This is a genomic window from Streptomyces sp. NPDC050738 (genome assembly GCF_040654175.1).
Lineage (GTDB): Bacteria > Actinomycetota > Actinomycetes > Streptomycetales > Streptomycetaceae > Streptomyces.
Genome location: NZ_JBFAHN010000023.1, coordinates 1 through 98,123, shown reverse-complemented (window position 1 = coordinate 98,123; position 98,123 = coordinate 1). Strand labels below are relative to the sequence as shown.

Annotated in this window: 90 protein-coding genes, 4 tRNA genes and 2 pseudogenes; 45 read left to right on the top strand and 51 right to left on the bottom strand. The window is 70.0% G+C overall.

Annotated elements, in window-relative coordinates; all coding sequences use genetic code 11:
• Positions 1-141: 141 nt before the first annotated feature.
• From AB0H78_RS36370 to AB0H78_RS36355, 4 genes are all read right to left on the bottom strand, one after another.
• Positions 142-2,070 (bottom strand): ABC transporter ATP-binding protein, encoded by a 1,929-nt coding sequence (locus AB0H78_RS36370; protein WP_363239104.1) that lies wholly within the window; start codon positions 2,068-2,070, stop codon positions 142-144.
• On the bottom strand, positions 2,070-3,809 hold the full coding sequence (locus AB0H78_RS36365) for an ABC transporter ATP-binding protein (protein ID WP_363239103.1): 1,740 nt from the start codon (positions 3,807-3,809) through the stop codon (positions 2,070-2,072). The genes AB0H78_RS36370 and AB0H78_RS36365 overlap by 1 nt, the downstream gene beginning before the upstream one ends.
• 91 nt (positions 3,810-3,900) lie before the next feature.
• Positions 3,901-5,349, bottom strand: a complete 1,449-nt coding sequence (locus AB0H78_RS36360) for an FGGY family carbohydrate kinase (RefSeq protein ID WP_363239102.1) — start codon at positions 5,347-5,349, stop codon at positions 3,901-3,903.
• Between the two features lie 29 nt (positions 5,350-5,378).
• Positions 5,379-5,690, bottom strand: coding sequence for a YtxH domain-containing protein (locus tag AB0H78_RS36355; protein WP_363239101.1), 312 nt, complete (start codon positions 5,688-5,690; stop codon positions 5,379-5,381).
• Between the two features lie 172 nt (positions 5,691-5,862).
• On the opposite strand from AB0H78_RS36355, the gene AB0H78_RS36350 reads away from it, so the two are divergent.
• The 3 genes from AB0H78_RS36350 (at position 5,863) to AB0H78_RS36340 (ending at position 6,290) form a co-directional block, all read left to right on the top strand.
• Positions 5,863-5,935: transfer RNA gene (locus tag AB0H78_RS36350), tRNA-Asn, on the top strand.
• A 15-nt stretch (positions 5,936-5,950) separates the two neighbouring features.
• Positions 5,951-6,023, top strand: a tRNA-Asn gene (locus tag AB0H78_RS36345).
• 190 nt (positions 6,024-6,213) lie between these two features.
• Positions 6,214-6,290, top strand: a tRNA-Ile gene (locus AB0H78_RS36340).
• A gap of 97 nt (positions 6,291-6,387) precedes the next feature.
• Here the strand turns inward: AB0H78_RS36340 and AB0H78_RS36335 are convergent.
• Both AB0H78_RS36335 and AB0H78_RS36330 read right to left on the bottom strand, forming a co-directional pair.
• On the bottom strand, positions 6,388-6,909 hold the full coding sequence (locus AB0H78_RS36335; protein WP_363239100.1) for a hypothetical protein: 522 nt from the start codon (positions 6,907-6,909) through the stop codon (positions 6,388-6,390).
• Between the two features lie 113 nt (positions 6,910-7,022).
• A complete protein-coding gene (locus AB0H78_RS36330; RefSeq protein ID WP_363239099.1) occupies positions 7,023-7,199 on the bottom strand; it encodes a hypothetical protein in 177 nt (58 codons plus the stop codon).
• Here AB0H78_RS36330 and AB0H78_RS36325 point away from each other — a divergent pair.
• Positions 7,198-7,605, top strand: coding sequence for a hypothetical protein (locus AB0H78_RS36325; RefSeq protein ID WP_363239098.1), 408 nt, complete (start codon positions 7,198-7,200; stop codon positions 7,603-7,605). The genes AB0H78_RS36330 and AB0H78_RS36325 overlap by 2 nt on opposite strands.
• The gene (locus AB0H78_RS36320) at positions 7,602-12,293 is read left to right on the top strand and encodes a tetratricopeptide repeat protein (protein WP_363239097.1); all 4,692 of its coding nucleotides are present in this window, start codon (positions 7,602-7,604) and stop codon (positions 12,291-12,293) included. Before AB0H78_RS36325 ends, AB0H78_RS36320 begins: the two co-directional genes overlap by 4 nt.
• Positions 12,294-12,301: 8 nt before the next feature.
• Here the strand turns inward: AB0H78_RS36320 and AB0H78_RS36315 are convergent, their stop codons facing one another.
• On the bottom strand, positions 12,302-12,769 hold the full coding sequence (locus AB0H78_RS36315; RefSeq protein WP_363239096.1) for a hypothetical protein: 468 nt from the start codon (positions 12,767-12,769) through the stop codon (positions 12,302-12,304).
• 81 nt (positions 12,770-12,850) lie between these two features.
• Between AB0H78_RS36315 and AB0H78_RS36310 the strand changes: the two genes are divergently transcribed.
• A complete protein-coding gene (locus AB0H78_RS36310) occupies positions 12,851-13,138 on the top strand; it encodes a hypothetical protein (RefSeq protein WP_363239095.1) in 288 nt (95 codons plus the stop codon).
• A gap of 24 nt (positions 13,139-13,162) precedes the next feature.
• Entirely contained in the window at positions 13,163-13,984 is an 822-nt protein-coding gene (locus tag AB0H78_RS36305; RefSeq protein ID WP_363239109.1) for a DUF1206 domain-containing protein, read from the top strand.
• A gap of 20 nt (positions 13,985-14,004) precedes the next feature.
• Here the strand turns inward: AB0H78_RS36305 and AB0H78_RS36300 are convergent, their stop codons facing one another.
• On the bottom strand, positions 14,005-14,193 hold the full coding sequence (locus AB0H78_RS36300) for a hypothetical protein (protein WP_363239094.1): 189 nt from the start codon (positions 14,191-14,193) through the stop codon (positions 14,005-14,007).
• 195 nt (positions 14,194-14,388) lie between these two features.
• On the opposite strand from AB0H78_RS36300, the gene AB0H78_RS36295 reads away from it, so the two are divergent.
• Positions 14,389-15,246 carry an ABC transporter substrate-binding protein gene (locus tag AB0H78_RS36295; protein WP_363239093.1) on the top strand — a complete coding sequence of 286 codons (858 nt, stop codon included), beginning with the start codon at positions 14,389-14,391 and terminating at the stop codon, positions 15,244-15,246.
• Between the two features lie 3 nt (positions 15,247-15,249).
• Here the strand turns inward: AB0H78_RS36295 and AB0H78_RS36290 are convergent, their stop codons facing one another.
• Both AB0H78_RS36290 and AB0H78_RS36285 read right to left on the bottom strand, forming a co-directional pair.
• Entirely contained in the window at positions 15,250-15,564 is a 315-nt protein-coding gene (locus AB0H78_RS36290; protein ID WP_363239092.1) for a hypothetical protein, read from the bottom strand.
• A 95-nt stretch (positions 15,565-15,659) separates the two neighbouring features.
• Positions 15,660-17,258 (bottom strand): FAD-dependent oxidoreductase, encoded by a 1,599-nt coding sequence (locus tag AB0H78_RS36285; protein WP_363239091.1) that lies wholly within the window; start codon positions 17,256-17,258, stop codon positions 15,660-15,662.
• Positions 17,259-17,322: 64 nt separating this feature from the next.
• Between AB0H78_RS36285 and AB0H78_RS36280 the strand changes: the two genes are divergently transcribed.
• Positions 17,323-17,916 (top strand): XRE family transcriptional regulator, encoded by a 594-nt coding sequence (locus tag AB0H78_RS36280; RefSeq protein WP_363239090.1) that lies wholly within the window; start codon positions 17,323-17,325, stop codon positions 17,914-17,916.
• Between the two features lie 18 nt (positions 17,917-17,934).
• Here the strand turns inward: AB0H78_RS36280 and AB0H78_RS36275 are convergent, their stop codons facing one another.
• Positions 17,935-18,648, bottom strand: coding sequence for a TetR/AcrR family transcriptional regulator (locus tag AB0H78_RS36275; RefSeq protein WP_363239089.1), 714 nt, complete (start codon positions 18,646-18,648; stop codon positions 17,935-17,937).
• Positions 18,649-18,777: 129 nt separating this feature from the next.
• On the opposite strand from AB0H78_RS36275, the gene AB0H78_RS36270 reads away from it, so the two are divergent.
• A complete protein-coding gene (locus AB0H78_RS36270; RefSeq protein WP_363239088.1) occupies positions 18,778-19,734 on the top strand; it encodes an NAD-dependent epimerase/dehydratase family protein in 957 nt (318 codons plus the stop codon).
• Positions 19,735-19,743: 9 nt separating this feature from the next.
• Here the strand turns inward: AB0H78_RS36270 and AB0H78_RS36265 are convergent, their stop codons facing one another.
• From AB0H78_RS36265 to AB0H78_RS36245, 5 genes are all read right to left on the bottom strand, one after another.
• Positions 19,744-20,586: an SMP-30/gluconolactonase/LRE family protein gene (locus AB0H78_RS36265; RefSeq protein ID WP_363239087.1), complete on the bottom strand. Its 843-nt coding sequence runs from the start codon at positions 20,584-20,586 to the stop codon at positions 19,744-19,746.
• Positions 20,583-21,353 carry an IclR family transcriptional regulator gene (locus tag AB0H78_RS36260; protein ID WP_363239086.1) on the bottom strand — a complete coding sequence of 257 codons (771 nt, stop codon included), beginning with the start codon at positions 21,351-21,353 and terminating at the stop codon, positions 20,583-20,585. The genes AB0H78_RS36265 and AB0H78_RS36260 overlap by 4 nt, the downstream gene beginning before the upstream one ends.
• Before the next feature lie 165 nt (positions 21,354-21,518).
• Positions 21,519-21,947: an organic hydroperoxide resistance protein gene (locus AB0H78_RS36255; protein ID WP_363239085.1), complete on the bottom strand. Its 429-nt coding sequence runs from the start codon at positions 21,945-21,947 to the stop codon at positions 21,519-21,521.
• Positions 21,948-22,016: 69 nt separating this feature from the next.
• Entirely contained in the window at positions 22,017-23,036 is a 1,020-nt protein-coding gene (locus AB0H78_RS36250; protein ID WP_363239084.1) for an NADP-dependent oxidoreductase, read from the bottom strand.
• Between the two features lie 104 nt (positions 23,037-23,140).
• A complete protein-coding gene (locus AB0H78_RS36245; protein ID WP_363239083.1) occupies positions 23,141-23,815 on the bottom strand; it encodes a hypothetical protein in 675 nt (224 codons plus the stop codon).
• Between the two features lie 112 nt (positions 23,816-23,927).
• On the opposite strand from AB0H78_RS36245, the gene AB0H78_RS36240 reads away from it, so the two are divergent.
• The 8 genes and pseudogenes from AB0H78_RS36240 (at position 23,928) to AB0H78_RS36205 (ending at position 32,739) form a co-directional block, all read left to right on the top strand.
• The gene (locus AB0H78_RS36240) at positions 23,928-24,515 is read left to right on the top strand and encodes a hypothetical protein (RefSeq protein ID WP_363239082.1); all 588 of its coding nucleotides are present in this window, start codon (positions 23,928-23,930) and stop codon (positions 24,513-24,515) included.
• A gap of 147 nt (positions 24,516-24,662) precedes the next feature.
• Positions 24,663-25,700: a rod shape-determining protein gene (locus tag AB0H78_RS36235; protein WP_363239081.1), complete on the top strand. Its 1,038-nt coding sequence runs from the start codon at positions 24,663-24,665 to the stop codon at positions 25,698-25,700.
• Positions 25,697-26,827: pseudogene (locus AB0H78_RS36230) on the top strand (GAF domain-containing protein); the annotation flags it as partial. The gene AB0H78_RS36235 and the pseudogene AB0H78_RS36230, both read left to right, overlap by 4 nt.
• 220 nt (positions 26,828-27,047) lie before the next feature.
• Positions 27,048-28,397, top strand: coding sequence for an extracellular solute-binding protein (locus AB0H78_RS36225; protein ID WP_363239080.1), 1,350 nt, complete (start codon positions 27,048-27,050; stop codon positions 28,395-28,397).
• Positions 28,394-29,338 carry a sugar ABC transporter permease gene (locus AB0H78_RS36220; RefSeq protein WP_363239079.1) on the top strand — a complete coding sequence of 315 codons (945 nt, stop codon included), beginning with the start codon at positions 28,394-28,396 and terminating at the stop codon, positions 29,336-29,338. The genes AB0H78_RS36225 and AB0H78_RS36220 overlap by 4 nt, the downstream gene beginning before the upstream one ends.
• Positions 29,335-30,210 (top strand): carbohydrate ABC transporter permease, encoded by an 876-nt coding sequence (locus tag AB0H78_RS36215; protein ID WP_363239078.1) that lies wholly within the window; start codon positions 29,335-29,337, stop codon positions 30,208-30,210. The genes AB0H78_RS36220 and AB0H78_RS36215 overlap by 4 nt, the downstream gene beginning before the upstream one ends.
• Positions 30,207-31,175, top strand: coding sequence for an arabinan endo-1,5-alpha-L-arabinosidase (locus AB0H78_RS36210; protein WP_363239077.1), 969 nt, complete (start codon positions 30,207-30,209; stop codon positions 31,173-31,175). The genes AB0H78_RS36215 and AB0H78_RS36210 overlap by 4 nt, the downstream gene beginning before the upstream one ends.
• Before the next feature lie 52 nt (positions 31,176-31,227).
• Positions 31,228-32,739 (top strand): alpha-N-arabinofuranosidase, encoded by a 1,512-nt coding sequence (locus AB0H78_RS36205; protein ID WP_363239076.1) that lies wholly within the window; start codon positions 31,228-31,230, stop codon positions 32,737-32,739.
• A gap of 104 nt (positions 32,740-32,843) precedes the next feature.
• Here the strand turns inward: AB0H78_RS36205 and AB0H78_RS36200 are convergent, their stop codons facing one another.
• The gene (locus AB0H78_RS36200; protein WP_363239075.1) at positions 32,844-34,013 is read right to left on the bottom strand and encodes a serine hydrolase domain-containing protein; all 1,170 of its coding nucleotides are present in this window, start codon (positions 34,011-34,013) and stop codon (positions 32,844-32,846) included.
• 113 nt (positions 34,014-34,126) lie between these two features.
• The gene (locus AB0H78_RS36195) at positions 34,127-35,950 is read right to left on the bottom strand and encodes a serine/threonine-protein kinase (protein ID WP_363239074.1); all 1,824 of its coding nucleotides are present in this window, start codon (positions 35,948-35,950) and stop codon (positions 34,127-34,129) included.
• A 96-nt stretch (positions 35,951-36,046) separates the two neighbouring features.
• Between AB0H78_RS36195 and AB0H78_RS36190 the strand changes: the two genes are divergently transcribed.
• Positions 36,047-36,568, top strand: coding sequence for a hypothetical protein (locus tag AB0H78_RS36190; protein WP_363239073.1), 522 nt, complete (start codon positions 36,047-36,049; stop codon positions 36,566-36,568).
• A 108-nt stretch (positions 36,569-36,676) separates the two neighbouring features.
• On the opposite strand, the gene AB0H78_RS36185 is transcribed toward AB0H78_RS36190, so the two are convergent.
• The 7 genes from AB0H78_RS36185 to AB0H78_RS36155 form a co-directional block, all read right to left on the bottom strand.
• Complete coding sequence (locus tag AB0H78_RS36185; protein ID WP_363239072.1) at positions 36,677-37,849, bottom strand: aldose epimerase family protein; 1,173 nt, start codon at positions 37,847-37,849, stop codon at positions 36,677-36,679.
• A 26-nt stretch (positions 37,850-37,875) separates the two neighbouring features.
• The gene (mmsB, locus tag AB0H78_RS36180) at positions 37,876-39,111 is read right to left on the bottom strand and encodes a multiple monosaccharide ABC transporter permease (protein WP_363239071.1); all 1,236 of its coding nucleotides are present in this window, start codon (positions 39,109-39,111) and stop codon (positions 37,876-37,878) included.
• A 5-nt stretch (positions 39,112-39,116) separates the two neighbouring features.
• Positions 39,117-40,637 (bottom strand): multiple monosaccharide ABC transporter ATP-binding protein, encoded by a 1,521-nt coding sequence (gene mmsA, locus AB0H78_RS36175; RefSeq protein WP_363239108.1) that lies wholly within the window; start codon positions 40,635-40,637, stop codon positions 39,117-39,119.
• Positions 40,638-40,657: 20 nt separating this feature from the next.
• The gene (chvE, locus tag AB0H78_RS36170; RefSeq protein ID WP_363239070.1) at positions 40,658-41,770 is read right to left on the bottom strand and encodes a multiple monosaccharide ABC transporter substrate-binding protein; all 1,113 of its coding nucleotides are present in this window, start codon (positions 41,768-41,770) and stop codon (positions 40,658-40,660) included.
• Positions 41,770-42,750, bottom strand: coding sequence for a hypothetical protein (locus AB0H78_RS36165; protein ID WP_363239069.1), 981 nt, complete (start codon positions 42,748-42,750; stop codon positions 41,770-41,772). Before AB0H78_RS36165 ends, chvE begins: the two co-directional genes overlap by 1 nt.
• 57 nt (positions 42,751-42,807) lie before the next feature.
• On the bottom strand, positions 42,808-43,818 hold the full coding sequence (locus tag AB0H78_RS36160) for an alcohol dehydrogenase catalytic domain-containing protein (RefSeq protein WP_363239068.1): 1,011 nt from the start codon (positions 43,816-43,818) through the stop codon (positions 42,808-42,810).
• Between the two features lie 346 nt (positions 43,819-44,164).
• Positions 44,165-45,328 carry a mandelate racemase/muconate lactonizing enzyme family protein gene (locus AB0H78_RS36155; protein WP_363239067.1) on the bottom strand — a complete coding sequence of 388 codons (1,164 nt, stop codon included), beginning with the start codon at positions 45,326-45,328 and terminating at the stop codon, positions 44,165-44,167.
• Between the two features lie 229 nt (positions 45,329-45,557).
• Here AB0H78_RS36155 and AB0H78_RS36150 point away from each other — a divergent pair, with 229 nt between their 5' ends.
• The 3 genes from AB0H78_RS36150 to AB0H78_RS36140 all read left to right on the top strand — a co-directional run bounded on the left by AB0H78_RS36150 (position 45,558) and on the right by AB0H78_RS36140 (position 49,647).
• On the top strand, positions 45,558-48,134 hold the full coding sequence (locus AB0H78_RS36150) for an alpha-L-arabinofuranosidase C-terminal domain-containing protein (protein WP_363239066.1): 2,577 nt from the start codon (positions 45,558-45,560) through the stop codon (positions 48,132-48,134).
• A gap of 10 nt (positions 48,135-48,144) precedes the next feature.
• Complete coding sequence (locus AB0H78_RS36145) at positions 48,145-48,963, top strand: EI24 domain-containing protein (RefSeq protein WP_363239065.1); 819 nt, start codon at positions 48,145-48,147, stop codon at positions 48,961-48,963.
• A 75-nt stretch (positions 48,964-49,038) separates the two neighbouring features.
• A complete protein-coding gene (locus tag AB0H78_RS36140; protein WP_363239064.1) occupies positions 49,039-49,647 on the top strand; it encodes a LysE family transporter in 609 nt (202 codons plus the stop codon).
• Here the strand turns inward: AB0H78_RS36140 and AB0H78_RS36135 are convergent.
• Positions 49,625-50,356, bottom strand: coding sequence for a carbon-nitrogen hydrolase family protein (locus AB0H78_RS36135; RefSeq protein ID WP_363239063.1), 732 nt, complete (start codon positions 50,354-50,356; stop codon positions 49,625-49,627). The genes AB0H78_RS36140 and AB0H78_RS36135 overlap by 23 nt on opposite strands.
• Positions 50,353-50,925, bottom strand: a complete 573-nt coding sequence (locus AB0H78_RS36130) for a TetR/AcrR family transcriptional regulator (RefSeq protein WP_363239062.1) — start codon at positions 50,923-50,925, stop codon at positions 50,353-50,355. The genes AB0H78_RS36135 and AB0H78_RS36130 overlap by 4 nt, the downstream gene beginning before the upstream one ends.
• 105 nt (positions 50,926-51,030) lie before the next feature.
• On the opposite strand from AB0H78_RS36130, the gene AB0H78_RS36125 reads away from it, so the two are divergent.
• On the top strand, positions 51,031-53,487 hold the full coding sequence (locus tag AB0H78_RS36125; protein ID WP_363239061.1) for a glycoside hydrolase family 3 C-terminal domain-containing protein: 2,457 nt from the start codon (positions 51,031-51,033) through the stop codon (positions 53,485-53,487).
• Positions 53,488-53,584: 97 nt separating this feature from the next.
• On the opposite strand, the gene AB0H78_RS36120 is transcribed toward AB0H78_RS36125, so the two are convergent.
• Positions 53,585-54,562 (bottom strand): aldose epimerase family protein, encoded by a 978-nt coding sequence (locus tag AB0H78_RS36120; protein WP_363239107.1) that lies wholly within the window; start codon positions 54,560-54,562, stop codon positions 53,585-53,587.
• 6 nt (positions 54,563-54,568) lie between these two features.
• Positions 54,569-55,480 (bottom strand): SGNH/GDSL hydrolase family protein, encoded by a 912-nt coding sequence (locus tag AB0H78_RS36115; protein ID WP_363239060.1) that lies wholly within the window; start codon positions 55,478-55,480, stop codon positions 54,569-54,571.
• A 180-nt stretch (positions 55,481-55,660) separates the two neighbouring features.
• Between AB0H78_RS36115 and AB0H78_RS36110 the strand changes: the two genes are divergently transcribed.
• Together AB0H78_RS36110 and AB0H78_RS36105 are read left to right on the top strand one after the other, a co-directional pair.
• Positions 55,661-56,155: a DUF3145 domain-containing protein gene (locus AB0H78_RS36110; RefSeq protein WP_363239059.1), complete on the top strand. Its 495-nt coding sequence runs from the start codon at positions 55,661-55,663 to the stop codon at positions 56,153-56,155.
• The gene (locus tag AB0H78_RS36105) at positions 56,152-57,021 is read left to right on the top strand and encodes an NAD(P)-dependent oxidoreductase (protein ID WP_363239058.1); all 870 of its coding nucleotides are present in this window, start codon (positions 56,152-56,154) and stop codon (positions 57,019-57,021) included. The genes AB0H78_RS36110 and AB0H78_RS36105 overlap by 4 nt, the downstream gene beginning before the upstream one ends.
• 93 nt (positions 57,022-57,114) lie before the next feature.
• Here AB0H78_RS36105 and fabF read toward each other — a convergent pair whose 3' ends face one another.
• From fabF to AB0H78_RS36080, 5 genes are all read right to left on the bottom strand, one after another.
• The gene (gene fabF, locus AB0H78_RS36100) at positions 57,115-58,380 is read right to left on the bottom strand and encodes a beta-ketoacyl-ACP synthase II (RefSeq protein WP_363239057.1); all 1,266 of its coding nucleotides are present in this window, start codon (positions 58,378-58,380) and stop codon (positions 57,115-57,117) included.
• Positions 58,381-58,456: 76 nt separating this feature from the next.
• Positions 58,457-58,705, bottom strand: coding sequence for an acyl carrier protein (locus AB0H78_RS36095; RefSeq protein ID WP_206958848.1), 249 nt, complete (start codon positions 58,703-58,705; stop codon positions 58,457-58,459).
• 75 nt (positions 58,706-58,780) lie between these two features.
• Positions 58,781-59,812: a ketoacyl-ACP synthase III gene (locus AB0H78_RS36090; protein WP_363239056.1), complete on the bottom strand. Its 1,032-nt coding sequence runs from the start codon at positions 59,810-59,812 to the stop codon at positions 58,781-58,783.
• 15 nt (positions 59,813-59,827) lie between these two features.
• A complete protein-coding gene (locus AB0H78_RS36085; protein ID WP_363239055.1) occupies positions 59,828-60,745 on the bottom strand; it encodes an ACP S-malonyltransferase in 918 nt (305 codons plus the stop codon).
• An 89-nt stretch (positions 60,746-60,834) separates the two neighbouring features.
• Complete coding sequence (locus AB0H78_RS36080) at positions 60,835-62,019, bottom strand: helix-turn-helix domain-containing protein (RefSeq protein ID WP_363239054.1); 1,185 nt, start codon at positions 62,017-62,019, stop codon at positions 60,835-60,837.
• 58 nt (positions 62,020-62,077) lie between these two features.
• On the opposite strand from AB0H78_RS36080, the gene AB0H78_RS36075 reads away from it, so the two are divergent.
• Positions 62,078-62,737: a pirin family protein gene (locus tag AB0H78_RS36075; protein WP_363239053.1), complete on the top strand. Its 660-nt coding sequence runs from the start codon at positions 62,078-62,080 to the stop codon at positions 62,735-62,737.
• Here the strand turns inward: AB0H78_RS36075 and AB0H78_RS36070 are convergent.
• A complete protein-coding gene (locus AB0H78_RS36070) occupies positions 62,724-63,911 on the bottom strand; it encodes an MFS transporter (protein WP_363239052.1) in 1,188 nt (395 codons plus the stop codon). The genes AB0H78_RS36075 and AB0H78_RS36070 overlap by 14 nt on opposite strands.
• Positions 63,908-64,828 (bottom strand): EamA family transporter, encoded by a 921-nt coding sequence (locus AB0H78_RS36065; protein ID WP_363239051.1) that lies wholly within the window; start codon positions 64,826-64,828, stop codon positions 63,908-63,910. Before AB0H78_RS36065 ends, AB0H78_RS36070 begins: the two co-directional genes overlap by 4 nt.
• 141 nt (positions 64,829-64,969) lie before the next feature.
• Here AB0H78_RS36065 and AB0H78_RS36060 point away from each other — a divergent pair, with 141 nt between their 5' ends.
• Positions 64,970-65,857, top strand: a complete 888-nt coding sequence (locus tag AB0H78_RS36060; RefSeq protein ID WP_363239050.1) for a LysR family transcriptional regulator — start codon at positions 64,970-64,972, stop codon at positions 65,855-65,857.
• A gap of 18 nt (positions 65,858-65,875) precedes the next feature.
• Here AB0H78_RS36060 and AB0H78_RS36055 read toward each other — a convergent pair whose 3' ends face one another.
• Positions 65,876-66,697: a serine hydrolase domain-containing protein gene (locus tag AB0H78_RS36055; protein WP_363239049.1), complete on the bottom strand. Its 822-nt coding sequence runs from the start codon at positions 66,695-66,697 to the stop codon at positions 65,876-65,878.
• A gap of 109 nt (positions 66,698-66,806) precedes the next feature.
• On the opposite strand from AB0H78_RS36055, the gene AB0H78_RS36050 reads away from it, so the two are divergent.
• Both AB0H78_RS36050 and AB0H78_RS36045 read left to right on the top strand, forming a co-directional pair.
• Positions 66,807-67,274: a MerR family transcriptional regulator gene (locus AB0H78_RS36050; protein ID WP_363239048.1), complete on the top strand. Its 468-nt coding sequence runs from the start codon at positions 66,807-66,809 to the stop codon at positions 67,272-67,274.
• Positions 67,275-67,279: 5 nt separating this feature from the next.
• Positions 67,280-68,305, top strand: a complete 1,026-nt coding sequence (locus AB0H78_RS36045) for an aldo/keto reductase (RefSeq protein ID WP_363239047.1) — start codon at positions 67,280-67,282, stop codon at positions 68,303-68,305.
• An 11-nt stretch (positions 68,306-68,316) separates the two neighbouring features.
• Here the strand turns inward: AB0H78_RS36045 and AB0H78_RS36040 are convergent, their stop codons facing one another.
• The 7 genes and pseudogenes from AB0H78_RS36040 to AB0H78_RS36010 form a co-directional block, all read right to left on the bottom strand.
• A complete protein-coding gene (locus AB0H78_RS36040; protein ID WP_363239046.1) occupies positions 68,317-69,522 on the bottom strand; it encodes an acyltransferase in 1,206 nt (401 codons plus the stop codon).
• Complete coding sequence (locus AB0H78_RS36035) at positions 69,522-70,541, bottom strand: alpha/beta hydrolase (protein ID WP_363239045.1); 1,020 nt, start codon at positions 70,539-70,541, stop codon at positions 69,522-69,524. The genes AB0H78_RS36040 and AB0H78_RS36035 overlap by 1 nt, the downstream gene beginning before the upstream one ends.
• 374 nt (positions 70,542-70,915) lie before the next feature.
• Positions 70,916-71,555, bottom strand: a pseudogene (locus tag AB0H78_RS36030) (response regulator transcription factor).
• 44 nt (positions 71,556-71,599) lie between these two features.
• Positions 71,600-72,931, bottom strand: coding sequence for a sensor histidine kinase (locus tag AB0H78_RS36025; RefSeq protein ID WP_363239044.1), 1,332 nt, complete (start codon positions 72,929-72,931; stop codon positions 71,600-71,602).
• A gap of 90 nt (positions 72,932-73,021) precedes the next feature.
• Positions 73,022-73,882, bottom strand: a complete 861-nt coding sequence (locus tag AB0H78_RS36020) for a DUF4429 domain-containing protein (RefSeq protein ID WP_363239043.1) — start codon at positions 73,880-73,882, stop codon at positions 73,022-73,024.
• A 49-nt stretch (positions 73,883-73,931) separates the two neighbouring features.
• Positions 73,932-75,119, bottom strand: a complete 1,188-nt coding sequence (locus AB0H78_RS36015; RefSeq protein WP_363239042.1) for an alpha/beta hydrolase — start codon at positions 75,117-75,119, stop codon at positions 73,932-73,934.
• A gap of 85 nt (positions 75,120-75,204) precedes the next feature.
• The gene (locus AB0H78_RS36010) at positions 75,205-75,861 is read right to left on the bottom strand and encodes a TetR family transcriptional regulator (RefSeq protein ID WP_363239106.1); all 657 of its coding nucleotides are present in this window, start codon (positions 75,859-75,861) and stop codon (positions 75,205-75,207) included.
• 122 nt (positions 75,862-75,983) lie between these two features.
• On the opposite strand from AB0H78_RS36010, the gene AB0H78_RS36005 reads away from it, so the two are divergent.
• The 3 genes from AB0H78_RS36005 to AB0H78_RS35995 all read left to right on the top strand — a co-directional run bounded on the left by AB0H78_RS36005 (position 75,984) and on the right by AB0H78_RS35995 (position 78,431).
• Positions 75,984-77,585, top strand: a complete 1,602-nt coding sequence (locus AB0H78_RS36005) for an MFS transporter (protein ID WP_363239041.1) — start codon at positions 75,984-75,986, stop codon at positions 77,583-77,585.
• 150 nt (positions 77,586-77,735) lie between these two features.
• On the top strand, positions 77,736-78,071 hold the full coding sequence (locus AB0H78_RS36000; protein ID WP_363239040.1) for a peptidase inhibitor family I36 protein: 336 nt from the start codon (positions 77,736-77,738) through the stop codon (positions 78,069-78,071).
• 48 nt (positions 78,072-78,119) lie between these two features.
• Entirely contained in the window at positions 78,120-78,431 is a 312-nt protein-coding gene (locus AB0H78_RS35995; protein WP_363239039.1) for a small hydrophobic protein, read from the top strand.
• A 4-nt stretch (positions 78,432-78,435) separates the two neighbouring features.
• On the opposite strand, the gene AB0H78_RS35990 is transcribed toward AB0H78_RS35995, so the two are convergent.
• Both AB0H78_RS35990 and aceE read right to left on the bottom strand, forming a co-directional pair.
• Positions 78,436-79,206: a potassium channel family protein gene (locus tag AB0H78_RS35990; protein ID WP_363239038.1), complete on the bottom strand. Its 771-nt coding sequence runs from the start codon at positions 79,204-79,206 to the stop codon at positions 78,436-78,438.
• A 98-nt stretch (positions 79,207-79,304) separates the two neighbouring features.
• Complete coding sequence (aceE, locus tag AB0H78_RS35985; RefSeq protein ID WP_363239037.1) at positions 79,305-82,037, bottom strand: pyruvate dehydrogenase (acetyl-transferring), homodimeric type; 2,733 nt, start codon at positions 82,035-82,037, stop codon at positions 79,305-79,307.
• Between the two features lie 433 nt (positions 82,038-82,470).
• Here aceE and AB0H78_RS35980 point away from each other — a divergent pair, with 433 nt between their 5' ends.
• The 6 genes from AB0H78_RS35980 to AB0H78_RS35955 all read left to right on the top strand — a co-directional run bounded on the left by AB0H78_RS35980 (position 82,471) and on the right by AB0H78_RS35955 (position 86,848).
• Positions 82,471-82,908, top strand: a complete 438-nt coding sequence (locus AB0H78_RS35980; RefSeq protein WP_363239036.1) for a DUF3052 domain-containing protein — start codon at positions 82,471-82,473, stop codon at positions 82,906-82,908.
• A 127-nt stretch (positions 82,909-83,035) separates the two neighbouring features.
• Positions 83,036-83,494 carry a peroxiredoxin gene (locus tag AB0H78_RS35975; RefSeq protein ID WP_363239035.1) on the top strand — a complete coding sequence of 153 codons (459 nt, stop codon included), beginning with the start codon at positions 83,036-83,038 and terminating at the stop codon, positions 83,492-83,494.
• Between the two features lie 100 nt (positions 83,495-83,594).
• The gene (locus AB0H78_RS35970; protein WP_329116757.1) at positions 83,595-84,170 is read left to right on the top strand and encodes a TerD family protein; all 576 of its coding nucleotides are present in this window, start codon (positions 83,595-83,597) and stop codon (positions 84,168-84,170) included.
• Between the two features lie 94 nt (positions 84,171-84,264).
• The gene (locus AB0H78_RS35965) at positions 84,265-84,840 is read left to right on the top strand and encodes a TerD family protein (RefSeq protein ID WP_363239034.1); all 576 of its coding nucleotides are present in this window, start codon (positions 84,265-84,267) and stop codon (positions 84,838-84,840) included.
• A gap of 22 nt (positions 84,841-84,862) precedes the next feature.
• Complete coding sequence (locus tag AB0H78_RS35960; protein WP_363239033.1) at positions 84,863-86,005, top strand: DUF475 domain-containing protein; 1,143 nt, start codon at positions 84,863-84,865, stop codon at positions 86,003-86,005.
• A 105-nt stretch (positions 86,006-86,110) separates the two neighbouring features.
• The gene (locus AB0H78_RS35955; RefSeq protein WP_363239032.1) at positions 86,111-86,848 is read left to right on the top strand and encodes a Tellurium resistance; all 738 of its coding nucleotides are present in this window, start codon (positions 86,111-86,113) and stop codon (positions 86,846-86,848) included.
• 1 nt (position 86,849) lies between these two features.
• Here AB0H78_RS35955 and AB0H78_RS35950 read toward each other — a convergent pair whose 3' ends face one another.
• On the bottom strand, positions 86,850-87,608 hold the full coding sequence (locus tag AB0H78_RS35950) for a TerD family protein (RefSeq protein ID WP_363239031.1): 759 nt from the start codon (positions 87,606-87,608) through the stop codon (positions 86,850-86,852).
• Between the two features lie 175 nt (positions 87,609-87,783).
• Here AB0H78_RS35950 and AB0H78_RS35945 point away from each other — a divergent pair, with 175 nt between their 5' ends.
• From AB0H78_RS35945 to AB0H78_RS35930, 4 genes are read left to right on the top strand one after another with little or no spacing between them, the layout of a single operon-like run.
• Positions 87,784-88,950, top strand: coding sequence for an HpcH/HpaI aldolase/citrate lyase family protein (locus AB0H78_RS35945; protein ID WP_363239030.1), 1,167 nt, complete (start codon positions 87,784-87,786; stop codon positions 88,948-88,950).
• A gap of 35 nt (positions 88,951-88,985) precedes the next feature.
• Complete coding sequence (locus AB0H78_RS35940) at positions 88,986-91,478, top strand: phosphoribosyltransferase (protein WP_363239029.1); 2,493 nt, start codon at positions 88,986-88,988, stop codon at positions 91,476-91,478.
• Positions 91,475-92,320 (top strand): HAD family hydrolase, encoded by an 846-nt coding sequence (locus AB0H78_RS35935; protein ID WP_363239028.1) that lies wholly within the window; start codon positions 91,475-91,477, stop codon positions 92,318-92,320. The genes AB0H78_RS35940 and AB0H78_RS35935 overlap by 4 nt, the downstream gene beginning before the upstream one ends.
• Positions 92,317-92,976: a class I SAM-dependent methyltransferase gene (locus tag AB0H78_RS35930; protein WP_363239027.1), complete on the top strand. Its 660-nt coding sequence runs from the start codon at positions 92,317-92,319 to the stop codon at positions 92,974-92,976. Before AB0H78_RS35935 ends, AB0H78_RS35930 begins: the two co-directional genes overlap by 4 nt.
• Positions 92,977-92,994: 18 nt before the next feature.
• Here the strand turns inward: AB0H78_RS35930 and AB0H78_RS35925 are convergent, their stop codons facing one another.
• From AB0H78_RS35925 to AB0H78_RS35915, 3 genes are all read right to left on the bottom strand, one after another.
• Positions 92,995-93,213: a zinc ribbon domain-containing protein gene (locus AB0H78_RS35925; protein ID WP_363239026.1), complete on the bottom strand. Its 219-nt coding sequence runs from the start codon at positions 93,211-93,213 to the stop codon at positions 92,995-92,997.
• Positions 93,214-93,262: 49 nt separating this feature from the next.
• Entirely contained in the window at positions 93,263-94,573 is a 1,311-nt protein-coding gene (locus tag AB0H78_RS35920) for a hypothetical protein (protein WP_363239105.1), read from the bottom strand.
• 144 nt (positions 94,574-94,717) lie between these two features.
• Entirely contained in the window at positions 94,718-95,491 is a 774-nt protein-coding gene (locus tag AB0H78_RS35915; protein ID WP_363239025.1) for a DUF4097 family beta strand repeat-containing protein, read from the bottom strand.
• Positions 95,492-95,654: 163 nt separating this feature from the next.
• Here AB0H78_RS35915 and AB0H78_RS35910 point away from each other — a divergent pair.
• A tRNA-Val gene (locus AB0H78_RS35910) sits at positions 95,655-95,729 on the top strand.
• A 43-nt stretch (positions 95,730-95,772) separates the two neighbouring features.
• Here the strand turns inward: AB0H78_RS35910 and AB0H78_RS35905 are convergent.
• Complete coding sequence (locus AB0H78_RS35905) at positions 95,773-96,213, bottom strand: VOC family protein (protein WP_363239024.1); 441 nt, start codon at positions 96,211-96,213, stop codon at positions 95,773-95,775.
• Between the two features lie 65 nt (positions 96,214-96,278).
• On the opposite strand from AB0H78_RS35905, the gene AB0H78_RS35900 reads away from it, so the two are divergent.
• Both AB0H78_RS35900 and AB0H78_RS35895 read left to right on the top strand, forming a co-directional pair.
• Entirely contained in the window at positions 96,279-97,028 is a 750-nt protein-coding gene (locus AB0H78_RS35900; protein ID WP_363239023.1) for a VOC family protein, read from the top strand.
• Positions 97,029-97,105: 77 nt separating this feature from the next.
• Positions 97,106-97,969: an NAD(P)H-binding protein gene (locus tag AB0H78_RS35895; protein ID WP_363239022.1), complete on the top strand. Its 864-nt coding sequence runs from the start codon at positions 97,106-97,108 to the stop codon at positions 97,967-97,969.
• Positions 97,970-98,123: the final 154 nt, after the last annotated feature.

Sequence of the window (98,123 nt, the reverse complement as noted above, 5' to 3'; positions counted from 1 at the left end):
ACCCCCCCAGTTGGTGCCTACGCCCCTCACCACCCCCCGCCCCCCGGCGTGGGCGCACCCCGGGGGGGGGGGCTGGGGGGGCGGGGGGGGGGTGGGGGGGGGGGGGGGGGGGGGCCCCCCCCCGCCCCACCCCCGTGCCCCCTAATCCACCTCCGCGACCGCCTGCGCGAACTGCGCCGCGTACAGCCGCGCATACGCGCCGTCCGCCGCCAACAGCTCCTCGTGCGTGCCCTGTTCGACGATCGACCCGTTCTCCATCACCAGGATCACGTCCGCATCGCGAATCGTGGACAACCGGTGCGCGATCACGAACGACGTCCGCCCATGGGCCAGCCGCGCCATCGCCTTCTGGATCAGCACCTCGGTCCGGGTGTCGACCGAGCTCGTCGCCTCGTCCAGCACCAGAATCACCGGATCGGACAGGAACGCCCGCGCAATGGTGATGAGTTGCTTCTCACCGGCGCTGACCCCCGTCCCCTCGTCGTCGATGACGGTGTCGTACCCGTCCGGCAGCGTCCTGATGAACCGGTCCGCATGCGCGGCACGGGCCGCCTCCTCGACCTCCTCGCGCGACACCTCGCGCCCGGGCGCGGCCCCGTAGGCGATGTTGTCCGCGATGGACCCGCCGAACAGCCACGTGTCCTGCAGCACCATCCCGATCCCGGCCCGCAGGTCCTCGCGCGTCATCTTCGCGATGTCGACCCCGTCGAGCGCGATCCGCCCGCCCGTGACCTCGTAGAACCGCATCAGCAGATTGACCAGCGTGGTCTTGCCCGCACCCGTCGGCCCCACGATCGCGACCGTGTGCCCGGGCTCGACGGCCAGCGAAAGCCCCTCGATGAGCGGCTTGTCCTCTTCGTAGCGGAAGGCGACCTTCTCCAGCGAGACACTGCCCCGCAGCTCCTCGGGCCGCTCCGCGGAAGGCGAGTCGGCCTCCTGCTCCTCCGCGTCGAGCAGCTCGAAGATCCTCTCGGCGGAAGCGACACCCGACTGCACCAGATTCGCCATCGAGGCGACCTGGGTCAGCGGCATCGAGAACTGCCGCGAGTACTGGATGAAGGCCTGCACATCACCGATCGACAGCGCACCGGTGGCGACGCGCAGCCCGCCCACCACAGCCACCAGCACATAGTTCAAGTTGCTCACGAACATCATCAGCGGCTGCATGATCCCGCTGTTGAACTGCGCCTTGAAGCTCGCCTCGTACAGTGCGTCGTTCTGCTCCTTGAAGAGCTCCGCCGACTCGTCCTGCCGCCCGAAGACCTTCACCAGCGCATGGCCGGTGTACATCTCCTCCACATGGGCGTTGAGCTTCCCGGTCACCTTCCACTGCTGTACGAACTGAGGCTGCGACCTCTTCCCGACACGCGCCGCGACCACCACCGACAGCGGCACGGTCACCAGCGCGACGAGCGCCAGCAGCCACGAGATCGAGAACATCATGATCAGCACACCCACGATGGTGAGCAGCGAGTTGATCAGCTGCCCCATCGTCTGCTGCATGGTCTGCCCGATGTTGTCCACGTCGTTGGTGGTGCGGCTCAGCACCTCGCCGCGCTTCTGCTTGTCGAAGTACGACAGCGGCAGCCGCGACAGCTTCGCCTGGATGTCCTCGCGCATCCGGTACGCCATCGCATTCACGATCCGCGCCGTCAGCCGCGTGGCGACCAGCATCAGCAGACCCGCGCACACGAAGATCGCGAGCGCGGCGAGCAGCACCATCCCGATCTTGTCGAAGTCGATGCCCTGCCCCGGGGTGAAGTCCGTCCCCGAGAGCATGTCGGCGAGCCCGCCCTGCCCCTTGTCCCGCAAGCCCTGCAGCGCCTGTGCCTTGGTGATGCCCTTCGGCATCTCGCGCCCGACGATCCCCGAGAAGACCAGGTCGGTCGCCCGCCCCAGTATCTTCGGCCCGACCACCGACAGCGCGACGCTGCAGATCACCGCCAGGATCATCCCGGACAGTGCCGCGCGCTCGCGCGCGAGCATCTTCACCAGCCGCTTGCCCGACCCGCGGAAGTCCATCGACTTCTGCGCCGGGCCCATCATCATGCGTCCACCAGGACCGGCCATCAGGCTGCCTCCGCCTCGGTCAGCTGGGAGAGCACGATCTCCCGGTACGTCTCATTGCCGGCCATCAACTCGTGATGGCGGCCCGTCCCGACCACCCGCCCCTCGTCCATGACCACGATCCGGTCGGCGTCGCGGATGGTCGACACCCGCTGGGCCACGATCACCACGGTCGCCTCGGAGGTCTCGCGCCGCAGTGCACGGCGCAGGGCCGCGTCGGTCGCGTAGTCGAGAGCCGAGAAGGAGTCGTCGAACAGATAGATCTCCGGCCGGGCGACGAGCGTCCGTGCAATGGCCAGCCGCTGCCGCTGCCCGCCCGAGACATTGGTCCCGCCCTGGGCGATGGGCGCGTTGAGCCCGCCCTCCAGGTTCTCCACGAATCCCTTGGCCTGCGCGACATCCAGCGCGTGCCACAGGTCCTCGTCGCTCGCCTCCGGATTCCCGTAGCGAAGATTCGTGGCGACGGTCCCCGAGAAGAGATACGGCTTCTGCGGCACCAGCGAAACGGTCTTCGCGAGCAGCACAGGATCCAGCGTCCGCACATCGACACCGTCGACCAGCACCTCACCACCGGTCGCGTCGAACAGCCGCGGCACAAGCCCCAGCAGCGTCGACTTGCCGCTGCCCGTCGACCCGATCACCGCGGTCGTCTCACCCAGCCTGGCCTCCAGCTCGACTCCGCGCAACACGGAGGCCTCGGCCCCCGGGTACTTGAAGTCGGCGCCCTTCACGGCCAGATGACCGTGCCGGGCGAGCTCCTTGACCGACGCCGAAGCGTCCGGCGGCACGACGCTCGAATCCGTACCGAGGACTTCCTCGATGCGCTCGGCGCAGACCTCGGCGCGCGGCACCATCATGAACATGAAGGTGGCCATCATCACGGACATCACGATCTGCATCAGGTACGCGAGGAACGCGGTCAGCGCCCCGATCTGCATGGCGCCGCTGTCGATGCGCATCGCGCCGAACCAGACCACGGCGATGCTGGAGATGTTCACGACGGTCATGACGGTCGGGAACATCAGCGCCATCAGCCGCCCCGTACCGAGTGACACCTCGGTCAGGGATTCATTGGCGCCGCGGAAGCGGTCCTTCTCGTACCCGTCCCGCACAAAAGCGCGAATGACGCGGTTCCCGGTGATCTGCTCGCGCAGCACCCGGTTCACCGTGTCCAGCCGCACCTGCATGGTCCGGAACAGCGGCCGCATCCTGCGGACGATCAGCGTCACCGCGGTCAGCATCACCGGCAGTACGGCGACCAGCACCAGCGACAGAGGCACGTCCTGCCCCAGCGCCAGGATGATCGCGCCGACGCACATGATGGGCGCGGAGGCCATCAGCGTGAACGCCATCAGCACCAGCATCTGAACCTGCTGGACGTCATTGGTGGTCCGCGTGATCAGGGACGGCGCCCCGAAGTGCCCGACCTCGCGCGCGGAGAACGACTGCACCCGGTCGAAGATCCCGGCCCGCAGATCCCGGCCGACCGCGGCGGCGGTCCGTGCGCCGTAATAGACCGCACCCATGTTGCAGACGACCTGCACCAGGCTGATGGCGATCATGACGCCACCGAAGGTGAGGATGTAGCCCGAGTCGCCCTTCACGACACCGTTGTCGATGATGTCCGCGTTGAGCGTCGGCAGATACAGGGAGGCGCTGGTCTGGAGCAGCTGCAGCAGCGCCAGCAGTGCCATCGGCTTCTTGTACGGACGCAGATAGGTCCGCAGGAGTTTTATCAGCACGCTGTCTCTCGGGGTCGGCGAAGGAGGGTGAGGCGACCCCATTTTCCGACACCCGCGGCCCCAACCTCGAACCGTTTTCTTCAAGCGCGGGTCAAGAACCACCGTCGCCGAATGCGCCGGGGTGGATCTGGTCACGCGTGGCGACGTACTGCTGACGCACCGCCTGCCCCACCGGCAGCTCCTCGCCGGGCTCCAGCACCTGCGCCGCGGCCCCCTGCCAGGACGGCGGAGTCGCCTCGTCGAGCGTCCCCTCGGCAACCCCCAGCGCCCAGGCGGCCTGCCGCGCGGCACCGATCGCCGCATAGTCGGCGGGCTGCGGAACGACGACCTGCGCACCGAAGAGCGAAGGCGCACAGGCCTGTACGGCACCGAGCTCGGCGGCCGCACCCAGCAGAAACACCCGCCGCACCTCCACGCCCCGACCCCGCAGCACCTCCATGGCGTCCGCCAGCGAGCACAGCATGCCTTCGAAAGCGGCCCGCGCGAGATGCTCCCGCTTCATGGACTCGCGCCGCAGCCCTGACAACGTCCCGGCGGTGTGCGGCAGTTGAGGTGTCCGCTCACCCTCCAGGTACGGCAGCAGCACCAGCCCCGACGCGCCGGGCGTCGACTTCAGGGCCAGCTCGGAAAGTTCTTCGAGCGTGTCCACCCCGAGCAGCTCAGCAGTGCCGCGCAGCGCCCGTACGGCATTGAGCGTATGGACGACCGGCAGATGCATTCCGGTGGCATCGGCAAACGAAGTGATGACCCCGCTCGGATCAGCCAGCGCCTCGTGGTGCACGGCCATCACGGACCCGGAGGCACCCAGCGAAACAACGACATCACCCACACCCACCCCGAGCCCGAAGGCGGCGGCCATGGTCTCCCCGGTCCCTGCCGAGATCAGCAGCCCCTCGGGGGTGGTCCCCGCAGCCTCCGAAGGCCCGAGCACCTCGGGCAGCGCGGCCTGGTGCCCCAGCGCCAGCTCCACCAGATCCGGCCGCCAGCCCCCGCTCTCCGCGGACCAGAACCCGGTGCCCGAAGCGGCCCCTCGGTCGGTGATCCGCCGCGCCGGCCGCCCCAGGAGCTGCCACACCAGCCAGTCGTGCGGCTGCATCACGGCAGCCACCTTCGCGGCGATCTCAGGCTCGTGCCGGGCCATCCAGCGAAGCTTCGCTATGGGCTGCGCGGACTGAGGTACGGAACCGACGGCCTCGGCCCAGGCCTGCCTGCCGCCCAGCAGATCCACCAGATCCGCGGCGGCGACCTGCGCCCGCTTGTCGTTGCCGACCAGTGCGGGCCGTACGAGATTGCCCTGCCGGTCCAGCGGCACCAGCCCGTGCTGCTGCGCGGAGACCCCGATGGCCTGAACGCCCTCGAGCAGCCCTCCGCCCGCGGCCTCGCCCAGCGAAAGCAGCCAGGCCTGCGGATCGACCTCCGCTGCTTTCGCCTCCACTGGGTGGGGCGCATACCCCTGGCGCAGCACGGCGCCCGTGTCCGCATCACAGACGACGATGCGCGTGAACGCGGAAGAGCTGTCAAGACCGGCGACTATCCCCATGCCGGTGATTGTGCCGCACCTCGGGCGCCTCAGGTGTTACTGGTACCCCAGTCGTCCTCGCCACCGCCGCTGCGCTGCTTCAACGAGCGCACCCGGGCGGCCACGGACTCGGGCATTTTGTCCCCGACCGTCGCACTGACCTTGTCGCTCACCGAGTGGTACGCCTTGCCCGCCGCCTCGCGCCCGGTCTGGGCCGCGGACTCCACGGTGTTGCGCACGGCCGGATTCTGCGCGACCTGGCGCGCGGACTTCTTGAGCTGTTCGTAGCGCTCCCTGCCGGCCCGGGTCCCGATCACGTACCCCAGAGCCAGTCCGGCGACGAACGTGAGCTTGTACCGCATGGCAGCCACCCTTCCCTCAGTCGGTGCGGACCGCCTACCCGGCCGCGCCCCTGATCACCCGGGGCGGAACCGATTGGCGGAGCACCCCCCTGCTTGCGCTAATGTATGTGTCGCAGCGGACGCACGCCCCCCGGGAACATCCGAGGTAGGTACGTTCGAGGCACCGCAGCAATCCCCTGTAGCTCAATTGGCAGAGCAGCCGGCTGTTAACCGGCAGGTTACTGGTTCGAGTCCAGTCGGGGGAGCGCAGTTCAGCACAATCCCCTGTAGCTCAATTGGCAGAGCATTCGGCTGTTAACCGGAGGGTTACTGGTTCGAGTCCAGTCGGGGGAGCAGTAAACGGAAGAGGGGCCCCGAGGGGCCCCTCTTCCGCTGTTTCGGGTGACTTCAGGGCCTTGATGGAACCGCTCGGGCCGCCCCGCAGTCCTCATGGTCATGCGAAGCCGACCATCCGAGGCAGGAGATCGTATGAGCGGCTATGCTGCGGCAGACGGCGCGCACAAGTGTGCGCGACGCGCCGTAAGGGGCGGTAGCTCAGCCGGTTAGAGCAGCGGACTCATAATCCGTCGGCCGTGGGTTCGAGTCCCACCCGCCCCACCACCCGCTGACTTTGCAGAAACGTTCTGACCAGTCGAGACGTAACGATGAAGGGCCCGCCACCATTCGGTGGCGGGCCCTTCATCGTGGCGGTGACGTGTCAGGCGCTGGGCTGCGCCTTGCACTTGTCGAGCACCTTCTCGGCGCGCGCCAGCAGCTTCTGTGTCTTGGCGCGGTCTTCCAGGAGCTGGGGGTTCTGCTTGACCTCCTGCAGGGCCGCGTAGGCCTTGCGCTCCTCGGCGTTGGCCTTGTCCAGGTTGGCCCTGGCCTCGTCGCGGGCCTTGACCGCGGCCTCGTAGTCGGCCGCGGAGAAGTCGCCCGACTCGTCCTCTTCGAGGTACTTGACCCAGTCGCGGGCCTCGTACCAGGCGGTGTGCCAGTACTCGGCCTCGTTGTCGGCGTCCTGGTACGCGTGCTCCAGCTCTTCGGTCTTCTTCGTGACCGGGTCGATCTGCGAGCTGAGCTCGTCGAGGCGGTCCTGGTGACGGTTGACCGTCGCCTGGTAGCGCCAGCACGGGTCCTTCGGCGCGGTGTCGGCGGCGGCCTGGGCGACGCCCGGGAAGGCGACCGCCAGCAGGGACACCGCGGTCACGGCGATCCGGGCGAGGGGGCGAGTAGTCACGTGTCGCTTCCTTCGGTGTGCGAGGTGCGGCCCGGACGAGCCGCGCGAACCCGTCCACTTGCACATGAAATGACCGGCATACGGGTGCCGCCGCTCCGGGGGACGCCGCCCCGTCACACGGACAGCGGTGAGGGGTCCCCGATCCAGGTGCGCAGCCCGGTGCGGGTGCCGGCGGTGAACGTGCCCGTCTTTGGGTGGATGCGTGCAGAAGCGGGTCCCGGTACGCGCCGCGATGCGATTCTGGAGTACAGCAGGTCGTGGAACACATGCAGCGCGTGGGGGAACTCCATGGTGGATGCAATCGTTTTGGCGAACCAGGTCGTGCCGTATGTGACGGCCGCCGTGCAGAGTTACGGAACGGCCGTGCTGACCCGCGCGAGTGGGGCCGGGGCGGACGCGACCGTCTCGCTCGGTACGCGGATCCTGCAGCGGATCTGGCGCCGGGAGGAGAGCCGGGCGGCCGTAGAGGGGGCCGTGGACGACGCGGTCGCCAACCCCGAGGACGAGGACTTCCAGGCCGCGCTGCGCGCCCAGATCAAGAGGGTGCTGCGTGCCGACGCCGAACTGGCGGCCGAGCTCGAGGGGCTGCTCCCGCCGGCCGGGGTGTCGATCACGGCGTCCGGCGACGGTGCCGTTGCCGCCCAGCGCAATGAGGGCGTGATCAGTACCGGCGACAACGCCACCATCCGGCGATGACGCAGCCGCTGCCCTGGATCCCGGAACCGCTCCGCCCGACGGTGATGCTGCCGGGGGCGGGGTCGTCCGGTGTGGGCGCGGTGGCGGCGAACAACAACACCGGAGTGATCGCCACCGGTGCGGGGCCGACGATCGACGCCCGCAGCCTGCACCTCCCGGCCCAGCTCCTCAGATCGCCGACCGAGGTCGAGGCGCCTCCCGGGCTGAACAACCTTCCCGCGCCCCGCAACGGCGTGTTCGTCGGCAGGGACGACGACCTGGCCCGCCTCGACGCGGCCATGGGCAACGGAGACAGCAACGGCAACGCTTCCGGAGGGACGGTCGTCCGTGTCGTGCACGGCCTCGGCGGCGTCGGCAAGAGCACGCTCGCGCTGGAGTACGCCCACCGGTTCAGGCACCGGTACAACCCGATCTGGTGGATCGCGGCCGACACCGCCGAGGGCATCGTCGCCGAACTCGCGGAACTGGCCGCGCGCCTGAACCCGCTCGCGGCCCTCGGCGCCGCGGCCGGCGGACACAGTGCCGAGTGGGCCGTCTCCTGGCTGCAGGCCCACGACGGCTGGCTCCTGGTCTTCGACAACGCCCATGACCCCCGGGACCTCGCCCCGTGGATCGGTCCCCTCAGCACAGGGAGGCACCTCATCACCAGCCGTCGCGCGGGAGGTTGGCACAACATCGGTGACCGGATCCCGGTCCACACCCTGGCTCCAGAGGCCGCCGTCGACCTGCTCGGCCGGGTCAGCGGCCGGCCCGAGGACCGGCGGACGCTCGCCGCGCTCGCGGCCGAGCTGGGATACCTGCCACTGGCGCTGGAACAGGCCGCCGCGTACATCCAGCAGACCGCGACCGAACCGGCCCGCTATCTGGAGCAGTTCCGGCGGTTCCCCGCCCGGATGTTCGCCACCCTCGTCGTCGGCGGCGACCCGGGACGCACCGTCGCCTGCGTATGGCTGCTCACGCTGGACATGATCGGCGCCCAGGACCCGCTCGCGGCCGACCTGCTGCGCGTACTGGCCTGGTTCGCCCCCGACGACGTGCCGCGCGACCTGCTCACCGCGCTCGACGACGACCCGTTGGCCGTCGACCAGTCGCTCGCGCTGCTCGGCAGCTACAGCATGGTCACGCTCACCTCGGACACCGTCAGCACGCACCGGCTCGTGCAGGCCATCGCCCGCACCCCCGACCCCGCCGACCCGCACCGCACCGTCGCCGCGATCGCCGACGCGCGCCGGAGGGCCACCGAGTCGCTCCTCGCCGCCCTCCCCGGCAAGCCGAACAACGACGCCACGGGCTGGCCGCTCTGGCGCGCGCTGCTGCCCCATGTCGAGGCGCTGGTCTCCGCCGTGCCGCCCGCGCAGGACGACGAGGCGCTGAGCCGTCTGCTCCTCGAGGCGGGGAAATTCCAGGCGGGCCAGGGCAGGATCGCTCCGAGCTTCGAGTTCGCGCAGCGTTCGCTGGAGTCGGCGCTCCGCTTGCTGGGCCCCCATGACCCGCACACCCTGGCGGTCCTCAACCGCCTCGCCGGGGCGTACTGGGACGCGGGGGACTTCGGCCTCGCCCTTCCGCTGTACGAATCGACGCTCGCCGACCGTGAGCGGGTGCTGGGCCCCGACCACGAGGACACCCTCACGTCCCGGGACAATCTCGCGAGTGCGTACGCCGAGGCGGGGGATCTCGCCCGGGCGCTTCCGCTGCTGGAGTCGACGCTCGCCGACCGTGAGCGGGTCCTGGGCCCCGACCACGGGGACGTCCTCACCTCCCGGGACAATCTTGCCTACGCCTACCGGGAGGCCGGGGATCCGGCCCGCGCCATCGACCTGCACGAAGCCGCCCTCGCCGACTACGTACGCATCATGGGCCCTGACCACCGCGACACGCTGATCTGCCGGGTCGCCCTGGCCGGCGCGTACCTCGTTGCCGGTGACCTCGCGAAGTATGTTCCCGCGTACGAGACGGCGGTCGCGGACTGCGAACGGGTCCTGGGCGAGGAGCATCCCACCACCCTCGTCACCCGGATCGGCCTCGCCGCCGGGTATCTGGCCGCAGGTGATCTGGTGCGGGGCATCGCCCTGAGCGAAACCCTGGTCGGCGCATGCGAGCGGGCACTGGGCCACGACCACCCGTATATGCGCAATGCCCGGATCCAACTCGCCTACGGCTACCAGGTGTCGGGGGACAACGCCCAGGCCGTCGTCCAGTACGAGCTCGTGGTCGCCGAAGGGGAGCGCCTGGGCCGCACGGACCTTCCCGAGTTCCTCCACGCGAGGATCATCTGCGCCGCGGCGTGCGAGGCGGCCGGAGATTCGGACCGGGCCGTCGCGCTGGCGGAGCCGGTACTGGCCGACTGCGAAAGGACGTTGGGCCCGGACCACCCCTACACGCTCAGTGCCCGGTCCGCGCTCGCGATCGCGCGGCAGACCACCGCGGCGGACGGAGCCGTGTCCCTCCATGAGCTCTGTGCGGCCGAACACCAGCGGGTCCTGGGCCCGGACCACCCGTGGACCCTGTCCGCACAGGTCAACTTCGCTGCCACACTGGTGGCTTCGGGCGACTGGGCGCGGGGCGTCGCCCTGTACGAGCAGGTCGTGGCCGACAGCCAGAGGGCCCTGGGACCCGATCACCCCGACACCCTCGGGGCCCGCTTCAACCTCGCCTTCGCCTATGGGGAGGCCGGCGACCCGGCACGTGCGGAGTCCGCCTGCCAGGCCGTACTCGCCGACTGCGAAAGGGCGTTGGGGCCCGGGCACCCGCACACCTGGATCTGCCGCGACGGGTGCGCCTATCAGTTGCTCCAGGCGGGCGAGGTGCAGGCGGCCCTGGACCTGTACGCGGCTTCCCGGGCGGACCGGGAGCGGGTGCTGGGCCCGGACCATCCCGCTGCCCTCGTCGCGCGGTGGGCGGTGGCCGGTGCGGTCAGGGATGCGGGGGACCTGGATCAGGCCCTGCACCTCTTCGAGGAGCTGGCCGCCGACACCGAACGCGTACACGGGCCGGATCACCGGGAGACGTTCGTCGCGCGCGACAACGTGGCCGCGGTGTGCAAATCGGCAGGTGATTTCGCTCGTGCCGTCGCCCTGTTCGAGACCACGCTCACCGACTCCGAGCGGGTCCTCGGCACGGACGACCCGGACACCGTCGATTCCCGGGAGAACCTTGCCTACGCATACCAGAGTGCGGGGGATCCGGGACGCTCCATGCCCCTTTGGGCGAGCCTCGTCGACCGCTGGGTACGGGTGCGGGGCACCGACGACGAGCGGACACTCCAGCTCCGCGAGAACCTGGCCCTGGCCGCGCTGTCCGCGAACGCACCGGACGCGGTCTCCCTCTATGAAACCGCCCTCGTCGAGCGCGAACGCGTACACGGCCCCGATCACCCCGACGCCCTGTCCAGCCGTCTCAACCTGACGATCGCGCTCCAGCAGATCGAGGAGATGGACAGGGCGCTGTCCGTCGGCGAGGCCGTCCTTCCCGACCTCGAGCGGGTGCACGGCCCCGGCCACCCGCACACCACCCAGGCCCGCGCCAACCTCGTCGCCCTGTACATGGCGGTGGGCGAGGGGGAGCGAGCCGTTCCGCTGTGCGAGGTCCAGGTCGAGCAGAGCATCCGCACGCACGGCGCCGACCACGAGGAAACCCTGATCGCGCGGCACAGCCTGGCGGCCGCGTGCGGCGACAGCGGGGACCTGGAGCGTGCCACCGCACTGTTCGCCGAGGCCTTCGCCGACAGCGAGCGGATCCTCGGCCCCGACCACTTCCAGACGGTCTCGCTGCACCGCGGGCTCGCCCTGGCCTACGACGTGTCGGGCGACCTCCGGGCCGTCCCGGAGCTCGAAGCCGTCCTCGCCGACTGGCAGCGCCTGCTGGGCCCCGATGCCGAGGAGACCACCGAGGCACGCTCCACACTCATCGAACTGCACACGGCGGCGGGCGACGCCGCGAAGACCGTCCCGCTGTACGAGGACGCCCTGGCCGGCACCGAACGCCTCAAGGGCCCTGACCACCCGGACACCTTCCAGGCACGGGACGAACTGGCCAACGCGTGCCGGTCGGCCGGAGACCTCGCGCGGGCGGTCGCCCTGTTCGAGGCCACGCTCGACGACTCGGCGCGGGTGCTGGGCACCGACGCCGCCGACACGGTCGTCTCACGCGGCAATCTGGCGTCCGTCGTCGGGGACGCGGGCGATACGGACCGGGCGGTCGCCCTGTTCGAGGCAACCGTGACGGGAGGCGAGGAGGTCCTCGGGACCGATCACGCCTATACCGTCAAGTGGCGCAAGGAATACGCCCATGCGCTGGTGAGGGCGGGCGATCCGGACCGAGCCCTCCAGGTCCGCGAGGAACTGGTCGCCGCTTCCGTCCGGCTGCTCGGACCCGACCACCGGGAGACCTTCGTCGCCCGGGACGATCTCGCCTACTCCTGTCAGGCGGCAGGCGCGTGGGACCGTGCTGTCGCGCTGTTCGAAGAGGTTCTCGCCGACTCGGTGCGCGTCCTGGGGGCGGACGACCCCGACACCCTCGTCTCCCGTACGAATCTCGCCCGCGCATACGGAGCCGCAGGCCACCGGGCGCACGCGCTCACGCAGTACGAGGCGGCGCTCTCCGCGTACGCGCGCGTGCACGGCCCCGATCACCCCCTGACGCAGGCGGTCCGAGAGAGTCTCGCCCAGGCGCGATCCGACGAGGTGTGAACGGAGGGTCAGCCGACGTGTGGGGCGACCGCCGACACCAGATCGCGGATGCACTGCCGGGTGCGGTCGCGCGCCTCGTCCAGCTCCGCGCGTGACTCGATCCGGTGGAGCACGGTGATCTGCGCCATCGCCTCCTCGGCCAGGGCGGTGAGCGCCGGGCTGTTGCCGACCAACTGGGCCCGGAACATGGCCTCCTGGGCCGCGTACCTCTTGGTGTACGTCTCGTTCAGCAGGGCCGGGGTGTCCTCCGCGAAGCGTCCCTCATGGAGGACGAACCAGCGGAACACCAGCACACGGCGGTAGTTGAGCAGTGCTCCCGCGTACGCGCTGAACGCGTCGATGCGCTCCTGGCGCAGGCGCTCGACGCGGGTGAACGCCTCGGAGCGCTCCTGGGCCTTGCGCTGGAAGTAGTACGTGGACCCCGCGCCTATCAGGGTTCCCAGTACGGCGATCACACTCACTGCTACGGCTTCCACCTGCACAGGGGATCACATGCGGGGGCGCAGGCGCACCCGGTGGTCTGGTTTCAACTCCCGCTGCGGGGCAACCCGTCGAGTATGTCCAGACGCTACGGCGGAAACCCCGCCGCGACGGCCATCCTCATCGCCGCCGACATCGCTGCGCTGATTCTGATCCTGTGGATCGCCTTCTACCTCTTCAAGGCCAACCCGGCCAACGACCTCGTCGACTGGGTCCATCATGCGGCGAACTGGCTGGCGGGCTGGTCCCGTGACCTGTTCACCGTCGACTCGGCCAACTGGCGCACCGTGCTCAACTTCGGTCTGCCCGCGGTCGTCTACCTGCTGATCGGCCAGGCTGTCGCCGGGCGGGTCAACCATTCCTAGAGGAGCACGTTGTCCCGGACTCTGATGGCCTCGGCCCGGCGTGCCACCCGGCGTGCCACCCGGCACTCCGCCGAGAACGAGACGCTGACCGTCGCAGGGCGCGCGGGGTTCGTCGCGCGCGGAGTGGTGTACGTACTGATCGGCGCGCTCGCCGTCCGGATCGCCTTCGGTGACGGCGGCGGTTCGGCCGACCGGCAGGGTGCGCTGCATCAGATCGCCGCCCAGCCCTTCGGGAAGGTGATGCTGTGGGCGCTGGTCGTCGGTTTTGCCGGCATGGCCCTGTGGCGGGGTTCGCGGGCGCTGCTGTCCGCGGGACCTGAGCGGAAAGCGGGGTCCCGGCTGCTCGACGGCGGCCGGGCCCTCTTCTACGGCTCCGTCTGCTGGGGAACCGCCGTGTTCGCCGCCGGGGGCGGAGCGGGCTCCGGCTCCAACGCGCAGTCGCAGGACTGGACCGCGAAGGTGCTGAAGCTGTCGTACGGCAGGTTCCTGGTGGGCGCCGGCGGCTGTCTGCTGATCGGCATCGGGGTCGTACTCGCCGTACGGGCGGCCATGCGGAGCTTCCTGAAGCGGCTGGAGACCGCGCGGATGGGCCACCGTACGCGGCAGGCCGTCACGGTCCTCGGCGTCGGCGGCGGGGTCTCCCGCGGCGCGGTGTTCGCCGCCGCGGGAGTCTTCGTCCTGGTCGCGGCCGTCCGCTACGACCCGCACCGGGCCAAGGGCGTGGACGCCACACTCCGCAGCTTCGCGCACACGCCCGCGGGCCCCTGGCTCCTGGTGGCCGTCGCGGTGGGGCTCATGCTCTTCGGTGTCTTCTCCTTCGCGTCGGCGCGCTGGCGCCGGCTGTAGCCGGGCCGGCCGGCGCCCCGTCAGCGCCTGCGGCCCCGGCCGCGACCCCGCGCCGCCCATCCGGTGCCGACCCCGGCCAGGTGCAGGGCGAGGAAGGCAAGCCCCAGGAGCATCAGGCTCGTCGGGCCGAAGACCACATCCGTCGATGTCTCGGTGACATGGATGAGGAACGCGACGATGAAGAGCACGGCCGCTGCGATTCCGAGCATCTGGCTTCTCCTGCCGGGTGACGGCCGGCCGAACCAGGTGGTGTCGGCCGTGCCGTTGTCCGCCGGGTTCCCCCGAACGGGCCGAACAGGCCGAGCAGATCGAACGCTCGCGCGAGCGTGCGGCCGATTCGCACCCGGTGGTGTGGGCAGGTAGGTGGTGTGGAATCCGGGGCGGGACGCGAGGGGAGCATGCGGGTGATGGGGCAGACGGGCTGGGAATTCACCGATGACCGGGGGCAGTTGGCAGCGGCCGCACGGCGGCCGTCCAGGGTGGTGGCCTACGTCCAGGCGGGAGCCACCCTGGTCGACCACGGCGTGGTGTGCGCCGGGGTGTTCGGGTCGCTGCACGACGGGGCGGAGCTCGACCGGGCGAAGGCCGGAGCGCTGACCGGGGACACGACCGCGTACCTCGGGGCGGGCGGGACGCTGGACGTGGAGCGTCTGCTGCGCGGCGCACCCGATCTGGTGGTCGCGGTCAGCTATGGCGGCGGGCAGGTGTACGGGCTGGATCCCGGGGTCGCCAAGCAGCTGGAGGAGCACGTCCCCGTGGTGGTGCTCGACGTGGGGCAGACGCATGAACTGGCCGGGATCCGGGCGAGGTTCGACGACCTCGCACGCTCGCTCGGCGCGACGGTGGATCCGGAGGGCGTACGGCTCCTGGGCGCGGCCGAGCAGCGGCTGCACGCCGTCGGCGCCCGGCCGGGAGCGGCCGAGGTGCTCGCGCTGTCGTCCGCGGGGGCGGAGCAGGTGCACCTGGCGCGCCCCGGAGCCTGGCCCGAACTGCGCGCGCTCACCGCGTGCGGGGTGAGCCTGGTGGAGCCGCCGGCCGAGGGCGGGGTCAACTGGTCCACCGTCGGCTGGGCCGAGGCGTCCGCTCTGCGTCCGGAGATCGTGCTCGCAGACGTACGGTCCAATGCCGGTCCGCTCGATGGTCAATTCGCGCGCGGCGCAAGGGTGGTGGCGTGGAACCCGGAGGCTCCGTGCAGTGCGCGGGCCCACGCGGATTTCCTCACCGAGGTCGCCGACGCGCTGGAGGGCGCGTCGGCGGTGTAGTGGCTAGCTGTGCGCCTCGAGGTGGGCGAGCGCGCGCAGGGCGCCTCCGCAGGAGAGCGCCTCGGTCCCGTCTCCCTTGTGCCAGGGGGAGTAGAGGGTCTTGACCGTTACGGGCCACTTGACGTTGGACACGTCGTTGCAGTCGACGACCAGGCGCCAGGTGTACGAGGAGCCGCTCCAGCAGGTGGCGGTGGCGCTGCCGCCGTCGCTGCCCAGGCCGCACGGGAGGCTCGCGGCCTGGGCAGCGGGAGCGGTGAGGAGGATGCCGACGGCCGAGGCGGAACAGGCGGCGAGCGCCAGCAGGGACTTCACGCGCATGGGGGACCTTTTCTCTGCGAACCGAGTGGGGGACGGCCGGCCGGACCGCCCACCACTATGGCCCAGGATCAAGTCGAGGTCTAGACCATTGGGTGTCAACTCGCCTTCAGGCGGCGGATCTTGAGCGTGTTGTCGGTGCGGTGGGTCGCGTTCCCCTCGGGGTCGTCCTGCATGCGCTCGTGCTCCTCGCTGACCAGGACCTCCCACTCGCCTTCGGCGAGCGAGAGCGAGGCGAGAACCTCTTCGGGTCCGGGCAGGTGCACGCCCGGGTGCGGGTCCTTCTCCCAGTGGGGGAGGCCCGAGTGGCCCTCGACCAGCAGTGTGCCGCCGGGTGCCACGGCCGCTGCGGCCCTGCGCAGGATCTCCTCGCGCGGGAACTCGCCCATGGAGTGCAGGAATTGGGCCGAGACGAGGTCGAAGTCGCCCTCGGGGAACGACTCGGAGAGATCGTGCTGCCGGAAGTCGACGCGGTCCGCGACCCCGGACTCCTCGGCGTGCGCGACCGCGCGCTCCAGGGCGACGGCGGAGATGTCGGTCGCGGTGACCTGCCAGCCCCGCCGGGCCAGCCAGATCGCGTCGGCGCCCTCCCCGCAGCCCAGGTCCAGCGCGCGGCCCGGCTCCAGGTCCGCGACCTCGCGGACCATGGCCACGTTGGGGTTGCCGCTCCAGATGCGCCGGCTCTCGGCGTACCGGGCGTCCCAGAACTCCTTGCCCCCGGCGGCCCTGCGGTGTGCCTCCACGGCCAGCCGGGTCTCCTCCTCGGTCAGGTCGGCGTTGATCGCGGCTCCCGCCCGCACTCCGGCGTTCGCGGCGCCGACCACCTGGTCGAGCAGGCTGGTGACGTTCCCTGCAACCCAGATGCCGGGGATCTCGGTCGCGCCCATCGGGTCGGCCGCGATGTAGCTGCCGATGACATGGCCGTCCCGCTCCAGCGGGGTGGGGCGCAGTCCGAGGCCGGACAGGAGGCCGCCCTCGGCGGTGAAGCGCGGGGCGACGACCAGGGCCTGGACGGGAACGGTCCGGCCGTCGGCCGTCGTCACGCCCGCGAGGCGGCCGTCCGCCGTCTCGACCGCGGTCGCTTTGCCCGTCACGACCGTGATCTTCCGGGCGGCCAGCTGCTCGTACTCCTCGTCGGTGGGTTCGGGCGCGGTGTGCAGGAAGAGGGTGATGTCGCTGCTCCACTGGCGCCACATGAGGGCCTGGTGGACGGCGAGCGGGCCGGTGGCGAGGATGCCGATGGCCTGGTCGCGTACCTCCCAGCCGTGGCAGTACGGGCAGTGCAGCACGCCGCTGCCCCAGTGCTCGGCGAGTCCGGGTACGTCGGGCAGCTCGTCGGTCAGCCCTGTGGTCACCAGGAGGCGCGACGCCGCGTACGACCGCCCGTCGTCCAGAGCGACGCGGAAACCGCCGCCGGGTTCGCGCTCGGCCGAGGTGACCGTGCCGGCGGTGAACTCCCCACCGTAGAGCGCCACTTCCCTGCGGCCCTCGGCGACCAGCTCGGCCGGCGCCATGCCCTCGCGGGTGAGGTAGGCGTGGACGTGACCGGCCGGGGCGTTGCGCGGGTGGCCCGCGTCGACCACCAGGACCGAGCGGCGGGCCCGGCCCAGGGCGAGGGCGCCGCTCAGGCCCGCGGCGCCCCCGCCGACGACCACGACGTCGTACCGCGTCTGCTGCTGCACTGCTTCTGAAGTCATACGGAAAGGGTCGGCCCGCGCCCACCGTTTGACAAAGTTTCTTGCCGGGGCAGCAAATGGAGGCATGGCAGACGACGACCTCGCGCACGTACTGACCGCGGTGGGCCTACGGCTGCGCCTGCTGCGCCGGGATCGCGCGATCACGCTGGCCCAGCTGAGCGAGACCACCGGGATCTCGCTCTCGACGCTGTCGCGGCTGGAGTCCGGGCAGCGCAAGCCGACCCTGGAACTGCTGCTCCCGCTGGCCAAGGCGTACGGCGTACCGCTGGACGAGCTGGTGGACGCGCCGCCCACCGGCGATCCGCGCGTCCATCCCCGGCCCTTCACCCGGTACGGCAGGACCTTCGTGCCGCTCACCCGCCACCTCGGCGGGCTGCAGGCGTACAAGATCGTCCTGCCCGGACGCCGGGACGACGGCGGGGAGTTGGAGCAGCGGACACACGAGGGATACGAGTGGCTGTACGTCCTGGAGGGGCGGATGCGGCTCGTGCTGGGGGAGCACGATGTGGTGCTCGGGCCCGGTGAGGCCGCCGAGTTCGACACCCGTACCCCGCACATCTTCGTCAGTGCGGGCCCCGAGCCGGCCGAGATCCTTTCGATCTTCGGCCGTCAGGGGGAGCGCATGCACGTACGGGCCAGGCCTGCGGGCAAGAAGTAGCCCGGCGCCGCAGCGGGATCAGGCCAGCCGGAAGGTGTCGGCCAGCATGTTCATCTGGCTCGTGAGCTGCGTCTTCGCGCTGTGCCCCATTCCCGTGTACTGACCGGAGACCTCCAGGCTGACGGTGCCGTGCAGAGCGGACCAGGCGAGCACCGTGCCGGCCAGCGCGGTGCCCGCGCGGGCGTCGTCGGGGGCCAGGTCCGCGTACTCCCGCAGCCAGCCGGCGACCGCCTCGTCCTGGGCGGCCCAGGTGCTCATCTCCCCGGCCAACGGACTTACGGAATCGGTGAGTTCACCGGCGGAGAAGATTTTCACGAAGGGGCCGAGGACGGCGCGGGCGCGCCCCACCGTGTCCGGCGGTGCCGCGTATCCGGGCACCGGGCTGCCCTGGATCAGCAGATAGCGGTGGGGTGCGGCCGAGGCCCAGTCGAGATAGGCGCCGGCCAGCAGGTGCAGGGCTTCGCGCGGGCTGTCGGGGAGGCGGTCCGCGGTGTGCCCGATGGCCGTCGCGGCGTCGTCGTACGCGTCTCTGACGAGGCTGGTGAGCAGATCGTCGCGATTGCTGAAGTAGCGGTAGAGGGCGGGCCCGGAGAGGCCCACTTCCTTGGCGATACGGGTGAGCGCCACCGCTTCGGGCCCGCCTTCGGCGAGCTGGCGCAGGGCGATCTCCTTGATGTCCGCACGGGTCTGCTCCCGATAGCGGGCCCGCGGGCTCGACGGTGCGGCTGTCATGGAGTCCTCCTGTGCGAATGGGGTCGACGCAGACGATACAGGACCTCCTTATTGCGATCACTACTCGCAAGAGTTACGGTGTCTAACAGAAGCGAATCAATGTAACCTTCATCTTCTGGGGAGATCGCCATGTCCGTCACCGAAACCGACCTCCATGTCGTCCTGGGCTCCGGCCCCGCAGGAACCGCCCTCGCCGCGGAACTGGCCCGCCGGGGTCACCCGGTCCGCCTCGTCGACCGCTCGGGCGCGGGAGATGCCATCGAAGGCGTACGGCGCAGGAAGGCGGACGTGGGCACAGTCGAAGGGGCTCTCGACGCCATCGAAGGTGCCGAGGTCGTCTACCACTGCGTGAACGTCGCCTACCACCTGCAGATCGACGTGATGCCCGGCATCCAGCAGGCCATCCTGGGCGCGGTGGAGATCACCGGTGCCCGGCTGGTGGTCCTCGACACGCTCTACCCGTACGGCGAGACGCACGGCGAGGTCATGACCGAAGAGACGCCGTGGCGGGCCACCACCCGCAAGGGCAGGATGCGCGCGGAGCTCGACACGATCTATCTGGCCGCACATCGCGAGGGCAGGGCCAGGGTCGTCCTCGGGCGGTCGGCCGACTTCACCGGGCCCGGGGTGCTCAACTCGACGCTGGGCGGGGCGGTTTTCCCCGGCGCGCTGACCGGCACCGATGTCGCGGCCCTCGGCGACATCGACCTGCCGCACAGCTACACGAACATCCTCGACGTGGCGGCAGGGCTCGCCACGCTGGGCGAACACCCGGAGGGCGACGGCCGCGTGTGGCACCTGCCGACCGCCCCGGCCGTCACCACCCGCGAGGTCTTCCGGATGATCGAGGAGCGGGTCGGGCAGCCGCTCCGAACCGTCGTGCTCGACGCGCCGCGCGCCTTCGGCCCGTTCGACCAGACCTTCATGGACTCCTACGGCGAGCTCTTCTACCAGCACACCGAGCCGCAGGTCATGGACTCCTCCGCCTTCGAGGAGACCTTCGGCGTCCGGCCCGTGCCGCTGGCCGACACCCTGGACATGGCGATCGACTGGTACCGGACGCTGCTCGCCGCGCCGCGCGGCTGACCGCTCCGCTCAGCCGGCGAACGCCGGCTGGGGCAGGCCCTGACCGGCGTCCGGGAGCACCAGCAGGGAGCCCGACAGCGGGTGCGGGGCGTCCTGCCCCACGCGGGCGGTCGTGATGTAGAGGTCGCGCAGGTCCCGGCCGCCGAACGCGCAGGCCGTCGGGCGGCGTACAGGAAGCGCGACCGTACGGTCCAGAAGCCCGTCCGGGGTGTACCGGCGGATCTGCGCCCCGTCCCACAGCGCGACCCAGACGCAGCCCTCCGCGTCCACCGTCAGCCCGTCCGGGAAGCCGGCGCCCTCCTCGATGGAGGCGAACTCCCGTCGCCCTGAGGGGTGTTGGCCGTCGTAGTCGAAGACGTCCACCCGGCGGGTCGGGCTGTCGACGTAGTACAGGCGCGAGCCGTCCGGGCTCCAGCCCGTGCCGTTGGAGACGGCGGCGGTGAGCAGCTGCGAGGCCTCCCCGTCCCCCGTCACCCGGGCCAGCGTCCCTCCGCCGGCCGCCTCGTCGTAGCGCATCGTCCCGGCCCAGAGCGAACCGTCGGGCGCGACCGCCGCGTCATTGCCGCGGCGGCCCGGGACGGGGTCGCGGCGGAGCCAGCTGAAAGCGCCGTCCGGGTCGTAGAGGCCGATGCCGTCACGGAGGTTGACCACCAGTCCGCCGCCGGTCCGCGGTTTGGCCGCGCCCACGTGCTGGGGGGTCGTCATGACGGTGCGGCGGCCGCTGCCGGGGGCGTAGGTGTGGACGCGTGAGGAGAGGATGTCCACCCAGATCAGCCGGCCGGCCGCCGCGTCCCAGGTCGGGCCCTCGCCGAGCTCGGCGAACTCCCTTACCGCCACCTCGAATCGGCTCACGGCTGCCCCCGGTGGCCGAGGCGGGTGGAGAGCTCCGTGGCGCCCTTGAGTGCCAGGTCCGCGAGCTCCGCCTCGCGCTCCTCGTTCCACCGGATCATCGGTACGGAGATCGAGAGCGCGGCCACCACCCGGCCCGCCCGGTTGCGTACCGGAGCCGCCACACAGCTCACGTCCGGGTTCGACTCGCGGTGCTCGGCGGCGATACCCCGCTCGCGGATCCCGGCGAGGGCGGTGCGCAACGCGTCGGGATCCGTAATGCTGTTGGGTGTCATCGGGGCGAAGTCGCGCCCCGCGAGCCGGGCCTCGAGCTCGGTCTGGGGGAGCGAGGCGAGCAGCATCTTGCCGACCGAGGTGCAGTGCGCGGGCAGCCTGCGGCCCGCGGCCGAGACCATCCGGACCGCGTGCGTGGAGTCCACCTTCGCGATGTAGATGACATCGGTGTCCTCGAGGATGGCGACATGGACGGTCTCGTCACAGGTCTCGGCGACCTCGCGGGCGATCTGCTGTCCCTCGGCGGCGAGGTCGAGCTTTTCCGCGTACCGGCTGCCGAGCTGGTACGTCCGCACGCCGAGCCGGTAGCGTCCGGCCTGCTCGGGGATGGGGTTGAGATAGCCGCGGGCGGCCAGTGTGGTGAGCAGTTCGTGCACGGTCGTGCGCGGCAGCTCCAGTTTGCGGGTCACATCGGGCGCGGACAGGGCCCCGTCTCCTTCGAGGAAGAGCTCGAGTATGTCCAGCGCCCTGGTCACCGCGGGGACCAGTCGTCCCATGATCGTCCACCCACCCCATCTGTTCGAAACTCCGGCCAATGACCGGAATGACGAACACAGGCTATCCGTAGCGCAGTTCGCGGGGCAATGCTTCTGCGTACGGCAAAGGGCCGCGCTCCGTACGCGCGAACGCGACGGAGCGCGGCCCCGGGGCCGGAGTGCGGGTCAGGCGACCGCGAGCTCGACCTTGATGTTGCCGCGGGTGGCGTTCGAGTACGGGCACACCTGGTGCGCCTTCTCGATCAGCTCCTGGGCGGTGGCCGCGTCCACGTTCGGGATGGAGGCGGTGATCGCGACCTCCAGGCCGAAGCCACCCGCCTCGGTCTTGCCGATGGAGACGGCGGCCGTCACCGTCGAGCCCGAGATGTCGGCCTTCGCCGCACGCGCGACGACACCGAGCGCACCCTGGAAGCAGGCGCTGTAACCCGCGGCGAAGAGCTGCTCCGGGTTGGTGCCTGCGCCGCTGCCGCCCATCTCCTTCGGCGGGTTGACGACGACGTCGAGCTGCCCGTCGCTGGAGGAGACCCGGCCGTCACGGCCGTTCTCGGCGGTGGCGACAGCGGTGTACGCGACGTCGATCTTCTGGACAGTCATGGTGGAACCGTTCCTTTTCTGCTGGTACGCCGCGACTCGCGCCCACGATCACGGCGGCTGGGAGCGAGCTTACTTGCCCAGCGAGACGAGCATCTTGCCGGTGTTCTCGCCGCGCAGCAGACCGAGGAACGCCTCGACGCCGTTCTCGATGCCCTCGAGAGCCGTCTCGCCGTACTTGAGCTCGCCCGAGGCGATCCAGCCCGCGACCTCTTCGACGAACTGCGGCTGGAGCGCCGCGTGGTCGTTGACGAGCATGCCCTGCAGGCGCAGCCGCTTGCCGATGATCAGCGCCATGTTGCGCGGACCCGGCGTCGGCTCGGTGGCGTTGTACTGGGCGATCATTCCGCAGATGGTGGCGCGGCCGTTCACGTTGAAGGAGGTGATTGCCGCCTCCAGGTGGTCGCCGCCGACGTTGTCGAAGTAGACGTCGATGCCGTCGGGGGCCGCCTCGCGCAGCTGCTGGGACACGGGGCCGTTCTTGTAGTTGAAGGCGGCGTCGAAGCCGAGCTCCTCGACGAGGTACTTGACCTTCTCGTCCGAACCGGCCGAGCCGATGACCCGGGCCGCGCCCTTGAGCCTGGCCATCTGGCCGACCTGGTTGCCGACCGCACCCGCGGCGCCGGAGACGAAGACGGTGTCGCCCTCCTTGAAGGAGGCGACGTCGAAGAGGCCCGCGTAGGCGGTCAGGCCGGTCATGCCGAGCACCCCGAGGTACGCGGAGAGCGGGGCGAGCGAGGCGTCGACCTTGGTGGCGTGCTTGGCCGGCAGGTCGGCGATCTCGCGCCAGCCCAGACCGTGCACGACGTGGTCGCCGACCGCGAAGCCCTCGGCGTTCGAGGCGATGACCTCGCCGACCGCGCCGCCGTCCATGGGCTGGTCGAGCTGGTACGGCGGGACGTAGGACTTCACGTCGTTCATACGGCCGCGCATGTACGGGTCGACGGAGAAGTGGAGGTTGCGGACCAGGATCCGGCCCTCGCCGGGCGCGGCCACCGGCGTCTCGACCAGCGCGAAGTCCTCGGGAACGGGCCAGCCGCTGGGTCGGCGGACGAGGTGCCATTCGCGGCTGACCGTGGGGAGTGCGGACATGGTGAAGCGACCTCCTAGAAAAGCTTTAGATGCTCAAACAACCATGCTCCCAGATATTTGAGATTGTCAAGTATGTGTGGGGGCGAGCCGCCGGGCGGGCGGGCTCACGTGCAGAACCACAGCCAGTGGGTGCAGGTCTCCGTCGGCGAGGGTGTCGGGGACGGCTGCGACGCGGGCGCGGACGAGCTCGGCTGCGCGGTCGAGGGTGCGGTCGGCGTACCGCTGCCGTTCCCGTCCGGGGTCGGCGAGGCCGACGCGTGGGGCGTGGCGTGCGCGGACTTCGACGGGGCGGGTCCGCCGGGGGCGGAGTGCCGGGACGGGGCAGGCGCGGTGGACTCCCCGTCGGCGTTGCGCGTGTTCGGGGCGCCCGAGGGCTGCGCCGGGTCGGCGGGCTCCGAGGCGGTCGCGGTGGTGGGCTCCTCCGTGGGCAGCGCGTCCACGCGCAGGGCATCCGCGGCCTTGTCCTGGGGCTCCTCCGTGGCGAGCTGGGCCAGGCTCAGCGCGCCCGCCGCCAGCACTACGCCCAGCACGGCGACCAGTACGGTCCGGCGGCCGCGGCGGCGCTTGCGCGCCCTGCCCCTGGCACGCGAACGGGCTCCGGCGCGGGTCGAGCGGCGCCGGTCGTGGGACAAGTGCTCGGCGTCCGAGGGCTCGGCGGTGATGTCGTACGCCGTGGACTCGACGGGCGCCGGTGCTCCGAGCCGGTCCGCGGGGGTGCCGCACCCCGCACAGGCGAGCGCGCCGTTGAGGTGCCTACGGCACGAGTAGCAGTAGTCCATGGCGCCCGAACGCTATCCGCACAGCCACGAACATCGGGAGCACATCCTGTGTGGATCTTGTGTGGAATCCCTGCTTCCGGGGCGTGTCGATGGGCCGGGGGAGGATGGGTGCATGTCGCCCGACCGGTCCACCGCCCTGCCCTTCTCGCCGCTCGACTTCCAGCTCGTCCTCCTGCGCCGGATGGCCGACCACCGGCCGGATCTGGTCGAGAGCGCCCGCCATGCGCTCGGCGCCTCGATCGCCGACATGCGCGAGGCCAACCGCCGCTGGCAGGCGATGGTCCGCTCGCCGCGCTCGCGCGGGGCGGTCCAGCGCTACCGGTCGGTGCTCGGAGCGCCCGAGACGGTCCAGCGGCGGACCATCGGCGACCTGGAGTGCGAGGCGCTCCTGTGGCTGGTACCGCTCTGGCCCGATCTGCGCTTCGAGGTGCTCACCGCGCCCGGGGGAGCCGTGTGGAACGAGTGGCTGGTGCGTGCGCCGGGGGCGCCGGGGCCCGTGCTGCGTACGGCCGACGACCTGCTCCCCTGGTCGTGCACGGTGGACGAGGTGGCCCGCGCCTTCGCTCCGGTACGGCCGATGGAGGGGACCGCCCCGACGCGGTGGCGGCTCGCCTTTACCCCACCCGGCGGGCGGCCGCACATCGCGGAGTTCACCTGGGGACTGCTGCAGGAGGTGCAACTCCCCGACACGTACACGTAAAAGCTTGCTTTCTGGTGATCCGTCAGAAACACACCCTTCCGGCTCATCCCAGCGCGCGCACGGCCCCGGGCCCCCACACGATGCGAAGAGGACCGGCTGCCGCCGGAGATCCGCTCCATCACCTCAGCGCTCTCGGGAGAACCTGCCGTGACCGTCAGTCTTGAGCAGTTGCGCCGTTGCCATGTAGCCGTCGACCTCGGGGCCGCCAGAACCCGTGTCTATGTGAAGGGCAGCGGGCTCGTCGTCGACGAGCCGAGCGTCGCCGCCGTCAACGTCCGTACCGGCTCGCTCATCGCGGTCGGTTCCTTCGCCGAGCAGATGACCGGGCGAACCCCCGACCACATCCGCGTGGTGCGGCCCGTCTCGGGCGGCACGGTCATCGACATCGAGATGGCCCAGCGGATGCTGCGCCAGCTCCTGGGCACCACACTCCGCCGCCGGCTCCGCCGCAAGCTGCGGCTGCGCGCCGCCGCCTGCATCCCGCACGACGCCGACCCGCTCGCCCAGCGTGCGGCCGTCGAGACCCTGGTGGGCATGGGGGCCAGCCGGGTCGAACTCGTCGACACCCTCATCGCCGCGGCCGTCGGCTGTGGCCTGCCCGTGGAGCAGCCCACCGCCACCATGATCATGGTGTGCGGGGCCGCTTCCACCCAGGTCGCCGTGCTCTCGCTCGGCTCGATCGTCACCGCCCAGCGCATCCCGGTCGGCGGCGACGCTGTCGACCGCGCGGTCATCGAGCACCTGCGCCACCGGCACGAGCTGATGCTGCCGAGCCAGTCGGTGCGCCCGCTGCAGCTCGCGCTCAGCGGCAACGGCCTCATGCTCAAGGGCCCGGACTCCACCGAGATCCACGGGCGCGACGTGGCGACCGGTCTGGCCCGCTCGGTGCAGGTCGAGACGGCTGCCGTACGCAGTGCCATCCACACGCCGCTCACCGCGGTGCTCGACGGCATCGGCCGGGTGCTGCGCGACTGCCCGCCCGATCTCGTCGCCGACCTGGTGGACCGCGGGATCATGATGGTCGGCGGAAGTGCGCTGCTGCCCGGACTCGACCAGATGCTGCGCGACGCGACCGGAATGCCGGTGCACATCGCGGAGCGGCCCGACATCTGCGCGGTGCTCGGGCTCGGGGCGATGCTCGACGGCAAGATCGAGCCGATGGTCCTCAACCCGCTCGCCGGATGACCGGAGAGGTGGAGGGCACCGCCCGGCTGCCGATGCTCCTGGAAGCTGTGCTGAGCGTCGGCACCGATCTCGAACTGCACTCCACGCTCCAGCACTTGGTGGACTCCGCCACCGAGCTCACCGGGTCGTGTTACGGCGTGCTCGGGGTCCAGGACCCCGAGTCCGCCCGGCTCACCGAGCTCTTCACCTCGGGCCGGGCCGGTGAGCCGCCGGTCACCGCCCCGGTCGACGGCGACCCCGAGGTGGTCCAGGTCCCGATCCGTGTCCACACCGAGGTGTTCGGCACGCTGCGTCTCTCGGAGAAGCGGGGCGGTTGCTACACCGAGGACGACGAGGCGCTTCTGCGGGTCCTCGCCTCGCAGGCGGGCATCGCGATCGGCAATGCCCGGCTGTTCGAGACGGCCCGCCTGCGGGAGCGCTGGATCGAGGGTGCCGCGGCCGTCACCACCGCACTCCTCACCGGCAAGAGCGCCGAGGACGCCCTGATGACCGTGGCCGAACGGGCCAGGATGCTGGCCGACGCGGCGGCGGGTGTGGTGCTGCAGCCCACCGCGGAGGGCGGCATGGAGATCGTCGCCGCCTCCACGCTCGACGACCCGGGTGACCTCGTCGGCACCACGATCGCCCCCGGCTCCCCGGTCCTGGTCCAACTCCTCGGCGGGGAGCCGGTGTTCATCGACGACTCGTCGACGGACCCCCGGATGACCACGCAGGTCAGAGCGCGGTTCGGCCCGAGCATGATGCTGCCGCTGCAGAGCGGCGGCCGGCTGATCGGCACCCTCGCCCTGCCGCGGCGGCGCGGCGAGCGCCCGTACACCGCCGTGGACCGGCTGCTGGCCTCGCAGTTCGCCTCGCAGGCCGCGCTCGCCCTCGTACTGGCGGACGCGCAGCACAACCGTGAGCAGCTCGCGGTGTACGAGGACCGCGACCGCATCGCCCGCGATCTGCACGATCTGGTCGTCCAGCGGCTCTTCGCCACCGGCATGATGCTGGAATCGACACAACGGCGGGCGGGCACACCGGACATGGTCGAGCTGCTCGACCGGGCGGTGGACGAGCTGCACGCCACGATCCACGAGGTGCGGACGGCGATCGTCACGCTGCAGCAGCCGCCTCCCGATCCACCGCACGGGATCGACTCGCCCTGATTCGGGCTGTGTTGACCCCATCCTGTTCGAAATACCGTAACGCGTCCGAAATCCTGGCGTGACGGTAAACGGCGGTGCTCCTGCCGGTCAACGGGCGACACGAATATCGGCCCGACCCATTGACGCGGAAGCGCTTCGAACCTAGGTTCCGTTCGAAGTTACGGGCATCATCCGATATTTCGAACAGTAAGGGCAGGGCATGGGACGACCTGGCCTGAACCGCAGGCAACTTCTCGCCGGACTCGGCGGGTTGACTGTGGCGGGCAGCTTCGGCTTTGCGGCACTCGGGACCGGCGCCGACGCGCTCGCCTCCGGCGCGGACACCCGGGTGCGCTACTGGAACCTCTTCAGCGGCGGCGACGGCGCCAACATGATCGCGATGCTGGACGCCTACCGGAAGGAACATCCGGGCGTCGACGTCAAGGACTCCACGCTCCAGTGGGGCAACCCGTACTACACGAAGCTCGCCATGGCCGCCGCGGGCAACCGCGCGCCGGACCTCGCCGTCTCTCACCTGGGCCGCGTCACCGGATTCGCGCCGGGCCGCCTCCTGGACGCCTGGGACGTCGACCTGCTCGCCAAGTACGGCGTACGGGAAGCCGACTTCAACCCCGCGCTGTGGAAGCGCGCCGTCATCGACGGCAAGCTCTACGCCCTGCCGCTCGACATCCACGTCCAGCTCTGCTTCTACCGCAAGGACGTGCTGAAGAAGGCCGGCCTGCTCGGCGACGACGGCCGGATGATCCCGGTGACCTCCACCGACGAGTGGTTCGACGTCCTGAAGAAGGCCAAGGCCGTCCAGAAGAAGGGGCTGCAGACCATCGGTCTGTGGACCAACGACCAGAACTTCCAGTGGTGGTTCTTCGTCGCCTTCTACACCCAGCTCGGCGGCACCTGGTTCAACGACGCCGACACCGAGGTCCTCTTCGACGTCGACAAGGCCACCCAGGTCCTGGAGTTCCTGCGCCGGCACGTCACCGACGGCTACGTCATACCCGGCGCCCCCACCGGCGAGCAGTTCATCAACGGCGCCCCCTTCACCTGGGAGGGCAACTGGTCGGTGCCCGTCTTCTCCGGCGCGAAGCTGGAGTACGGCGCGACCCCGCTGCCGCCCGTCTTCGGCAAGGCGGCCACCCACGCGGAGTCGCACTCCTTCGTACTGCCCCACCAGGAGAACCGCGGCGGCGCCACCGACGAGGCCGCGCACCAACTGGCCGCGTACGTCGTCAAGCACGCCCAGCAGTGGGCGGCCGGCGGGCACATCCCCGCGTACACGCCGACCCTGTCCACGGACGCGTACAAGAAGCTCCAGCCGCAGAACGAGTACGCCTCCGCCATGGACCACCAGGCCACCGAGCCGAAGGTGTGGTTCGCGGGCTCCACCGGCATCCTCGCCCAGGACCTCGGCCCGATCGTCGTCTCCTCGACCATGGGCTCCGCCAAGCCGGCCGCGGTCGCCAAGACGATGAAGAGCCGTCTCACCAAGCTCCTCGCTTCCAAGAACCCGATGGACGGCAGGACTGCCGCGCAAGGAGGTGCGGTCGCATGACGACGACGAGTGCGACAGGTCTGCTCGCTCCGGCGGCGCAGCCGAGGACCGCCGTGGCCGGTGCCACCGTCCGCCGCAAGCAGGGATTCCAGCACGGGGGCTGGTTCGTCGCCCCCTTCGTGGCCCTGTTCGCCCTGTTCGTGATCTGGCCGCTGCTGCGCGGCATCTATCTCAGCTTCACCGACGCCAACATCACCGGCGCAGGGGCGAGTTTCATCGGCTTCGACAACTACCGCGAGGCACTGCACGACCAGGCGATGTGGGACGCGCTCGGCCACAGCGCGTACTTCACGCTTCTCGTCGTCCCCTGCATCACGCTCCTCGCCTTCCTGCTCGCGATGCTCGCGCACCACATCGAGCGGGGAAAGTGGCTGTGGCGGCTCTGCTTCTTCGCGCCGTTCCTGCTGCCCTCGACGGTCGCGGGCAACATCTGGCAGTGGCTGTTCACCCAGGGCATCGGCCTCTTCAACGAGACCTTCGGGATCGACACCCCCTGGCTGACCGACAAGGCGTACGCCATGCTCGCCATCGTCATCACCACCCTGTGGTGGACGGTCGGCTTCAGCTTCCTGCTCTATCTCGCCGCCCTGCAGGGCATCCCCGACCACCTCTACGAGGCCGCGAGGCTCGACGGGGCGAACGCCTGGCACCGCATGGTGCACATCACTCTGCCGATGATGCGCAACATCACCGGTCTGGTGATCGCGCTGCAGGCCCTCGCCTCGCTCCAACTCTTCGACCAGGCCGTCGTGATGATGGACTTCAGCCCGGGCCCCGAGCTCAGCACCAGGTCGTTCGTGCAGTACACCCTCGAACAGGGCTTCACCAGCTACCGCGTGGGCTATGCCTCCGCGATGTCCATCATCTTCTTCGTGATCATCGCATGTGTCGCCGTGGGCCGGATGTGGCTGCTGCGCAACCGTGAGGAGGGCGGCCGATGACCACCGCCGCGAGTACGCCGATACCTGCCAAATCCCGCAAGGCCAGGCGCCCTTGGACGCCCAGCCAGATCGTCCTCACCCTGCTCGGGGTCGCCGTCTCCGCCCTCTTCGTGGCGCCGATCGCCGCGGCCCTGCTCACCTCGCTCAAGTCCGAGACCGAAGCGGCCGCGATCCCGGCGCACTGGATGCCGCAGCACTGGACGGGCCAGGCCTGGAAGTCGCTCTTCCAGTCCGGCAACATCACCAACTGGTTCGTGAACTCCCTCGTGGTCTCCCTGTGCGTCACCACCCTCGTGCTCGTGGTGAGCGCCCTGGCCGCGTACGGCTTCGCCCGCTCGGAGTTCAGGGGCAAGAACGTCCTGATGGGCGTCGTCATGGCGGGCCTGATGGTCTCCCCGGCCGTCCTCGGCGTCCCGCTGTTCACGACCGTCCAGCAGATGGGGATGGTCGACACGTACTGGGGGATGATCCTGCCGCAGTGTGCGCCCGCGGCCATGGTCTACATCCTCTACAAGTTCTTCCAGGGCATTCCCAAGGAGCTGGAGGAGGCCGCGTACATCGACGGCGCGGGACGCTGGCGGGTCTTCTTCACCATCGTCGTGCCGTTGTCGCGCCCCTCGCTCGCGGCGGTCGGGATCTTCACCTTCATCGCCTCCTGGAACAACTTCCTGTGGCCGTACATGGTGACCAACAACCCCGACCTGATGACCATGCCCAACGGCATCGCGACGGTCATGAACTCCTACGGCATCCAGTGGGCCCAGCTCATGGCCGGCGGACTGATGGCGGGCCTCCCGCTCATCATCGTCTTCGTCTTCTTCCAGCGGCAGATCGTGGCGGGCGTCGCCCACACGGGATTGGCGGGGCAGTGACCGCGCGCAGAGCACTCACTGCGGTGGTGGCCGCGGCCTTCCTGGCGCTGCTCCCCAACACGGCCCAGGCGGCGGTGAGTTATCCCGACCCGCAGCCGATCACCGGCCAGCAGATCATCCACGACCCGACGGTCATCCCGCTCAAGGGCGGCGGTTACGTCGCCTACTCGACGGGCGGGATCATCGGCGCCCGCCTCTCGAAGGACCGCAAGCAGTGGGACGACGCGGGCAACGCCTTCGCCGCCCCGCCCGCCTGGTGGTACGAGTACAACGCCACCGGCGACCCCTGGGCACCCGACATCTCCTACCGGGACGGCCGGTACTGGCTGTACTACGCGGTCTCCTCCTGGGGTACGAACCACTCCGCGATCGGCGTCGCGACCTCCACGTCCGGCCTCCCCGGCACCTGGACCGACCACGGCAAGGCCTTCTCCTCCGAGACGACCGACACCTGGAACGCCATCGACCCGGCGCTCATCAAGGCCGACGGCAGGCTCTGGATGGCGTTCGGCTCGTACTGGTCGGGCATCCGCATGGTCGAACTCGACCCGCGTACGGGCAAGGCCCGCGCCGGCGCGGAGGTCGGCCAGCTGGCGACGCGCCCCGATCTCCCGTACGCGGTCGAGGGCCCGTACATCGTCAAGCACGGCCGTTACTTCTACCTCTTCGCCTCCTACGACGCGTGCTGCGCGGGCACCTCGTCGACGTACAAGATCAAGGTCGGCCGCTCTACGTCCGTCACCGGGCCGTACGCCGACTCCACCGGCACGCCGATGCTCCAGGGCGGCGGCGACCTGCTCCTGGCCGGCCACGGCAGGTACTACGGCCCCGGCGGAGAGTCCGTCTTCCGCGACCACGGCCAGGACGTCCTCGCGTACCACTACTACGACGGCGACGACAACGGCACACCCAAGCTCGGCCTCAACACGCTGCAATGGCGCGGCGGTTGGCCCAAGGTCTCCTGACTCCTGACCACCTGGACCACCCCCACCACGTCCGTACCACTGAAAGGCAGCCATGCCGCTCCGCACCTCCCGCTTCACCCTCGACCCCGCCTTCTCCGTCGGTGAGGTCGACCCGCGCCTCTTCGGATCCTTCGTCGAGCACCTCGGCCGCTGCGTCTACGACGGCATCCACGAGCCCGGCCACCCCGCCGCCGACGAGGCGGGCCTGCGCACCGACGTCCTCGACCTCATCCGCGAGCTCGGCGTCACCGCCATCCGCTACCCCGGCGGCAACTTCGTCTCCGGCTACAAATGGGAGGACTCCGTCGGCCCCGCCGAGGAGCGCCCGCGCAGGCTCGACCTGGCCTGGCGCTCCACCGAGACCAACCGTTTCGGCCTCTCCGAGTACATCGCGTTCCTGAAGAAGATCGGCCCACAGGCCGAGCCGATGATGGCCGTCAACCTCGGCACCCGGGGCGTCGCGGAAGCGCTCGAACTCCAGGAGTACGCCAACCACCCGGCCGGCACCGAACTCTCCGACCGCCGTATCTCCCACGGCGACAAGGACCCCTTCGGCATCAAACTGTGGTGCCTGGGCAACGAGATGGACGGCCCCTGGCAGACCGGCCACAAGACGGCGGAGGAGTACGGCCGCCTCGCCGCCGAGACCGCGCGCGCGATGCGCCAGATCGACCCGACGGTCGAGCTCGTCGCCTGCGGCTCCTCCAGCCAGGCGATGGAGACCTTCGCCGACTGGGAGGCCAAGGTCCTGGCCGAGACGTACGACCTCGTCGACTACATCTCCCTGCACGCCTACTACGAGGAAAAGGACGGCGACCGCGACTCCTTCCTGGCCTCGGCGGTCGACATGGAGTCCTTCATCGAGAACGTGGTCGCCACCTGCGACCACATAGGCGCCCGCCTCAAGTCGAAGAAGAAGATCAACCTCTCCTTCGACGAGTGGAACGTCTGGTACCAGAGCCGCACCGAGGCCGAAGTCGGCGCCCTGGACTGGCCGGTGGCCCCCCGCCTCCTGGAGGACAACTACAGCCTCACCGACGCCGTCGTCTTCGGCTCGCTCCTCATCGCGCTGCTGCGCCACGCGGACCGGGTGACGGTCGCCTGCCTCGCGCAGCTGGTCAACGTCATCGCGCCGATCATGACGGAGCCGGGCGGCCCGGCCTGGCGGCAGACGACGTTCTTCCCGTTCGCGCAGGCGGCGCGGTACGGGCGCGGCCGGGTCCTCGACGTACGTGTGGACTCGCCGACGCACCCGACGGCGAAGTACGGCGAGACGGACCTGCTGCACGCGACGGCGGTACGGGCCGAGGACGGCACGGTCACGGTGTTCGCGGTGAACCGCAGCCAGACCGAAGCACTCCCGCTCGAAGTGGCCCTGGGTGCGCTGGACTTGACGGCGGTCGTCGAGCACAGCGTCCTGGCCGACGCCGACCCCGAGGCCCGCAACACCCTCGCGGAACCGGAGCGGATCGCCCCGCACGAGGTGGCAGGCACGACGCTGGCGGACGGCACGCTCAGCGCGACGCTCGAACCGCTCTCCTGGAACGTCATCCGCCTGGCCTGACCCTCCGCACCCCCCACCCCGCAACACCCCGGGCGGCGGAGGCCACCTCCCCGCGGCTCCGCCGCCCGGGCGCCCGCACGACCCGACCCGAACGGCCTGACCCTTCAGAGCGCGGTGGCGGCCTTCACCACCGCGCCGATCAGCCGCTCGTTCTCCGGAGCCGCGCCGCCGGGGAAGGCGAACCGGCGGCGCGTGTAGGCGTACGAGATGCCGTTGCGCGGGTCGGCGAGCGCGAGGGCGCCGGCCGCGCCGCTGTGGCCGATGGCGTCGGCGCCCAGGGCGCGGTACTTCTGGCCCAGCGCCTGGAAGCCGAGACCGAAGGTCTGGTCGAGCTCGCCGGTGACCAGGTCGCGGCCCGTGGAGTGGATCCGGGAGAACTGGGAGTACGTACCGGGGTCCAGCAGCGCGGCCCTGCCCCCGATCTCGCCGAAGACCGCGGCGTACAGGCCGGCGAGCCCGCGGGCGTTGCCGACGCCGGCGGCGGAGGTCTGGCCCTTGGCGCGTACGGCACGGGTGTTGATGAAATCGACGCTGTCCAGCGGCGCCTTGCCGTTCAACCCGAAGGCGATACCGAGCAGGCTCTGCGGGGACGACGCCTTCGCGGCGATCTCGGCCCGCTGCCCGGGTGTCGGCAGCATGGGGAGGATGGGGAGGTAGCGCGGCTCCAGCTGCTCGGGCAGCCCCAGATACAGGTCGAGCCCGTACGGCGCCCGTACGCGCTCCTCGAAGATCTCCTGGATGGTCCGCCCGGTGACCCGGCGTACGACCTCACCGGTCAGCGCGCCGATCACCAGCGCGTGATAGCCGAAGCCGGTCCCCGGCTGCCAGAACGGCCGCTGCCCGGCGAGGCGGGCGGCGAGCACCTGCTCGTCGGCGTACTCCTCCGGGCTGAACCCGTCGTCCGCGCCGACGACCCCGGCACGGTGGGCGAGCAGCTCGCGCAGGGTGAGGGCGCCCTTGCCCTCGGCGGCGAACTCGGGCCAGTAGGCGGCCACTTCACGGTCGAGGTCCAGCGTGCCGTCCTGCACGAGCAGCGCCACGATGAGATGGGCTGCGCCCTTGGTGGCGGAGTACACGCCGGTGAGGGAGTCGCCGGTGACGCTGTCCCCGCCCCACAGGTCCACGACGAGCTGCCCGTGGTGATAGGCGGCGAGCTGCGCGCCCGGGTCGTGGGCCTCGCCTGCGACGAAGGCGGCGAACTCTTCCCGTACGCCTTCGAAGCCTGCGGCGACGGTGCCCTGGACGGTGGTGGTGCTGCTCGTGGTCTGTGACATGTGCGGTGCCCTCCCCGGCGACTCTGCTCTGCAGAGATGACCAAGCGGGGGAGCCGCCCCAAAATTCCCCGGGACCGGGCCCCGAGCGGTGGGCGGGGTCTGCCCGGGGCGGCCTAGTAGGGAACCGTGTCGCATGTGGTCTTCGCCCAGGCCGAGGCGCCGTATTTGTTGGCCGCGCGCACCGTCCAACAGATCTCGTCACCGGAGTAGGGGTCCGGAATGGTGTAACTGGTGTTGCTCGTGGAGTAGATGGTGTCGATGTTCTTCTTGGTGAAGTTGCTGCCCTTGTTGGTGAAGTGGATGTCGTACCGGGTGGCCCGTGACACCGCCGGCCAACTGCCCTTGATCGGCATGGTGCAGGCACCGACGCAGGAGTTCGTGTAGACGAGGGTGTACGAGGTCATGGCGGGCGGCCGGGTCCCGGTGGACGAACCGCCGGAGCTGGACGAACCTCCGCCGCTCGAACTGGTCGCGCCCGAGGATCCGCCCGACGAACCCGAGCCGCCGGAGGTCGTGGTCGTGCCTCCCGCGGCCGATCCTGAGGACCCGCCCGATGATCCACCGGTGACAGTCGAACTGCCGCCGTCGGCCTGCTCCTTGGGCTTGTCCTTGCCTGCCGAGCCACCCTTGCCCTTTGGCTTCTTCGACGGCGAACTACTCGGCGCTGTCGGCGAGTTGCTGCTTGCGGGAGATGCGGGTGAGGTGCCCTCGGGTGTCTGGGCCTGCACCTTGTCGCTGCTGCTGCTCCACGGCTGGAGTACGGCCATCGTGCCTCCGCCGACGGTGAGCACGAAGACGAAGGGCAGCGCGATGATCGTGCGACGGCGGCGGGGCCGCCGACCGCGCCGATCCGCCTCCGCCACGGCCACCGCCTCCGGACCGGCACCCGCCTGTACGACGACGGGCAACTCGCCCGCCGGGCGCAGCCCGGCGGTGGTCCAGTCCGCGGGCTCCTCGCGCAGCGGCCGCACCTCGGCGTCGAGCAGCCGGGCGGCCTGCTGGGCGAGGCGCGTGACGACGTCGCCGGGCAGCCATGCCCGCCCCTCGGCGGCAGGAGGGACCCGCTCGGGATCGGCCAGCATCGTGTCGACACCGGGCCGTTGCCCGGCGTCCTTGGTCAGGCACTGTGCGATGAGCGACCGGAGGGCGAGATCCTCGATCTCCTCCAGATCCGGCTCCTCCTGCACGATCTGATACATGACGGCGTGCTGGTTGCTGGCCCGGTTCCCGAAGGGCAGCCGCCCGGTCGCCGCATAGGTGAGGACGCACCCGAGCGTGAAGACGTCGCTCTTGGGCCCCGCGCTCTCCCCGCGTATCTGCTCGGGCGACATGAAGCCGGGGGACCCGATGACCATCCCCGTGCTGCTCAGCAGCGACTCGACGGAGGTCTCGAGCGCCCGCGCGATCCCGAAGTCGATGACTTTGGTGCCATCCACGGTGAGCATGACGTTCGAGGGCTTCAGGTCGCGGTGCACGATGCCCGCGTCATGAATGTCCTTCAGGGCGCGCAGCAACCCGTCCGCGAGGGTGTGCACCGAGGCGACGGGCAACGGCCCGTGCCGCCGTACGATCTGCTCCAGCGAGAGCCCCGGCACATATCCGGTCGCCACCCATGGCGGCGTCTCGTCGGGCCCGGAGTCGAGCACCGGCGCGGTGTACCGCTCGGCGACGCGCCCCGCAGCCTCGATCTCGCGCCGGAACCGGGCCCGGAACCGCTGGTCGGAGACATGCTCCTCGTGCACGACCTTCACGGCGACGGTGCGCCCGCTGTCGGCCCGCGCGAGGAACACCCGCCCCATGCCCCCGGCCCCGAGCCGGCCGAGCAGCAGATAGGGCCCGATACGCGCAGGGTCGAAGGCGGTGAGCGGCTTGATCCCCCCGTCGACGTAATCCTCCTGCTTGCCCTGCTCGTCCCCGTCCCCGTTCGCACCGTTCATGGTGGTAAAGCTCCCCCGATATGGTCCTGCCTGGCCATCCGTGCAACGCCGCTGAGAATAGAGGTCGTTGATGTACGGGGTGAAGGCGGGGACGGCATGGTGCGGCGTGGAATTCGGGACAACGCGTGGATCGGCCTGCCAGGGGTGACGCTGGCGATCGTCGCATCGGTCGGCGGCTGCGCAGCCCTGCCTGAAACGCAACAAGCAGGCAGTACGCCACGCGTGGGCGCGGTCCGGCATGAGGAGGAGCCCGTCGAGCGAAGGTTTCCGGAGTTCGGCGAGGTGGTCGCCACGGTCTGGGTGGCTGAGGAACTGGGTGTGCGGAGGTCGTCCGTTCCCGGCCCGACGGACATTCGCCTCGTGGGCAGCGCTTCGTTGCTGAAGCCAACGGTCAGGAGAATCCTGCGCGACTTCGTCTGGCGGGAGACCTCGATGGACGTTGCCCTCCCCGACGGCGGTATCGCCAAGGAGCTGAGGACCGAGGGCGAGTGGGTCACCAGCCCGGATTTCGACCAGTCGGTGACTCGGGGTTCCTATACCGGCAGGTTCTATCTGAACGCGAAGGACGGCGTGATGCTCTTTGACGCCGTGAACCCGACTCCCCCTGCAGAATCCTGAGTTGCCTGCCGACGGGCAAGGAGGCGCGCCCGCACGAGGCCCCGGCGCAGAGCTGTGCGCCCCCGCGGCGTCAGGGCCTGCGGGGGCGCACAGCGGTCCGGTGCGGGGTCAGCGGGTGGAGAAGGTGTGGAGCGTTGTCGTGCGGTACGTCTGGCCCGGGCGCAGCACCGTCGACGGGAACGACGGGTGGTTCGGGGAGTCCGGGTAGTGCTGGGTCTCCAGGCAGAGGGCGTCGCCCTGGCGGTAGATGTGGCCGGACGTGCCGACCAGCGTGCCGTCCAGGAAGTTGCCCGAGTAGAACTGCAGGCCCGGCTCAGTGGTGTGGATCTTCATCACCCGGCCCGATGACGGGTCCGAGAGGGTCGCCGCGTAGGCGGGGGTCGATGTGATCCCCTTGTCCAGCGCCCAGTTGTGGTCGATTCCCTTTCCGTAGAGGAGCTGCTGGTTCGCCGTACGGATGTCCTTGCCGATCGCCTTCGTGCGGCGGAAGTCGAACGGCGTGCCCGCCACCTTCGCCAGTTCGCCCGTGGGGATCAGCGTCGAGTCGACGGGGGTGTAGCGGGAGGCGGCCAGCTCCAGGGTGTGGTCGTAGATCGAGCCCGTGCCCTCGCCGGCCAGGTTGAAGTACGTGTGGTTGGTGAGGTTCACGACCGTGGGCTTGTCCGTCGTCGCCTCGTAGTCGATGCGCCAGTCGCCTGCCGCGGTGAGCGCGTAGGTGACCTTGACCTTGAGGTTGCCGGGGTAGCCCATCTCGCCGTCGGGCGACGTGCGGGTCAGGACCAGGCCGACCTCCGAGCCCTTCGTGTACGGGGCCACGTTCCAGAGCTGCTTGTCGAAGCCCTTCGTGCCGCCGTGCAGGGTGTTCACGCCGTCGTTCAGGGGCAGTTGGTACGTCGTCCCGTCCAGCGTGAACTTGCCGCCCGCGATCCTGTTGCCGTACCGGCCGATCAGGCCCCCGAAGAACGGGGACTTGGCCACGTAGTCCGCCAGGTTGTCGAAGCCGAGCGCGACGTTCGCCTTGCGGCCGTGGCGGTCCGCCGTCTCCAGGCGGTGGATGATCCCGCCGTAGGAGAGGAGCTGGAGCTTCGTGCCGCCGTTCTCGATCGTCCAGACGTACACCTTGGTGCCGTCCTCGAGCGTGCCGAAGTACTCCTTCGCCGGGGTGTGCGACCGGTGCGCCCCGCCGCGCGACGCCGCGTCCGCCTGAGTCGTGCCGAGTGCCGTCGCAGCCACGCCTGCGGCTGCCGTCGCTGCCAGAACTGTGCGTCTGCTGGTGTCCATGTACGGCTCCAATGAAGGGAGTTGCGTTACGAACCGACCTTGCGCTTGTTGTAGACGTCGAAGCCGACCGCAGCGAGGAGCACGAGCCCCTTGATGACCTGCTGGTAGTCGGTGCCGATGCCCACCAGAGACATGCCGTTGTTCAGCACGCCCAGGACCAGACCGCCGATGATCGCGCCGAAGACCGTCCCGACTCCGCCGCTCATCGAGGCGCCGCCGATGAACGAGGCGGCGATGGCTTCGAGTTCGAAGTTCACGCCGGCGTTGGGGGTGCCCGCGTTGAGGCGGGCGGCGAAGACGATGCCCGCCAGGGCGGCGAGGACGCCCATGTTCACGAAGACCAGGAAGGTGACGCGCTTGTCCTTGACGCCCGAGAGCTTCGCCGCGGGCTGGTTGCCGCCGAGTGCGTACACATGGCGGCCGACGACCGCGTTGCGCATCACGAAGCCCAGGCCGATGAGGAGCGCGGCGAGCACCAGGAGGACCACCGGGACGCCCCGGTAGCTCGCGAGGGTCATCGTGAAGGCGAAGACCGCGGCGATCATCGCCACCAGCTTGGTGATGAAGATGCCCTGGGGCAGGACCTCCAGGTCGTACTGCTGCTGGCGGCGGCGCGAGCGGAACTCCTGGACCAGGACCACCGCGACCAGCACGATCCCCAACAGCACCGTCAGGTTGTGGTAGTTGGTGTTGGGGCCGAACGCCGGGAGATATCCGGTGGAGATCTTCTGGAAGCCCTCGGGGAAGGGGCCGAGCGACCGCGAGCCGAGCAGGATCTGCGTGGCACCGCGGAAGATCAGCATTCCCGCCAGCGTGACGATGAAGGATGGAATGCCCACATAGGCGATCCAGAAGCCCTGCCAGGCGCCCGCCACCGCGCCGATCGCCAGCGCGATGACCATGGCGAGGACCCAGGGGACCTTGTGCTCGACCATCATCACGGCGCACGCCGCCGACACGAAGGCGGCCAGCGAGCCGACCGACAGGTCGATGTGGCCCGCGATGATGACGATCATCATGCCGATGGCCAGGACCAGGATGTAGCTGTTCTGGAGGACCAGGTTGGTGACGTTGTTCGGCTTGAGCAGGACGCCGTCGGTCCATATCTCGAACAGGATGACGATCAGGCCGAGCGCGATCAGCATCCCGTACTGGCGCATGTTGCGGCGCGCCGATTCCAGGAGCAGGGCACCGGCGGTGGCGCTCGGGGGGCGGGGCGCCGGCGGGGCGCTCTTCTTGACGTCGGTGGGGACCGGGCCCATGTCGACTACCTCTTGTCCATGGTCATGTGGCGCATCAGAACTTCCTGCGTCGCTTCGGCTCGTGCGATCTCACCCGTGAGCCGGCCGGCGGACATCGTGTAGATGCGGTCGCACATGCCGAGCAGTTCGGGGAGTTCGGAGGAGATGAAGACGACGGCTTTGCCTTCGGCCGCGAGCTGGTCGATGACGGTGTAGATCTCGTACTTGGCCCCTACGTCGATGCCGCGGGTCGGTTCGTCCAGGATCAGGACGTCGGGACCCGCGAAGATCCACTTGGAGAGGACGACCTTCTGCTGGTTGCCGCCCGAGAGGCGTCCGACCTGCTCGAAGACCGTCGGGGCCTTGATGTTCATGGTTTTACGGAAGGACTCGGCGACCCGGGTCTCCTCGTGTTCGTCGACCACCCCGCGCTTCGACACCTTGTCCAGCGCGCTCATGGTGATGTTGCGGCTGATGGTGTCGATGAGGTTGAGGCCGTACTGCTTGCGGTCCTCGGTGACATACGCGATGCCGTGACCGACCGCCTCGGGGACGGTCTTGGTCCGGATCTCCTTGCCGTCCTTGAAGACCGTGCCGCTGATGTTGCGGCCGTACGACCGCCCGAAGACGCTCATCGCGAGCTCGGTGCGTCCCGCGCCCATCAGCCCCGCGATGCCGACGATCTCGCCCCGCCGCACGTGCACGGAGACGTTGTCGACGACCTTGCGCTGCTGGTCGATGGGGTGGTGGACGGTCCAGTCGCGGACCTCGAGCGCCGGGTGGGCGTCCGCCGTCCCGTCGTAGTGCGTCCGCTCGGGGAAGCGGTGGTCGAGGTCGCGGCCGACCATGGAGCGGATGATCCGGTCCTCGGTCGTCTCGGCCGCGCCCACGTCGAGCGTCTCGATCGTCCGGCCGTCGCGCAGGACCGTGACGGAGTCGGCGACCGCCGCGATCTCGTTCAGCTTGTGCGAGATGATGATCGAGGTGATGCCCTGCTCCTTCAACTCACGGATGAGCTTCAGGAGTTGGGCGCTGTCCTCGTCGTTCAGGGCGGCCGTCGGCTCGTCCAGGATGAGCAGCTTGACCTCCTTGGAGAGCGCCTTCGCGATCTCCACGAGCTGCTGCTTGCCGACCCCGATGTCCGCGACCCGCGTCTGCGGATGCTCGCTCAGACCGACCCGCTTGAGCAGCCGCGAGGCGTGCCGAAGCGTCTCGTTCCAGCTGATGAACCCGCGCGTCGCGTGCTCGTTGCCGAGGAAGATGTTCTCGGCGATCGAGAGGTACGGGATGAGCGCCAGCTCCTGGTGGATGATGACGATCCCGCGCGCCTCGCTCGCCCGGATGTCCTTGAAGGAGCAGCCCTCGCCCTGGAAACGGATCTCGCCGTCGTAACTCCCGTGCGGATGCACTCCGCTGAGGACTTTCATCAGGGTCGACTTGCCCGCGCCGTTCTCCCCGCAGATCGCGTGGACCTCGCCGGCGGCGACGGTCAGTGTGACGTCGGAGAGCGCCTTGACCCCGGGGAAGGTCTTGACGATCGAGCGCATCTCCAGGACGGGGGCTCCGGTCACTTCAGGTCACTCGCCTTGATGTAGCCCGAGTCCACCACGGCCGACTGGTAGTTGGACTTGTCGACGCTGACCGGGTTCAGGAGGTACGCCGGGACGACCTTGACATCGTTGTTGTACGTCTTGGTGTCGTTCGTCTCCGGGGTCTTGCCGGTGAGCACCGCGTCCGCCATCTGCACGGCGACCTTGGCGAGCGCCCGGGTGTCCTTGTAGACGGTCATGGTCTGCTGGCCCGCGATGATCGACTTCACCGAGGCGACCTCGGCGTCCTGGCCGGTGACCAGCGGGTAGGCCTTGGCGGCCGTTCCGTAGCCGTCCGACTTCAGCGAGGAGAGGATGCCGATCGATATGCCGTCGTACGGCGAGAGAACCGCGTCGACATGGGCGGAGGAGTACGCCTTGGTCAGCAGGTCGTCCATGCGCTTCTGCGCGGTCGCGCCGTCCCAGCGCAGGGTGGTGACCTGGTTGAGGGCGGTCTGGCCGCTCTTGACGACCAGCTGCTTCTTGTCGATGTACGGCTTCAGGGTCTTCATCGCGCCCTGGAAGAAGTAGCGCGTGTTGTTGTCGTCCGGGGAGCCGGCGAAGAGCTCGATGTTGAACGGGCCCTTCTTGGCGCCGCTTTTGAGGCCGAGCTTGTCGACGAGGTAGCTGGCCTGCAGGACGCCGACCTTCTCGTTGTCGAACGAGGCGTAGTAGTCGACATTCTTGGAGCCGAGGATCAGGCGGTCGTAGGAGATGACCTTGATCTTCTGGTCGGCGGCCTGCTGCAGGACGTCGGAGAGCGCCTTGCCGTCGATCGCCGCGACCACCAGGACGTCCACGCCCTTGGTGATCATGTTCTCGATCTGGTTGACCTGCTGGTCGACGCTGTCCTCGCCGTACTGAAGATCGGTCTTGTAGCCCAGGGCCTGGAACTGCTTGACCATGTTGTTGCCGTCGGCGATCCACCGCTCGGAGGACTTGGTCGGCATGGCGATCCCGATCGTGGACCCCTTGCCGCCCGACTTGGTCTCTTTGCTGCCGCCCGAACTGCTCTGGCCACAGGCGGCAAGCGCGAGAGTGAGCGATCCGGCGATCAGGGTGAGTGCTGCTCTGCGGGTACGCATGGTCATCAGTCCTCTGCGGGGGCGGGTGTCGGTACGGGGAAGCGGTTGAGCTTGCCGGGCAGGCGTGAGCCGAGCGGGGACATGCCGCCGTCGGCGCCGTGTCTGGCCAGCAGATCCAGGGCGAGACGGCCGCGGCGGACGCGTTCGCGTGCGGTGTTGAGGGTGTGGTCGCGCAGCTGGGCGCCGTAGGGATAGATCCCGGGGGACTTCGAAAGGCCGAACTTCAGATAGATCGGGGCACCGCGCCGGATCAGCTCGGCGGCCTCGTACATCCGGACGTAGCCGCCCAGGTCGTCGGGGGCCTCGATGTAGAGGTCCATGGGGGTGGCGGAGACCCGGCGGATCTCCGTGAAGTGGGCGAGCGTGAGGTCGGAGGGGATGTTGATGGAGTCCGCGCCGAGCTGCTCGTAGACGGCGTACGAAGCCGGGTTGACCGGTCCGATGAGCGCCGAGACCTTGAAGGTGGTGTCCGCGGGCAGGACGCCCTGGGCGCGCAGCTGGTGCAGCGACCAGAGCACGCCCTCGTCGGCGACGAGCAGGCACTTGACGCCCAACTCCGTTGCCCGCAGGGCGTCTTCGACGCACCCGGCGAGCGCGTCATGGCCGCGGGCGCGCAGCCCCGCGCCGCCCGAGTCCGTACGCGTCGACCCGCCGATGTCCCAGGTGCCGCGCGGTCCGGTGAAGAGGCAGAGCTCGATGTCGCGCTCGGCGCAGGCCTCGACCATGTCGGTGATCTCGGAGTCGGTGAGCATCCAGACGCCGCTGCCCTGGCTGATCCGGTGGATCGGCACGTCGAGGCGCGAGGACTCCTTCAGTACGACGGCGAGCGCCTCCGGGCCTTCGACCGAGGGGATCTCGGTGCGCCAGGTGCCACCGTCGGGGAAGGCGTGCGGGGAGGAGTCGGCGGGGTTGTCGGCGGGCGCGGCGAGGCCGAGCGCGGCGAGGGCCTGTTCGCCGGGGCGGCGGGCTCCTGAGGGGGTGGTCACGTGACTCCTCGGTGTTCGAAATTTCGTACGCGGTTCGGATCGTTGGGCAGCGGAGAACTACTCCGGGCGCAGCAGAACCTTGCCGACCTTCGGGTCGCCGCTGCCCACCAGGTCGATGGCGCGCGGGAATTCGGTGAGCGCGAGCTCGTGGGTGATCAGGGGCACGGGGTCCAGGAGGCCTGCGCCGAAGACTCGTACGGTGTGCGCCCAGGCGGCCGGACTGGCGCCGAACACGGTCTGCACCTCCAGCTGCCGTACGACCAGATCCGTCGGGTCGAGCCCCTGCGCACCGGCCGCCGGGAGCCCGGTGAGGACCAGGCGGCCGCCCCGGCGCAGGAGGGCTGCGGCGGTGGTGGCGGCGGAGGCGGAGCCCGCGGTCTCGATGACGACGTCGAAGTCGGCGGCGGGGAGGTCGTGCCGGGTGCGGAAGGACGTCGCGCCGAAGGTACGGGCGAGCTCCTCGCGGTCGGTGCTGCTGCCCACGGTGAGCAGCTCGCCCGGGGAACCGGCGGCCAGGAACTGCACGGCGAACATCCCGAGCGTCCCGGTGCCGACGACGGCGACGCGCTCGCCGGGCACGGCGTTCGCCTTGAGCGCGGCGGCCGCGATGCAGGCGGCGGGCTCCAGGAGGGCGGCGGCGTTGAGATCGGCGTCGTCGGGCAGGACGTGGAGGAGGCGGGCGGGGAGGGTCAGGGTGGGGGCCATGGCGCCGGGCTGGGTGAACCCGGTCTCCTCGTACCCCGCGGTGCAGAGGGTGGTGTCGCCGGCGTGGCACCGGTCGCACACCTGGCAGTTGCGGAAGCCCTCGCCGACGACCTTGCGCCCCACGAGGGCGGCGGGCGCGCCGGGGCCCACGGCCTCGACGGTTCCTGACCACTCGTGGCCCGGGGTGACGGGGTAACGGACGTACTCCGCAGGCCTGTTGCCCTGCCACAGCTCGCGGTCGCTGCCGCAGATGCCGGAGGCGTGAACCCGGACGCGGGCTTCGCCGGGGGCGGGCGGGGTGGGCTCGTGAGGTACGAGGCGGTAGGTGCCGGGGGCGTCGAGGACGACGTGGGTGGCGGTCATGCGGGGCTCCCGTCGGGGTGGGTGGTGCGGTGCGGGTCCAGACGGAGATCTTCCCCGACCCCGCCCCTTCCCGAAGCCTTGGCTGCGCCCCGGACCCCGCTGTACGCGACCTTCGGCCGCGTGTCCTCAAGCGCCGGACGGGCTGACTTTTGCTGGACTTCGCTCGCACCCGCGCGGTCAAAGCGAAGGTGGCCAAAATCGAGCCCCTGCGGCGATTGAGCAGCGGGGGTCCGGGGGCGGAGCACCCGAAACGGGGCCCGGGGCGGAGCCCCGGTTCGGGAAGGGGCGGAGTGGGGGAGAGGCCCGCCGCAGGCGAACCGGCCCCCACTTCGCGCGCGGCCCGGTCTCACTCGCCGCCCCCCGCCTTAGGTGCCCGCTTCTCCCAGCCCTCCGACCACAGGTCGAACTTCGCCTGCTGCTGCGGGAATTCCGCCGCCGCGTCCACATCGAGCTCCACCCCGAGCCCCGGCGCGTCCGAGATCTCGAAGTATCCGTCGACCACCTTCGGCGCCCCCTTCACGACCTTCTTGATCTCCGCGTCCGCGAAGTCGTTGAAGTGCTCCAGGATCTTGAAGTTCGGTGTGGAGAAGCCCACTTGGAGCGAGGCGGCCGTCAGTACGGACCCGCCCACGTTGTGCGGCGCGACCAGCATGTAGTGCGTCTCGGCCGCGGCCGCCAGCTTCCGCGTCTCCCAGATGCCGCCGATGTGCCCGACGTCCGGCTGGATGATGTCGACGGCCTGGGACTCGAAGAGCTCCCGGAACTCGATCCGGTCGTGGATGCGTTCCCCGGTCGCGACCGGGATGTCCACCTTCGCGGCGACCTTCTCCAGTGCCTTCAGGTTCTCCGGCGGCACCGGCTCCTCCAGCCACGCCGGCTTGAAGGGCGCCAGATCGCGCGCGAGGCGCACCGCCGTGGACGGCGAGAACCGCCCGTGCATCTCCAGCATCAGCTCCGCGTCGGGCCCGATCGCATCGCGCACCGCCTCGATGAGCGACACCGAGTAGTTGGTCTGCGCCTGGTCGAGCTCGAAGTGCCCGGTCCCGAACGGGTCGATCTTCAGGGCGCGGTAGCCGCGCTCCATGACCGCCTGCGCCGCCTTGTGATAGGCCTCCGGCGTCCGCTCCGTCGTGTACCAGCCGTTGGCGTACGCCTTGACCTTGTCGGTCACCTTGCCGCCGAGCAGCTGCCAGACGGGCACGCCGAGCGCCTTGCCCTTGATGTCCCAGCAGGCCATCTCGATGACGGCGATCCCGGACATGACGATCTCGCCGGCCCGCCCGTAGTCGCCGTACTTCATCCGCCGCACGAGGTCCTCGACCGCGAACGGGTCGGACCCGGCGATGTGGTTCGCGGTGGCTTCGTGCAGGTAGCCGAGCAGTGCGTCGGTCCTGCCCAGCATGCGGGTCTCGCCGACGCCGGTGATGCCCTCGTCGGTGTGGACCTGGACATAGGTCAGGTTGCGCCAGGGCGTCCCGACGACGTGGGTGCTGATTCCCGTAATGCGCACGGCAGTTGCCCCTCGGAGGTTGTTCGGTATTTCGTCACACGTTCGAAATGCTGGCGTGACGGTAATCGCGACCGGTGGCCAGCGTCAATGGTCCTGCGCAGGTCGGTTTCGGCGGCGTGACGGGGGTGTTGACGGAGGGGCGCGAGGGGCGGCATGCTCCCGGCTGCCGAAATATCGTAAAGCGTCCGAAATCTCGAACCCCGCGCCTCGAGCTTAAGGAGCCCCACATATGACCCGGATCAGCCGCCGTACCCTGATCGCCGCTGCGGGCGCAGCGCCGTTCGCGTACGCACTGAGCCAGTCGACCCCCGCCTCCGCGGCCCCCACCGCCGCCGGGCCCGCCGCCCTCCCCGCCGCCACGGCCCACTGGGCCTTCGACGAGGGCACCGGCACCTCCGCCGCCGACTCCTCCGGCAACGGAAACACCCTCACGCTCACCGGCGAGGCGGCCTGGGGCGCGGCCAGATCGGGCGCGTACAGCCTCGACACCACGTCCACCGGATACGCCGAGCACGCCTCCGCGGTCGTCGACACCTCCGCCGCCTTCTCGGTCTCGGCCTGGGTCCGCCTCGCCCGCAGCGGCGGCTACCAGACCTTCGTCTCCGCCGACGGCACGGCGGTCAGCGCCTTCTTCCTCCAACTCCGCGACGACACCGGCGCGTTCGCCTTCACCCGCATGTCCGCCGACTCCACCGACGCGAACACCGCCACAGCCGTCGCAGGCGCCACCTTCGCCCCCGCCACCGGCACCTGGTACCACCTCCTGGGCGTCGACGACCCGACAGCCAAGACGGTCAGCCTCTACGTCAACGGCGTACTGGAGGGCGAAGCCGCCTACACAGGAGGCTGGAAGAACCCGGCAGGCACCACCGCGATCGGCCGGGGCTTCTACGGCGGCGCGAAGACCGACCAGGCGTACGCGCTGATCGACGAGGTCTCCCTCTACGCCACCGCCCTCACCGCCGACCAGGCCGCAGCCCTCGCAGGAGTGGACCCCGCCGACACCGCGCCCCTGCTCACCGTCGACACGGCGACCGCGGGCCCCACCGTCAGCCCCGACCTCGGCGGCATCTTCTTCGAGGACATCAACCACAGCGGCGAAGGCGGCCTCTACGCCGAACTGGTCAACAACCGCAGCTTCATGGCGGCGGCCACGCCCCTCCACTGGACGGCGACAGGATCGGCCGCGATATCCATCGACACGTCGGCCCCGCTGAACACCGCCCTCACCCAGTCCCTGAAACTCACCGTCACCGCCCCCGGCGACGGCATCTCCAACGAGGGCTTCTGGGGCATCCCCGTCCGCCCCCGCACCACCTACCGCGCCTCCCTCTGGGCCAAGGGCACCTACCGCGGCAAGCTCACCGTCGCGCTGCGCGGCAAGGACGGGACGGTGTACGCGAGCGGCACGACAAAGAAGGTCACCGGCGACTGGACCAAGTACGACCTCACACTCCGCACCGGCGCCACGGCCCCCACCACATCGGCCGCCACCCTCACGGTGACCACGGACACCTCGGCATCCGACACCCTCTGGTTCAGCAACGTCTCCCTCTTCCCGCCGACGTACAAGAACCGCCCCAACGGCCTGCGCGTGGACCTCGCGGAGAAGCTCGCCGCCCTGAACCCCAAGTTCCTGCGCTTCCCCGGCGGCAACTACCTCGAAGGCAGCGTCATCGCCGACCGCTTCGACTGGAAGAAGACGATCGGTGCCGTCGAGGAACGCCCCGGCCACCAGAACTCCGCCTGGGGCTACTGGTCCACCGACGGCCTCGGCCTCCTCGAATACCTTCAGCTCACCGAGGACCTCGGCTGCGCCCCGCTGCTCTGCGTCTTCGCGGGCTACGCCCTGGGCGGCGAGCACGTCACCGGCGACGCGCTCAAGCCCTTCGTCCAGGACGCCCTGGACGAGATCGAGTACCTGACCGGATCCACCAGCACGACCTGGGGAGCGAAGCGCGCGGCCGACGGCCACCCCAAGCCCTTCCCCCTCACCTACGTGGAGATCGGCAACGAGGACTGGTTCGACGTCTCCGGCTCCTACGAGGAGCGCTACGCGGCCTTCTACGACGCGATCAAAGCAGCCCACCCCCACCTCAAGCTGATCGCGACGACCCCCGTCGCCTCCCGCCCGTACGACCTGATCGACGAGCACTACTACCAGTCCCCGTCGGCCTTCCAGCACGGCGCGCACAAGTACGACAACCGCGACCGCACCACCCCCAAGGTCTTCGTCGGCGAATGGGCCTCCCAGGGCGGCCGCCCCACCCCCAACCTCGACTCCGCACTCGGCGACGCCTCCTGGCTGACCGGCCTGATCCGCAACTCCGACCAGGTCCTGATGGAGTCGTACGCCCCGCTCTTCAGCCACGTCAGCAACAACGTCTGGGCCACCAACCTCATCGCCTACGACGCCCTGACGAGCTACAACTCACCCAGTTACTACGCCCAGCAGATGCTCCGCACCCTCCAGGGCACGGTCGTCGCCCCGACGACGGCCCGCGCGCTGCCCGGCCTCAACACGGTCACCACCCGCGACCCGAGGACGGGCCGCCTCTACACGGCGGTGGTCAACTACGACTCCGTACCGCGTACGACGGCAGTGGAGATCAAGGGCGCGCAGAAGGTCCGGTCCGCAGGCCGCGCCACAGTCCTGGCAGGCACGGCGCTCACCGACACGAACACCCTCACCGACCCGGAGAAGCTGACCCCGCGAACCCAAAGGATCACGGGCCTCTCCACCGCCTTCACCTACACCTTCCCCCCGTTCTCGGTCACTGTCCTGGAGGTTGACGCGCCTCGCTAAGCTCCTCCCCATGCGAGATCTTGGGGCGGGCTTCGGTTATCTGATGAAGGGCCAGCGCTGGGTCGGCGGGCACGGGCGGCAGTACGGCTTCGGCCTGCTGCCCGGGCTGCTGACCCTGGTGCTGTACGTGGCCGCGCTGACCGGGCTCGCCTTCTGGGCGGACGACGTGATCGCCTGGGCCACCCCCTTCGCGGACGACTGGAGCTCGCCCTGGGCGGGCCTGTTCCGCGGCTTCCTGACCGCCTTCCTCTGGGCCCTGTCCCTCCTCCTGGCGGTCATCTCCTTCACGGCGGTCACGCTCCTCATCGGCGAACCGTTCTACGAGAAGCTCTCCGAGGAGGTCGACCGCAGCGAGTCCGAGGACGGCTCGGCCCCCGAATCGGGGCTGCCGCTCTGGCGCGAACTGTGGATCTCGGCGCGCGACAGCCTCCGCATCCTCGTCCGGGCCGCGCTCTGGGGCATCCTGCTCTTCGCACTGGGCTTCATCCCGGTGATCGGCCAGACCGTGATCCCCGTGCTCGCGGTCTGCGTCACCGGCTACTTCCTCACCCAGGAGCTGACCGCGGTGGCGATGCAGCGCCGCCGGGTGGAACTCCGCGAACGCCTCACGCTGCTGCGCTCGCGCCGCCTGCTGGCCCTTGGGTTCGGTGCGCCACTGGCGGCGTCGTTCCTGATCCCGTTCGTCGCGGTCTTCCTGATGCCGGGTGCGGTCGCGGGGGCGACGCTGATGACGCGCGACCTGCTCGGCGAGAACCAGCCGGAGCCCGAGCCCGAGCCCGAGCCGGCTCCGGAGCCGCAGCAAGGGGTGCGGCCCCCGGCCCCCTGGTAGGCGACGCACCTTCCGGCCCGCCCGCCATCCGGATACCCCCTTGATCCCCGGCGGCCCCGCCGACACCATCCCCACATGACCGAAGTCATCGCAGTAGCCGTCATCACGATCCTCGCCGTCATCAGCCCCGGCGCGGACTTCGCCATGGTCGTCCGCAACAGCTACCTCTACGGCCGTACGACCGGACTGCTCGCCGCCGCAGGCGTGGCCGCCGGCGTCCTCGTCCACGTCACGTACACCATGCTCGGCGTAGGCCTGCTGATCGCCTCTTCCACCTCCCTCTTCACGGCGATCAAGCTCGTCGGCGCGGCCTACCTCGTCTACATCGGCATCCGCACCTTCCGCACCCGCGGCGACCTCGAACTCGACCTCGAATCGAAGCCCGAACTCTCCCCGCTCGGCGCCCTGCGCACCGGTTTCCTCACCAACGCGCTCAACCCGAAGACGACCCTCTTCGTCGTCTCGACGTTCACCCAGGTCGTGGGCCCCGGCACCCCGGTCGCCCAGCAGCTCGGCTACGGCCTGTTCATGTCCGTGGCCCACTTCGGCTGGTTCGGCCTGGTCGCGCTCCTCTTCTCCAACTCCCGCCTGCGCACCGCCATGCTGCGCAGGCAGAAGGCACTCAACCGCGGCATCGGCTCGGTCCTGGTCGGCCTCGGTGTCACCCTGGGACTCGCGCGCTGACGAGCCCCGGGAGGGTGGCGGACGCTTCGGCGCGCACCGCGCCGTCGGGCCCCCACACCGCGCTCAGCCCGCATCCGTCGTAGGGTCCGGCCCGCCCGACGTGGTTGGCGAGGGCGACGTACAGTCCGTTCGCCTTCGCCAACGCCGGATACACCGTGTCCCGTTCACGCTCCCCGTTGCCCCGCCCGTAGAGCGAACTGGCCATGTACACACCGCATCCATCGGCAGCCGCACGCTCGGCCAGCTCCGGAAAGTGGTTGTCGAAACACGTGGCCAGGGCGACCCGCACCCCACCCACCTCGAACCGCCCGTCGACCGCGCCCGCAGCGAAGAGCCCGCGTTCGCTCTCGTACAGATGCTGCTTGTCGTAGCGCGTCACCAGCGCGCCGTCGCGTCCGTAGACATACGAGGTGATGGCGGGCCGGGAGCCGTCGCCGGCCGGAGACGGCGCCGCGCAGTTGACCACGGCCACCACCCCCGTCTCCCCGCAGGCCTCCCGCACCGGGTCGATCCTCGGATCGTCCGCCTGCGCCCACAGCCCCGGGTCCCCGGCGAGCAGCTCCAACTCGTAACCGGTCAGCGCCAGTTCGGCGAAGCCCAGCAACGCCGATCCCTCACCGGCGGCCTCCCGTACGAACCGGGCCATCACCCGCGCATTGGCGGCGACGCCACCAGGCTCGCAGGTGAACTGTGCGGCAGAGATGATCACGTCCGCTCCGGAGCGAGAAGAGTGACGAAGGCGCGGAACGCCGCGGCCATGTCCACCGACTCCGGGTCCAGGAGCCACTGGTACTGCAGTCCGTCCATGATCGCGACCAGCAGGGGCGCCGTCTCCTCCGGTGTCAGCCCGCCGGGCAGCCGGTCGCCGAACTCCTCGCGCAGGGTGTCCGCCATCGACGTACGGACCTGCTCGTACCGGCGCGTGAAGAAGGAGCGCGCCGGATGGTCCTCGGTGACGCTCTCGCCGAGCAGCGCGGCGAAGGTCTGGACGATCCCCGGCCGCATCGCGTTGTACTCCACCAGGGAGCCGAGCAGTTCGAGACTCCACGGCCCGGCCGAGCGCCCGGACGCGCCGGGATCCCACCGGTCCCTGGCCTCCAGCACGGCGACGAGCAGCGCCTCCTTGGTGGGGAAGTAGTGCAGCAGCCCCTGCTGGGTGAGGCCGACGCGCTCGGCGACCGCGGCCAGGCTCGCGCCCCGGTAGCCGCGTTCGGCGATCACTTCGAGGGCGGCGCGGAGGATCTCCGCACGCCGCTCCTCGTTCCTGGCACTGGGCACGCACCGACTCCTTGATCACGAACGCATAACGAATCCGACCACTCCACAGGAGATGGGGTCAGGATAGAGACACACACCCGACAGGAACACAGCGGAGGTACGGCCGTGTCAGAGACACTCCATCACGAGGCGCAGGCCCGCGAGGCGGTCGTAGAGGCGGCCCTCTCCAAGCTCGACCTCGACACCAAGGCCAGGCTCCTCTCGGGCCAGGACTTCTGGACCCTCCCCGAACTCCCGGAGATCGGGCTGAAGTCCCTGGTGATGTCCGACGGCCCGATCGGCGTCCGCGGAGTGCGCTGGACGGCCGACGACCCCTCGATCGCCCTGCCGTCCCCGACCGCGCTCGCCGCATCCTGGGACCCCGAACTGGCCCGCCGCGCAGGGGTGTTGCTGGCCCAGGAGGCCCGCCGCAAGGGCGTCCACGTCCTCCTCGCGCCGACGGTCAACCTCCACCGCTCGCCCCTGGGTGGCCGCCACTTCGAGTGCTACTCCGAGGACCCGTACCTCACCGGCGAGATCGGCACCGGCTACATCAGGGGCGTCCAGTCCGGCGGCGTGGGCACCACGGTCAAGCACTTCGTCGCCAACGACGCGGAAACCGACCGCTTCACGGTCGACAACATCATCGCCCCGCGCCCGCTGCGCGAGCTCTACCTCGCCCCCTTCGAGGCGATCGTCGCCAACGCCCACCCCTGGGGCATCATGACCGCGTACAACACGGTCAACGGCACGACCATGAGCGAGCACCGCTATCTGGTCAACGAAGTCCTGCGCGGCGAATGGCACTTCGACGGCTTCAACGTCTCGGACTGGACGGCGGCCCGCTCCACCGTCGGCACCATCAAGGGCGGCCTGGACGTCGCGATGCCGGGTCCCGTCACCCCGTACGGCGAACGCCTCGCCGCCGCGGTCCGCGCGGGCGAGGCGGCGGAGGCGGATGTCGACGCGGCCGTACGCAACGTCCTGCGCCTCGCGGCCCGCGTGGGCATCCTGGACGGTGCCGAGCCCGTGGTCCCCGCCGCGGACCTGCCCGCACCCGTGGACGGCGACGCGCTGGCCCGCGAGGTCGCCCGCCGCTCCTTCACGCTCGTACGCAACGAAGCCGGCGCCCTGCCCCTGGACCCCACCGGCCTCCGCTCCCTCGCGCTCATCGGCGCGGCGGCCCGCGACGCCCGGATCCTCGGCGGCGGCTCCGCGACGGTCTTCCCCCACCATGTGACCTCCCCGCTCGACGGGCTGACCGAGTCGCTGGGCGAGGGGGTCGTGACGTACGCCATGGGAGCCGACCCGAGCGGCCAACTGGCAGCGGCGGACAAGGGTTTCACGCTGCACGCGGTCTGCCGTGACGAGACGGGCGCGACGATCGGCGAGTCCTCCGTACCCGGTGGGCGCATCCAGTGGGTCGGCAGCGACCTGCCGGAGGGCGTCACGCACGAGACGCTGCACACCATCGAGATCACGGGCACCTTCACACCGCGCGAGAGCGGCGAGCACACCTTCGGCACGCAGGGCCTGGGCGGCTTCGAACTCGCCGTCGCCGGCAAGGTCCTCTTCACCGGCACGCAGCGCCCTGCCGACGTGTCGGACCCCTTCGCGGCGGTCTTCGGCGCCCCGGTGGAGCGGGCCCGCGTGGTGCTGACGGCGGGCGAACCGGTCGAGGTCACGCTCACCCACACCGTCTACAAGGCGGCGGGCTCGCGCCTCCAGGCCGTCGGCTTCACCTTCATGCACCGCGACCCGCAGCGCGACACGGACGAACTGATCGCCGAGGCGGTGGCGGCGGCGGGCGCGGCGGACGCAGCGGTGGTGGTGGTCGCGACGACGGAGGCGGTGGAGTCGGAGGGCCACGACCGCGCCGACCTGCGGCTGCCGGGCCGCCAGGACGACCTGGTGCGCGCGGTGGCGGCGGCCAACCCGAACACGGTCGTCGTCGTCAACGCGGGCTCCCCGGTGGAGCTTCCGTGGCGCGAGGAGGTGGCGGCGGTGCTGCTGAGCTGGTTCCCCGGCCAGGAGGGCGGGGCCGCGCTGGCGGACGTCCTGCTGGGCACGGAGGAGCCGGGCGGCCGGCTGCCCACGACGTGGCCGGCGGTGTTCGAGGACGCGCCCGTCACCCAGGTGATCCCGACGGACGGAGAACTCCCGTACAACGAGGGCGTGTTCATCGGCTACCGCGCCTGGGACAGGACGGACACGGCACCCGCGTACGGCTTCGGTCATGGCCTGGGCTACACGACCTGGACGTACGAGACGCTGGAGGCGACCGCGACGACGGCGAAGGTCCGCATCCGCAACACGGGTTCGCGACGGGGCCGCGAGGTGGTGCAGGTGTACGTGGCCCCCACCTCCGACACGGCGGAGCGTCCCGCGCGCTGGCTGGCGGGATTCGCGAGCGTGGAGGCGGACCCGGGCGAGTCGGTGGGAACGGAGATCGCGCTGCCGCAGCGGGCGTTCGAGATCTGGGACGAGACGGCCGGCGGCTGGTCGCGGATCGCGGGGGAGTACGAGGTGAGGGTGGCACACGCACTCCACGACGTGCGCCTGACGGCTCGGGTGACGCTCTAACGACCGACCCCCTATCGGGGCTCCGCACCGCCCGCGGCGGAGCCGCGAAGTGTCACAGCGGGAAGGGGCGGGGTGGGGAAGAGCCCCCTTCCCGCCCCTACCGCACCGCGAACCCGTACACCGTCTCCGACCGGAACACCTCACCCACCCGCAGCACCGCACTCGGAAACGCCCCCCGATTCGGCGAATCAGGAAACCGCTGAGTCTCCAGCGCGACACCCGCCCCGGGCCCATACGGCTCACCGTCCAAGTGATCCGCCGTATACACCTGCATCCCCGGCTCACTGGTCGTCACGCTCACCACCCGCCCCGACCCCGCCTCGTACAGCTCGGCAGCAGCCACGCCATCCCCGTCCAGCACAAAGTTGTGGTCGAGCCCGCCCCCCACCTTCCGCGACTCCCGGAAGTCGAACCGCGTCCCCTCCACCGGCGCGAGCTCACCGGTGGGGATCAAGTCCCCGTCCACGGGGGTGACATACGACGCCGCCACCCGCAGCTCGTGCCCGCTCGTGCCCGCCCCGCTCGCCTCGCCCGCCAGGTTCCAGTACGTGTGATTGGTCAGACTCACCACGGTCGCCGCATCGGTCCGCGCCTCGTACGCGATGCGCAGCGCACCGCCCTCATCCACCACATACGTCACCGACACCTCGAGCCGCCCGGGGAAACCCTCCTCCCCGTCAGGGCTGACCCGCGAGAGCCGCACCCCCGCGCCGCCCTCGACCGCCTCCGCGTCCCACACGTACTTGTCGAACCCCCGCACACCCCCGTGCAGACAGTTCGGCCCGTTGTTGCGGGCCAGCGCATACGTCCGCCCGTCCAGCTCGAACTCCCCGCCCGCGATCCGGTTCGCATACCGCCCCACGAGCGCCCCGAAGTACGGCGCGGGGTTGCGCACATACCCCTCCACGTCCGCGAACCCCAGCACCACATTGGCCACCGCCCCGTCCCGGTCGGGCACTTCCACCGACTGGACGATCCCGCCGTACGTCAGGACCCGAACCCGCGTCCCACCGCGCTCCAGCGTCCAGCGGTGGACCGGCGTACCGTCGTCGAGGCGACCAAAATTCTCCATGATCGAACATTACGCGGGCGGTTCGGCCGCCGTGACATTGCGGTAGGCGATCTCGGCCAGCCGTCCCTGTCCGTTCTTGCTCGGATGGAACCAGTCCCAGTGGCTCAACTGGTCACCGCTGAACCGGAACCCGAAGACCGCCCCGCCGTCGTACCGGCACCGCTTGTCCTTCGCGCACACGTCCCGCAGCACCGTGTTGTACGCGACGACCCGGTCCTGCACCTCCGCACGCCGCTGCACCGCGCCCGCGTCCATCGCGTCGGCGTCCCCCAGCATCGACGCGCAGATCCCCAGCTTCCAGATCTGCTTGCCCAGCGGATTGCCGCGCCCCTCCGACCAGAGCCGCTTGAGATCCGGCAGGCTCGCCACGTACACCTGCGTCTTCGGCAGCTCGCGGCGCACCTCGCGCATGGCCGTCTCGAACGAGGCGCGAAATTCCGCCACCGGAGTCATGTACGAAGCCGAGTCCCGGCAGGCGTCGTTGGAGCCCGCGAGCACGGTGATCAACTCGGGCTTCTTCCGCACCGCCTGCCCGACCTGATCGGGCAGATCCTCCATCCGTGCCCCGCTCTTCGCGAAGTTCCAGCTGCCGCGCGCCCCGAGCCGCTCGGCAAGGGAGCGCACATCGGTGTCCGTGCCCGTGGACCACGACACCTCCGGGCAGTCGGAAAGCACCGTGCAGGCGTCAAAACCGCGGGTGATGGAGTCGCCGACCGCCGCGACGGACGTCGGCGAGCGGTCCCAGACGGGGGTGGGTTTCGGTTTCGGACGCGGGGCGGCGGAGGTGTGCTTGGCACCGTCGGAGGGTCCGGAGTCGCAGCCGGCCAGTGCGCCCAGAGGCAGAAGAAGGGCCGCCGTCCATGCGACGGCGGCTCTGCGGCCGTGGCGCCCCCGGGTGCTCTTCCGAAACCTTTCCCGCATCCTTTGACCCCCTCCGAGTGGCGGTATCGCGCGTCCTGTCGAGTGAACGGCGGGTGCTTCCAGGTCCCCTGACCGACAGTACGTCACACCTCGGACGCCGACGCGCGGTAGCTTTTCCCCACCGAAGCAGAGGCATCTTCGTTCACATACTGTCCCATTTCTGGCGCGCTGGAGGTCCCGGTGGCGACACGTGGAGTCCTGTACGTACATTCCGCACCACGCGCACTCTGTCCGCATATCGAGTGGGCCGTGGCCGGAATTCTCGGTGTACGGGCCAATCTCGACTGGGTGCGGCAGCCCGCGTCCCCCGGCACCTGGAGAGCGGAGCTCTCCTGGCAGGGCCAGATCGGCACGGCCTCCAAGATGGCCTCCGCCCTGCGCGGCTGGGATCTCCTGCGCTTCGAGGTGACGTCCGAGCCCTGCCCCACCGCCGAGGGCGAGCGCTACAGTTCCACCCCCGCACTGGGGATCTTCCACGCCGTCACCGGCATCCACGGCGACATCCTGGTCCCCGAGGACCGGCTGCGCGCGGCGATGGCCCGCGCAGGCCGTGGCGAGTCGGAGCTGGAGACGGAGCTCGCCGGACTGCTCGGCAAGCCGTGGGACGACGAGCTGGAACCGTTCAGACACGCGGGCGAGGGCGCCCCGGTCCGCTGGCTCCACCAAGTCGTATGACGTCGGTAGCGGTCCTCGGCACGGGCATCATGGGCGCGGCCATGGCCCGCAACCTCTGCCGCGCCCCCGGCCTGGACGTCACGGTCTGGAACCGCACCCGCGCCAGGGCGGAACCCCTCGCGGCAGAGGGCGCCCGGATCGCCGCGACGCCCGCCGACGCGGTGTCGGGCGCGGACGTGATCCTGACGATGCTGTACGACGGCGACGCGACCCTGGACACGATGCGCGAGGCCGCGCCCTCGGCGTCCCCCGGCGCGGTCTGGCTCCAGTCGACCACCGCAGGTGTGGAACTGCTGCCCGCCCTGGCCGAGTTGGCCGCCGCGCACGGACTCCTCTTCGTGGACGCCCCGGTCCTGGGCACCAGAGCCCCCGCCGAGAACGGACAGCTCACGGTTCTCGCCGCGGGCCCCGAGGAGGCGCGCACGAGCCTGGAGCCGGTGCTCGCCGCGGTCGGACAGCGCACGATGTGGGTCGCCGACGACGGCACGACGGGCGCGGCCACCCGCCTCAAACTGGTCTGCAACAGCTGGGTCCTGACGCTCACGCAGGGCGTGGCGGAGGCGCTGTCCCTGGCCCAGGGCCTGGAGGTGGACGCGGAGTCCTTCCTGTCCGCGGTCGCGGGCGGTCCCCTGGACTGCGGCTATCTGCAAGCGAAGTCGAAGGCGATCCTGACGGACGACTACACGCCCAGCTTCGCGGTCACCACGGCGGCCAAGGACGCGCGCCTGATCGTGGAGGCGGCGGAATCGGCGGGCCTCCGCCTGGACGTGGCGGCGGCGGGCGCGGAGCGCTTCCGCCGGGCGGAGGAACAGGGCCACGGCGAGGACGACATGGCGGCAACGTACTTCGCCAGCTTCCCGGCCTGAACCACGCCCCGCGTGCGAGCTGACGCCGGCACGCGGCGAGGCCCGTCCCTCCTGACCAGGAGGGACGGGCCTCGGCCACGTACAGGCGCGTGATCAGACCGAACGGAACGCCAGCACCACGTTGTGGCCGCCGAATCCGAAGGAGTTGTTGATCGCCGCGATCGTGCCCTCGGGCAGCGGCCGCGGGTCGTTGCGCACGACGTCCGCGTCGACCTCCTCGTCGAGGTCGTCGACGTTGATGGTCGGCGGCGCCGTGCGGTGGTACAGCGCGAGGACCGTCGCGACGGTCTCGATGCCCCCGGCGCCACCCAGCAGGTGACCGGTCATCGACTTCGTCGCGGAGACCGCGACGTGCTCCAGGTCGTCGCCGAGCACCTTGCGCAGAGCCTTGATCTCGGCGACGTCACCCTGCGGGGTGGACGTGGCATGCGCGTTCAGGTGGACGATCTCCGACGGCTTGAGGCCGGTGGAGTCGAGCAGCTGCTGCAGGGCAGCGGCGATGCCGCGACCCGTCGGCTCGGGCTGCGCGATGTGGTGGGCGTCCGAGGACAGGCCCTGGCCCACGGCCTCGCAGTAGACCTTCGCGCCACGAGCCGCGGCGTGCTCCGCCGACTCCAGGACGACGATGCCGGCGCCCTCGCCGAGGACGAAGCCGTCACGGGCCTTGTCGTACGGGCGCGAGGCCTTCGTCGGCTCGTCGTTGTTCTTCGACATCGCCATCATGTTGGCGAAGGCCGCGATGGGCAGCGGGTGGATGGTCGCCTCGGCGCCACCGGCGACGACGACGTCGGCGCGGCCCGAGCGGATCATCTCGATCGCGTACCCGACCGCCTCGGCGCCGGACGCACACGCGCTGACCAGGGAGTGCACGCCCGCCTGGGCGCCCACCTCCAGGCCGACGTTGGCGGACGGGCCGTTGGGCATGAGCATGGGCACGGTGTGCGGGGAGACGCGGCGTACGCCCTTCTCCTTGAGCACGTCGTACTGGTCGAGCAGGGTGGTGATGCCGCCGATGCCGGAGGAGACGACCGCGCCGAGCCGCTCGGGCTCGATCTGCGTCTCGTCCTCGCCGGCCTTGCCGGTGAAGCCGGCGTCCGCCCACGCCTCGCGGGCCGCGATCAGCGCGAACTGCGCCGAGCGGTCCAGCTTGCGGGCGAGCGGGCGGGGCAGCACGTCATTGGGGTCGACTGCGGCGGGGGCGGCGATACGGACCGGGAGTTCGGCGAAGCGCTCGCCCTCGAGGGGCTTCACGCCTGACCGGCCGGCCAGCAGACCTTCCCAGGTCGATGCGCTGTCGCCACCCAGCGGTGTGGTTGCGCCGATACCGGTGACGACCACGGTGCGATTGGTCGAGCTCACTGGAATTTCTTCTCCACGTGTAGAGGGATCGAATTCACGGCGCCACCGCGGGGTGGCGTCAGCCGCGGGGCCTGGATCAGGCCTGGTGGTTGGCGATGTAGCTCGCGGCGTCGCCGACCGTCTTGAGGTTCTTGACGTCCTCGTCGGGGATCTTGACGTCGAAGCGCTCTTCGGCGGCGACGACGACCTCGACCATGGAGAGCGAGTCGACGTCCAGGTCGTCGGTGAAGGACTTGTCCAGCTGGACGTCCTCGACCGGGATACCGGCGATCTCGTTCACGATCTCGGCGAGACCGGCAACGATCTCTTCCTGAGTGGCGGCCATGATGGCGCTCCTTCGATGTTCGTATACGGGGGTGAAACGGGGTCTGGCTGCACCGACCGGAGGTCCGGACGGTGCCTAGGGGAGGGTAACGACCGTCGCGGCGTAGACGAGACCCGCCCCGAAGCCGATGACGAGCGCGGTGTCGCCGCTCTTCGCCTGTCCGGTCGCCAGGAGCCGCTCCATTGCGAGCGGGATCGAGGCGGCCGAGGTGTTGCCGGTGGTCTCCACGTCACGGGCGACCGTGACGTGCTCCGGCAGCTTCAGAGTCTTCACCATCGAGTCGATGATCCGCATGTTGGCCTGGTGCGGAATGAAGACGTCCAGGTCGTCCGCGGTGATTCCGGCCGCGTCCAGCGCCTGCTGGGCGACCTTCGCCATCTCGAACACGGCCCAGCGGAACACCGCCTGGCCCTCCTGCGTGATCGCAGGGAACTTGATGTGGCCCTCGCTGTCGAGCGGCAGCTCGTTGACGTCGCCGATGTGGAAACGGTCCCACGAAACGGTCTGCTTGATCGTCTCGGCCTTGTCGCCCTCGGAACCCCACACGGTGGGGCCTATGCGCGGCTCCTGGGCGGGGCCCACGACGACCGCACCGGCACCGTCGCCGAAGAGGAACGCCGTGGAACGGTCGGAGAGGTCGGTCAGGTCGGAGAGCCGCTCCACGCCGATGACCAGGACGTACTCCGCACTGCCCTCGACGATCATGCCCTTGGCGAGGGTGAGTCCGTAACCGAAGCCCGCGCAGCCCGCCGAGATGTCGAAGGCGGCGGCCTTGGCGGTGCCGAGCTTGTCGGCGATCTCGGTCGCGATGGCCGGGGTCTGCTTGAAGTGCGAGACGGTCGACACGACGACCGCGCCGATCTGCTCGGCGGCGATGCCGGCGTCGGCGATCGCCTTTCCGGACGCCTCGATCGACATCATCGCCACGGTCTCCTCGGGGGAGGCCCAGTGGCGGCTCGCGATGCCGGAGCGGGAGCGGATCCACTCGTCGGAGGAGTCGATCGTCTCGAGGATCACCTCGTTGGGCACCACACGGGTCGGACGGTAACCGCCGACACCCATGATCCGCGCGTACGGGGCGCCCTGGCTGGGCTTGATCTTCGCCATGCTCTTCCTGGCTCCTTAGGCGGCGGCGTGCTCTGCGATGAGCTCGCGAGCAGCGTCCAGATCGTCGGGTGTCTTCAGCGCGAGGGTCTTCACACCGGGCATGGCGCGCTTGGCGAGGCCGGTGAGCGTGCCGCCGGGGCAGACCTCGAGAAGCGCGGTCGCGCCGAGCGACGTGAAGGTCTCCATGCACAGGTCCCAGCGGACCGGATTGGCGACCTGGCCGACCAGGCGCGAGATGACCTCGGCGCCGGTGGGGACCGCCGAGCCGTCCTTGTTCGAGATGTACGTGAGCTTCGGGTCGGCGACGGTGAGGTCCTGCGCCGCCTTGCCGAGCTCCGCCACGGCCGGGGCCATGTGGTGCGTGTGGAAGGCGCCGGCGACCTGCAGCGGGATGACCCGGCGGGTGCCTTCGGGCTTGTCCGCGACCAGAGCCTCGATCTGCTCGATGGTCCCGGCGGCCACGATCTGGCCCGCACCGTTCACATTGGCCGCGGTCAGGCCCAGCTTCTCCAGGTGCGGCAGGACGGACTCGGGGTCGCCGCCGAGCAGCGCCGCCATGCCCGTCTTCGTCACCGCGGCCGCCTCGGCCATCGCCAGGCCGCGACCGCGGACGAGCTTCAGGGCGGCGGTGTCGTCCAGTACGCCTGCGAAGGCGGCGGCGGTGATCTCACCGACGCTGTGGCCCGCGACGGCGCCGGGACGGGCGTCACCGAGGGCGGAGGCCGAGAGGAGACCAGCGGCGACCAGCAGGGGCTGGGCGACGGAGGTGTCGCGGATGGCGTCCGCGTCGGCCTTGGTGCCGTAGTGGGCAAGGTCGAGCCCGATGGCGTCGGACCACGCGGCGATGCGGTCGGCGGCGCCGGGGAGGTCGAGCCAGGGAGTCAGGAAGCCGGGCGTCTGAGCGCCTTGGCCGGGAGCGACGAGTACGAGCACCCTCACACTCTCTCTTGTGGACGGCTCCGGATGCCCGTGGGGACAGGGACGAAGAACCGTCGGGGTAATTGTTGGTGTTCGACAAAAGTCTAGAGCTGCGAATCTCCGTCGGCCAGACGCCCCAGGATGAGAGCGATACGAAGCGTGAAGGCCGAGCGCACATCCGAGGGCGACCAGCCGGTGACGTCTGTCACACGTCGCAGCCGGTAGCGCACGGTGTTGGGGTGGACGAAGAGCATCCTGGCCGCACCTTCGAGGCTGCTCGCCTGCTCCAGATAGACGCTCAGCGTCTCCAGGAGCGCGGAGCCCGCTTCCTCCAGCGGTCTGTAGATCTCCTCCACCAGCTGGTCCCGCGCGGCCGGGTCGGAGGCGATCGCCCGCTCCGGAAGCAGATCGTCCGCGAGAACGGGCCGCGGCGCGTCCTGCCAGGCCGAACACGCCTTGAGTCCGGCGGCCGCGGCCTGCGCGGACTTCGTGGCGGCCAGCAGATCGGGGACGACGGGTCCGGCGACCACCGGACCGGCCGCGTACGGGCCGATGAGGGCCTTGGCGACCTGCAGCGGATTGTCGCTGCCGCCCGCGATGACGACGAGACGGTCGCCCAGGACCCCGGTGAGGACCTGGAGCTTGGCGTGCCGGGCGGCCCGGCGGATCGCCTCGACGGTCAGCTCGCTGTCGCCGTTGGGGGCGGTGCCGAGGATCACGCAGACATGCTCGGGGGAGTTCCACCCCAGAGCCGCCGCGCGCGAGACGGCGCCCTCGTCCGCCTCGCCCGAAAGGACGGCGTTGACCACGAGGGATTCGAGCCGCGCGTCCCAGGCGCCACGGGCCTCGGCGGCCTGGGCGTACACCTGGGCCGTCGCGAAGGCGATCTCCCGTGCGTACACGAGCAGCGCCTCGCGCAGGATCGACTCGTCGCCGGGTGCGGCGACCTCCTCGATCGCGGTCTCCATGACCTCGATGGTGGTGCGCACCATCTCGACGGTCTGGCGCAGCGTGATCGCCCGGGTCAGCTCGCGGGGCGCGGTGCCGAAGACATCGGTGGAGATGGCCTGCGGGGTCTCGGGGTGGCGGAACCACTCGGTGAACGCGGCGATGCCCGCCTGGGCGACCAGACCGATCCAGGAGCGGTTCTCCGGGGGCATGGCCCGGTACCACGGCAGCGTCTCGTCCATGCGGGCGATCGCATGGGCGGCGAGCCGGCCGGAGGACTGCTCCAGCCGCTTCAGGGTCGCGGCATGCGGGTGCGGGGCGGTGGCTGCGGGTTCGGGCACGGGACAAGACTGCCTTATCGGGACGGGGGCGTGCCCGGCCGGGGCTACGGTGGGCTACGTGATTTCAGTTCGGCGCTCCGGCGACCGGTTCATCGGGGGCGACCCCGCGGCCGGTATCGAGTCCCACCACGCCTTCTCCTTCGGCACCTTCTACGACCCCGACAATCTGCGCTTCGGCCCGGTCCTGGCCTGCAACGAGGAGCGCCTGGCGCCCGGTGCGGGCTTCGACGAACACCCGCACAGCCACACCGAGATCATCACGTGGGTCGTCGAGGGCGAGCTCACGCACCGCGACTCGGCGGGCCACGCGACGGTCGTACGGGCCGGAGACGTCCAGCGCCTCTCCTCGGCGGGCGGGGTCCGCCACGAGGAGCGCAACGAGGGCGCGGACCCGCTGACCTTCATCCAGATGTGGCTGACACCGCTGGAGCCCGGCGGCGATCCTTCGTACGAGATCGTCCACGGCATCGCGGACTCCACTCCGTACGCGGTGCTCGCGGCCGGCGCCCTGCTCTACGTACGGCGCCTCGTGGCGGGCGAGCGCACGGCGGTCCCGGACGCCCCGGGGGTGTATCTCCATGTCGTACGGGGCGAAGTGGCGCTCGGCGGCGAGGAGTTGGGCCCGGGCGACTCGGCCCGCATCACCAAGGCGGAGGGCCTCGACCTGGTCGCGTCCTCGCCCGCCGAGGTCCTGATGTGGGACCTCAACTCCGCCTGAGCACCCGGAGGAGCAGAGCGGCACCGATCAGGACCATGCCGAACCAGATGACGCTGGTGACACCGACGTGGTCGACGAGCAGCCCGCCGAAGAGTGCTCCGAGTGCGATCGAGGTGTTGTACGCCATGGTGTTGAGCGACATCGCGGCTTCGAAGGTGTCGGGCGCGGAGGCGAGCGTCATGTTGACCTGGGCCAACTGCACCGTGCCGAAGGAGAGTCCCCAGATGACCAGTGCGACGACCACGCCGACTTCCGCGTCACCGGCCGTACGCAGCAGGAGCAGTGCCACGAGAAGGCCTGCGGCACCGACGGCGAAGGTGCCGCGCAGGCTTTTGTTCACCGTGTAGCCGGCGACGAAGTTCCCGAGGGCGCCGCCCACACCGAAAACGATCAGCACCACGGTGATGAAGCCGGGTGTGGCGGATGCGTGGTCCTCCAGGAAAGGGCGCACGAACGTGTAGGCGCCGAAGTGGCCGAGCACGAAGCAGACGACGACGATCAACACCGTCCGAAGCTTCGCGTTCTTGAGCGGGAGCTCGAAGACCTCCCTGACCGACACCGTGTTCTCGGACGTCAGGGACGGCACGAGGGAGGCGACCGCGAAGAACACCAGCACACTGACCCCGGCCCAGATCGCGAACGTGGTGCGCCAGCTGGTGTGTGCCTCCACGAGGGTCCCCAAGGGAATCCCCACCACGGTGGCGATGGAGATGCCGGACATCACCACGGCGGCCGCCCGGTTCGCGTGATGTTCCGGAACGATGCGCATCGCCATGCTCACGCCGATGGCCCAGAAGGCGCCGCTGGCGAATCCCATGCAGAGCCGGGTCGCCAGGATGAGCGAATAGCTCGGTGATACGGCGGTGAGGAGGTTTCCCAGCGCCAGCACCGCGAGCAGCGCGGACAGCAGGGTTCGGCGGTTGATGCGCCTGGTCCACGCCACGATGAACGGCACGCCGAGGCCGGCCGCGACACCCTGCGCCGTGACCATGAGCCCGGCGACGCCCACGGAGATGTCGAGGCTCCGGCTCAGCGGAGTGAGCAGACCTACAGGCATCAGCTCGGTGGTGAGGAAGATGAACAGACTTGCGGTGATCGCGGCGACGCCCAGCCATGCCTTCAGGGGCGAGGGCACGTGCTTTTCGGGTGGCGCCTGTGTTTCTTGTGCGGTCATTTCTTCGCTCCCCATATTTCGGCCATGGATCTTGTCTCGATTTCGGTGTGCGGTGCGGTTGGTCGGAGTTGCGCGAGGACCACGGAAAGGAGAATCACCAGGACGCCGGTCAGCTGAAGCGCTGAGAATTCCTCGCCCGCGAAAGCGATTCCCAGCACGGATGCGACGACCGGGCTGACCAGCGCGAGAAAGGAGACGGCCAGGGCCGGAAGCTTCTCGATTCCGCGGAACCAGATCGCGTAACTGATGACAGCGCCGAGGGAAATGAGATAGGCGAACCCGAAGAGGTTGGTTGCCGTGAGGGAATCCGGCAGACCTTCGACGGACAGCGTGAAGGGCAGGGAGACGAGTCCGCCCGCCGTCAACTGCCAACCGGTGAAGGCGAGCAGACCCGCCCCCTCGGGGCGCCCCCACCGCTTGGTGAAGGTGATGCCGGTGGCCATGCAGGCCGCGCCGCCCAGCGCCGCGGCCACGCCGACGGGATCCAGCGCCGACGACCCGTTGAGTACGAGCAGGGCGACACCGGCCGCGCCGAGGGCGCACGCCACCACATGGACGGCACGAATCGGATCGCCGATGATCAGCGCCGCCAGAATCAGCACGATCATCGGCTGGACCGTCATGGTCATCGCTGCGACACCGCCCGGCAGGCGATAGGCCGCGACGAACAACAGGAGGTTGAATGCACCGATGTTGAGCATGCCGAGTACAAGCGACCGCCAGATCCATACGCCTCGTGGCAGTACGCGGGAGAAGAGCAGCAGAATCAGGCTGGCGGGAAGTGCCCGGACGGTGGTGGCAAGAAGCGGACGATCCGGTGGCAGGAATTCGGCGGTCACCAGATAGGTGCTTCCCCAGATCGCCGGCGCGAGAGCCGTCACGCCTGAGGCGAGGAGGAGTGGTCGGCCGTCTCTCATGCGCCACTCGGAGAGGAAAGTGAGGGTTCGTCAGAAACCTTCTGTGATACCGGAATTGGCATGTCCGAATTCTTGCCCTGCGGCCATCAATGAGTCCAACGCATATTTGTCATCTCATTAATCGTGATGCACGATGGATCCATGGATCTCCAGCAGATGCGCTACGTCGTCGCCGTTGCCGAGACCAGCAACTTCACCCGCGCCGCCGAACGCTGCCTCGTGGTCCAGTCCGCCCTCAGCCACCAGATCGCCCGTCTGGAACGGGAACTGGGCGCGAAGCTCTTCGAGCGGACCACCCGCCGGGTGCGGCTGACCCCGGCCGGTGCGGCGTTCCTTCCCGCGGCCCGGCAGTGCCTGGAGGCCGCCGAGCGCGCGGTCGTCGATGTCGCCGCCGCCGTCGGCGAGGTGCGGGGACGCCTTTCCGTCGGCCTGATCCCCTCCGTCGCCGCCGTCGACATCCCCGGCGCGCTCCGCGCGTTCCGCGAGAGTCACCCCGAGGTGCGCATCAGCCTGCGGGTCGGCGGGAGCGACGATCTCATCGAGCAGGTCAAGGAAGGGGTCATCGAAGTGGCCTTCCTGGGGCTGCCGACCACGGCACGGCCCGAAGGCGTCGCCGGGCGTGAACTCGCCCGTGACCGACTCGTCGCCGTGGTCGCGCCGGACCATCCGCTGGCCGACGCGTCATCGGTCGACCTGCGCAGGCTCTCCACGGAGGTGTTCGTGGACCTGCCGGCCAAGACCGCCGGACGTGTCCAGTCCGACCTGGCCTTCTCGGCCGCCGGCCTCAGCCGCGACGTGGCCTTCGAGGTGACCAACGCCGACTTCCTGGCCCGCCTGGTCGAACAGGGGCTCGGCGTGGCGATGCTTCCGTCCGCCTATGCGGCTCACCTCGCCGGCGTGACCACCATCGAGGTCACCGACGCGCCGGTCCGCGTCGAGCACATCATCTGGAGCCGCTCAGGCTGTACGCCCGCGGCGGCCGCCTTCCTCGCCCTCCTCGGCATCCCGGGCGCGCGTGCCCCGCAGTAAGGACCGGTACGCCCCGGATCAGTGCGGGGAACGGAGCTCCGCGAGGACCGCGTCCGTCAGCGCCGGCCAGACCTCGACCGCCCACGGGCCGAAGGCGCGGTCGGTCAGTGCGATGCAGGCCGCGCCCGCGTCCGGGTCGACCCACAGGAACGTGCCCGTCTGCCCGAAGTGGCCGAAGGTGCGCGGCGACGATGAACTGCCCGTCCAGTGCGGGGACTTGGCCGAGCGGATCTCGAAGCCCAGGCCCCAGTCGTTGGGATTCTGCAGGCCGTAGCCGGGCAGGACGCCCTTGAGGCCGGGGTAGGCGACGGACGTGGCCTCGGCGACCGTACGAGGGTCGAGCAGCCGGGGGGACTGCAGCTCGGCGGCGAAACGGACCAGGTCGTCCACCGTGGAGACGCCGTCCTTCGCGGGGGATCCGTCCAGCGCCGTCGCCGTCATGCCGAGCGGCTCCAGGACCGCCTGGTGGAGGTAGTCGGCGAAGGGGATGTCGGTGGCCTTGGCGATGTGGTCGCCGAGCGCCTCGAAGCCGGCGTTGGAGTAGATGCGGCGCTCGCCGGGGGCGGCCATCACGCGCGGTTCGTCGAAGGCGAGGCCGCTGGTGTGGGCGAGCAGGTGGCGTACGGTCGCACCCTCGGGTCCGGCCGGCTCGTCGAACTCGATCGCGCCCTCTTCGTACGCCACCAGCGCGGCATAGGCGGCGAGCGGCTTGGTGACCGAGGCGAGGGGGAAGCGGTGCGCGGTGGGGCCGTGCGCGCCCGCGAGGCTCCCGTCCGCTCGTACGACGGCGGCCGCCACGGTCTCGACGGGCCAGTTCTCGATCATCGCCAGGCTCTCCATGCGTACGAGAGTAGGCCGGGGCGAAAGTTCTCTCCGAATTCGCTTGCTTGGAGTGCGCTCTAAGGAATTAGCGTTGGGGGTGTCGCGAGGACGAAGGAGCTGGGACCGCATGACCGTGCTGGAGACCGCACCCGCAGCCGTATCCACCAAGGCGGACACCTGTGCCTCGGCGCCCGACGCGCATCCCCGACCGGAGGGCCAGGACCGGTACACGATCAGCGAGGTCGTCGCCTGGACCGGGCTGACCGCGCACACGCTGCGCTGGTACGAGCGGATCGGGCTGATGTCGGACGTCGACCGCTCGCACACCGGGCAGCGCCGCTTCACCAACCGCGACCTGGACTGGCTCGCCTTCGTCGGCAAGCTGCGGCTGACCGGGATGCCGGTCGCGGACATGGTCCGCTACGCCGAGCTCGTACGGGCGGGCGAGCACACCTTCGAGGCACGCCAGGAGCTCCTGGAGCAGACCCGGCGGGATGTGCGCACGCGCATCGCCGAACTTCAGGACACGCTCGGCGTTCTCGACTTCAAGATCGATTTCTATGCGAGCGCCCACCGGGCGCAAGAGGGGTACTGAACAGCATGGGCACGCAGAGCACGGAGAAGATCGCACGCGTCACGCTCGGCACGGGAGGCCCGGAGGTCGGTGTCCAGGGCTTCGGCGCGATGGGCATCAGCGAGTTCTACGGGGAGACCGACGACGCGACCGCCCGGGACACCCTGGAGGCCACCGTCGAGGCCGGTGTCACGCTCATCGACACCGCCGACGTGTACGGCCGCGGCGCCAACGAGACGTTCCTCGCGCCCTTCGTCGCCGCGCACCGGGACGAGATCACGCTCGCCACCAAGTTCGCCATCGAGCGCACCGACGACCCGCAGTACCGGGGTGTGCGCAACGATCCGGCGTACGTCAGGGAGGCCGTCGAGGGATCGCTGCGGCGGCTCGGCGTCGACGTCATCGACCTGTACTACATGCACCGGCGCGACCCGCAGGTGCCGCTGGCCGAGTCGGTCGGCGCGATGGCCGAGCTCGTGGCGGAGGGCAAGGTCAAGCACCTCGGTCTGAGCGAGGTGACCGGGGCGGAGCTGCGAGAGGCGTACGCGGTGCACCCGATCGCCGCCCTGCAGTCGGAATGGTCGCTGTTCTCGCGTGACGTGGAGGTCAGCGCGGTGGGCGCGGCGGCCGAGCTGGGGGTCGCCTTCGTGCCGTACTCCCCGCTGGGGCGCGGCTTCCTCACGGGCGCCTTCGCGGACGCCGGCAAGGACCTTGCCGGGGGCGACTTCCGGAAGTTCCAGCCGCGCTTCAGCGGCGACAACGCCAAGACGAACGCGGCCCTCCTGGAGCCCGTCCACAAGATCGCCGCCGCGCACGGTGCGACCGCGGCGCAGGTCGCGCTGGCGTGGGTGCAGCAGCGCGCCGAGGTGCACGGGCTGACCGCCGTCGTACCGATCCCCGGGACGCGCAAGCGCAACCGCCTCCTGGAGAACACCGGGGCGACCCGCCTCACGCTCTCCGCCGAGGAGCTGGCGCTCCTGGAGCCGATCGCGGGACAGGTCGCGGGCGACCGCTACCCGGACATGTCGTCGACGTCGGCGGCCCGCGAGTAGAACCTGGGCACTCACGCCAGTCCCAGCGCGAAGACCCCGAAGCCCGCCGCGAGCAGACCCACCACTGCCCGGCGGGCTTTCGACGCCTTCGTCCAGGGGGACTCGAAGACCCGGGTGAAGCGGGCGGTCACGGCCAGGATCACGGCGAAGGCCGGCAGCCAGGCGAGCCGCTCGAGGATCCAGGCGACCGTGTCGGGGGCGGTGGTCAGTCCGGGTACGTGGCCGAGGAACGAGGCGGGGACGGCGGCGGCCAGCATCGCGAGCTGGTGCCAGCACAGGATCGTCATCGCGGAGAGGTTGACGATGACGACGGGCGCCCAGAAGGCGGGCCGCTTCAGGAACGTGGCGATCTTGTCGCGCAGGAGGATCGCCGCTCCGGACTGGGCGGCGGCGAGCGCCAGTACCAGCAGCGACGGCGGGTGGGAGTTGGTGCGGATCTCGCCGGGGACGCCCACCATCGACGCCGGGTAGTGGAAGAGGGTCAGCAGCGCCACGAAGAGCGCGGTGCCGGCTGCGAGCAGGAAGGCCCCGCCACGCCTGGAGATCTTCTTCTCGCCCCAGGAGACGCCGAGTTGGTACGCGAAGAGCCAGCCCGGGAGGATGTTGATCAGCGACAGCCAGGACGGCATCGCGTCGGCGAAGGGCCCGTAGCGGAGGAAGTCGACGCCGGCGACCACCGCGAGGAGCGGTGCGGCGGCCCAGGCGCCGAGCCTGCGGGCGGCGCGGATGCAGTACGGGGTCAGGGCGGTGACGGCCGCGTACACGCCGACGAACCAGAGTGGCTGGACGACCAGGGTCGCCCCGGTGTGCAGGGTGGTGCCGGGCACCCCGAGTGCGTACAGGACCGGGAACATCGCCGCACAGACGGCGGTGACACCGAGGACCGGGCGGCCGAGGCGGGCCAGACGGCCCTTGAGCCACTGGGCTGTGGTGCCGGTGTGGCGGCGGAAGGACAGCACGGAGGCGTAGCCGCCGACCAGGAAGAAGATCCCCAGCATCTGCAGCACCCAGCTGAGCGGTGCGAAGAAGCCGAAGGAGGAGAGCGGGCTGGCGTTGTGGAGCGCGCCGGAGCCGTCGAGGGTGAAGCCGCCGAGCAGCCAGTGGCCGACCGGGACGGCGAGCAGCGCCAGGGCGCGCAGGCCGTCGATGGCGCGGTCGCGGTGGGCGGGGGTGCGGTCCTCGATCTTCTGGACCGTTTTGGTGAGTGCGGCGCGCATCAGATCTCCCCGAGTGCGATGGAGGCGAAGGTGCGCAGGGACTCGGTGCCGGGGGTGTAGTAGCCGGTGTGCCCCTTGGCGTCGCGCGCCGGGACGATACGGGCGCCGAAGGAGGGGTCGGTCGGGTCCTCGCCGTGACCGAGGCCTGCGAAGCGGACGTTCGGTACGTCGTCGATCCAGTCGCCGGGGTCCTTGGCCGCCCAGACGCGGGCGTCGGTGTGCAGGTCGGCGGCGGTGTCGGCGTGCATGCCGGGGGATCCGGTGACGACGAGGTCGGCGGCGTACGGGGTGTCGCGGGCGGCGAGGCCGCAGACGACGGAGCCGTAGCTGTGGCAGAAGAGGACGGGCTCGGCGGCGCCGGTGGCTTCGAGCCCCTCGGTGAGGCGGGTCAGCCGGGGTGCTCCCGCTTCGGCGAGGTCCGAGGTGGCGGCATCGAGGCCGATGCCGACGGGGGTGGTGTAGCCGGCCCAGGCGATGACGGCGGTGCGGTCGTCCGTGGCGGCGCGGAGGTTCTTGGCCATGGTGGCGGTGGCGGCGAAGTGCCCGGCGTCGGTGTCGGAACCGGGGACGACGACGGAGACGTGCTCGGTGGCGGCCAAGTCGCCGTACACCTCGGCGACTTGACCTCGGCCGCGGGGGTCGAAGGCGAGGATCTGGTGACCGGGGGCGGCCAGGTCCTCGTACTCCTTGCCCGCCTGCTGGAGGGCGAGGTGGTTGGCCTCGTAGCGCAGGGATACGGGGGCGCCGTCGAGGTTGCCGACGACGAGGGGGTGGCGGTGGGCGAGCTGCTGCTGCTGTCTTCCGGTCAATGTGCCGAAGAAATGGGCGACTTGGTCGGGTGTGGAGGCGGACGGGTCCGGCAGCTCCCGCCCGAGGGAGTCGTCGGCGAGCCAGGCGGCGGAGCCGGGAGGCGGCCCGGTGACCGCCAGCTGCGTATCGGCCGATGCCCAGCCCGCGGTGCCGGCGACGACGGTGGTGATGAGTGCGGCGGTGAACAGGGTCCGGTGGTAGCGGCTCATGTGCCGTCTCCCTCATCCGTGGCGGTTGCTGACGGAGAGGAAGGTAGGAAGAGGGTGGGGGGCGGGGCGTCACACCGGGGGGCCAAGTCGGGGGTGCTACTGGGGTAGGGGGTGGGGTGGCTTTCCCCGACCCGCCCCTTCCCGAACCGGGGCTGCGCCCCGGACCCCCGGGCCCCGGTGTGCGGGGGCTTCGCCCCCTGCGCCCCCGTACGCGGCCTTCGGCCACGTGTCCTCAATCGCCGGACGGGCTGGATTTTGCTGACACCGGCTCACAGGTGCGAAAAATCAAGCCCCTCCGGCGATTGAGGAGCGGGGCCCGGGGGCTCTGCCCCCGGTTTCGGGAAGGGGCGGGGTGGGGGAAAAAGAGCCCCCGGCTACGAACCCGGGGCCACCAGCCCCGACTCGTACGCGAAGATCACCGCCTGCGCCCGGTCCCGCAGATCCAGCTTCGCCAGCACCCGCCCGATATGCGTCTTCACGGTCTGCTCCGCCAGCACCAGCTCCCCCGCGATCTCCTGATTCGAAAGCCCCTTCGCGATGAGCTCCAAGACCTCCGTCTCGCGCGGCGTCAGCCCGTTCAGCCGCAGCGCGGGCCTGGCTCCGCAGCACCGGCCGCTGCGCCGCGAAGTCCGCGATGAGCCGCCGCGTCACCGACGGCGCGAGCAGCGCGTCGCCCGCCGCCACCACCCGTACCGCCGCGATCAGATCCGCGGGCGGCGCGTCCTTCAGCAGGAAGCCGGACGCGCCCGCGCGCAGCGCCTCGTACACATAGTCGTCCACGTCGAACGTCGTCAGCATCAGCACCTTCGGCCGGTGCACGACCCCCGCCGGCGGGTCCAGGATCGCGCGCGCCGCCGCAAGCCCGTCCATCTCCGGCATGCGTACGTCCATGAGCACCACGTCCGGATGCGTGGACCGCGCCACCGCCACCCCCTCCCGCCCGTCGGGCGCCTCGCCCACCACGTCGATGTCGGCCTGCGCGGCGAGCAGCGCGGCGAAACCGGCGCGCACCATCGCCTGGTCGTCCACGATGATCACGCGGATGGGGGCAGGGGTGGTCACTTCGTGTCCTCCGGAGAAGGGTCGGACGAAGGGGCGAGCGGCATCCGGGCCGCGACCCGGAAGCCGCCGTCGGGCAGTGGGCCCGTGTCCAGGGCGCCGCCGGTCAACCGTACGCGTTCACGCATCCCGATCAGCCCGTGTCCCGTCCCCGTGCCGCTCTCCAGCGGTGAACCGGGCGCATCGGACGGGCCGTTCACCACGACGACCGTCAGATACGCCCCGTCCGAGGCCACCGATACCCGTGTCGGCGCACCCGGCGCGTGCCGCACCACATTGGCCAGCGCCTCCTGCACGATCCGGTACGCGGAGAGGTCCACGGCGGGCGGCAGCGCGCCCGGCGCCGACAGCGCTGCGGGCAGCGACAGCTCGGCCGGGACCCCCGCCCGTACCGTCGCCTCGACCAGCTGCTGCGCCCGCCCGATCCCCGGCTGCGGCGCCCGCTCGCCCTCCGTACCGTCGTTGCGCAGCACCACGAGCAGCCTGCGCATCTCCGACAGCGATTCGCGCGCGCTCGCCGCGATCGACCCGAACTCCTCGGCGGCCTCCGCGGAAAGCCCGGTCAGCCGGTACGGCGCCGAGTCCGCCTGGACGGTGATCACCGACATGTGATGGGCGACCACATCGTGCAGTTCGCGGGCGATACGGGCCCGCTCCTCGAGCAGCGTCCGCTGCGCCCGCTCGGCCTCGCTCAGCGTCTGCGCCTCGGAGAGCCGCCGCTGTGCCTCACCGCGCTCGCGCACCGCGCCGCCGATGACCAGGACCACCGAGGACAGGATGAACAGCAGCGCGTTGGTGCCGTCGTTGCGGTCGGGGAAGGCGAGGCCGAGCCCCAGGCAGGCGGCGCCCGTGATCAGCCAGACCCCGATGAGGGTCCGGCGCTTCTCGCGCAGCGCGATCGCGAGCAGCAGGAAGAGATAGCCGATGAGGACGGGCGCGGGCCAGGGCCAGACGTTGTCCTGGTAGTGGTGGCCGACGAGCACCAGCGCTCCGGCGACATCGGCGGGCAGCACGATCCACCAGGCCTGGAGCGGCCGGTGGGCCAGCATCAGCAGCGGCACGGTCTGCGCGACGGCCAGGGCGCCGGCGAGCGCTCCCGGCACGTCGTACGAACCGGTGAGGACCACGATGGTGATCGGCAGGAAGGCGCCGGTGAGCGAGAGCACGACGACGTACGGCAGGATCCGCTGCCACTGCCTGGGCGAGTCGGCGAACGGCGCCGTCGGTGCGTGCGAGGGGTGGGCGATCCCGTGGGCGAGGGCGCGCAGATTGCGCAGCCCGGCGGTGAGGAGGCCGTCGGTCGGGGGCGGCGGGGGAGAGGGTGGCGTCATGGCGTGATCAGCGTAGGCAGGGATGCGTCGGGGACGCGTCATACCGGGGTATCGGCCGCCGGGTCGTACCTGCGTAGGGGGCCGCTGGAGCTACAGCTCGGCGAGGAGCTCCGCCTTCTTCGCGCCGAACTCCTCGTCCGTCACCAGGCCCGCCCGGTGCAGCTCGCCCAGGTGCCGTATCCGGTCGGCGACGGCGGCGGGGTCGCCCCGCCCCGCGACCGCGGCGGGTGCCGCCGTACCGCCGGCGCCGCGTGCGGCCCACAGCACGGCCGCGGCGAAGGGCAGCGACTCGTGCACCGGGCCGTAGCCGAGGCCGAAGACCACCGCCGAGGGGTCCTGGTCGGCCTGGGCCGGCTGCGGGGTGCCGTTCGTATCGCGCGGCATCAGCCGGAGGAAGCCCTCGAAGAGTTCGGGGGAGCGCCACTCGACCCCGGCGAGGTCGCGCACGGGGAAACTCTGGTCGCCCGCCTTCCACTTGGCCGAGGAAGCACCCGTCCAGAACCACCGGAAGGAGACCTTGGACCCGTCGAAGGAGGCTTTTCCGTCGTACGCCTTGAAGTGCAGGGGGGCCTGCGGAGGCTCCACCAGGAACCGGTCGGCGGGCTGTTTGGCCTCGGGGGTGATGACGGCGGCGAGCTCGTCCGCGTAGTACTCGGCGAGCGTCTCGCGCTCGGCGGGAAGCACCAGCCGGTAGGGGTCGCACGCCTCCTTGAGCTGGCCGGAAGCGGCCTCCATCAGCGGATCGGCGCCCTGGCGCACCACGGCGTGCAGCACCACCGTCCCGCGCTTGCCCGGCGCGAGCGACACCGACTCCAGCGCCTCGTGCGGGATGCGTCGCTCGCCCAGCGCCTGGAAGAGCTTCGGCGTGCGGATACCCCGTTCGAAGCGGATGAGGACGGAGTCGGACTCGAACTCCCAGGAGGCATGAATTCCGGCCAGTACGTCGCCCATGCGCTTCATCGTAGGCGGCGTGCGCCCGCGCGTCGCCCCTGTGAGCCGCCTACGAATTGCAGGCACTCCCGCCGTCCGCACAGCTCACTTCCTGGTACGAACCGACCCCGATGGCGGCGAAGTTGCTGAGACTGGCCGTTCCGGGAGTGAAATATCCGGCGTGCCCGATCGCGCCCTTGGCCGACATCACCCGTGCCCCGAAGGCCGGATCCACCGGGTCCTGCCCGTGCCCGAGGCCGCCGACGTCCAGGTGCGGGACGTCCCCGATCCAGTCGTCGCGGTCCCGCATCGCCCAAACGTTGGCGTCGGTGTGCAGCTGCGAGACCTTCTCGGCGCGCATGCCGGGGCTGCCGGCGACCGCCACATCGCTCACCCGGGAGGGGAGTTGGCGGGCGGCGACACCGCAGACCACGGATCCGTAGCTGTGGCAGAAGAGCTCGACCGGGGCGGCGCCTGGCAGGGCGGAGACGAGGTCGTTGAGGCGTACCGCGCCGTCCTCGGCGAGCCGTCCGATGGCCGCGTCCACGCCGATACCGACGGGCGCGGTGTAGTCGGCCCAGGCGATGACGGCGGTGCGGGTCGTCGGGGACGCGGACTGCTCGGCCGCGTACAGCGACTTGGCCATGCCGACCGGCGCGGAGTACGGGCGCCAGCTCTTCTCGAAGGTGAGCGCCGTCGTGTCGACTCCGGGGACGATGACCGAGACCCGCTGGGCGGTCTTCAGGTCGCCGAAGACCTCGGCGACCTTGCCGCTTCCCGCGGGGTCGAAGGCGAGGACCTGCCGGTCGCCTGAGGCGAGGGCCTCGAAGCGGTGCATACGGTTCGAGGCGTCCTTGCGGCCGTCGGCCGAGAGTTCCGTGTCGTGCGTACGCCGCTCCTCGACGGTGACCGCCTCGTTCAGCGCGAGCCGGTTCGCCTGATAACGCAGGGTCACCGGAGCGCCGTTGAGATTGCCCACGACCAGCGGATAGCGGTCGGCGAGGCGGGTCTGCTCGGCTGCGGTGAGCGAGGCGAAGAAGTGCGCGAGCCGTTGCGGCCGCGCGTCGGCGCCCGGCAGGTCGAGACCGTCGATGGAGCCCCGGCTCCATGCGGCGAGAGCTGCCAGACGTGGCTGGCCGTCGCCCTTGTGCTGGCGTACGGCGGTCCAGCCGGTGGTCGCCAGCATCACGAACACCACCGCGAGCGCGAGCAGTGCGCGCCAGGCGGTGAGGGTGGGGGAGGAGTCGAAGGAAGTCACTGCGGAACACCCTAGGAGACGTAACCGTGACCTAGCCACGAGAGTGAGACAGATCACGTTTCACAGAGGGAATGTGCGCGGGTGATTACGCTCCGCGTGCGCCCGGCGTGGGTGAATTGCCCCAATTTCCCGCCAATGCCGGTCCGATATGGCCGAGATGGGTGACGGTCAGTTGGCGGATCGCGTCCACGCTCAGGTCCTGTCCCTGTCCCCAGATACGCCCGGTCATCCGCATCACGCCGGTGTATGCGGCGACGGCGATGCGCGGCCGCGGGTCGGCGTTCACATCAAGGCCCTCGCGCTCGGCGATGACTTGGGCGACCTCCTCCTCCAACTCGGCGGAGTGGCGCAGGTGGGCGGCGAGCAGCGCCGGGGTCGACTCGATCAGCTGGTACGTACGCATGTGCAGCTCGATTGGGATCAGCGCCTCGATCGCCTCGCCGATCGAGTCCCAGGAGGCGAGCACCGCCCGGTACATCGCCTCGAACGGATTCTCCTGCGGCGGCCGCTCGCGCAGCGCCGCCAGGAACTGCGACTCGGCGAGGAGCTGGACACAGAGGGCGACCTCCTCCTTGTTGGCGAAGTACCGGAAGAAGGTGCGCTGGGAGACCTCGACGGCGTCCGTGATCTCGTCGACCGTCGTCTGCTCGTACCCCTTGGTGGTGAAGAGTTCGAGCGCCGCGCGCAGGAGAGCGTCACGGGTGCGCTGTTTCTTCAGCTCGCGCAGTCCCGTCCGCACCATCTGCTCCACAGGTCCCTCTTTTCTCCGCTTTGTCCAGCTCAGCCTACCTGTGAGCTACGTGACACTTACTGACGTGTGAAGGGCTTTGTCAACTGTCAGCGACTGACACTATTCTCGCGGGCATGACTAGTCAGACCACTGTCGAAAAGACCTCGCGGGACGACGCCGCAGGGCCGCCGGCCAAGGGGCTCCGCGGCCACCCCTGGCTGACGCTGATATCCGTGGCCGTCGGCGTGATGATGGTCGCGCTCGACGGAACGATCGTCGCGATCGCCAATCCCGTCATCAAGGACGACCTGAACGCGACGTTCGCCGACGTCCAGTGGATCACCAACGGATACTTCCTCGCCCTCGCGGTCACCCTGATCACGGCGGGCAAACTCGGCGACCGCTTCGGCCACCGGCAGACCTTCCTCATCGGCGTCACCGGATTCGCCGCCGCCTCGGGCGCCATCGGCTTCTCCGGCACCGTCACCCTGGTCGTCACCTTCCGCGTGCTCCAGGGACTCTTCGGCGCGCTGCTGATGCCGGCCGCGCTCGGACTGCTGCGCGCCACGTTCCCCGCCGAGAAGCTGAACATGGCCATCGGTATCTGGGGCATGGTCATCGGCGCCTCCACCGCGGGCGGACCGATCCTCGGCGGACTGCTCGTCCAGCACGTCAGCTGGCAGTCGGTCTTCTTCATCAACGTGCCCGTCGGCGTGATCGCCCTCATCGTCGGCCTCGTGATCCTGAAGGACCACCGCGCGGAGAACGCGCCCAGGTCCTTCGACCTCCTGGGCATCGCCCTGCTCTCGGCGGCCATGTTCTGTCTGGTCTGGGCGCTCATCAAGGCCCCGGCCTGGGGCTGGGGCGACGCCAAGGTCTGGATCTTCCTGGGCGTCTCCGTCGCCGCCTTCCTCTTCTTCGGCTTCTGGGAGACGAAGGTCAGGGAACCGCTCATCCCGCTGACGCTGTTCCGTTCCGTACCGCTCACCGCCGGCACCGTGCTGATGGTGCTGATGGCCATCGCCTTCATGGGCGGCCTCTTCTTCGTCACCTTCTATCTGCAGAACGTGCACGGCATGAGCCCGGTCAAGGCGGGCATGCACCTCCTGCCCCTGACCGGCATGATGATCGTCGCCTCCCCCCTGGCGGGTGCGATGATCACCAAGGTCGGGCCCCGGATCCCCCTCGCGGGCGGCATGGCGTGCACAGCCCTGGCGATGTACGGGATGTCCACGCTCGACACCGACACCGGCAGCCTCGTCATGTCGATCTGGTTCGGGCTGCTCGGCCTCGGCCTCGCGCCGGTCATGGTCGGCGCCACCGAAGTCATCGTCGGCAATGCCCCGATGGAGCTCTCCGGCGTCGCGGGCGGCCTCCAGCAGGCCGCGATGCAGATCGGCGGATCGCTGGGCACGGCCGTGCTCGGCGCCGTCATGGCCTCCAAGGTCGACAACGACCTCGCGGGCAACTGGGCGGACGCGGGTCTCCCGCCGCTCACGGGTGACCAGCTGGCACAGGCCTCGCAGGCCGTCCAGGGCGGTGCGGGTCCCGTCCCGCCGAACACCCCGGCCGACGTGGCCGAGAAGATCAACGCGGTGGCCCACGACACCTTCATCTCGGGCATGGGCCTGGCCTCGCTCGTCGCCTGCGGCGTCGCGGTGGTCGCGATCTTCGTCGCGCTGCTGACCAAGCGCGGCGACAACGCGGAGGCGGGTGCGGGCGCGGCCCACATCTGACGTCAACTCCGCGCCCCGCACAGCCCCGCCGGACGGTTCCGGCGGGGCTGTCGCCTATCCGGGTGATCCGTGCCGGCAGGCCTTCCCTCGTTGCGTACGCGCAGGTCAGCGTGGTCCCAACTGATCCGCACCACACGGGGGTTGATTCCTATGCGTACGACCGTCATCACCGCGGCCGCCCTGGCCGCCACCTTCCTGGCCCAGCTCGGCGCGTGCGCGCCCGGCGCGCTCTGCCTCTGGGACGCGCCCGGATTCAAGGGCGGGCACCTGACGTACGAGCTCACCGAAACCGGCACCGGCAGCTGCGTCGCGCTGCCCGCTGGGACCACGGCCCAGGCCCTGGCCAACCGCATGGGACGTCCCGTCACCACCTACCAGTCGGCGGAGTGCGAGGAGACCGGCGAGTTCGAGACGTATCCGGGTGGCGGCACCTGGGTCCCCCAATCGCCGTATCTCGTACGGGCCTTCAAGGTCTGGGAGCGCTGAGGGCGGGTACGCGAGGGGTGGGCCCGAATCGACAACCTCAAGGGAGTGATGATGACGGGCTATGGAAACTCCTCGCGTACGCGCAAACACCCCCGCTCACGAGGCCGCATGGGGTCGCGGAGCGGGCCGGACCGCGCGACGCTCGGGATCATCGGGCTGGTCTGCGCGATCGCCGGATTCTTCGTGCTGGGGATCATCCTCGGCCCGGCGGCGGTCGTCGCAGGGTGGCTGAGCATGGGCCGCAGGTGGGCGAGCGACAACATCCCCGCGGTGGTCGCGGTGGCGCTCGGCGCGATCGACATCGTGCTGGCATTCGTCTGGCTGGTCGGCCAGGGGACGCCGGGCAACGGCTTCTTCTAGAGACTCAACGCACCGGTTCGTCGGCGGCGGCATCTGTCTGCGAGGGCAGGGTCGCCGCCGACAGCTGTTTGAGCTCGGCGCGCAGCGAGACGACCTCCGCCGTCAGCGCCTCGATCGCGGCCGTCCGGCGGCGCTCCTGCTCGTCGTCCTTGTTGAACCGCGAGATGAACCAGGCCGCGATGTTGGCGGTCACCACACCCAGCAGCGCTATGCCCGAGAGCATCAGCCCGACCGCGATGATGCGGCCGAGTCCTGTGGTGGGCGCGTGATCCCCGTATCCGACCGTGGTCATGGTGGTGAAGCTCCACCACAGCGCGTCGCCCAGCGTCTTGATGTTGCCGCGGGGAGCGCCTCGTTCGGCCTGCAGCACGGCGAGCGAACCGAACATCAGCAGCCCGACCACCGCGCCCCCGACGTAGGTCGTGAGCTGTATCTGCGGGGCCATCCTGGCCCGCCGTCCCACCAGGGTGAGCGTGGAGACCAGCCGCAGCAGCCGCAGGGGCTGGGCGAGGGGCAGCAGGACCGCGATCAGGTCCAGCCAGTGGGTGCGTACGAAGAACCACCGGTCAGGGGTGAGCGCGAACCGCACCAGATAGTCGACCGCGAAGGACGACCACACCACCCATTCGGTGACCGAACACAGCTCGCGCACCCAGGAGTCGGCGTCGGGCGCGACGATCGGGACCGCGTACGCGAGCGCGAAGGCGATGGCCAGCGCGAGGAGCGGCCACTGGGTGTGCCGCTCCCATCGCATCTGTGCGGGTTGCTGCTTCATGGAGGCCATCGTAGGGACGGCAGGGAACACGTAAAGGCGGCGAGACCCTCGCCGGGTCCCGCCGCCTTTACGTGAAGGTGACTACGCGTCGAAGGTGACTACGCGTCGCCGCCGGCCGCGCCCGGGTCGGCCGAGGCCACGTCCAGGAGTTGGTAGCGGTCCACCGCCTGCTTCAGCAGCGAGCGGTCGATCTTCCCCTCCTTGGCGAGCTCGGTGAGCACCGCCAGGACCACCGACTGGGCGTCGATGTGGAAGAAGCGGCGGGCCGCGCCACGGGTGTCGGCGAAGCCGAAGCCGTCGGCGCCCAGCGACTGGTACGGACCCGGAACCCAGCGCGAGATCTGGTCGGGAACGGACCGCATCCAGTCCGAGACGGCCACGAACGGGCCCTCGGCACCGGCCAGTTTCTGCGTGACGTACGGGACGCGCTGCTCCTCCTCCGGGTGGAGCAGATTGTGCCGCTCGACGTCGACGGCCTCGCGGCGCAGCTCGTTCCAGGAGGTCGCGGACCAGACGTCGGCCTTGACGTTCCACTCCTCGCCGAGGATCCGCTGGGCCTCGACGGCCCACGGGACCGCGACGCCCGACGCCATGATCTGGGCCGAAATGGCGCCCTGCTCACCGGACTTGTAGCGGTGGATGCCCTTGAGGATGCCGTCCACATCGACGTCTGCGGGCTCGGCCGGGTGCTGGATCGGCTCGTTGTAGACGGTGAGGTAGTAGAAGACGTCCTCGCTGTCGGGGCCGTACATCCGGCGCAGACCGTCCTTGACGATGTGCGCGATCTCGTACCCGAAGGCCGGGTCGTAGGCGACACAGCCCGGGTTGGTCGAGGCGAGCAGCTGGGAGTGTCCGTCCGCGTGCTGCAGACCCTCACCGGTCAGAGTCGTACGGCCGGCGGTCGCACCCAGCACAAAACCGCGCGCCAACTGGTCGGCCATCTGCCAGAACTGGTCACCGGTGCGCTGGAAACCGAACATCGAGTAGAAGACATAGACCGGGATCAGCGGTTCGCCATGGGTCGCGTACGCGGATCCGGCCGCGATCAGCGAGGCCGTGCAGCCCGCCTCGGAGATGCCGTCGTGCAGCATCTGACCGGTCGGCGACTCCTTGTAGGCGAGGAGCAGATCGCGGTCCACGGCCTCGTACTGCTGGCCGAGCGGGTTGTAGATCTTCGCGCTCGGGAAGAACGCGTCCATGCCGAAGGTGCGGTACTCGTCGGGCGCGATCAGCACGAACCGCTTGCCGATCTCCTTGTCCCGCATGAGGTCCTTGAGCACGCGGACGAAGGCCATGGTCGTGGCGATCGACTGCTGCCCTGAACCCTTCTTCGCGGTCACGTACGCCTTGTCGTCCGGCAGCGCGAGCGGCTTGGACCGGACGACGCGGGTGGGCACGTACCCGTCGAGCCCGCTGCGCCGGTCGTGCATGTACTGGATCTCTTCGGAGTCGCGACCCGGGTGGTAGTACGGCGGGTAGCCCTCGTCGAGCTGCTTGTCCGTGATCGGGATGTGCAGCCGGTCGCGGAAGCGCTTGAGGTCCTCGGTCGTCAGCTTCTTCATCTGGTGGGTCGCGTTGCGGCCCTCGAAGTTCGGCCCCAGCGTCCAGCCCTTGACGGTCTGGGCGAGGATCACGGTCGGCTGGCCCGTGTGCGCCTTGGCCGCCGCGTAGGCCGCGTAGACCTTCTTGTGGTCGTGACCGCCGCGCCCCAGGTGCAGGATCTGCTCGTCGGTCATGTTCTCGACCATGGCCCGCAGCCGGTGGTCGTCGCCGAAGAAGTGCTCGCGGATGTACGAGCCGGTCTCGGTCGCGTACGTCTGGAACTGGCCGTCCGGGGTCGTGTTGAGCTTGTTCACCAGGATGCCGTCGCGGTCCTGCGCGAGCAGCGGGTCCCAACTCCGGTCCCAGACCAGCTTGATGACGTTCCAGCCGGCGCCGCGGAACTGCGACTCCAGCTCCTGGATGATCTTGCCGTTGCCGCGCACCGGGCCGTCCAGGCGCTGCAGGTTGCAGTTGACGACGAAGGTGAGGTTGTCGAGGCCCTCACGCGCGGCGATGGAGAGCTGGCCGAGCGACTCGGGCTCGTCCATCTCGCCGTCACCGAGATACGCCCAGACGTGCGACTTGGAGGTGTCGGCGATGCCGCGCGCCTCCATGTAGCGGTTCATCCGCGCCTGATAGATCGCACCGAGCGGGCCCAAACCCATCGAGACGGTCGGGAACTCCCAGAAGTCCGGCATGAGGCGCGGGTGCGGGTACGAGGAGAGCCCGTACGGCGCCTTGGACTTCTCCTGGCGGAAAGCGTCCAGCTGCTGCTCGCTGAGGCGGTCCAGGAGGAACGCACGGGCGTAGATGCCGGGCGAGGCATGGCCCTGGAAGAAGATCTGGTCGCCACCGTCTCCCTTGTCCTTGCCGCGGAAGAAGTGGTTGAAGCCGACGTCGTAGAGCGACGCGGAGGACGCGAAGGTGGCGATGTGGCCGCCGACCCCGATCCCCGGGCGCTGGGCGCGCGAGACCATGACGGCCGCGTTCCAGCGGGTCGCGTTGAGGACCTTGCGCTCGATCTCCTCGTTGCCGGGGAAGAACGGCTCGTCCTTGGTGGCGATCGTGTTCACGTAGTCCGTGCTGCGCATCTCGGGCACGGCCACGCGCTTCTCGCGGGCGCGCTCGATCAGACGGAGCATCAAATAGCGGGCACGCTCACGGCCCCGCTCGTCGACGGCGGCGTCGAGGGAGTCCAGCCATTCCTGGGTTTCTTCCGGATCGAAGTCCGGGACCTGGCTGGGAAGGCCGCCAATGATGATCGGGTTGCGATCGGATGCGGAAGCCACGCTGTTCCTTCGCTGTTCGGTGGAGCGTCTACAGGGACGTCTGCGGGACAGAACCGCTTCCATCGTGGACCGCTCCGGCGTAAACGTCATCTCTACCGAGAGGTAACCACTGCACGGGAGGGAGTTCGGCCAAATCGCAATCTTACGCCCATGTCGCGCACCCGTTCCCGACGGCTTTCCGGGCCTGTCGCGGGCCCGGACGACGCACCGAAGCCGCGGATGGTCACAAATGCGGACCAACCGTGTGGGATGAATCACCAAGAGGGGTCCGGACCTGCCAGGAGTTGGGGTGAGGTGCCTGGAAACGTCACCGTTTCGGCGGTCTCGGCGGCCGGGTACTTGCGCGATCCGCCCCGTCCGTGTGGACTACGGCCAACGCCCCGCGCCCGCGCGTGGCTGAAGCATTTCCCGAAAAACGATCAGGAGGCAATCCGTGAGCGCGACCGCGGACCACGCGGAGGAGCGAACCAACCCGGCAGCACGCCTGGGGTTCGAGCCCGGACAAGTGGTCCAGGAGATCGGCTACGACGACGACGTCGAGCAGGAACTCCGTGAGGGCATTGAGGCCATTACCGGCCAGGAACTCGTCGACGAGGAATACGACGACGTCGCTGACGTCGTCGTGCTCTGGTTCAGGGACGAGGACGGCGACCTTACGGACGCGCTGGTTGACGCCATCGGTCTGATCGAAGAGGGCGGCGCGGTCTGGCTGATGACTCCGAAGACAGGCCGAGACAGCTATGTCGAGCCGAGTGACATCAACGAGGCATCGCAGACCGCGGGCCTCGCCCAGACCAAGAGCGTCAGCGCCGGCAAGGACTGGACGGGCAGCCGTCTGGTCACCCCGAAGGCGGTGAGGTCCAAGCGCTGAGCCGTCACCGGCCGCGTAAGGACTCCGCACGGACGAAAGCAGAGGGCCCCCACCGACTCCGGTCGGTGGGGGCCTTCCGCATAGGCTGGGCACCACCTGAACGGCGCAACCGAGGGAAGGCGTTTCCATGGCGATCGAGGTCGGCACCAAGGCCCCGGAATTCGAGCTGAAGGACAACCACGGCCGGACCGTGAAGCTCGCCGACTTCCGCGGTGAGAAGAACGTGGTGCTGCTCTTCTACCCCTTCGCTTTCACGGGTGTGTGCACGGGCGAGCTGTGCGCGCTGCGCGACGAGTTGCCGCAGTTCGTCAACGACGACGTGCAGCTGCTCGCCGTATCGAACGACTCCATTCACACCCTGCGGGTCTTCGCCGAGCAGGAGGGGCTCGAATACCCCCTCGTGTCGGACTTCTGGCCGCACGGCGAGACCTCGCGCGCCTATGGCGTCTTCGACGCGGACAAGGGGTGCGCGGTGCGCGGCACCTTCATCATCGACAAGGAGGGCGTCGTCCGCTGGAGCGTCGTCAACGCTCTGCCGGACGCGCGTGACCTGAACGAGTACGTCAAGGCGCTCGACGCGCTCTGACAAGAGTCTGCCGTGGCCGGGAACCGGTCACTAGGATCTGTTCGTTGATCCGATGCCAATGCAATTGCACCAACTGTGGCAACACATCTAGGGAGGACTCGTGGGAGTCAGCCTCAGCAAGGGCGGCAACGTCTCGCTGACCAAGGCCGCACCCAACCTGACGGCGGTCATCGTCGGTCTCGGCTGGGACGCGCGCACCACCACCGGAGGCGACTTCGACCTCGACGCCAGCGCGCTGCTGACGAACGAAGCGGGCAAGGTCGCCAACGACTCGAACTTCGTCTTCTTCAACAACCTCAAGAGCCCCGACGGCTCGGTGGAGCACACCGGTGACAACCTCACCGGTGAGGGCGAGGGCGACGACGAGGTCATCAAGGTGAACCTCGCCGGGGTGCCCGCCGATGTCGCCAAGATCGTCTTCCCGGTCTCGATCTACGAGGCCGAGAGCCGCCAGCAGAGCTTCGGCCAGGTGCGGAACGCGTACATCCGCGTGGTGAACCAGGCCGACAACACCGAGCTGGCGCGCTACGACCTGAGCGAGGACGCCTCGACGGAGACCGCCATGGTCTTCGGCGAGCTCTACCGCAACGGCGCGGAGTGGAAGTTCCGTGCCATCGGCCAGGGCTACGCCTCGGGTCTGCGCGGTATCGCCCAGGACTTCGGGGTCAACGTCTAGCAGGGCCTGTCACACCGTCCGGCGCCGCACTCGACCAGTGCGGCGCCGGACGCGCTCAACACCTGTCTTCGTACCTCGGGGAGGACCAAAGACCATGGGCGTCACGCTCGCCAAGGGAGGCAATGTCTCCCTCTCCAAGGCCGCACCCAACCTCACGCAAGTACTGGTCGGGCTCGGCTGGGACGCACGCTCCACCACCGGAGCCGACTTCGACCTCGACGCCAGCGCGCTGCTGTGCCAGTCGGGGCGGGTGCTCGGCGACGAGTGGTTCATCTTCTACAACCAACTCACCAGCCCGGACGGCTCGGTGGAGCACACGGGTGACAACCTCACCGGTGAGGGCGACGGCGACGACGAGTCGATCCTGGTGGATCTCTCCAAGGTGCCCGAGCACTGCGACAAGATCGTCTTCCCTGTCTCGATCCATGACGCGGACAACCGTGGCCAGACCTTCGGCCAGGTCAGCAACGCTTTCATCCGCGTCGTGAACCAGGCGGACGGCCAGGAACTCGCCCGTTACGACCTGAGCGAGGACGCTTCCTCGGAGACCGCGATGATCTTCGGCGAGCTCTATCGGTACGGCGGGGAGTGGAAGTTCCGTGCCGTCGGGCAGGGGTACGCGTCAGGACTCCGGGGCATCGCTCTAGACTTCGGGGTCAACGTTTCGTAAAGCCTTATCAATGGGGTAGCCAGTGATTCTGAAAACCTTCGGCTGGTCGTTCGCGATCACCGCGATCGGCCTGGCCTTGGGGGTGCTCTACGACGGCTGGACGGCGTTCGGCGTCGTCGCCATCCTGGCGGTCCTCGAGGTCTCGCTGTCGTTCGACAACGCGGTGATCAACGCCGGCATCCTGAAGAAGATGAATGCCTTCTGGCAGCGCATCTTCCTCACGATCGGCGTGCTGATCGCCGTCTTCGGCATGCGGCTGGTGTTCCCCGTCGTCATCGTCGCCATCAGCGCCAAGCTCGGCCCCATCGAGGCGGTCAGGCTCGCGCTGAACGACAAGGACCGCTACCAGCAGCTCGTCACCGACGCGCACCCGTCCATCGCGGCCTTCGGCGGCATGTTCCTGCTCATGATCTTCCTCGACTTCATCTTCGAGGACCGGGACATCAAGTGGCTCGCGTGGCTGGAGCGCCCGCTCGCCAAGCTCGGCAAGGTCGACATGCTGTCGGTCTGCATCGCGATGATCGTGCTGCTCGTCTCCGCGTTCACCGTCGCCACCCACGCCCACCAGCACGGCGGCGTCCATGTGGACAAGGCGCAGACGGTGCTGATCTCCGGCCTCGCCGGACTGATCACGTATCTCGTCGTCGGCGGGCTCTCCGGATTCTTCGAGAACCGTCTCGAGGAAGAGGAGGAGCGCGAGCACGAGGCCGAGGAAGCGGCCGAGAAGAGCGGCAGCGTCGTTCCCGCGGCCGTCATGGCCGGCAAGGCCGCGTTCTTCATGTTCCTCTACCTCGAGGTCCTCGACGCGTCCTTCTCCTTCGACGGGGTCATCGGCGCCTTCGCCATCACCAACGACATCGTGCTGATGGCGCTGGGCCTGGGCATCGGCGCCATGTACGTACGTTCGCTGACGGTCTACCTGGTCCGCCAGGGCACCCTCGACGACTACGTCTACCTGGAGCACGGCGCGCACTACGCGATCGGCGCGCTCGCCGTCATCCTGCTCGTCACCATCCAGTACGAGATCAACGAGGTCATCACCGGCCTCGTGGGCGTCGTGCTGATCGCCTGGTCGTTCTGGTCGTCGGTGCGCCGCAACAAGCGCATCGAGGCGGAGGGCGGCGGGGATTTTAGCGAAAAGCAAGAAGTCTCCTCCGGGGTGTGACCCGGAGCAGATTGCGGAACGCTCTGAGCGGGGCGGCTTCGAGGCGCACAGTCTCCTGGCCGTCCCGCTGTTCTGTGCGGGACACGAGACATCTGGGGGTGGGCGATGGCCTTCTGGGACAGCTTCAAGAGGGAGAACCATCCGCACTACGAGTCGGGCAGCGCGGCATCCAACTCCATCGAGCTGACGAAGCGCCACCCGTCGGTCTCGCTCACCAAGCAAGGGGCGACCACCGGCAACCTGCGCGTCAACCTGTCCTGGCGGATGCGCAGTTCCGACATCGGCGGCCGCTCGAAGGGGAACGGCAGCCTGCTGCGGCACCCCCTCAAGATGTTCCAGCCCGACGTGGTCCAGGCGCACACCCAGGGTGTCGTCAACGTCGACCTCGACCTGGGCTGCCTCTATGAGCTGGAGGACGGCACCAAGGGCGTGGTGCAGCCGCTGGGCGGCCTGTTCGGCGACCTGAACGCGCCGCCGTACGTCCAGCTGAGCGGTGACGACCGGTTCGGCTCCCCGTCGGGCGAGACGATCTTCGTCAACCTCGACCACCGCGAAGAGATCAAGCGGCTGCTGGTTTTCGTCTACATCTACGACCAGACGCCCGCCTTCGACCGTACGCACGCGGTGGTGACGCTCTACCCGAGCAACGGGCCGCGGATCGAGATCAACCTGGAGGAGCGGGCCCCGGAGGCACGTTCCTGCGCGGTCGTCTCCATCGAGAACGTCAAGGGCGACATGGTCGTGCGCCGCGAGGTGAAGTTCGTGTACGGCTTCCAGGCGGAGCTGGACCGGCTCTACGGATGGGGGCTGCAGTGGGGCCGGGGCTACAAGGCCAAGATCTGAGCTAGCGCGGCAGGAACTGCGGACCCATCGGCGGCAGCCGGAAGTTCGGGTCGGGGGCGAAGGCGGCGGCCGCGGCCGGCTGCGGGTAGCCGTACGCGGGCTGGGTCGTCATCGACTGCGGGTAGCCGTACGCCGGCGGTTCCTGCGGCTGCGGGGGTACGGGCGCGGGGGCCTGGGCCGGCTGGTCCGGCTGCGTCTCCGTCTCGTCGACCGAGATGCCGAAGGCGGTGGCCAGACCGATCAGCCCCGTCGGATACCCCTGCCCCACCGCCCGGAACTTCCAGCCCTCCCCGCGCCGGTAGAGCTCGCCGCAGATGATCGCCGTCTCCTCGCCGGTCTCCGGCTTCACCTCGAAGACCGTCAGCGGCTGGCCCTCGCCGCCGCCCGCCCCCGCGTCGTACAGCAGGATCTGCAGGTCCCGTACGGACTGGAACGGCACGTCACGGTCGGTCGAAGCGGCGAGCACCACCTGGTCGACCGAAGGGTCGAGACGGGCCAGATCGACCTCGACGGTGTCGGTGCGGGCGCCGGTGACGGCCTTCTTGGGCAGCCTGCGGACCAGTCCCGAGGGGTGACGCGGCTGGTTGTAGAAGATGAAGTCCTCGTCGGAGCGCACCCGGCCGTCGGCACCCAGGAGCAGGGCCGAGGCGTCCACGTCGTGGCCGTCGGGGCCCGGAATCCAGCGGATCACGGCGCGCACGGCCGTGGCGTCCAGCGGGACGTTCGAACCCTTCAACATGGCGTGCGTCATGCCGGTCATCCTGCCTCCCGGGCCCGCACCGGTACAACGCGGGGTTTCACATACGTCCAGTACATGGTGCGGAAGCGGGCGAGTTACCTGAATTTCACGTGCTTGAGGAACTCTTGACGTCGCTTATACGTACTATTACCGGCCACACAACCTCAGCGCCACCGTGGCAGTACGGGGGATTTACATGCGTCATTTCGGGCATATCCCGGCCGCTGTCCGGGACGGACTGTTCCACCAGCAGCCGGCAGAGTTCAGCGCCGCCTCACCGGCGCACACGCTTGCCGCCGCACTCGGCGCCACGCTCTACAGCCCTGCCACCCGGCCTCGGCTCGCGGACGACGTGGTGAAGCAGGCCGGGCGCGGCGTCGTCTCCATGGTCCTGTGCCTGGAGGACTCCATCGACGACTCCGAGGTCGCCGGCGGCGAAGCCAATCTCGTGCGCCAGTTCGCCGACCTCGCGGCCCGCGGCAGCTGCGACGTTCCGCTGCTCTTCATCCGGGTGCGCGAGCCCGCCCAGATACCCGACCTGGTGCGCAGGCTCGGCGCCGCGGGCCGGCTGCTCTCGGGATTCGTGCTGCCGAAGTTCACCGAGGAGCGCGGAGTGGCCTTCCTGGAGGCGCTCGCCGCGGCGGAGGCGGCGAGCGGGCAGCGGCTCTTCGCCATGCCGGTCCTCGAATCGCCCGAGCTCCTCCACCTGGAGACCCGCACCGAAGCCCTCGCCGGGATCGCCCGCACCGTCGACAAGTACCGCGAGCGGGTCCTCGCGCTGCGGCTCGGCGTCACCGACTTCTGCTCGGCGTACGGACTGCGCAGGGCGCCCGACATGACCGCGTACGACGTTCAGATCGTGGCCGCCGTCATCGCGGACGTCGTGAACGTCCTGGGGCGCTCGGACGGCACTGGATTCACCATCACCGGGCCAGTCTGGGAGTACTTCCGCGTCCAGGAGCGGATGTTCAAACCGCAGCTGCGCCGCAGCCCCTTCATGGAGGGGCGGGCGGAGGAGCTGCGCACCGCGCTCATCGAGCACGACCTGGACGGACTGCTGCGCGAGATCGAACTCGACCGGGCCAACGGCCTGCTCGGCAAGACCTGCATCCACCCCTCGCACGTCGTCCCCGTCCACGCGCTGTCGGTCGTCAGCCACGAGGAGTTCAGCGACGCGCAGGACATCCTGCGGCCGGACCGGGGCGGCGGCGGAGTGCTGCGTTCCGCGTACACGAACAAGATGAACGAAGTGAAGCCGCACCGGGCCTGGGCCGAGCGGACACTCCAGCGGGCCGAGGCGTTCGGCGTCGCGAAGGAAGACATCGGCTTCGTGGAGCTGCTGACGGCCGGCCTCAACGCGTGACACGACACGCACGACGAACGGAAGAGACACAGCGAGTGGTCTGGTCGGGAACATGGGTCGCGGAGCGGCTCGACGTCCGCCTCGTCGGGGACGAGTCGCTGCCGGGCCTCCTCGGCCTGGCCCTGCGCCGCAACCCCAAGCGGGCGCACCTGCTGGTGTCGAACGTGCTGGGCAAGCACGTGCCGCAGAAGCCCTCGGTGGTGTACGGATCGGGGTTCGCGCTGGGCGAGCGGGTCCTGGAACTGCTCGGCACCGAAGCCGCGGCGCGGTCGGTGGTCCTCGGATACGCCGAGACCGCGACCGCCCTGGGCCATGCGGTGGCCGACGGTGTGGGCCTGGTCCCGTACCTGCATTCGACCCGCCGCCAGGTTCCCGGGGTCGCCACGGCCGGAGGCTTCGAGGAGTCCCACTCCCACGCCACGTCGCACCTGCTGCTCCCGGAGAACCCGCGGCTGCTGGCCGGGGACGGCCCGCTGATCCTCGTGGACGACGAGTTCTCCACCGGCAACACGGTGCTCAACACGATCCGGGACCTGCACGCGCGCTACCCGCGCGGGCGGTACGTGATCGTCGCTCTGGTCGACATGCGCTCGCCGCAGGACCACGGCCGCCTGACGGAGTTCGCCCAGGAGATCGACGCACAGGTCGACCTGGTGGCGATGGCATCGGGGACGGTGCGCCTGCCCGACGGCGTACTGGAAAAGGGCCGGCTCCTGGTCGAGGAGCACGAGGCCGCGCAGCCGGGCACGGACCGCGCCGAGGCCCTGCCCGATCAGCGCGGGACGGCCCCGGCGCCCCGTCCCGGCCGCGGCACCGTCACCCGCGTCGCCCTCGACTGGCCCGCCCGCATACCCGACGGCGGCCGCCACGGCTTCACGCCCGCGCACCGCACGGCCCTGGAGGCCGCGCTGCCGGGCATGGCGGCCCGCATCGCGGCAGAGCTGGCCGCCGCGCCTGCGCCCGCCGCCCCCGCGCCCGGCGCGCCGCGCACCCCCCGCGTGCTCGTCCTCGGCTTCGAGGAGCTCATGTACGCGCCGCTGCGGCTCGGGCTCGCGCTGGAGGAGGGCGGGGCCGACGTCAGGTACTCCACCACCACCCGCTCGCCCGTCCTCGCCGTCGACGACCCCGGGTACGCCATCCGCACCCGCCTCGTCTTCCCCTCCCACGACAACCCCGACGACGGGCCCGGGCCCCGGTTCGCGTACAACGTGGCCGGCGCGGGCTTCGACGCCGTCATAGCCGTCGTCGACTCCACCGCGGACACCCCCGAACTGCACGCCCCCGACGGCCTGTTGGACCGCCTCGCGGCGCACACCCCGCGCGTGCTCCTGGCCGTCGTCCCCAGTTACGCACCCGAACGGCAGGAAACGCCCCCCATGCCCCAGAGCCTGCCCGAGCCCTTGCGCGGCCCCGCCTTCTCCTCGTACGCGCCGGAGGACGTCGGCTGGCTCCTCCAGGACCTCTCCGGCGTGGAGCTCGAGGCGCCCACCGAGGAGCGCGAGGAGGCGATACAGGCGGGCGGCGCCCACTACGCGGAGTCGCTGCCCGTCGAGTACCAGCCCAGCGCGCAGTACCAGCAGCTCTTCCACGCCGCCCTGGAGACCTCGGCGGCCCGCATCGCCCAGGCCGTCGGCACCGTCACCGAGACCGTCCTCGCCGAGCGCTCCCCGCGCCCCGTGCTGGTCTCGCTCGCCCGCGCGGGCACCCCGGTCGGCGTCCTGATGCGACGCTGGGCCCAGCAGCGCCGTGGCCTCGACCTTCCGCACTACGCCGTCTCCATCGTCCGCGGCCGGGGCATCGACACCAATGCCCTGCGCTGGCTCGCCGCGCACCACGACCCCGCCGACGTCGTCTTCGTCGACGGCTGGACGGGCAAGGGTGCCATCACCCGCGAGCTCGCCGAAGCGCTGGAAGCCTTCCCCGGCTTCAATCCGGAGATCGCGGTCCTCGCCGACCCGGGCGGCTGCGTCGGTACGTACGGCACCCGCGAGGACTTCCTGATCCCGTCCGCCTGCCTCAACTCCACGGTATCCGGGCTCATTTCACGCACCGTGCTCCGCGCCGACCTCGTGGGCCCCGACGACTTCCACGGCGGTAAGTTCTACCGCGAACTGATGGACGCGGACGTCTCCACCGACTTCATCGACACGGTCGCCGCCCACTTCGACGAGGTCGCCGACGCCGTCGACACCGAGGTCAAGGAGCTCCTCTCGGCGGACCGCTCGCCGACCTGGGAGGGCTGGGCCGCCGTCGAGCGGATCAGCGAGGAGTACGGCATCCACGACGTCAACCTCGTCAAGCCGGGCGTCGGCGAGACCACCCGCGTCCTGCTGCGCCGCGTCCCCTGGAAGATCCTGGCCCTTCGCGGCGCGGGCCCCGACCTCGATCACGTACGCCTCCTCGCCGAACAGCGCGGCGTCCCCGTCGAGGAGGTCGACGGCCTTCCGTACACCTGCGTGGGTCTGATCCACCCGCGCTTCACGCGCGGCGCGACCGGCGCGGACGGCAAGGCGGTGGCGGCCAAGTGACCACCACACCCACCACACCCGCCAAAGGCCCCGTCCTGGTCGCGAGCGACCTCGACCGCACCCTCATCTACTCCCGGGCCGCACTCGCCCTGACGATGCCCGACGCGGTGGCCCCGCGCCTGCTGTGCGTCGAGATCTACGAAGGCAAACCGCTCTCCTACATGACGGAGACGGCGGCCTCCCTGCTGCCCGAGGTCGCGGCGCGCACGGTCTTCGTGCCCACGACGACCCGCACCCGCAAGCAGTACCAGCGCATCCAACTGCCTTGCCCGCCACCGAAGTTCGCGATCTGCGCCAACGGCGGCCACGTCCTCGTCGACGGCGTGAGCGACCCGGACTGGCACCGCGGCGTCACCCGCCGCCTCGCCGACGAGTGCGCCTCCCTCGCCGAGGTCCGCAGCCACCTCGTCTCCGCCGCCGACCCCTCCTGGCTGCGCAAGGAGCGCGTCGCCGAGGACCTCTTCGCGTATCTGGTCGTCGAGCGCGAGCAGCTGCCGGAGGGCTGGCTGAAGGAACTGTCCGAGTGGACGGAGCCCCGCGGCTGGACCGTCTCGCTGCAGGGCCGCAAGATCTACGCCGTACCGAAGCCCCTCACCAAGAGCGCCGCCATGCGCGAGGTGGCCGACCGCTCCGGAGCCCAACTCACCCTCGCCGCAGGCGATTCGCTCCTCGATGCCGACCTGCTCCTCGCCGCCGACCACGGCTGGCAGCCGGGCCACGGCGAGCTCGCCGACTCCGGCTGGAGCGCCCCGAACGTCACGGCGCTCACCGAGCGCGGCGTGGCCGCAGGCGAGGAGATCCTCCGCCGATTCCTGGAGCCGGGACCTAAAGTCGCAGCATGACCAAGGGAAACAGCACCAAGATCACCGACGAGCTGTACGCGTACATGCTCGACCACAACCCCCCGCTGGATGCCGTCCAGCGCGACCTCGTGGAGACGACGTACGCCACCTTCCCCGACTACGCGGGAATGCAATCGGCCCAGGAACAGGGCCCGTTGCTCGCTTTCCTGGTCCGGCTGACCGGCGCCCGCCACATCGTCGAGGTGGGCACCTTCACCGGTTTCTCCGCGCTCTCCATGGCGCAGGCGCTCCCCGAGGACGGCCGGCTCATCGCCTGCGACGTCTCGGAGGAGTGGACCGCGTACGGCAAGGAGGCCTGGACCAGGGCCGGGGTGGCGAGCCGTATCGACCTGCGGATCGCACCGGCCGTCGACACCCTGCGCGCGATGCCGGCCGAGCCGCACATCGACCTCGCATACGTCGACGCCGACAAGGGCAACTACATCGCGTACTGGGAGGAGTTGGTGCCCCGGATGCGCCAGGGCGGGCTGATCGTCGCCGACAACGTGCTCTTCCACGGCGAGGTCGTCGACCCGAGCGCATCGGGCAGTGCGGCGGCCATCCAGAAGTTCAACGACCATGTGGCCGCCGACCAGCGGATGGAGAGCGTGCTGCTGGCCATCTCGGACGGCCTCACGCTCTCCCGCAAGCGCTGACGGGCAACCGTCCGTACGTCAGCTGCAGCAACCCCCGCCGCAGCACCCGCCACCACCGCCGCCTGCGGACGGCGCGGGCCCTGATCCCTGCGTCCCGCCCACCGCGACAGCGGACAGCAGCTTCACGGTGTCGTCGTGCCCGGCGGGGCACGATGCGGGGTCCGACGACTGGGCCATCGGACGGCTGACCTCAAAGGTGTCGCCACAGCTGCGGCAGCGGTACTCGTAACGGGGCATGCGCCCAGGCTAGCGGTGCCCCGCACCCGCCGACCCGCGCCCACCGCAATCAGTGGGCGCCCGCACCCCGGTCCTCGCGGATCTCCGCCACGACGCGCGCCGTCGCCTGCCGTACGGCCTCGGTCTCGGTCAGGAAGTGCCAGTAGTCGGGATGCCGCCCCTCGAGCCCGGCGACCGCCCGGTCCAGGCGCCCCACCGCGTCGTCCAGCGGCCGGGCATGGCGCGGGTCGGGCGTGTTTCGCCCGGCCATCGCGAGCCGCTGCGCATCGCGCAGCGCGAACCGCGTGCGCTGGATCTCCTGCTGCGGATCCTTGGCGACGGCATTCAGCCGCTCCAGCCGCCCGCCGGCGGCAGACACGGCCTCATCCGTGGTGTTCAGCAGCGCCCGCACCGTGGTCAGCAGCGACGTCGCATCGGGCCACCGCTGCTCGTCCCGCGCCTTGGCGGCGTCCCGCAGCTTCTCCTCCGCCTGGCGCACCGCCAGGGCCGCCTGCTCCGGCACATGCTGCAGGTCCTGCCAGCACGGCGCGGTGAACCTGCGCCGCAACTCGCTCAGCACCGGATCCACCGTGCCCGCCCGGGTCGTCAGCGCCTGCGCACGCGTCCGCAGCGATACGAGCCGACGGTCGATCTCCGCCGCCCGCTCGGGCAGCCGCGCGGCCTCGGTACGTACGGCCTCGGCATCGCGCAGCACCCGGTCCGCACGCTGCAGCGTGTCCGACACACCGTGCTGCCCGGCCCCCTGATTGAGCCTGGTCAGCTCGGGCGCGAGAGCGGCGAGCCGCGCGGCGAGGTCGTCGGCCTTCAGCCCGGCCGCCCGTACGGCATCCAGCGCGTTGCTCGCACCCAGCAGCGCCTGCCGCGCCCGCTCCACGGCGGGCGCCAGCCGAGCAAGCTGGGTCTCGGCCTTCCCGAGGAGCGACCCGAGCCCCTGACCGAACCGGTCGAGCTCGCCCTTCACCCGTACAAGATCGTCCTTGGCCCGCGTCAGCTCGGTGCGCGCCTGCGCGGCGACGGACGCCTCAAGATCGTCCCGGTCGAGATCATGGGCATCGACAGCGGTGATGTAGGCCGTACTGACCTCGTCGATGCGCCGCCCGAGTGCCGCGAAATCGTCCGCGGCCCTGCGTGCGGCGGGCGAGCTGTCCACCGCGGTGATCGTCTCGATCGAGATCTCAAGATCGCGCTGCGCGGTGTCCAGCTCCAGGAAGGCCGCAGCGGCCGCATCCTTCGCGGCCTGCGCATCGGCCCGCACGCTCTCCCCGCGCCCGCCGAACCAGCGCCTGGTCCCGCCCCCGGCAAAGGCCGAGGTCATCGCGGCGGCAAGGAGCGGCAGCGGCAGAACCATGACCGTGAGGATGTCGCGGACGTCCCGGACGGCAGAACTCGATCGCGCGTGCGACTGACCGCTCCTTGCCCGTCCTGCCGTCACAATCCCTCTCCCGTGCTGGTCCGTCCTGCCCGGTACATTCTCCCACCCGGTAAGGACGAACACACGGGCCGGTTAGTTCGCGCTTCGGACGGTGACTTCCCCGTTGTCACTCGTCGCACGCACCACATGGGCACTCGTGTCGCTGCGGGGCACGTCCACATGCACGTCACCGTTGCTGGTCTTGGTGCTCACCTGATAGGTGACCCCCGACCCACCGGGCAGCGCGATCTCCACCGCGCCGTTGTTGCTGCTGGTCTCGACCCGGTCGGGCACCGAGGCGAGCGTGAGCCGCACGGACCCGTTGTTCGAGTCGGCGACGACGCTCTTCGAGGTGATCCCCTCGCCCTCGACCTTCCCGTTGTCGCTGTTGAGGTCGAGCGGCCCACTGGAGTCGCGTACGGTCACCCGCCCGTTGTCGGACCGCAGCTTGAGCGAAGTGCTGAACCCGGTGGCGGTGACGGCCCCGTTGTCGGCCTGCACGGTCACGGTCACCCCGCGCGGCACCTTCACCTCGTGCCGCGCCTCACAACTGCTCGCCACCGCATCGCACTTCACCCGCAGCTTGAGCGTCCCGTCCTTCATCGACCACTTCGCCTCGGGACCGGTGCCCATGAACACCCACCCGTCCACGCGCCGGGTGACCTCGACGTCCTTCACATCGGCGGGCACCAGCTCGATCTGCGAATCGTCCGAGACGATGGTCAGCGTCTTCCCGCTGAACGCGAACGACTTGTGCTCGGCCTTGGCGTCCCCCGCATCCGCACCGCACCCGGTCAGCGCGAAGGACACGAGGACGGCGCCGCCTGCGGCGAGCAGCGTGCGAGTACGGAGTGCCACAGTGATCATTCCCCCAACTAGAACCCGACGATGCGCTCACGGTACGAACCGGCCCCCCGACCCCGCGATCCGGCCGCCCACCGCATCCGAGGTGGGGATAACCCCCGGCACGGCCCGCCCAACGGGTTTGCGAGCAGCCCCCACCAGCCATGTACTCTGTTGCTTCCTCCACGGGTGTGTAGCTCAGGGGTAGAGCGTCGCTCTTACAAAGCGAATGTCGGCGGTTCGAAACCGTCCACGCCCACCAGCACAAAGCCCCCCTGCTGTCATCGGCCGGGGGGCTTTCCCGTTCAGCCGAGCTGCTCCGCCAGTCCGACGACGATGCCCTCGGGCCCGCGGACGTAGCAGAGCAGGTAGATGTCCTCGAACCGCTCCACCTCGCCGACGAGCTCGGCGCCGTGGGTGCGCAGCCGGGCCACGGTGTCTTCGATGTCGTCGACGGCGAACATGATGCGGCGGATGCCCAGCGTGTTCGCCGGCGCGTCCTCGGGCTCGGAGCGGATCGCCTTCGGCGTGTGGAACGAGGCCAGCTCGATACGCCCATGGCCGTCGGGGACCCGCAGCATGGCGACGTCCTGCCGCACGCCGTCGACCCCGATCACCCGCTCCACCCAACGGCCTTCGACCGGCCCCTTGCCCTCCAGCTCCATACCGAGCTCGACGAAGAACGAAATAACCGCATCAAGATCCTCGACAACGATGAGAACGTTGTCCATCCGCTGGATCGTCACGCCGGGTCTCCTTCGCGTAGTACGGCCACGGTGTCCGCAGCGGCAGTATCCAGGACAGGAGCGACATGAATCAGACGATCCGCTGGTCCTACGTCTTCATCGACCGCCCCCAGGACCAGTTCGACGGGAGCTGCGCCTTCTGGACGCAGGTCACGGGCACGCATCTGTCCGAACGCCGGGGAGATCAGGGTGAGTTCGCGACACTCCTGCCCGCAGCCGGCGACGCGTGCGTGAAGATCCAGGGTGTCGGGTCGGGCGGCGGCGCGCATCCGGACCTCGCGGTGGACGACATCGACGCGTTCGTACGTGCGGCCGAGGGGCTGGGTGCCGAGGTCGTGGCAGCCGAGCCGGGACTGGTCGTGATGCGATCGCCGGGCGGCCAGCTCTTCTGCGTGGTCCCCTGGCAGGGCGAGTCCGTACGACCGGACCCGGTCGAGGGACCGGAGGGCGCGTACAGCCGCCTCGACCAGATCTGCATCGACCTGGCACCGGCCGCGTACGACACCGAAGCGGCCTTCTGGGCCGGGCTGACCGGCTGGGAGCGGGGGCAGAGCGCCCTGCCCGAGTTCCAGCGCGTCGCACCCGCCCCCGCCCTCCCTGTGCGCATCCTGTTCCAGCGCCTGGACGAGGACCGCCCGACCACGGCCCATCTCGACCTGGCCTGCTCGGACGTGGAGGCGGTCAGGACCTGGCACGAGAAGCACGGCGCCACGTTCGTCGCCCGCTTCCCGCACTGGACCGTGATGAGGGACCCGGCGGGCCTGCTCTACTGCCTCACCTCCCGCGACCCGCACACGGGGAATCCCACCGGCTGACCCGCATGTCACACATCCGACAGGCGCACCGCTCTCAGGACGCAACCGAACAGGCAAGGTTGCAGAGGAGTACGCAAATGATCCTGATCACCGGTGCGACAGGCCTGGTAGGCCGCCCGCTCGTCGACATTCTCCAGGCAGAGGGAGCCGACGTGCGGGCCGTGAGCCGTACCGCGTCCACGGCCCGCATGCCCGCCGGCGCGGAGGTGGTCGAGGGCGACCCGTCGGACCCCGCCACCCTGGCCGCGGCGATGGACGGCGTGACGAGCCTCTTCCTCCACCCACGCGCGGCCGGCGACCGCGCAACCGAACTGGTCGCGCTCGCCCGCGAGCACGGAGTGCGCCGCGTGGTGGCGATGGCCGCGCTCAACATCGACGAGCCCTTGGCGGACCAGCCGTCCCGCTACCGGGGCGACAGGAACAAGGAAGCCGAGACCGCAGCGGTGGAGAGCGGCCTGGAGTGGGTGAGCCTGCGTCCGGCGACCTTCGCGATGAGCTCCCTGCACGCATGGGGCGGGCAGATCCAGGCAGGGGACGTCGTACGAGGCCCGTACGCCGCCTTCGCCGAATCCCCGCTCCACGAACGTGACCTGGCGGCGGTGGCGGCTAACGCACTGCTGAACGACGACCTGGTGGGAACGCGGCTGGAGCTCACAGGCCCGCAGTCGCTCACACAGGAGGAGATGGTCGCGGTGCTCGGCGAAGCGATCGGCCGCCCACTGCGGTACGAGGAGGTCCCGCCGCACATCGCCGCGAAGGGGATGGTGGAGCGCGGTGTCCCCGAGCCCTTCGTCACCGCCCTGATGGCGCGATACGCCCGAGACCTCGACGGCGCTGTGCCGCGCACCGGCGAGGTGGAGAAGACCCTGGGACGCCCCGCGCTGACGTACCGCGAGTGGGCCGCCGAACACGCTGCCGCCCTGTGCGGGGCCCCGAATTGACGTGGAACCGTACGGTCCGTACTGTCCTCCGAGTTGCCACGGAACCTCACCGGTTCCGAGGCGGCCATCCCGCCGCGAAAGCGGCAACCAAACTCAGCACGACACCCCACCGGGGACAATTTCGGCATGCCGGAATTGATAACCGGGACTCGAT

Excerpts from the sequence above, each read along its gene's own strand:
- AB0H78_RS35990 (WP_363239038.1), bottom strand. The coding sequence starts at position 79,206 with ATGAAGCAGCAACCCGCACAGATGCGATGGGAGCGGCACACCCAGTGG.
- AB0H78_RS36195 (WP_363239074.1), bottom strand. The coding sequence starts at position 35,950 with ATGAACGGTGCGAACGGGGACGGGGACGAGCAGGGCAAGCAGGAGGAT.
- AB0H78_RS36225 (WP_363239080.1), top strand. The coding sequence starts at position 27,048 with ATGGGACGACCTGGCCTGAACCGCAGGCAACTTCTCGCCGGACTCGGC.
- AB0H78_RS36025 (WP_363239044.1), bottom strand. The coding sequence starts at position 72,931 with ATGACGCCACCCTCTCCCCCGCCGCCCCCGACCGACGGCCTCCTCACC.
- AB0H78_RS36095 (WP_206958848.1), bottom strand. The coding sequence starts at position 58,705 with ATGGCCGCCACTCAGGAAGAGATCGTTGCCGGTCTCGCCGAGATCGTG.
- AB0H78_RS36320 (WP_363239097.1), top strand. The coding sequence starts at position 7,602 with ATGACGCAGCCGCTGCCCTGGATCCCGGAACCGCTCCGCCCGACGGTG.
- AB0H78_RS36325 (WP_363239098.1), top strand. The coding sequence starts at position 7,198 with ATGGTGGATGCAATCGTTTTGGCGAACCAGGTCGTGCCGTATGTGACG.
- AB0H78_RS36005 (WP_363239041.1), top strand. The coding sequence starts at position 75,984 with ATGACTAGTCAGACCACTGTCGAAAAGACCTCGCGGGACGACGCCGCA.
- AB0H78_RS35925 (WP_363239026.1), bottom strand. The coding sequence starts at position 93,213 with ATGCCCCGTTACGAGTACCGCTGCCGCAGCTGTGGCGACACCTTTGAG.
- AB0H78_RS35965 (WP_363239034.1), top strand. The coding sequence starts at position 84,265 with ATGGGCGTCACGCTCGCCAAGGGAGGCAATGTCTCCCTCTCCAAGGCC.
- AB0H78_RS36255 (WP_363239085.1), bottom strand. The coding sequence starts at position 21,947 with ATGACTGTCCAGAAGATCGACGTCGCGTACACCGCTGTCGCCACCGCC.
- AB0H78_RS36355 (WP_363239101.1), bottom strand. The coding sequence starts at position 5,690 with ATGCGGTACAAGCTCACGTTCGTCGCCGGACTGGCTCTGGGGTACGTG.
- AB0H78_RS35930 (WP_363239027.1), top strand. The coding sequence starts at position 92,317 with ATGACCAAGGGAAACAGCACCAAGATCACCGACGAGCTGTACGCGTAC.
- AB0H78_RS35945 (WP_363239030.1), top strand. The coding sequence starts at position 87,784 with ATGCGTCATTTCGGGCATATCCCGGCCGCTGTCCGGGACGGACTGTTC.
- AB0H78_RS36050 (WP_363239048.1), top strand. The coding sequence starts at position 66,807 with ATGACCGTGCTGGAGACCGCACCCGCAGCCGTATCCACCAAGGCGGAC.
- AB0H78_RS36360 (WP_363239102.1), bottom strand. The coding sequence starts at position 5,349 with ATGGGGATAGTCGCCGGTCTTGACAGCTCTTCCGCGTTCACGCGCATC.
- AB0H78_RS36370 (WP_363239104.1), bottom strand. The coding sequence starts at position 2,070 with ATGGCCGGTCCTGGTGGACGCATGATGATGGGCCCGGCGCAGAAGTCG.
- AB0H78_RS36070 (WP_363239052.1), bottom strand. The coding sequence starts at position 63,911 with ATGACCGCACAAGAAACACAGGCGCCACCCGAAAAGCACGTGCCCTCG.
- chvE (WP_363239070.1), bottom strand. The coding sequence starts at position 41,770 with ATGACCATGCGTACCCGCAGAGCAGCACTCACCCTGATCGCCGGATCG.
- AB0H78_RS36330 (WP_363239099.1), bottom strand. The coding sequence starts at position 7,199 with ATGGAGTTCCCCCACGCGCTGCATGTGTTCCACGACCTGCTGTACTCC.
- AB0H78_RS35995 (WP_363239039.1), top strand. The coding sequence starts at position 78,120 with ATGATGACGGGCTATGGAAACTCCTCGCGTACGCGCAAACACCCCCGC.
- mmsA (WP_363239108.1), bottom strand. The coding sequence starts at position 40,637 with ATGCGCTCGATCGTCAAGACCTTCCCCGGGGTCAAGGCGCTCTCCGAC.
- AB0H78_RS36150 (WP_363239066.1), top strand. The coding sequence starts at position 45,558 with ATGACCCGGATCAGCCGCCGTACCCTGATCGCCGCTGCGGGCGCAGCG.
- AB0H78_RS36105 (WP_363239058.1), top strand. The coding sequence starts at position 56,152 with ATGACGTCGGTAGCGGTCCTCGGCACGGGCATCATGGGCGCGGCCATG.
- AB0H78_RS36250 (WP_363239084.1), bottom strand. The coding sequence starts at position 23,036 with ATGTCCGCACTCCCCACGGTCAGCCGCGAATGGCACCTCGTCCGCCGA.
- AB0H78_RS36240 (WP_363239082.1), top strand. The coding sequence starts at position 23,928 with ATGTCGCCCGACCGGTCCACCGCCCTGCCCTTCTCGCCGCTCGACTTC.
- AB0H78_RS36245 (WP_363239083.1), bottom strand. The coding sequence starts at position 23,815 with ATGGACTACTGCTACTCGTGCCGTAGGCACCTCAACGGCGCGCTCGCC.
- AB0H78_RS36035 (WP_363239045.1), bottom strand. The coding sequence starts at position 70,541 with ATGAGCCGCTACCACCGGACCCTGTTCACCGCCGCACTCATCACCACC.
- AB0H78_RS36090 (WP_363239056.1), bottom strand. The coding sequence starts at position 59,812 with ATGGCGAAGATCAAGCCCAGCCAGGGCGCCCCGTACGCGCGGATCATG.
- AB0H78_RS36160 (WP_363239068.1), bottom strand. The coding sequence starts at position 43,818 with ATGACCGCCACCCACGTCGTCCTCGACGCCCCCGGCACCTACCGCCTC.
- AB0H78_RS36040 (WP_363239046.1), bottom strand. The coding sequence starts at position 69,522 with ATGCGCGCCGCACTCACCAAAACGGTCCAGAAGATCGAGGACCGCACC.
- AB0H78_RS36215 (WP_363239078.1), top strand. The coding sequence starts at position 29,335 with ATGACCACCGCCGCGAGTACGCCGATACCTGCCAAATCCCGCAAGGCC.
- AB0H78_RS36055 (WP_363239049.1), bottom strand. The coding sequence starts at position 66,697 with ATGGAGAGCCTGGCGATGATCGAGAACTGGCCCGTCGAGACCGTGGCG.
- AB0H78_RS35950 (WP_363239031.1), bottom strand. The coding sequence starts at position 87,608 with ATGACCGGCATGACGCACGCCATGTTGAAGGGTTCGAACGTCCCGCTG.
- AB0H78_RS36045 (WP_363239047.1), top strand. The coding sequence starts at position 67,280 with ATGGGCACGCAGAGCACGGAGAAGATCGCACGCGTCACGCTCGGCACG.
- AB0H78_RS36205 (WP_363239076.1), top strand. The coding sequence starts at position 31,228 with ATGCCGCTCCGCACCTCCCGCTTCACCCTCGACCCCGCCTTCTCCGTC.
- mmsB (WP_363239071.1), bottom strand. The coding sequence starts at position 39,111 with ATGGGCCCGGTCCCCACCGACGTCAAGAAGAGCGCCCCGCCGGCGCCC.
- AB0H78_RS36190 (WP_363239073.1), top strand. The coding sequence starts at position 36,047 with ATGGTGCGGCGTGGAATTCGGGACAACGCGTGGATCGGCCTGCCAGGG.
- AB0H78_RS36280 (WP_363239090.1), top strand. The coding sequence starts at position 17,323 with ATGGCAGACGACGACCTCGCGCACGTACTGACCGCGGTGGGCCTACGG.
- AB0H78_RS36065 (WP_363239051.1), bottom strand. The coding sequence starts at position 64,828 with ATGAGAGACGGCCGACCACTCCTCCTCGCCTCAGGCGTGACGGCTCTC.
- AB0H78_RS36140 (WP_363239064.1), top strand. The coding sequence starts at position 49,039 with ATGACCGAAGTCATCGCAGTAGCCGTCATCACGATCCTCGCCGTCATC.
- AB0H78_RS36220 (WP_363239079.1), top strand. The coding sequence starts at position 28,394 with ATGACGACGACGAGTGCGACAGGTCTGCTCGCTCCGGCGGCGCAGCCG.
- AB0H78_RS35955 (WP_363239032.1), top strand. The coding sequence starts at position 86,111 with ATGGCCTTCTGGGACAGCTTCAAGAGGGAGAACCATCCGCACTACGAG.
- AB0H78_RS36115 (WP_363239060.1), bottom strand. The coding sequence starts at position 55,480 with ATGCGGGAAAGGTTTCGGAAGAGCACCCGGGGGCGCCACGGCCGCAGA.
- AB0H78_RS36305 (WP_363239109.1), top strand. The coding sequence starts at position 13,163 with ATGGCCTCGGCCCGGCGTGCCACCCGGCGTGCCACCCGGCACTCCGCC.
- AB0H78_RS36290 (WP_363239092.1), bottom strand. The coding sequence starts at position 15,564 with ATGCGCGTGAAGTCCCTGCTGGCGCTCGCCGCCTGTTCCGCCTCGGCC.
- AB0H78_RS35915 (WP_363239025.1), bottom strand. The coding sequence starts at position 95,491 with ATGATCACTGTGGCACTCCGTACTCGCACGCTGCTCGCCGCAGGCGGC.
- AB0H78_RS35975 (WP_363239035.1), top strand. The coding sequence starts at position 83,036 with ATGGCGATCGAGGTCGGCACCAAGGCCCCGGAATTCGAGCTGAAGGAC.
- AB0H78_RS36145 (WP_363239065.1), top strand. The coding sequence starts at position 48,145 with ATGCGAGATCTTGGGGCGGGCTTCGGTTATCTGATGAAGGGCCAGCGC.
- AB0H78_RS36285 (WP_363239091.1), bottom strand. The coding sequence starts at position 17,258 with ATGACTTCAGAAGCAGTGCAGCAGCAGACGCGGTACGACGTCGTGGTC.
- AB0H78_RS36010 (WP_363239106.1), bottom strand. The coding sequence starts at position 75,861 with ATGGTGCGGACGGGACTGCGCGAGCTGAAGAAACAGCGCACCCGTGAC.
- AB0H78_RS36000 (WP_363239040.1), top strand. The coding sequence starts at position 77,736 with ATGCGTACGACCGTCATCACCGCGGCCGCCCTGGCCGCCACCTTCCTG.
- AB0H78_RS36300 (WP_363239094.1), bottom strand. The coding sequence starts at position 14,193 with ATGCTCGGAATCGCAGCGGCCGTGCTCTTCATCGTCGCGTTCCTCATC.
- AB0H78_RS36060 (WP_363239050.1), top strand. The coding sequence starts at position 64,970 with ATGGATCTCCAGCAGATGCGCTACGTCGTCGCCGTTGCCGAGACCAGC.
- AB0H78_RS36260 (WP_363239086.1), bottom strand. The coding sequence starts at position 21,353 with ATGGGACGACTGGTCCCCGCGGTGACCAGGGCGCTGGACATACTCGAG.
- AB0H78_RS36185 (WP_363239072.1), bottom strand. The coding sequence starts at position 37,849 with ATGGACACCAGCAGACGCACAGTTCTGGCAGCGACGGCAGCCGCAGGC.
- AB0H78_RS36310 (WP_363239095.1), top strand. The coding sequence starts at position 12,851 with ATGTCCAGACGCTACGGCGGAAACCCCGCCGCGACGGCCATCCTCATC.
- AB0H78_RS36020 (WP_363239043.1), bottom strand. The coding sequence starts at position 73,882 with ATGGGCGACGTACTGGCCGGAATTCATGCCTCCTGGGAGTTCGAGTCC.
- AB0H78_RS35900 (WP_363239023.1), top strand. The coding sequence starts at position 96,279 with ATGAATCAGACGATCCGCTGGTCCTACGTCTTCATCGACCGCCCCCAG.
- AB0H78_RS35895 (WP_363239022.1), top strand. The coding sequence starts at position 97,106 with ATGATCCTGATCACCGGTGCGACAGGCCTGGTAGGCCGCCCGCTCGTC.
- AB0H78_RS36270 (WP_363239088.1), top strand. The coding sequence starts at position 18,778 with ATGTCCGTCACCGAAACCGACCTCCATGTCGTCCTGGGCTCCGGCCCC.
- AB0H78_RS36275 (WP_363239089.1), bottom strand. The coding sequence starts at position 18,648 with ATGACAGCCGCACCGTCGAGCCCGCGGGCCCGCTATCGGGAGCAGACC.
- AB0H78_RS36200 (WP_363239075.1), bottom strand. The coding sequence starts at position 34,013 with ATGTCACAGACCACGAGCAGCACCACCACCGTCCAGGGCACCGTCGCC.